The sequence below is a fragment of the Methanimicrococcus hacksteinii genome (assembly GCF_032714515.1).
GTDB lineage: Archaea > Halobacteriota > Methanosarcinia > Methanosarcinales > Methanosarcinaceae > Methanimicrococcus > Methanimicrococcus hacksteinii.
The window spans coordinates 1-115,343 of record NZ_JAWDKC010000017.1 but is presented as its reverse complement, the minus strand read 5'-3'; the positions used below and the strand labels follow the sequence as shown (position 1 = coordinate 115,343).

The 115,343-nt window shown below is 42.0% G+C and carries 85 protein-coding genes, 1 tRNA gene and 1 rRNA gene; 58 read left to right on the top strand and 29 right to left on the bottom strand.

Translation table 11 applies throughout. The features are described 5' to 3' along the window. Positions 1-82 precede the first annotated feature (82 nt). From MmiAt1_RS05480 to mfnA, 3 genes are all read right to left on the bottom strand, one after another. Positions 83-2,812 carry a heavy metal translocating P-type ATPase gene (locus MmiAt1_RS05480; protein ID WP_318785895.1) on the bottom strand — a complete coding sequence of 910 codons (2,730 nt, stop codon included), beginning with the start codon at positions 2,810-2,812 and terminating at the stop codon, positions 83-85. Positions 2,813-2,885: 73 nt separating this feature from the next. Then, positions 2,886-3,308 carry a hypothetical protein gene (locus MmiAt1_RS05475; protein WP_318785890.1) on the bottom strand — a complete coding sequence of 141 codons (423 nt, stop codon included), beginning with the start codon at positions 3,306-3,308 and terminating at the stop codon, positions 2,886-2,888. A 155-nt stretch (positions 3,309-3,463) separates the two neighbouring features. Then, a complete protein-coding gene (gene mfnA / locus MmiAt1_RS05470) occupies positions 3,464-4,816 on the bottom strand; it encodes a tyrosine decarboxylase MfnA (RefSeq protein WP_318785889.1) in 1,353 nt (450 codons plus the stop codon). Between the two features lie 1,126 nt (positions 4,817-5,942). Here mfnA and MmiAt1_RS05465 point away from each other — a divergent pair. Further along, entirely contained in the window at positions 5,943-7,139 is a 1,197-nt protein-coding gene (locus MmiAt1_RS05465) for a site-2 protease family protein (RefSeq protein WP_318785888.1), read from the top strand. Between the two features lie 298 nt (positions 7,140-7,437). On the opposite strand, the gene MmiAt1_RS05460 is transcribed toward MmiAt1_RS05465, so the two are convergent. Next, a complete protein-coding gene (locus MmiAt1_RS05460; RefSeq protein WP_318785887.1) occupies positions 7,438-8,178 on the bottom strand; it encodes an SDR family NAD(P)-dependent oxidoreductase in 741 nt (246 codons plus the stop codon). A gap of 496 nt (positions 8,179-8,674) precedes the next feature. On the opposite strand from MmiAt1_RS05460, the gene MmiAt1_RS05455 reads away from it, so the two are divergent. The 3 genes from MmiAt1_RS05455 (at position 8,675) to MmiAt1_RS05445 (ending at position 12,595) form a co-directional block, all read left to right on the top strand. After that, a complete protein-coding gene (locus tag MmiAt1_RS05455; protein WP_318785886.1) occupies positions 8,675-9,853 on the top strand; it encodes a coenzyme F420-0:L-glutamate ligase in 1,179 nt (392 codons plus the stop codon). A gap of 297 nt (positions 9,854-10,150) precedes the next feature. Further along, a complete protein-coding gene (locus MmiAt1_RS05450; RefSeq protein WP_318785885.1) occupies positions 10,151-10,789 on the top strand; it encodes a type 1 glutamine amidotransferase family protein in 639 nt (212 codons plus the stop codon). A gap of 282 nt (positions 10,790-11,071) precedes the next feature. Continuing rightward, positions 11,072-12,595, top strand: a complete 1,524-nt coding sequence (locus tag MmiAt1_RS05445) for a TraB/GumN family protein (protein ID WP_318785884.1) — start codon at positions 11,072-11,074, stop codon at positions 12,593-12,595. Between the two features lie 9 nt (positions 12,596-12,604). On the opposite strand, the gene MmiAt1_RS05440 is transcribed toward MmiAt1_RS05445, so the two are convergent. Next, a complete protein-coding gene (locus MmiAt1_RS05440; RefSeq protein WP_318785883.1) occupies positions 12,605-12,733 on the bottom strand; it encodes a hypothetical protein in 129 nt (42 codons plus the stop codon). A 100-nt stretch (positions 12,734-12,833) separates the two neighbouring features. On the opposite strand from MmiAt1_RS05440, the gene MmiAt1_RS05435 reads away from it, so the two are divergent. Together MmiAt1_RS05435 and MmiAt1_RS05430 are read left to right on the top strand one after the other, a co-directional pair. Beyond that, positions 12,834-13,295, top strand: coding sequence for a gamma carbonic anhydrase family protein (locus tag MmiAt1_RS05435; protein ID WP_318785882.1), 462 nt, complete (start codon positions 12,834-12,836; stop codon positions 13,293-13,295). Between the two features lie 235 nt (positions 13,296-13,530). Further along, entirely contained in the window at positions 13,531-15,216 is a 1,686-nt protein-coding gene (locus tag MmiAt1_RS05430) for a bactofilin family protein (protein WP_318785881.1), read from the top strand. A 361-nt stretch (positions 15,217-15,577) separates the two neighbouring features. Here the strand turns inward: MmiAt1_RS05430 and dnaG are convergent, their stop codons facing one another. The 3 genes from dnaG to MmiAt1_RS05415 all read right to left on the bottom strand — a co-directional run bounded on the left by dnaG (position 15,578) and on the right by MmiAt1_RS05415 (position 19,364). After that, positions 15,578-17,350, bottom strand: coding sequence for a DNA primase DnaG (gene dnaG, locus MmiAt1_RS05425; protein WP_318785880.1), 1,773 nt, complete (start codon positions 17,348-17,350; stop codon positions 15,578-15,580). Positions 17,351-18,344: 994 nt separating this feature from the next. Further along, a complete protein-coding gene (locus MmiAt1_RS05420; RefSeq protein ID WP_318785879.1) occupies positions 18,345-18,614 on the bottom strand; it encodes a hypothetical protein in 270 nt (89 codons plus the stop codon). A gap of 126 nt (positions 18,615-18,740) precedes the next feature. Further along, entirely contained in the window at positions 18,741-19,364 is a 624-nt protein-coding gene (locus MmiAt1_RS05415) for an RNA 2'-phosphotransferase (protein ID WP_318785878.1), read from the bottom strand. Positions 19,365-19,784: 420 nt separating this feature from the next. Between MmiAt1_RS05415 and MmiAt1_RS05410 the strand changes: the two genes are divergently transcribed. The 8 genes from MmiAt1_RS05410 to MmiAt1_RS05375 all read left to right on the top strand — a co-directional run bounded on the left by MmiAt1_RS05410 (position 19,785) and on the right by MmiAt1_RS05375 (position 27,413). After that, entirely contained in the window at positions 19,785-21,239 is a 1,455-nt protein-coding gene (locus MmiAt1_RS05410; RefSeq protein ID WP_318785877.1) for an OB-fold nucleic acid binding domain-containing protein, read from the top strand. Between the two features lie 524 nt (positions 21,240-21,763). Further along, positions 21,764-21,916 (top strand): hypothetical protein, encoded by a 153-nt coding sequence (locus MmiAt1_RS05405; protein ID WP_318785876.1) that lies wholly within the window; start codon positions 21,764-21,766, stop codon positions 21,914-21,916. 342 nt (positions 21,917-22,258) lie between these two features. Then, positions 22,259-23,098, top strand: a complete 840-nt coding sequence (locus MmiAt1_RS05400; RefSeq protein WP_318785875.1) for a CBS domain-containing protein — start codon at positions 22,259-22,261, stop codon at positions 23,096-23,098. Positions 23,099-23,554: 456 nt separating this feature from the next. Continuing rightward, on the top strand, positions 23,555-24,340 hold the full coding sequence (locus MmiAt1_RS05395; RefSeq protein ID WP_318785874.1) for a CBS domain-containing protein: 786 nt from the start codon (positions 23,555-23,557) through the stop codon (positions 24,338-24,340). Positions 24,341-24,617: 277 nt separating this feature from the next. Then, on the top strand, positions 24,618-24,959 hold the full coding sequence (locus tag MmiAt1_RS05390; RefSeq protein ID WP_318785873.1) for an STAS-like domain-containing protein: 342 nt from the start codon (positions 24,618-24,620) through the stop codon (positions 24,957-24,959). Between the two features lie 2 nt (positions 24,960-24,961). After that, positions 24,962-25,504 (top strand): type II toxin-antitoxin system VapC family toxin, encoded by a 543-nt coding sequence (locus MmiAt1_RS05385; protein ID WP_318785872.1) that lies wholly within the window; start codon positions 24,962-24,964, stop codon positions 25,502-25,504. 54 nt (positions 25,505-25,558) lie between these two features. Further along, complete coding sequence (locus tag MmiAt1_RS05380; RefSeq protein WP_318785871.1) at positions 25,559-26,140, top strand: GNAT family N-acetyltransferase; 582 nt, start codon at positions 25,559-25,561, stop codon at positions 26,138-26,140. A gap of 217 nt (positions 26,141-26,357) precedes the next feature. Further along, positions 26,358-27,413 carry an EF-Tu/IF-2/RF-3 family GTPase gene (locus tag MmiAt1_RS05375; RefSeq protein WP_318785870.1) on the top strand — a complete coding sequence of 352 codons (1,056 nt, stop codon included), beginning with the start codon at positions 26,358-26,360 and terminating at the stop codon, positions 27,411-27,413. A 117-nt stretch (positions 27,414-27,530) separates the two neighbouring features. Here MmiAt1_RS05375 and MmiAt1_RS05370 read toward each other — a convergent pair whose 3' ends face one another. Continuing rightward, positions 27,531-27,827, bottom strand: a complete 297-nt coding sequence (locus MmiAt1_RS05370) for a YgaP-like transmembrane domain (protein WP_318785869.1) — start codon at positions 27,825-27,827, stop codon at positions 27,531-27,533. 1,107 nt (positions 27,828-28,934) lie between these two features. Here MmiAt1_RS05370 and MmiAt1_RS05365 point away from each other — a divergent pair. The 5 genes from MmiAt1_RS05365 (at position 28,935) to pylD (ending at position 34,823) form a co-directional block, all read left to right on the top strand. Continuing rightward, positions 28,935-29,756, top strand: a complete 822-nt coding sequence (locus MmiAt1_RS05365) for a hypothetical protein (RefSeq protein ID WP_318785868.1) — start codon at positions 28,935-28,937, stop codon at positions 29,754-29,756. Between the two features lie 358 nt (positions 29,757-30,114). Then, entirely contained in the window at positions 30,115-31,491 is a 1,377-nt protein-coding gene (gene pylS / locus MmiAt1_RS05360) for a pyrrolysine--tRNA(Pyl) ligase (RefSeq protein ID WP_318785867.1), read from the top strand. Between the two features lie 59 nt (positions 31,492-31,550). Then, complete coding sequence (gene pylB / locus MmiAt1_RS05355) at positions 31,551-32,672, top strand: methylornithine synthase PylB (RefSeq protein WP_318785866.1); 1,122 nt, start codon at positions 31,551-31,553, stop codon at positions 32,670-32,672. A 142-nt stretch (positions 32,673-32,814) separates the two neighbouring features. After that, positions 32,815-33,999: a 3-methylornithine--L-lysine ligase PylC gene (pylC, locus tag MmiAt1_RS05350; RefSeq protein ID WP_318785865.1), complete on the top strand. Its 1,185-nt coding sequence runs from the start codon at positions 32,815-32,817 to the stop codon at positions 33,997-33,999. A 26-nt stretch (positions 34,000-34,025) separates the two neighbouring features. After that, a complete protein-coding gene (gene pylD, locus MmiAt1_RS05345) occupies positions 34,026-34,823 on the top strand; it encodes a 3-methylornithyl-N6-L-lysine dehydrogenase PylD (protein ID WP_318785864.1) in 798 nt (265 codons plus the stop codon). A 125-nt stretch (positions 34,824-34,948) separates the two neighbouring features. Here pylD and MmiAt1_RS05340 read toward each other — a convergent pair whose 3' ends face one another. The 3 genes from MmiAt1_RS05340 to mutS form a co-directional block, all read right to left on the bottom strand. Beyond that, positions 34,949-37,204: an InlB B-repeat-containing protein gene (locus MmiAt1_RS05340; RefSeq protein WP_318785863.1), complete on the bottom strand. Its 2,256-nt coding sequence runs from the start codon at positions 37,202-37,204 to the stop codon at positions 34,949-34,951. 347 nt (positions 37,205-37,551) lie between these two features. Further along, a complete protein-coding gene (locus MmiAt1_RS05335; RefSeq protein WP_318785862.1) occupies positions 37,552-38,322 on the bottom strand; it encodes a coenzyme F420-0:L-glutamate ligase in 771 nt (256 codons plus the stop codon). Between the two features lie 344 nt (positions 38,323-38,666). After that, positions 38,667-41,510: a DNA mismatch repair protein MutS gene (mutS, locus tag MmiAt1_RS05330; protein ID WP_318785861.1), complete on the bottom strand. Its 2,844-nt coding sequence runs from the start codon at positions 41,508-41,510 to the stop codon at positions 38,667-38,669. Between the two features lie 98 nt (positions 41,511-41,608). Here mutS and MmiAt1_RS05325 point away from each other — a divergent pair, with 98 nt between their 5' ends. After that, positions 41,609-41,788, top strand: a complete 180-nt coding sequence (locus tag MmiAt1_RS05325; protein ID WP_318785860.1) for a hypothetical protein — start codon at positions 41,609-41,611, stop codon at positions 41,786-41,788. A gap of 26 nt (positions 41,789-41,814) precedes the next feature. Here the strand turns inward: MmiAt1_RS05325 and MmiAt1_RS05320 are convergent, their stop codons facing one another. The 4 genes from MmiAt1_RS05320 to MmiAt1_RS05305 all read right to left on the bottom strand — a co-directional run bounded on the left by MmiAt1_RS05320 (position 41,815) and on the right by MmiAt1_RS05305 (position 45,067). Continuing rightward, positions 41,815-42,444 (bottom strand): Fic/DOC family protein, encoded by a 630-nt coding sequence (locus MmiAt1_RS05320; RefSeq protein WP_318785859.1) that lies wholly within the window; start codon positions 42,442-42,444, stop codon positions 41,815-41,817. A gap of 17 nt (positions 42,445-42,461) precedes the next feature. Further along, entirely contained in the window at positions 42,462-42,797 is a 336-nt protein-coding gene (locus tag MmiAt1_RS05315) for an antitoxin VbhA family protein (RefSeq protein ID WP_318785858.1), read from the bottom strand. Then, positions 42,794-44,287 carry a hypothetical protein gene (locus MmiAt1_RS05310; RefSeq protein ID WP_318785857.1) on the bottom strand — a complete coding sequence of 498 codons (1,494 nt, stop codon included), beginning with the start codon at positions 44,285-44,287 and terminating at the stop codon, positions 42,794-42,796. The genes MmiAt1_RS05315 and MmiAt1_RS05310 overlap by 4 nt, the downstream gene beginning before the upstream one ends. A gap of 282 nt (positions 44,288-44,569) precedes the next feature. Further along, positions 44,570-45,067, bottom strand: a complete 498-nt coding sequence (locus MmiAt1_RS05305) for a PUA domain-containing protein (protein ID WP_318785856.1) — start codon at positions 45,065-45,067, stop codon at positions 44,570-44,572. A gap of 105 nt (positions 45,068-45,172) precedes the next feature. Here MmiAt1_RS05305 and MmiAt1_RS05300 point away from each other — a divergent pair, with 105 nt between their 5' ends. The 11 genes from MmiAt1_RS05300 to MmiAt1_RS05250 all read left to right on the top strand — a co-directional run bounded on the left by MmiAt1_RS05300 (position 45,173) and on the right by MmiAt1_RS05250 (position 57,722). Then, positions 45,173-45,928, top strand: a complete 756-nt coding sequence (locus MmiAt1_RS05300) for a hypothetical protein (RefSeq protein WP_318785855.1) — start codon at positions 45,173-45,175, stop codon at positions 45,926-45,928. Positions 45,929-46,136: 208 nt separating this feature from the next. Then, entirely contained in the window at positions 46,137-46,721 is a 585-nt protein-coding gene (locus MmiAt1_RS05295) for a type 1 glutamine amidotransferase family protein (protein WP_318785854.1), read from the top strand. Between the two features lie 95 nt (positions 46,722-46,816). Then, on the top strand, positions 46,817-48,982 hold the full coding sequence (gene mutL, locus MmiAt1_RS05290) for a DNA mismatch repair endonuclease MutL (RefSeq protein WP_318785853.1): 2,166 nt from the start codon (positions 46,817-46,819) through the stop codon (positions 48,980-48,982). Between the two features lie 107 nt (positions 48,983-49,089). After that, the gene (locus MmiAt1_RS05285) at positions 49,090-49,608 is read left to right on the top strand and encodes a deoxyuridine 5'-triphosphate nucleotidohydrolase (protein WP_318785852.1); all 519 of its coding nucleotides are present in this window, start codon (positions 49,090-49,092) and stop codon (positions 49,606-49,608) included. Positions 49,609-49,766: 158 nt separating this feature from the next. Further along, positions 49,767-50,366: a hypothetical protein gene (locus MmiAt1_RS05280; RefSeq protein WP_318785851.1), complete on the top strand. Its 600-nt coding sequence runs from the start codon at positions 49,767-49,769 to the stop codon at positions 50,364-50,366. A gap of 101 nt (positions 50,367-50,467) precedes the next feature. Then, entirely contained in the window at positions 50,468-52,828 is a 2,361-nt protein-coding gene (locus tag MmiAt1_RS05275; RefSeq protein ID WP_318785850.1) for an ATP-dependent DNA helicase, read from the top strand. Between the two features lie 215 nt (positions 52,829-53,043). Next, positions 53,044-53,460 (top strand): GerW family sporulation protein, encoded by a 417-nt coding sequence (locus MmiAt1_RS05270; RefSeq protein ID WP_318785849.1) that lies wholly within the window; start codon positions 53,044-53,046, stop codon positions 53,458-53,460. A gap of 41 nt (positions 53,461-53,501) precedes the next feature. Next, positions 53,502-54,803 (top strand): DUF2953 domain-containing protein, encoded by a 1,302-nt coding sequence (locus MmiAt1_RS05265; RefSeq protein WP_318785848.1) that lies wholly within the window; start codon positions 53,502-53,504, stop codon positions 54,801-54,803. Between the two features lie 162 nt (positions 54,804-54,965). Beyond that, on the top strand, positions 54,966-55,946 hold the full coding sequence (locus MmiAt1_RS05260) for a beta-ribofuranosylaminobenzene 5'-phosphate synthase (protein ID WP_318785847.1): 981 nt from the start codon (positions 54,966-54,968) through the stop codon (positions 55,944-55,946). Further along, positions 55,939-57,018 (top strand): NOP5/NOP56 family protein, encoded by a 1,080-nt coding sequence (locus tag MmiAt1_RS05255; protein ID WP_318785846.1) that lies wholly within the window; start codon positions 55,939-55,941, stop codon positions 57,016-57,018. The genes MmiAt1_RS05260 and MmiAt1_RS05255 overlap by 8 nt, the downstream gene beginning before the upstream one ends. Continuing rightward, positions 57,018-57,722: a fibrillarin-like rRNA/tRNA 2'-O-methyltransferase gene (locus tag MmiAt1_RS05250; protein WP_318785845.1), complete on the top strand. Its 705-nt coding sequence runs from the start codon at positions 57,018-57,020 to the stop codon at positions 57,720-57,722. The genes MmiAt1_RS05255 and MmiAt1_RS05250 overlap by 1 nt, the downstream gene beginning before the upstream one ends. 49 nt (positions 57,723-57,771) lie before the next feature. On the opposite strand, the gene MmiAt1_RS05245 is transcribed toward MmiAt1_RS05250, so the two are convergent. Next, the gene (locus MmiAt1_RS05245; RefSeq protein ID WP_318785844.1) at positions 57,772-58,224 is read right to left on the bottom strand and encodes a Zn-ribbon domain-containing protein; all 453 of its coding nucleotides are present in this window, start codon (positions 58,222-58,224) and stop codon (positions 57,772-57,774) included. A gap of 367 nt (positions 58,225-58,591) precedes the next feature. On the opposite strand from MmiAt1_RS05245, the gene MmiAt1_RS05240 reads away from it, so the two are divergent. The 15 genes from MmiAt1_RS05240 (at position 58,592) to MmiAt1_RS05170 (ending at position 86,395) form a co-directional block, all read left to right on the top strand. Further along, complete coding sequence (locus MmiAt1_RS05240; protein WP_318785843.1) at positions 58,592-61,150, top strand: right-handed parallel beta-helix repeat-containing protein; 2,559 nt, start codon at positions 58,592-58,594, stop codon at positions 61,148-61,150. A gap of 273 nt (positions 61,151-61,423) precedes the next feature. After that, positions 61,424-64,573 (top strand): right-handed parallel beta-helix repeat-containing protein, encoded by a 3,150-nt coding sequence (locus tag MmiAt1_RS05235; protein WP_318785842.1) that lies wholly within the window; start codon positions 61,424-61,426, stop codon positions 64,571-64,573. 230 nt (positions 64,574-64,803) lie between these two features. After that, positions 64,804-64,878: transfer RNA gene (locus MmiAt1_RS05230), tRNA-Met, on the top strand. A gap of 464 nt (positions 64,879-65,342) precedes the next feature. After that, entirely contained in the window at positions 65,343-68,588 is a 3,246-nt protein-coding gene (locus MmiAt1_RS05225) for a hypothetical protein (RefSeq protein WP_318785841.1), read from the top strand. A gap of 412 nt (positions 68,589-69,000) precedes the next feature. Continuing rightward, positions 69,001-70,869 (top strand): tryptophan--tRNA ligase, encoded by a 1,869-nt coding sequence (locus MmiAt1_RS05220; protein ID WP_318785840.1) that lies wholly within the window; start codon positions 69,001-69,003, stop codon positions 70,867-70,869. 176 nt (positions 70,870-71,045) lie between these two features. Beyond that, positions 71,046-71,513 (top strand): rhodanese-like domain-containing protein, encoded by a 468-nt coding sequence (locus MmiAt1_RS05215; RefSeq protein WP_318785839.1) that lies wholly within the window; start codon positions 71,046-71,048, stop codon positions 71,511-71,513. Between the two features lie 310 nt (positions 71,514-71,823). Continuing rightward, the gene (pheS, locus tag MmiAt1_RS05210; RefSeq protein WP_318785838.1) at positions 71,824-73,329 is read left to right on the top strand and encodes a phenylalanine--tRNA ligase subunit alpha; all 1,506 of its coding nucleotides are present in this window, start codon (positions 71,824-71,826) and stop codon (positions 73,327-73,329) included. A 1,145-nt stretch (positions 73,330-74,474) separates the two neighbouring features. Further along, the gene (mtaC, locus tag MmiAt1_RS05205; RefSeq protein WP_318785837.1) at positions 74,475-75,251 is read left to right on the top strand and encodes a methanol--corrinoid protein MtaC; all 777 of its coding nucleotides are present in this window, start codon (positions 74,475-74,477) and stop codon (positions 75,249-75,251) included. Between the two features lie 13 nt (positions 75,252-75,264). After that, complete coding sequence (mtaB, locus tag MmiAt1_RS05200; protein ID WP_318785836.1) at positions 75,265-76,653, top strand: methanol--corrinoid protein co-methyltransferase MtaB; 1,389 nt, start codon at positions 75,265-75,267, stop codon at positions 76,651-76,653. Positions 76,654-77,568: 915 nt separating this feature from the next. Beyond that, entirely contained in the window at positions 77,569-78,132 is a 564-nt protein-coding gene (locus tag MmiAt1_RS05195) for an acetate uptake transporter (RefSeq protein WP_318785835.1), read from the top strand. 625 nt (positions 78,133-78,757) lie between these two features. Further along, positions 78,758-79,327, top strand: a complete 570-nt coding sequence (locus tag MmiAt1_RS05190) for an acetate uptake transporter (RefSeq protein WP_318785834.1) — start codon at positions 78,758-78,760, stop codon at positions 79,325-79,327. Positions 79,328-79,625: 298 nt separating this feature from the next. Further along, entirely contained in the window at positions 79,626-81,632 is a 2,007-nt protein-coding gene (locus tag MmiAt1_RS05185; protein ID WP_318785833.1) for a hydantoinase/oxoprolinase family protein, read from the top strand. A 754-nt stretch (positions 81,633-82,386) separates the two neighbouring features. Further along, positions 82,387-83,163 carry a methanol--corrinoid protein MtaC gene (gene mtaC, locus MmiAt1_RS05180; protein ID WP_318785832.1) on the top strand — a complete coding sequence of 259 codons (777 nt, stop codon included), beginning with the start codon at positions 82,387-82,389 and terminating at the stop codon, positions 83,161-83,163. A gap of 12 nt (positions 83,164-83,175) precedes the next feature. Further along, on the top strand, positions 83,176-84,561 hold the full coding sequence (gene mtaB, locus MmiAt1_RS05175; RefSeq protein ID WP_318785831.1) for a methanol--corrinoid protein co-methyltransferase MtaB: 1,386 nt from the start codon (positions 83,176-83,178) through the stop codon (positions 84,559-84,561). 415 nt (positions 84,562-84,976) lie between these two features. Further along, the gene (locus MmiAt1_RS05170; protein ID WP_318785830.1) at positions 84,977-86,395 is read left to right on the top strand and encodes an MATE family efflux transporter; all 1,419 of its coding nucleotides are present in this window, start codon (positions 84,977-84,979) and stop codon (positions 86,393-86,395) included. 53 nt (positions 86,396-86,448) lie between these two features. On the opposite strand, the gene MmiAt1_RS05165 is transcribed toward MmiAt1_RS05170, so the two are convergent. Further along, the gene (locus tag MmiAt1_RS05165; protein WP_318785829.1) at positions 86,449-87,330 is read right to left on the bottom strand and encodes an arsenic resistance protein; all 882 of its coding nucleotides are present in this window, start codon (positions 87,328-87,330) and stop codon (positions 86,449-86,451) included. A gap of 529 nt (positions 87,331-87,859) precedes the next feature. Here MmiAt1_RS05165 and mtaA point away from each other — a divergent pair. Beyond that, positions 87,860-88,873, top strand: coding sequence for a methylcobamide:CoM methyltransferase MtaA (mtaA, locus tag MmiAt1_RS05160; RefSeq protein WP_318785828.1), 1,014 nt, complete (start codon positions 87,860-87,862; stop codon positions 88,871-88,873). 101 nt (positions 88,874-88,974) lie between these two features. On the opposite strand, the gene MmiAt1_RS05155 is transcribed toward mtaA, so the two are convergent. The 6 genes from MmiAt1_RS05155 to tpiA all read right to left on the bottom strand — a co-directional run bounded on the left by MmiAt1_RS05155 (position 88,975) and on the right by tpiA (position 93,031). Then, positions 88,975-89,514: a PIN domain-containing protein gene (locus MmiAt1_RS05155; RefSeq protein WP_318785827.1), complete on the bottom strand. Its 540-nt coding sequence runs from the start codon at positions 89,512-89,514 to the stop codon at positions 88,975-88,977. After that, the gene (locus tag MmiAt1_RS05150; protein WP_318785826.1) at positions 89,507-90,214 is read right to left on the bottom strand and encodes an ImmA/IrrE family metallo-endopeptidase; all 708 of its coding nucleotides are present in this window, start codon (positions 90,212-90,214) and stop codon (positions 89,507-89,509) included. Before MmiAt1_RS05150 ends, MmiAt1_RS05155 begins: the two co-directional genes overlap by 8 nt. Beyond that, complete coding sequence (locus tag MmiAt1_RS05145) at positions 90,204-90,536, bottom strand: helix-turn-helix transcriptional regulator (RefSeq protein WP_338140872.1); 333 nt, start codon at positions 90,534-90,536, stop codon at positions 90,204-90,206. The genes MmiAt1_RS05150 and MmiAt1_RS05145 overlap by 11 nt, the downstream gene beginning before the upstream one ends. 129 nt (positions 90,537-90,665) lie before the next feature. Beyond that, positions 90,666-91,136, bottom strand: a complete 471-nt coding sequence (locus MmiAt1_RS05140; RefSeq protein WP_318785824.1) for a pyridoxamine 5'-phosphate oxidase family protein — start codon at positions 91,134-91,136, stop codon at positions 90,666-90,668. A 76-nt stretch (positions 91,137-91,212) separates the two neighbouring features. Further along, complete coding sequence (locus MmiAt1_RS05135) at positions 91,213-92,310, bottom strand: GTP-binding protein (protein WP_318785823.1); 1,098 nt, start codon at positions 92,308-92,310, stop codon at positions 91,213-91,215. A gap of 55 nt (positions 92,311-92,365) precedes the next feature. Then, positions 92,366-93,031 (bottom strand): triose-phosphate isomerase, encoded by a 666-nt coding sequence (tpiA, locus tag MmiAt1_RS05130; RefSeq protein WP_318785822.1) that lies wholly within the window; start codon positions 93,029-93,031, stop codon positions 92,366-92,368. Positions 93,032-93,322: 291 nt separating this feature from the next. On the opposite strand from tpiA, the gene MmiAt1_RS05125 reads away from it, so the two are divergent. From MmiAt1_RS05125 to MmiAt1_RS05115, 3 genes are all read left to right on the top strand, one after another. Further along, entirely contained in the window at positions 93,323-94,372 is a 1,050-nt protein-coding gene (locus MmiAt1_RS05125; RefSeq protein ID WP_318785821.1) for an NAD(P)-dependent alcohol dehydrogenase, read from the top strand. 631 nt (positions 94,373-95,003) lie between these two features. Continuing rightward, on the top strand, positions 95,004-98,330 hold the full coding sequence (locus MmiAt1_RS05120) for a GLUG motif-containing protein (protein ID WP_318785820.1): 3,327 nt from the start codon (positions 95,004-95,006) through the stop codon (positions 98,328-98,330). A 1,228-nt stretch (positions 98,331-99,558) separates the two neighbouring features. After that, the gene (locus MmiAt1_RS05115) at positions 99,559-99,780 is read left to right on the top strand and encodes a DUF2798 domain-containing protein (RefSeq protein WP_318785819.1); all 222 of its coding nucleotides are present in this window, start codon (positions 99,559-99,561) and stop codon (positions 99,778-99,780) included. Between the two features lie 351 nt (positions 99,781-100,131). On the opposite strand, the gene MmiAt1_RS05110 is transcribed toward MmiAt1_RS05115, so the two are convergent. The 3 genes from MmiAt1_RS05110 to MmiAt1_RS05100 form a co-directional block, all read right to left on the bottom strand. Continuing rightward, positions 100,132-101,343 (bottom strand): bifunctional 5,6,7,8-tetrahydromethanopterin hydro-lyase/3-hexulose-6-phosphate synthase, encoded by a 1,212-nt coding sequence (locus MmiAt1_RS05110; protein WP_318785818.1) that lies wholly within the window; start codon positions 101,341-101,343, stop codon positions 100,132-100,134. 394 nt (positions 101,344-101,737) lie between these two features. Next, positions 101,738-102,526, bottom strand: coding sequence for a helix-turn-helix transcriptional regulator (locus MmiAt1_RS05105; protein WP_318785817.1), 789 nt, complete (start codon positions 102,524-102,526; stop codon positions 101,738-101,740). Positions 102,527-102,539: 13 nt separating this feature from the next. Then, on the bottom strand, positions 102,540-103,325 hold the full coding sequence (locus tag MmiAt1_RS05100; protein WP_318785816.1) for a helix-turn-helix transcriptional regulator: 786 nt from the start codon (positions 103,323-103,325) through the stop codon (positions 102,540-102,542). 389 nt (positions 103,326-103,714) lie between these two features. On the opposite strand from MmiAt1_RS05100, the gene MmiAt1_RS05095 reads away from it, so the two are divergent. Both MmiAt1_RS05095 and MmiAt1_RS05090 read left to right on the top strand, forming a co-directional pair. Beyond that, positions 103,715-105,364, top strand: a complete 1,650-nt coding sequence (locus tag MmiAt1_RS05095; RefSeq protein ID WP_318785815.1) for a methylamine methyltransferase corrinoid protein reductive activase — start codon at positions 103,715-103,717, stop codon at positions 105,362-105,364. Positions 105,365-105,378: 14 nt separating this feature from the next. Next, positions 105,379-106,455: a GTP-binding protein gene (locus MmiAt1_RS05090; RefSeq protein ID WP_318785814.1), complete on the top strand. Its 1,077-nt coding sequence runs from the start codon at positions 105,379-105,381 to the stop codon at positions 106,453-106,455. 43 nt (positions 106,456-106,498) lie between these two features. Here MmiAt1_RS05090 and MmiAt1_RS05085 read toward each other — a convergent pair whose 3' ends face one another. After that, positions 106,499-106,636 (bottom strand): hypothetical protein, encoded by a 138-nt coding sequence (locus MmiAt1_RS05085; protein WP_318785813.1) that lies wholly within the window; start codon positions 106,634-106,636, stop codon positions 106,499-106,501. 245 nt (positions 106,637-106,881) lie between these two features. Here MmiAt1_RS05085 and MmiAt1_RS05080 point away from each other — a divergent pair, with 245 nt between their 5' ends. After that, complete coding sequence (locus tag MmiAt1_RS05080; protein WP_318785812.1) at positions 106,882-107,538, top strand: DUF3800 domain-containing protein; 657 nt, start codon at positions 106,882-106,884, stop codon at positions 107,536-107,538. A gap of 112 nt (positions 107,539-107,650) precedes the next feature. Here MmiAt1_RS05080 and MmiAt1_RS05075 read toward each other — a convergent pair whose 3' ends face one another. Then, entirely contained in the window at positions 107,651-109,186 is a 1,536-nt protein-coding gene (locus MmiAt1_RS05075; protein WP_318785811.1) for a 2-isopropylmalate synthase, read from the bottom strand. A gap of 383 nt (positions 109,187-109,569) precedes the next feature. Between MmiAt1_RS05075 and MmiAt1_RS05070 the strand changes: the two genes are divergently transcribed. From MmiAt1_RS05070 to MmiAt1_RS05050, 5 genes are all read left to right on the top strand, one after another. Continuing rightward, on the top strand, positions 109,570-110,697 hold the full coding sequence (locus tag MmiAt1_RS05070) for a hypothetical protein (protein WP_318785810.1): 1,128 nt from the start codon (positions 109,570-109,572) through the stop codon (positions 110,695-110,697). After that, on the top strand, positions 110,685-112,013 hold the full coding sequence (locus MmiAt1_RS05065) for a hypothetical protein (RefSeq protein WP_318785809.1): 1,329 nt from the start codon (positions 110,685-110,687) through the stop codon (positions 112,011-112,013). Before MmiAt1_RS05070 ends, MmiAt1_RS05065 begins: the two co-directional genes overlap by 13 nt. A gap of 839 nt (positions 112,014-112,852) precedes the next feature. Beyond that, positions 112,853-113,527: a DUF2927 domain-containing protein gene (locus tag MmiAt1_RS05060; protein ID WP_318785808.1), complete on the top strand. Its 675-nt coding sequence runs from the start codon at positions 112,853-112,855 to the stop codon at positions 113,525-113,527. Positions 113,528-113,838: 311 nt separating this feature from the next. Beyond that, positions 113,839-114,336, top strand: a complete 498-nt coding sequence (locus tag MmiAt1_RS05055; RefSeq protein ID WP_318785807.1) for a hypothetical protein — start codon at positions 113,839-113,841, stop codon at positions 114,334-114,336. Between the two features lie 637 nt (positions 114,337-114,973). Next, positions 114,974-115,343, top strand: a 16S ribosomal RNA gene (locus MmiAt1_RS05050); the annotation flags it as partial.

Genomic DNA, 115,343 nt, shown 5'->3' with positions numbered 1-115,343 from the left:
CCACCTCTGACTTTTCCTTTTTCTTTTCCTTTTTCTTTTTCTTTTCCTTTCCCGTTTCCGTTTTCGCTTCCGTTTTTAATTTTCATTCGCGCTGAATTGAGACAACTTCGTAGCCTTCTTTTTCAACAGCCTGTTTCAAAATTTCATCACTGACTTCTTTCGCTCCTGAAATTCGCGCTGTTCCTGCTTCCCAGTCAACTGCCGCCGAAACGCCGGGAATTGCATTCAATGCCTTTTCAACATGTTTTTGACAATTGATGCAAGTCATACCGTTGATTTTCATCAAAACGGTGCCTTCGTTTTTGTTTTCATCTTTATTTTCCGGGACTGTTTTTGCCGGCGCGCCGCTGCTGTCTGCTGCCGCACTGCCTGCTGCTGTGCCGACTGCTGCTGTACCGACTGCTGCTGCCACACTGCCTGCCGCCCCGTCAGCTGTCGCCGTGTCCGCTTCGGCCGGAAGCGGGCAGGCTTCCGGCGGCGCTGCTGTTGTGAATTTCGGTTTGAAAAATCTCAGTCTCAGCGCGTTTGTGACGACAAAGAGGGAGGACAAACTCATGGCGGCAGCCGCAAACATCGGATTGAGCTTCCATCCGAGAATCGGATAAAACATACCGGCAGCAAGCGGAATGCCTAAAATGTTGTAGAAGAACGCCCAAAACAAGTTTTCTTTGATGTTTCGAATCGTTGCTTTCGAGAGTTTAAAAGCCGTTACGGCATCCATCAAATCGCTTTTCATTAAGACGATGTCCGCGCTTTCAATCGCGATATCGGTGCCGGCGCCGATTGCCATGCCGACATCGGCGCGCGCGAGTGCGGGAGCGTCGTTGATGCCGTCGCCGATCATCGCGACTTTTTTGCCTGTTTCCTGCTGTTTGCGAACGATTTGTTCTTTGCCTTCGGGGAGAACGCCGGCAATCACATGATCAATTTCCAGCTGTTTGGCAATCGCGTTTGCCGTTTTTTCGTTGTCGCCGGTGAGCAAAATAACGTCAATACCCATGTTTTTGAACTCGGCAATCGCGCGTTTGCTGGTCGGTTTGATGATGTCGGCAATTGAAACGATGCCGAGCAATTGCTTATTTTTCGCGAAATAAAGCGGTGTCTGACCGTTTTCGGCGATTTCATCGGAAATTCCGGATAAATTTTGAATGTCAATACTGTCGGCAATCATCATTTTTGCGTTGCCGGCCAAAATTTCTTCATTTTGGTTTTGATTTTGGTTTTGAATCACAGCTTGAATTCCGTGGCCGGCGGTTTGTTTAAAGTCGGCGGCCGGCATTAAGTTCAGATTCATCGCCGCCGCTTTTTCAACAATTGCAACGGCCAGCGGATGTTCCGAAAATTTCTCAACGGAGGCGGCATAGGTCATCAATTCTTCTTTTGAAAACCCGGCCGCCGGATAAATGCCGGTGACAGACGGTTTTCCTTCCGTTACGGTTCCGGTTTTGTCCAGAATAACAACGTTGACCGTCTGCGCCGTTTCAATACTTTCGGCATTCCGGAACAGGATTCCGTTTTCAGCACCTTTGCCGGTTCCGACCATGATTGCCGTCGGCGTAGCCAGTCCGAGCGCGCACGGACAGCTGATGACCAAAACAGCGATGCCGATGGAAAGCGCGAATTCAAACGGATAGCCGAGCAACAGCCAAGCGATTGTTGCGATAATTGCAATGAGAATGACGGCCGGAACAAAAATTGCGCTGACACGGTCCGCCAATTTGGAAATCGGGGCTTTGCTCGCGCTTGCTTCTTCGACCAAACGGATAATTTGTGAAAGCGTTGTGTCCTCGCCGACGCGAACAGCCGTCATTTTGATGAACCCGGAACGATTGACGGTTGCGCCTGTCACGTTGTCGCCGATCGTTTTTTCAACGGGAATGCTTTCGCCGGTAATGGCGGACTCATCGATTGCCGCCGATCCTTCAATGATTCTGCCGTCAACGGGAATGCTGTTTCCGGTTTTAACGATCAGGACATCTCCGGGAGCGACGTCCGCGACGGGAATTTCAACCTCGGCGCCGTCTTTTTCAACAAGAGCGGTTTTCGGGGCCAAATCTAAAAGACGCGTAATCGCGTCGCTTGTTTTTCCTTTGGAACGGCTTTCCAGATATTTGCCGACCGTAATCAATGTCAAAATTGTACCGGCCGACTCAAAATACATGTCCATGTGATATTGCTCGACGAGCGCAAAATCTTGAATCGCAAGACCGTATCCCATTCGAACAATTGCATAAATGCCGTAAATAATCGCGGCCGACGAGCCGATTGCAATCAGCGCGTCCATTGTCGGGGCGCGCTTGATCAGGCTTTTGAATCCGTTAATGAAGTAATTGCGGTTGAGATAAGCAATTGCCAATGCCAAAAGAAGCTGAGCCATGCCGAAAGCGACGGCGTTTTCATGACCGCTCAAAAACGAAGGAAGCGGGAGCCCGATCATCGGCCCCATCGCGATATACATCAACGGGATCAAGAGGATAATTGACCAAATCAAACGAAATTTCATCTGCTCGGCTTCGGCCGCTGCCGGATTTTGTCCCGCGTTTTCGATTTGTCCGGTTTGTCCGATTTGCCCCGCCGGCGTTTTCCCGGATCTTGATTTTGAATCTGCCGGAAAGGCGCCGTAGCCGGCATCTGTCACCGCTTTGATAATGTCCGTTTCACTGACAGCCGTTTCGTCATATTCGACGACCATAAAATTCTGCAAGAGGTTGACCGTCACTTTTGAAACGCCGTTTAATTTGCTGACAGCTTTTTCAACATGACTGCTGCAGGATGCGCAGGTCATTCCCGTCACATCGAATTTTTGTTTGATTTTAAAGCCTCCGGGTTTTTTGATGTGGTTACTTCATTATTTTTTTATTTTCTTTTTTTATTTTTTAAAAATTTTATTTTGACCGTTTTGTTTTCATTTTCGTTCTTGTTTTTGTTTTTGTTTTCTCGTTTTGTTTTTCCGCTTTTGTTTTCTCGTTTTGTTTTCTTGCTTTTGTTTTCTTGCTTTTGTTTTCTTGCTTTTGTTTTCTTGCTTTTGTTTTCTTGCTTTTGTTTTCTTGCTTTTGTTTTTCCGCTTTTGTTTTTCCGCTTTTGTTTTTCCGCTTTTGTTTTCTCGTTTTGTTTTCTTGCTTTTGTTTTCTCGCTTTTGTTTTCTCGCTTTTGTTTTCTCGCTTTTGTTTTCTCGCTTTTGTTTTCTCGCTTTTGTTTTCTCGCTTTTGTTTTCTCGCTTTTGTTTTCTCGTTTTGTTTTCTCGCTTTTGTTTTCCCGTTTTTGTTTTTTATTTTTTCTTTGATACTATACCCCTGTGGGGTGTTCATATATGAATAATTTAAATGAATCTATTTAAAAGTTTCAATGGCAGAAAGAAAATGTAATCAAAGTATTTTGTAAATTTTCAAAAAATAACAATTAATTCATTAATTTGTTAATTCATTAATTTGTTAATTTATTAATTTTCGAATCTGTTAATTCGTTAATCTGTTTCCTGCAGCAATTTTCCCAAATCGAAAATCAAAGCGCTGATATCTTCTTTTGTGACATGGGGCATCAAAACAAAACGAAGCGCCGGAATTGTTTTGGTTGCCGAAACGTTCCAGCCGTATTTTTCCAACAGCTGCGCCCGAATTTTTTCTGTTTTTTCGTAATCGGCCGTTTCGTTGATTCCGCTGCCGATGCTGACGGCAACAATATTAATTCGAGGAAAAATACAGGGTTTTAAGCCGATTTTTTCCAGTTCTTTTTGGAAGTGATTAACCAAATCCATACAATAAGAAACATTTTTCCGGTAGCCTTCGGCGCCGAGATGTTTCATGACGGCATAAGCTGCGGCAACAGATGAGCCGGGACGTGTTCCCGTGAGTGTTGACTGATATTTGCTTGTCAAATACGGGGTTTTGACCTTGATTTTGTCCAAAGACGACCCGAGAACAGATTCGTCTCTGAAAATCAAAATACCTGCCGGAATAACAGACAGTCCCATTTTGTGGGGATCGACGGAAACAGATGTGACTCCGGGAAGATCAAAAGCAAATCGGACATTCGAACGATGATTTGAATGAGCATCACCGTGAATATTCGAATGAATATCAGAGTTTGAACAGGAATCTAAAAACGGATAAATAAAACCGCCGAAAGCCGCGTCTATGTGAAGCGGCAATTTATGTTTGACTGCAATTTCCGATAATTCTTCAATCGGATCGCATTCGCCGAATTCCGTGCTGCCGGCAATTCCGATTAAACCGATTGTATTTTCATTAATCAGTGATTCCATTGATTCGGGAATGACTCTGAAATTTGAATCAATTTCTGCCTTTTTCAGCTCGATTCCGAGCAAATTCGCAATTTTTTCAAAAGAAAAATGAGCGGTTTTCGGCAAAATCAGATTCAATCGCGATTGAAAAGAATTGGAATTAAAGTCGGAGTTAGAGTTAGAGTCAGAATTAAAGCCAGAGTTAGAGTCAGAATCAGAGTCGGAATTAAAGCCGGAATTAAAACCGGAGCTGAAAAAACGATTTTTCATGTGCAAAACGGCTTCAATGTTGGATTCTGTTCCGCCGGATGTCAAATGACCGAAAGCAGATTTCGGATCCGGATGATTCAGCATAGAAGCAGACATTCGGATGACTTCCGCTTCCATCTCACAAGTTCCGCGGAACAAGCCGGGATCGCCGATATTTGAAAGTGAAAATTGCTGCTGAGCTGCAACAGCAACAGGATGCGGAATCGTACACATCGAACTGAAAACCTTTTTAAAATTCGTGTCGGCATCTGAAAAAGAGCAAAGCTCTGCGAATAATTCTTCTTCAGAAATACCTTTTTCATCCATGACACAAAAACCAAAAATTAATATTTAATGATTTGCTTGAACAAATTCAAAGACATGAATTTTGTTCATTTTCCTGTTAATATGTTAATATCTTGTTAATAATTGGAATAAGAACTTAAATTTTTCATAATTGGTTTATTCACATTAATTATATTCAGATCATTTACTTGTTATTCGTTCCAAAGGAAATGAAAAATTGGTCTTTTTGACCAACCCCATGATTTCCAATGGAGAGTTTTAGAAAAATCGTGATTTAGCGAAGAGTCGGAGAATTATTTTTATTTTTTTGTTTTTATTTTTCGTTTTTTCATCAAACTTATATTCTTTTTTTGATCCGGTTTTATTTTTTTTATCAGTGTTTGACCTATTTTTTATTTCCTTTTCCTATTTTTTATTTCTTTTTCATTTCTTTATTGCAATTATATTTACTTTTTACAGTTTCCTGTTTTGGTTTTTATTTATGTTTTCATAATTTCATGTAATTCCATACAATTTAATTATATTTTATTCAACTTTTCATCAATTTTACTCAACTTTTCATCAATTTTATTAAAATTTAATAATATTAAAATAAAAATTAACATTTTTTGTTATTTTCAATAACTTTAAATAATAAAAATTTCTTAACACAACAACATTATTTTAACAACAAAAATAAAATGTAATTTTATTTTTCTTTTTTTCTTCGCAATTTTTCAAAAATATTTTTCATTGGAAATAATCGGGGGGTGGGCGTTTATATACTTTCCAGGCGAAACAAAGGGGTCATTTTCACTTTCCCAAAATAATAAAAATAAAATTAAAATAAAAACAAACATCGGAAGAATAAAAAATTTAAGTTTCAGATGAGATCCGACAGAATCTAAAAATAATAACTCGAAAATAAAATCTCAAATAAGATTTCAGATGAAATCCAAATAGAACCCAAATAGAACCCAAATAAAATCCTAAAATTCCCAAAAAGAGTTCCAAATAAAATCCTAAAATTTCTAAAGAAGAATTCCAAAATATAATTTCGAAAAATCTGAAAACAAATCCAAAATAAATGTTTAATGACGCTTCTCATCTTTCTGTTCTAAATTTTTACTCGGCAACTTTTATATTATTTAAAAATGCTTTATAAATTATGAGTTATAAAGTTGCAACCGTTAAGGGAATTCCGATTTATGTTCATATTACATTCTTGTTGGTCTTCCTGCTTTTTGCTTTTATTTTCGCAATTTCTGTCTGGCCGTACGGTTTCAGATATGTCGAGCCGCCGATTGCCAGATATATTCTGGCTTGTCTGACAGCGCTGTTGTTTTTCGTGACGCTTCTGATTCACGAATTGTCTCATTCGCTGCTGGCAAATTCTTACGGTCTTAAAATCCAAAATATCACGCTTTTCTTTTTCGGCGGCATTTCCGCAATTGAAAATCCCGAAAATGTCAGAAACATTGATCCTTCCAAAGAGCTGAACATTGCTTTGGCCGGCCCGCTTTCAAATATCATTATCGGTGCCGTTCTTTTGGCTTTCAATTATTTTGTTTACGGATCCGTTTTCGGTGTTCCGGATGTCACAAACTGGGTTACCGAAGGCCTTACGACATTCACAGCCAATATTCCGACAATGATTTTCCTTCTCGGAACTTTGAATCTGCTGCTCGGCTTTTTCAACATTCTTCCGATCTATCCGATGGACGGCGGCCGCGTTCTCAGAGCATGGCTCGCTAAAAGAAACACATACGAAGAAGCGACAAACACCGCCGTTTCAATCGGAAAAGGGTTTTCGGTTGTCCTGGCAGTCATCGGCATTTTCACAAACTGGTGGCTTGCGATTTTGGCGCTTTTCTTATACATTTCCGCTGCCGAAGAAGGCAAAATGTTTAAAGCAACAACAATTCTGGAAGACATTGTTGTCAAAGACATCATGACAACAGAAGTCCTGACGGTTGACGAATCCATGCCTCTCGTCGAATTCATCAATTTCGTTTTTCAGAAAAAACATCCCGGCTATCCGGTCATTAAAAACGGAAGAATTGTCGGCATGATTACGGTTGAAGACACCCGCCACATCAATGAAGCCGAACGCTATGCTTTCACTGTCAAAGACATCATGAAAGAAGTCGTTTCCGTTCACCCCGATGCAACCGCTCTGGACGCCTTCAATGAAATGGGAACGCACACTGTCGGCCGCCTTGTCGTTTTAGACAGCGAAAGAAATATGGTCGGCATCATTTCAAGAACAGACCTGATGACGGCAATCTATCTCAAAGACAATTTCAAAAATAAAACAAACGAATCCCAAAATGAACCTCAAAACGAACCCCAAAGTGAATCCTAAAGTAAATCCCAAAACGAGTCTCAAAATGAAGAAGTGGAAACAGAATCAATCGATAAATCAAATTCGTTTATTCAAATTGATTTATCCGACAATTCGCTTGAATTTGATTTATTCAGTGATTTATTCAAATTGATTTATCCGGCATTCGTTTGAATTTGATTTATTCAGTGATTTGTTCAAATTGATTTCCGGCGATTCATTCAAATTTGATTTTGCTGCCGGAAATCACAAATCAAATAAAAATAAAAAGAATGATCCTGTTCGGATCATTTCGATTTTCTTTTTTTAAATTCTAAAATTAAACATCAAAACCGCCGTCGACTCTGAGACTTTGGCCGGTCACGAATGACGACTCATCCGATGCCAGGAAAACTGCGACTGTTGCGATGTCAATCGGCTGACCGATTCTTTTAAGCGGCGCGCCTTCAATCATTCCCGTTAAGGCGTCCGGACCGCCGATGCTGTCTACCATTGCGGTGTGAATCGCGCCGGGCGCAATCGCGTTCACTCTGATTTCCGGGCCCAATTCTTTGGCCATCGATTTTGTCAATCCTTCGGCAGCGTGTTTTGTTGTCACATAAGCGGTAAACCCGTGATGTGCGGCATATCCGGCAACAGAAGTTGTGTTAATAATGATGCCTTTTCCTTTCTTTTTCATGATCGGGGCCACGAGCTGCGCCAGACAAAGCGGCGCCGTCACATTCACATTGAAAACATCATACCATTCTTCCGGTTTCAATTCCAAAATCGGTGTGACGGAAAGCATGCCCGCGTTGTTGAACAAAATGTCCACCGTTCCGTATGTTTCAACTGTTTTGTCAACGATTGTCTTTAAAGTGTCGGTTTTTGTCATATCGACCGTTACATATGCTGCTTCGCCGCCGTCTTTTTTAATTTCTTCAACCACTTCTTTGGCGCGGTCTTCATTTCTGCCGACGACAACAACTTTGGCGCCTTCTTTGGCAAACTGCTTTGCCGTTTCTCTGCCCATTCCCGATGTCGATCCCGTAACAATTGCAACTTTACCTTCAAGTTTCATTATTCATATCTCCTTACCTTTATATTTTCTATACCTTTCCTTTTAAACGGCTCAAACAGCGGCTGTTTCAACCGGTTTAAACCTGCGAATAACTGAATAATTGAATAATTAAAAAACCGATAAAGCCAATAAAAGCCGGCAAAAATCATTCAAAATGAATTTTAAAATCGTTATTCTGTAAATTATATCAATTATTCATGAAGGATGTTTTTTTAAACATTATTAAATCTTTCTTTTAAAATTTAAAAAAATTTAAAAAAATTTAAAAAAAATTAAAAAATTTAAAAAATAATATTTAAAACTTGATTTTGACGGCGGCCGATCTTTAAAGTTTTCATTTTTCAGTCTGTGTCATTTTTGTTCATTAAAATCAAATTTATATCATACCACTTTCTTTTTTTACTTGTTCATACAATATTCGATATTTATTTTCATTCAAATTATTACTCGAATACTTATACTTTAAATTTGTATTTTGAATGCACAGGTGATTATTTTGAAATTAACAGGAACACAATCCATCGGCATTAAAGCACCGATTGTCAAAGAAGGCGATGATTTGGCGTCAATCGTTACAAATTCCGTTCTTGAAGCCGCCGAATCTTCGGGTCTGGAAATTGAAAACGGTGACGTCATCGGCGTCACGGAAGCGGTTGTCGCCCGAACACAAGGAAATTACGCAACGGTCGAACAGCTGGCCAAAGATGTCAGAAGCAAATTCCCCGGCGGAGAGGCTGCCGTTTTGTTCCCGATTTTGAGCCGCAACAGATTCGCGATTATGCTCAAAGGCATCGCAATGGGACTCGACAAAGTTTATTTGATTCTCAGCTACCCGAGCGACGAAGTCGGCAACCAGATCATCACATGGGAACAAATTGATGAAGCCGGCGTCAATCCGTACAAAGACGTTCTGACCGAAGAAGAATTCAGAAAAGCTTTCGGCGAAAACACAAAACACCTTTGGACAGGCGTTGACTACATCGAATATTATAAAAGTCTCGGCGACAACATTGAAGTGATTTTTGCCAATCACTCCCGCGCCGCCCTCCAATTTACAAAACACGTTTTGACGGCGGACATTCACTCCCGTCACAGAACAAAAAAGACCCTTAAAGCCGCCGGCGCCGAAACAGTTTATGGCCTGGACGACCTTTTAAGCGCGCCGGTCGACGGCAGCGGCTTCAACCCCGACTTCGGCATTTTGGGCGCCAACAAAGCCACCGAAGACAGAATCAAGCTTTTCCCGAAAGACTGCGACATTTTTGTCAACGACGTTCAAAAACAAATGAAAGAAAGAACCGGAAAACAAGTGGAAGTTCTGGTTTACGGCGACGGCGCTTTCAAAGATCCGGTTGCCGGCATTTGGGAACTCGCCGACCCCGTTGTTTCTCCCGGATACACGAAAGGTTTGGAAGGGACGCCGAACGAGCTGAAACTCAAATATTTGGCCGACAACGAATTCAAAGACCTGGAAGGCGACGAACTTCAAGACGCGCTTCGCGAAAGCATCAAAAACAAAGAAGACGTGTCCGGCAAAATGGTATCCCAGGGAACAACGCCCCGCAGATATGTCGATTTAATCGGCAGCTTATGCGACCTGACAAGCGGTAGCGGCGACAAAGGAACGCCGATCATTTTGGTCAAAAATTATTTCGATAATTACGCGACAGAATAAAATCAAAAACAGGAGACAGGCAAATTGAAATTTGTCGGCGTTTTTTGCTGATTTATTTTCTTTTCGCCTTCTTTTTTGATTTTCCTTTATATTTTTCCTTTTTGCTTTTCCTTTTCCTTTTTTCGTTATAGATTGTTGCCATACTGTTATTAATAATTCAAAATATAATATATAATAAAATGATATAATAAAACGGTATACGACGATATAGTAAAACGGTATTATAAAACGGTATAATAAAACCAAATATAAAAAAACAAACCAATCTGCCTGTTACAATGAAAATGGAGAAAATTTATGTTTACAATCTATGTTTACGTCCTTGATACTTTAGCCGACTGGGAACCGGGGTATGTGATGGCGGAGCTGAATTCCGGCCGATTTTTCAAAAAAGACGCGCCGCGTGTATCGCTCAAAACTGTCAGTCATTCTAAAGAGCCGATCAAGACAATGGGCGGGATGACAGTAGTGCCCGATTGTTTAATTGAGGATATTGTTGTGAATGAAACAAGCGTGCTACTGTTGCCGGGCGCAGATACATGGAACGACCCAAAACACAAGGCTGTCATTGAAAAAGCAAGTGAACTTCTTTCTTTCGGCGCGACGGTGTGTGCAGTCTGCGGGGCTACTGCTGCGCTTGCCGACTTTGGAGTATTGGATAAGCGCCCGCATACCAGTAACGGGCCGGGATTTCTTGAAATGGTTTCCCCTTGTTATAAAGGACAAAATTATTATGTAGACAAGCCGTCTGTAGCGGATAACAATCTTATTACGGCAAGTTCCACCGGCGCTTTGTTGTGGGCGAAACAAATTATTGAACATTTAGGTGTTTTTCAATCAAACACATTGGAATCTTGGTATGAATATTTTAGTACCGGCAAGCCTGAACATTTCTTTGCCCTTATGCAAACTTTATCGTCCGATGATGAAAATTGATTACAGACGGCATAAAAAACGAACCTGTTAATGGCGGCAGGAACCTCTCTTATTGCGGCACAATTTTGAAAAAATCTTGAAATCAAGCTTTTTGGTTCTGAGATCTTATTTTCTTTTTCTTTTGGCCGATTTCGATTCTTCCATATTTTCCGTTTTTAGAGAATAATGTAATATTCGACAGCAAATAAAACAAATCGTCTTTAAATAGAATAAGAAATATTTTGAAAGATTAATTGAGATTAACTTAAAGTAAATTTAACAGGAAAATTCAGGTTTTACACTATGAAAAACGAAGACGAATATACAAACCCTTTTTCAGAACCGACCGATTCCGGCCAAACTTCTGATTTTTCAGGTTCATCTTCTGTTTCAGACGAAGCGCCGCCGACAGAAACATTGCCGGATGAAAATTCTTCTGACATTGAAATTTCGGACATTGTTCTTTCAAACACGCCCGATTCGCAAAAGGCAGACGGTTCAGTCGGTTCTGCCGACTCTGTCGATTCTGCCGGTTTAAACACCTGCGCCGATTTCAGCAATGTTGTTCCGGTTTCGGGAGAAGCCGGAGAAAACGGGGAATGTTTGAATCCGACGCAAATCATTATTATCGGGACGGCACACGTTTCTCCGAAAAGTGTTCGTGAAGTCCGCGAAACGATTGAAAGGGAAAAACCCGATATCGTCGCCGTCGAACTTGACGCGAACCGATACAAAGGAATGACAGATCCCGACGCGGGAGATTCTGAAATCTCTTTCAAAGACGTGTTAAAACCGGGACAAACTTTTTACTATCTTCTTTACGGATTTTTAGCTTACATGCAGAAAAAAATGGGCGAACAGCTCGGCGTTCCCCCCGGTTCTGAAATGATGGCCGCCGTCGAAGGCGCCCAAGAAGTGGGCGCCGGAATCGCGCTCATCGACCGCGATATTCAGACAACGTTTAAGCGTTTCCTGGCGAAATTAAGCTTCGGCGAAAAGCTGAGAATGGCTTACAATATTGTCAAAGGCATGTTTTTCGGCGACGAAAACGAGCAGGAATTTGACATCAACAACATGACCGACCAAGATGTCGTCACGGCGATGATTGAAGAATTCCGCCACTTGTCACCGACAGCCGCTTCCGTTCTCATTGACGAGCGCGATGCGTATTTAGCCGGAAACATTTTAAGAACCGTCAAAGCCGCAGGCCCGGGCAAAAAAATCGTTGTTGTCATCGGTGCCGGACACCGTCAAGGAATGACGAATTATTTGAACAATCCGTCCCAAATTCCGAATTTGGCGGAATTAGACGTAATCCCGAAAAAAAGGTTCAGTTTGGTGAAATTCATCAGCTACGGTATTGTCGCGCTGGTTTTGCTCGCCTTTGCCTACATCATTTATTCCGTCATCACCTATCCGGAAATGACGCCCGACATTTTAATTCTGGCATTCGGATGCTGGTTTTTAATCAACGGCGTTCTCAGCTCAATCGGCGTTTTGATTGCCGGCGGAAAACTCCGATCGGCAGCCGTTGCTTTCCTGCTGGCTTGGTTCACATCCATTAATCCGCTGCTTGCGGCCGGCTGGTTTGCAGGACTTGCCGAAGCCGGAAGCCGAAAGCCGACGTCGGCAGACATGAAAAACATGATGAATGCCGAAACTTTCAAAGAACTCAACAGCAATCCGTTCTTTAAAGTCATTTATGTCGCCGCCTTAGCCAATGTCGGCAGCATGATCGGAACTTTCATCGGCGCTTTCATCGTCCTGAAAATATCGGGTATTGATATTGTTGAACTGATTACAAATATCGTTACGGGATTATTTTAATCCCGCTCGTTATTTTTTTGATTTTTCTTTTTTTCGTTCTTGTTCTTCTGTTTTTGTTTTTCTGTTTTTGTTTTTCTGTTTTTGTTTTTCTGTTCTTGTTTTTCTATTCTTGGTGACATTTGATTCACGTTCTGTCATTTTTCATTCTTTTTTCCGAAAAAACAAAATAGGAAGTTCAAAATTTTAATCTTCAAAGGAAAAATAAAAAACAAATTCAATTTGAAATGAGGCTTAAATCATGTTAAGAAAAGCAAAAAACGCAACAATTGTCGGTGACACCGAGTTTGCCGAAAACACAAGCGTCTGGTACGGCGCTGTCATCCGTGCCGATGCGGGTCCGATTAAAATCGGTGAAAACAGCAACATTCAGGACAATTGTGTCCTTCACAGCAACATCAGCCAGCCGACCGTTATCGGCAAAAACGTGACAATCGGCCACAGCGCTGTCGTTCACGGTCCCGTCATCGAAGACAATGTCATGATCGGTATGAATTCCACCGTTTTGGACGGCGCCGTCATCGGCGAAGGAAGCATCATCGGCGCAAACGCGCTCGTTCCTGCCGGAAAAATCATTCCCCCGAGAAGCATGGTTCTCGGCGTTCCCGGAAAAATTGTCCGTGAAGTGACCGAAGAAGAAGTGCAGGCAACGATTAAAAATGCGCTTTGGTATGTTGAAATGTCCAAAGCTTTGGAAGAATAATTCTTAACTTTTTACTTTTTTTAATTTCTTTGTTTTTTTCAATTTTTTGATTCTTTTCAATTCTTTTTGATTTTTTACTTTTTTTGATTTTTTTCAATTTTTTGCTTTTTTAATCATTGTGCTTAATTTTCGGGAATTTTTGATTATTTCCGTTCTTTTTTTGTTTTATTTCCCGACGGTTGTTTAACGGCGGGTATTTAATATGGTTTAAATAATTGTAGGTGGTTTTAACCTTATGATTTCTTCCAAGAACATTCGTTTTCATGCGCCATCAAACACTTATATCATTCCAAAAAATTCCGTTATCGATGAAAATGTTGCCGTCAGCGGCAACTTGATTGCAGGTCCCGGAACGCACTTTTGGAAAAATATTAAAGTGGACGGCAACGTCCAGCTCGGCAAAGGATGCATCTTGGAAGGCGATTTAAAAGCCGGTCAGGTTATTGTCGGCTCGGGATCCCGCGTCAAAGGAAATATCAACGCCGAATCCGACGTTTCTCTTTTTCAAAACGCTGTCGTCCGTTCCCTTGAAAGCGGCGGCAACATCACGATTATGCCCGGCTGCGTCGTCGGTTACGCAAACGGCAGCACGCTTCAAGTGATCGGAAAAGCCGAAATCAAGAAAATCGGCGTCATCACAAAAGTGACCGTCAGAGCCAATACGGTCGCCGAGATGGAAGAAGAAAAAACGGAAGATGAAGAAGGAATTAAAGACGGAATCGAAGAAGAAATCAAAGAAGAAGCGGAAAAAGGAATCGAAGAAAATTCTGAATTATTCGAAATTTCTGAAATTTCCGAAAAATCATCGCTTGAAAAAACGTTTGAAAACAATTTAATTGATGAAATTGAAACAACATCGGAAGAACAAATACAAACCGAAAACAAAATCGGTTCGGACACAAATTCAGATTCATTATGCACCCCTGAGTTTCCTGTGGAAACTTCCGCCAAATCTGATTCGATTGATGCCGAAAAAATCGAAAATTTTTCCGAAGGATTTGACGCCGAAATTATTGACGAAACCGACGAATCTTCTCCCAAAACATTTAGTTTATCCGAATTTTCATCTCCCGTTGCCGACCGTCCGGTCAGCGTTCCGACAGATGAGTCTGCCGAAGTTGAAATTGTTGCCGAAGATGAATCCGGTTCAAATGATTCAAACGAATCAAATGGTGAATTTTTGCAGACCGTTGAAACACCGTTCGGAACGGTTGTCGTCGGCGAAAAATCATCAAGAAGCAAAACTCCCGCTTCTTCAGCTTTTTCAAATCATTCTTCTTCAAATCATTCCTCTCCGGAAAATTCGGATTTGAATCAATCCGATCAGTTCGCTTCCGTTACCGCGGTTTCAAAAGAAGAGCAGCAAGCGGATTTTGAAGCCGAAATGAAAACCAAATCCAAACCGAAATACAATTGGCCGGCATTTGAACCGAGAAAAATGCCGAAAACGGAACAAAAGGAATCGGCAAACCCGTCAAAAGCAGCGGCATGGCCGACAGACGCTTCCTTAAACCAAATGAAAGTTTCAGCCGTCGCGTTCCAATTTGAAGAAGTCAGAATTCAAAGCAGCTCGCAGAGCAGCCGCAAAAAAACCGATTTATCGGCGCCGGAAAAAACAAACAAAGACACGGATGTTTTCAGAAAAGCCAATCAGCAAATTGTTTTTGAAGAATATGGCCAAAACACATCCGTCAAACCGCAGATGCAGACAAACCCGGCCAAAACCGAAATCAAAGCCGAAAAGATTATTTTCAGTGTTTCCGCTTCCGAAAACAAATTTGAAAACAAACCGGATACAGTCGAATCCAAACCGGAAAAGAAATTCAGAAGCCAAGAAGAAATCGAAAAATCTAAAATTTGGTACGAAGAACGCCACCCGCAGACAAAATCACAGAAAAAAGAGTATCCGCCTTACGTTTAAATTTGTTTATTTTTTCATTTGGATCCGTTTTCAGACGGTTCCATTTTTATTTGATTTCGTTTTCAGATGGTTCCGTTTTCAGATGGTTCCATTTTTATTTGATTTCGTTTGCATTTGGTTCCGTTTGTCAGGCGGTTCCATTTTATTTGATTTTTTCATTTTTGTTTATGCAGCCGCTTGCTGTTTGCACGGCCGCCCGCGCGAACGGCACAGTTTTTCAAAATCGTTGAAAATACGACTCGCCATTTTTGAATGATATCCATTATTCATGATTCAGTTTGGCAAAAATCAGATGAAAATATAATTTCAAAAAAAGAATTATTGCTGCCCCGAAAACCGAAGCAGCGTTTTAAATTTCAATTTACTGAGCTGCAAAAACTTTCATCGACGCAGGCATTTTAACGACGTTTCCTGTTTTTAAACCAATCAGGTTTTCAATGCCCTGTTCGGCGGCAATGTCCACAATTCTTTGTGAAATCACGCCGTCAAAAACAACGGATTTTGCGCCGTCAATTCCGGTTTTTAAAGCGCCGGCCAGATCCCTGACAGGCATTTCGGAAATGATTGCATTGTTTTCATCCAAAACCTTAGATGAAAATGTTCCCGTCAAAGCTTCCATTTCTTTGTCAAACGGCGCGGGAATTGCAGGCTTCTTTTCCTTTTCAGGCTCTTCTTCTCTTCCGCCTCTTCTGAAGTCGTCACGGTCACGGCTGCTGCGGTCTCTGCCGCTGCGGTCCCGATTATTATAATCGCCGGTGCGTTCCCTTCCGGTGCTGCGCTCTCTGCTGCCGCGGTCCTGACTGTCGTCGCCTCTGCTGCTGTCGCGCTCTCTGCTGCTGTCACGCTCTCTGCTTCTTGAAACTCTCGGCGCTTCTTCGGTTTCGGCTGCTGCAGCCGGCCTTCTTTCGCGTCTCGGTCTTTCTTCTTCCAAAGAGTCTTCAGAGACAGATTCCTGATCCAAATCGACATACTTAACGGCAATCATGTCGTCAATTTCATCGGTTTTGGGTTTCACGGATCTGGCGCGCAGCTGTCTGACAGGACGCTCCTCTTCTTCCGGTTCGGCTTTTTCAGAGATTCTTCTGCGCTCAACTCTTTCCGGCTTGTCCGTCAGCCGTTCGGTGCGGCTTCTTCTGACAGGCGCGGCGGTTATTGCGGAAACTTCATCGTCGTCTTCAGCTCTGCCGGCGGGTTTTCGAACAGATGAAACTCTTTTCGGCACGTTTTCAATCGTTTTGACGGGTGCCTTGACGGTTCGGGCCGTCTTGACAGGCTCGACCGTTTTTCTGGATCTTTTTGCCGGCAGAACGATGCCGTACTTTTCAATATACTGGTCCTTCGTCATCTTGCGGCGAAGCGCCAAAACAATTTCTTTTTGAACCATATCTTCGACCGCTTTGCCGTCCGGCGGGCGGGCGATATAATCGACATTGGACACCTGCATTAATTCACGGATAATCAGTTCGCCGCCGCGGTCACCGTCGGTGAAAACCGTTACTTTTTTGCCTTTCAGCAAATCAATGACTTCCGGCGGAATATTTGTGCCGCCGACACTGATTGTGTTTTTAATGCCGTATTTCAAAAGCGTTAAAACATCGGCGCGGCCCTCGACAACAATAATGTCGTTGGAATTGTATTCCGGTCCGGCCGGCAGTTTGTTTTTGCCGTACGTCGTGATGCCTTCGACACGAACAGATTCGCGGATAACGTCGGTGATTTCCTGCGCTTCCAGCAAATCGTCTTCAAACATTGTTTTGTAAATGTCTTTGGCACGCTCGACAATGTTGACACGCTTGGATGCGCGCACGTCTTCGATTTTAATTACTTCGATTTTTGCGACGCACGGGCCGACACGGTCAATGGTTTCAAGAGAAGCCGCCAAAACAGATGTTTTGACTTTGTCCAAACTGGACGGAATGAAAATATTGCCGCGCGTTTTGCCGTTTTTTGTTGTCACCATAACTTCAATTCTGCCGATACGACCTGTTTTTTGAAGTTCGCGTAAATCTAAATCGGTTCCGAGAAGTCCTTCGGTTTGACCGAAAATGGCGCCGACAATATCCGGACGTTCAATAACGCCGTCGGCGGTGATTTTTGTTCTGATAATATATTTTGTTGTATCTTCATTTTGCATGATTTTGTCTCCTGTCGGATCCAAAAACTCAAAAAACGGTAAATAGAACAGCTGCTCAAGGAAGATTCAAAATCAAAAATATTCATTTCCAAGCATTTTGGCCGATACGGGAAAAACATCAGTTAAGCGGCAGCCGATAAAACAAAATTAAGATTCACAATTATTCTCAAAGCGGCGCATTTTAATTTGCGCCGGCGCATACTGCTGCTTAACTGTTGCCAAACTTGGATTATTAACGCTTTTAACACTTCAATTGAAGCTGAAAAGCGTTTTATTTAAGCTGCAAATCGTTTAGAAACGGCATTTACAGCGGAATAAGACTGATGAATTACTGCTCAATCATGAATTAACAGAGTTTGCAGATATTGAAATTATTCTTATAAGTTTGAAGTTTGGTTTTTTGGATGACGGAATAATATGAATTTTTCAAATTTTTGTTTTGCGTGTAAAATCAAATATTTTGATTGCAATTGTTTTGATTACAAATCATTCTGATTGCAAATCATTTTGAATGATTACACTTAATCGCATTTTGATTGCATTTCGACTGTATGTTTTTGCCGGCTTTGCCGTGCTTGCCATTTATTGAAATGAATATAATTGTGATGTTTCGGCGCTTCATTCGTCGTTTCGATTATTTTCAGCGCGGGTTGATTCAGGTTAAAGCGCGCACATCCTTACGGTGCGGTCACCTGTTACTTATATGATATGATTTTGAATCGATTTGATTGCAGAAACTGTTTCGTATCTGTCATTTTGAGTTCATCGATATTGATAATTTTTTAATTTTCCGGAAAATGCTTTTTGCATCCGGTTGAAATTGATTATGAAGGTGATTGCGGTTTCGTAAAAATCGAAAACCGGTTTTGATTATAATATTGCCGAATTCGGCGATAATGTTTGAAAAACAAACAAAAGAATAAACAATATTTTGATTTAATAAGGTTTGTGGTAATTTTGCCGAAAATGAACATTCAAAAAATAATATAATTTATCAGTCGTCCCGCGGGTCGCCGTCATAATAATCATGATATGTTCCCCGATATTTGCCGCATACGGTACAATAATACCTCGTAAAATCATTTGTCAGTTCAATATATCCGTCATAATTACAGACATGATCGGGAATATCCTGAGTACCGGAAGTTTCGGCTTCTTTATTTTTTTTGTTTTTTTGATACGGCTCTAAAATAAATTCGAAAAAAATAATTGCTGCAATAATAATGCCAAAAATTACCGCCAAAAAAATCGTCCACATTTCCATTCTTTTGCCCCGAATAAAAGAATGAAGTCTGTTTTATAAATAATTAACAGATAAATTAACAAATAATTCAGATAAATTAACAAAATAATTAACAGACAAAAAAAATCAGTGTAAATTGCTGAAAATTTATTCGTAAATTTCCAGAATATACTCCGCCGGAATTTCATCCGCCAGCAAAATATCTTCATTGGCCACCATGAGATTCAGACCATCGTCAATGACGGCTGCCGCGTCAATTTTGAAAATAGACGGGTTTTCCGAATGGATCATGGCAACTTCAATCGCTTTTTCAAGTGTTGTGCTCAAATGAACATATCTTTGTTTCACGGGCAGAATGCCTTCGTCCAAAATGATGTCGACTTCTTCGGGGCCGACGCCGAAATAAGCAAATTCGCCTTCATAAAGCGGGTAATCCAAGTTGACGTCAATGGAATGGCCGTAAACGGCGCGGATTTTGCCGCCGGAGATTTCGTATCTTCCTTTTTCATCTGATTCGACAAGCGCATAAATATGATATTTTTTGGGCCATTTGTATTTGCGGGCGGCAGCGGCAGTCAATGCGTTGATGCTGACCCAGCCGTCTTCATACATCGAAAGCCCGAGCTTGGCCGGAAAATGCCTTAAAGCGCCGGCGATAAAGCGTCCTAAACGGTCTTCACGCTCCTCGTCTAAAATGAACTGTCCTTCCTGGTCACATTCCGGACAAATTTCACCCCGGAAACATCCATGCTCTTCGCACCTTCGAATCATAATACACAATAAACAGCATTTTTAATATAAATAATTGCACACGCAGACACAAACAGACAATAACAAAATCAAACAGGCAATTTTTAAACAGACCATTTTTTAAACAGACATTTTTTAAACAGACATTTTTTAAACAGACTTTTTAAACAGACGGGAACAAACAGCAAGGTAAAAATAGGAGAGTGAAATATTCAGATATAACAATTTATTTCTCAAACCTCAGCAACTCATCACATCTCAATTGTTTTTTAAATCAATCCATTTGTCCGTGTACCCAAACTCAATCATTTTTCAGGACTTCGGTTTATCAGACTCGGTTTATCAGACTGTTGAATATGTCAAACGTTTTGCCGTCAGGTCAGAAATAGCAGTTACATCGTCAAATAAGTCGAAAATAACTAAAAGAGTCAGGTAAAAAGAATGGCAGAATTACAAGAAATCTACGAAAAAGTCCGAAATTTGATCAGCTACGATGATTTTATCGCAAAAGTCGAAGAAAGGAAAGAAGCTTTAGGCGGTCTTTGCGATGATGAAATGTGCGCCCGCCTTGTTTTAAGCGACCTCGGCGTTTCCGCAACGGAAAGAGAAGTCGTCACAATCGAATCCATCGATGAAAACAGCGGCAACATCACTTTTGTCGCCAAAGTTTTGACCATTTACGACCCGCGTGAATTCAACCGCGCGGACGGCACAGTCGGACGCGTCGCAACAGTCATTGCAGGCGACCCGACAGGCAAAGCCCGTATTTCTGTTTGGGATTCCAAAGTGGATGCCGTTGAAAACGGGGAAATTAAGCCCGGCTGCTGTGTGACCGTTTCAGGCTACACGAAAAAAGGATTGAACGGTCCCGAAGTTCACGTCGGCAACAACGGTGTTTTTGCCATTTCCGATCAGGAAGTCGAATACGAAATTCCGGTCCGCAAAATTGATGAAATCAAAGACGGCATGAATGACATCACCGTTCTCGGCAAAGTTTTGGATCTCGGTCAGGTGAAGACATTTACCCGCAAGGACGGCGGCGAAGGCCGTGTTTCCAACATGACGATCGGCGACTCCACCGGCACAATCCGTGTCAGCATGTGGGACGACAAAGCCGAACTCGTCAACGAATTGGAAATCAACGAATCCATCCGCATTCAAAATGCTTATTCCAAAGTCAACAATTTCAGCCAGAAAGTGGAAATTTCACTCGGCAATTCAAGCGTCGTCGACATTTTGGATGCTGAAGTCGAGTACGAACAGAAATTCTTAAAAGTTTCTGAAATCACAGACGGCATGAACGGCGTCAACTTATCAGGCGTTATTTTAGATATTTCCGACATCCGCACCTTTAACAGAAAAGACGGCAGCGAAGGAACAATCGGAACATTCACAATCGGTGACGACACCGGCAAAGTCCGTGTCAGCCTTTGGGATGACAAAACCGTCTATTTAGACGAATTTGATTTCGGCGAATCCGTTGACGTTCTCAACGCTTATTCCAGAATGAACGACTTCAGCCAGTCTGTTGAGCTCAACGTCGGCTCCCGCGGAAACGTCGTCGCTTCCGAAAAAGAAGTTCAGTACATGGAAAAATTCGACAGCATCAATGACATCCTTCCCGGCAAGTCTTATTCCGTGCAGGGACGCGTGATTGAAATCGGCGAGTTCCGCGAATTCGAAAGAGACGACGGCACACAAAGCACGGTTTCCAACATCGAATTGGAAGACGACACCGGCCACATCCGCGTCTCCCTCTGGGGCGAACACGCCGAACTTGTCAACAGCATCCAAATCGGTATGACACTCCGCATCAGCGATGCTTTTTCCAAATTCGGCATGAACGAGGATATTGAGCTGAGCGCCGGAAACAGAACAAGAGTTGCGGTTTTGTAAAACAAATCAAACCGCTCTTTTACTTTTTTATTTTTATTTTCATTATTCCATTTTTATTTTTGTTTCTTTTTTTGTTTTTCATTTTTGTTTTTTCACTTTTGCTTTTTGCTTTTTGCTTTTGCTTTTTACTTTTGTTTTTTTCATTTTTGCATTTCATTTTTTGTTTTTTTCATTTTTTGTTTTTACATTCTGTTTCTTTTCATTTTTTACAGCACAATTTCATTTCTCTATAATTTCCGTTTTTTATTTTCCTTTTCGAATTTCTTTGTTTTTTATTTTTATTTGCCGTTTTCTATATATTTTATATTTTTAAAAATATGATACAAGAGACACGTCCTCAATTTATTCTCCATCGGAAATCAAGGGGTTCATATACTCACATTATACTCAAATTATCGGATTCATTTTTTTGCTTCTGATTTGTTCGGTCCGGTTAAAATTTCGCCGGAATTATATCCGAAAAACTATTTAACCAAGTAAAGCCCTCTTTAACATATCCGGAAATTAAATCTTGGGGGAAACAAATGACACAAAAACCCAATACCAGAGCATTTTTGTTCGATGACATTTCTGATTCCAGCAAACCCGCGTTAAAACGCAAAGCAGTTCATGAGTTACGACTGCCTTTTGTTTTGAAACCTTTTGTTTTAAAACGGATTTGCGGAAGTGGTTATTGAAATGTCTGAGAAATCAGATCCGGAACAAATCATTTCTGTCGTATTCAAATAAGGCGAGCTTTCGCTCTCGTTTTTTGAATAAACCAATTGCGGCTTTAACTTTTGAAGTTCATGTGAAATATATAAAAATTCATTGATTGAAATTTACATTGATTGAAATTTACAATGACTAAAATTTGCATTGGTTAAAATTTTGCTGACTAAAACATTGATTAAAACTGCACATTTGACAGATGAACAGACAAACAAACAAAAACAAAAAAACAAACAAGAAAGATTTGAAAACTTGAAAATGTTTTTTTCCGGATGATTTAATGCCGAGTCGCATTAGGAGGAAAATCCATGAAAGTGAAGAATATCATGAGTTCGCCGGTTTATATTGTTGAGCCTGATGAAACAGTTGCGCATGCGCGAAATCTTATGATGAAACACAAAGTCGGTTCCATTTTAGTCGTAGACGACCCGATGATTTTGGGTATTTTTACGAAATCCGATTTGAATATGAAGCTTTTTGAAGAAGAAGCGGCTTGGAAACGAAGGCCGATTGATCAAATCCCGATAAAATCCGTCATGACCGCCGATGTCGTGACACTCTCGCCAAATGCTCCGACGGCGGAAGCCGCCAAGCTGATGGTCGAAAAAAACATTGATCACATTCCGATCTTTGAAAAGGAAGTTCTCGGAATCGTTTCAAAAACAGATTTAATCCGGTTTGCCGCCGAAAACGCAAATGAAGGACGCGTCGGCGACGCCATGACCGGAAAAGCAGTGGTTGTCAACACAAGCCACACACTCAATCATATTATTGATGAAATGGAGAAGAACGCCGTTCAAAAAGTCATTGTTATGGACAACAATGAAAAAGCGGTCGGAATTGTTTCCGTCAAAGATCTGTCCGCCAATGAACTGGTCGGATCAGACGGCAAAAGAAGTATTCGAAGTTCAAAGAAATCCTCTTCAAAAGCAATGAGATACGCACTGGACATTCCTTTCATTGCAGAAGACGTGATGACAACCATTGTTGCAGCCGATGCAAGTGAATCCATTGCAAGCGCCGCTAAAAAAATCATTGACAATAATGTGGTCTCTCTTCCGGTCACCAAGAACGGAAAAGTTTCCGGCATGATTTCGAAAGATGATATTTTGAGATGGCTTGCTGAGAACTATGAAACTCAAGAGTAAAGAAAAAGAAATATTCCGGATTTCAAAAAACAAGCTCAAATTTCAAAGAAACAATGATGTTTTAAGAAATGAATGCGGCCGGCAAAAACCCGAACAAAGGTTTGATGCCTGCCCGCAGCGGGCCGAAATTTAAAAATCCGACAGCGTTTACCGCACAGCGGAAAACAAAATCATAGAACACATTCACTCACATCACTGACTTAAACCGCTTAAGCCGGCAACTGAAATCAGCAACTGAAGTCAGCAACTGAAGTCAGCAACTGAAGTCAGCAACTGAAGTCAGCAACTGAAGTCAGCAACTTACGCTGAAGTCAGCCGCTTAAGCCATTCACATTTATGGGTTGGACGTCATCGGATTTTCAGCTTTGCTGCTTTCCGATTTCGCTCAATTCATATTCTTTAGAAAAACGTTATACATTAACCTAAAACCAATCAATCACAAAAGGTGAAAATATTATGCAGGTTAAAGATATCATGGTCGCTCCGCCGACAATTGATAAATCGGCAAAGATTTCAAATGCGCTCGGTATAATGGAAAAGAAAGATACCCGACGCCTTCTTGTCACACACAGCGGTGAGGTGACAGGTGTTTTGACAATGCGCAGTCTTGCCAAGGAGCTTGGAACGAAAAAAAGAACAAAGCCTGCTTCCTCTCTCCCCGTGGTCACGGCCGTTACGGAAAATTATACATTCGTTAAGCCGGCCACAAAATTCGACATCGCCGCAAAAATCTTGAAGGAAAAAGGCGGCGTGCTTTTGGTCTCGGAAGATGAAAAAGAAGTTCTCGGATGGATCACGCCGAACGAATTGATCGGCGCTTACGACTTCACCGGCCAGGCCAAAGATGTCATGTTCGACAGAACAATCATTACCATCAATTCCAGCGAACGGTTGGTTCACGCCCGTTACCTGATGCTTGAAAACAACATCGGAAGAATTCCGGTCATGGAAGACGGAAAGCTTGTCGGCATCATTTCCGAACGCGACGTCGCAAAAGCGCTTCAGGAATTTAAAGACAGTGTTCCCGACAACCACCAGGAGGCTCAGATTAAAAACTTGCTTGTCGCCGATGTGATGTCCAGAAACCCGATTACGGCAAAGCCGACAACACCGGCAGAGCAAATCGTCAGCTGCATCGTTCATAAAAACATCGGCATCGTTCCGATCATGGACGACAATGAAAAAATGGTCGGCATCATCACGCGCCGCAGTTTGCTTTTGGCGATTCCGACGTTGGAATAATTAATGTAAACGAATTAAATGAAATAAATACAAATGGACAGAAACGGATTTTTCCGTTTCGTCTTTATTATTTTTGTTTTGCTTTTGTTTTGCTTTTGTTTTTGCTTTTTTGTTTCTGTTTTAAGCGTTTTTCATTTCGGTTTATTTCGATTTATAAACTTAACGAAAATTAAAAAATGGAAACAAATTTATTCAAAACAGTTTTTTGAACTATTAGAATTTCATTCAAAAGATGAATTTTAATTAACTGTAAAAAGAGAAAAGGAGGGAAGTTGTGATGAATGTTCTTAATGTTCGCGAAATCATTGATACCGAATTTGCTGTTTCTTTTGAAGACGGGCAAAAAGTTTATTCTTTAATTAAAAATGAAATCAATCACAACGGAAAAGTGATTTTGTCATTTGAAGGTGTTTCTATTGTCATTCCGTTATTTTTAAATTCTGTTCTCCGTTCAATTCCGATTGATTTTGAGAATTCTCAAATTTCGGATTTAGTCATTTTTGAGGAAATGTCAGAAAATGATCGAAAAATTGCTGATATTGTTATTGGTGAAATTTATAAATATCATCGGAATCCTGAGGCTTACACCGCAGCTTATAAAGAAATGCTGGAGAGTTGATTTTGACAGTTTACAAGTTGGCAGACATTTCAAATATTGCATCTGAAAAAATATTCATTGATGCCAATATTTTGATTTCTTTAGATTCTCCCCATCCGTATTTTTCGGACAGTTTTCCGGCATGTCTGGCCGCTCGGAATATCTTTTTAGAAAATAAAACGAATTTGTTTGTTGACATTGTTGTTCTTTCGGAATTTTATAACAGATGTCTCAAGGCATCGTACAATTTTTACTGTTCGACAAACGGCTTAAACCCTAAAAAATTCACTTTTAAAAAATACAGAAAAACAGAAGACTATAAAATCAATTTAGAACAAACTTGTTCAAAAATTCAAAACATACTGCAATATGCAAATGCCATAAATCCGAACTATCCCGAATCCGTTTTTATTTCAAATATTATTCCGGCCAATTTTAAAAATCTTGATTTTAATGATTTGCATATTCTTTTCGTTTGTCTGCATAATAATTTTTGTTTATGGACAAACGACATCGATTTTAAAAATCAGCCGATTGACATTTTTACCGAAAACGTCAATTATTGATTTTATTTTCATTTTTTCCTTAAGATTTATCTAATTTCCACTCCTTTTTCTGCCATGGAAAATTTACCGCCCGCAGCGATTCGAAAAGCAAATACCAATGACATCGATGACATCATGAAAATCGAACACCTTTCTTTTCATCCCGAAGTCATCGAATCTAAAAAAGTATTTGAAGACAGGATTGCGGCGTTTTCCGACGGCTTTTTAATCGCCGAAGTTGAAAACGAAAACGGGAGCAAAGAAATTGCCGGATATATTTCTTCCGAGCTCTGGACTTATTCAAAAGAGATTCCGTATTCGAATTTCAGTCTCAATCATTCGGTTTACGAAACGCACAGCGACTCGGGCGAAGAACTTTATATTTCATCAATCGCGGTTAATCCGGCAGTTCGCGGCGGAAAAATCGGCAAGCGCCTTTTTACGGAACTTTTGAAAAGCGTTTCCGAAAAATACGCGCTGAAAAGCGCGATTTTGCTTGTGAACAGCGATTGGCAGAACGCTTACAAAATGTATCAGAAGGAAGGTTTTGTGACGGCCGGCAAAATTCCGGATTTCTTTCCGGTCTTGGAAAATTCTGACAGCGGCGAAGATTCGTCAGGCGTGGGAATCATTATGAGAAAAACACTGTCGGATTAAAAAACAAATTTTTAAAAAACCGCAGGTTCGTTTTCTTTATTTTTTAAATTTGTGCGGCTCGCGCGGGCGCAGGCGGCGGATGCTGCCGGCAGCGGCAAACATTAAACAAAACTCATATATTTGAAACAGGCTTTAAGAATCATATTTCAATTTTCAAATATTCAAAATTCAAATATTCAATTTTTAAAATTTTAAATTATTTTTCAGGATTGATTTTATGACAAATATCGCAATTATCGGGGACGAGCAGTCGGGAAGAACATCGCTCGGCTCCAAGCTCGGCAAAAAAGGAACGGACTCTGACATTACCTTATTCAATGACGACCGCCACGAACAAAAATACGTTTACATTGACGCAAAATCTTATCCGAAATCGATGAAATCGATTGTTGCGGCGCTGAATTTGTCCGACATGGCCATTCTTTGCGTGACGCCCAACGGTCTCACGCCGATTGTCGGCGAATGTGTGGTGGCGCTGGATTTGCTCGGGTTTAAGCGCGGGATTATCGCAATTACGAAGTCGGACACCAGCTACGCCATGGAAATTGATGCTTTCAAAGAAACGCTTAAAAAAGTCACGGCAGGGACGGTTCTTGAGAATTGGGAAGTTGTTTCGCTCAACACCAACAAAGACGCGCCGAACGCTTTTGAAGGCATCGACGAGCTGAAAGAACAAATTCACAAACTCGGCGCCGGCATTGAAGCCGAACAAAGAACGAAAGACAGCTTGCCGCCGCGCGTCGTTATCGACCACTTTTTCAATGTGACCGGAATCGGCATCGTCATTCTCGGCAAAGTTTTGCAGGGAACGATTCACACGCACGATAAAATCGGTTTGTACCCGGTTGACAAAAAAGTCGATATCCGCTCGATTCAAACGCATGACGTTGATGTCAAAGAAACAGGCACCGGGTCCCGCGTCGGCCTCGGCCTCAAAGGCCTTTTGGAACGCGAACTGGAGCGCGGATTTTTGCTTTCAAACAGCGAACTCATCGCGTCCGACTTTGAAATCGAATGCACGCTTTCAAAATTCGCGAAAGGCGGTGTCAAATTAGACGATGTTCTGCATTTGTTTGTCGGCCTCCAATCCGATCCCGTCCGCGTCAAGAAAATTACGGTCGGCGGCGCCGAAAAAGACAAACTGAACGCCGGCGAAACCGGTGTTTTGAAACTTGAAGGCGGCAAAAAAATCGCTTACAGCAAAGAAGATTTGTTCCTGTTTGCAAGTTTGGAAGATAATCAGAGATTTACGGCAACCGGCAAGGTTGTCTGATTTCGGATAATTCAAAAAAGTGCGACTCGTTCAAAAAATGCTGAAAAATATAGAAAACAATATTGGAAAGTTAAACCAAATAAAAAATAGTAAAAATAATTTCAGTTCAAACTGAAATTATTTTCTCTTTCCTTTCTTCTTTTTTCGTGTGTCTTCGCCGATTAAAGCGTAAACCGGTGAAAATTTCAGATAAGCGGTTGAAAGGCCGGCAAGTGCGGCCAAGCCGAGTAAATATCGGGCGATAAATCCTCTTTTAATGAAAATCAAACCGATGAGTGCGACAATGCCGACAACGAACCGGATCATTCTGTCCTGTTTGCCGATGTTGGGTTCGATTTCTAAAAAGCCTGTGTTTCCTGTCAAGTTTTTTAATCCGTGAATTCCGAGAGCGCGTTCAAGAATCATCCAAATCATTTTTTAACCTCGTTATTTAATAATTTATGAAAATTGATTAAAATAATAAGCATGATATTTTTATAAAAATAATATCTTTAAGATTGGCTTTTTAGTATAAATATACTTTCTTAAATGTTCTCTTGATTTATTTAATCTTTACAGGTAATAAAAATCTAAAAATATTTTTTATTTTATTCAATTTGCCTTCATTTTTTTTCATTTTTTTGTTTTTTTCATTTATTTTTCTAAAATTTAGACTTAAATTTAAGCAAATTTTAGCAAATTTGAATTAAATATGGATTAAATTTGAGTTAAATTTGGATTAAATTTGAATAAAAATCGGCAAATTTATTGTTGTACTATCCTGTTTAACACGAAAATTGTAATGATATTGTAATATTCTAACATCTCTGAAAATTGTTCACGGCACATCATTTCTTCAGACATTTGCCTCCGTTTCGATTCCGGTTTTGTTCTCAAAAAGAGTAACATTTTTATATATGCGCTTTCTTTGTAAAATTTGCTTTTGGATTTTTATTTTAAAGGCTATCAGTTTTTCAAGTAAAGTCTAAAACCACACATTCTATAACCACAAACCATATTAAAAACACACACACACACCGGGTTCCCTTCCAAAGGGAACTCACTTATTCTTATCTTTTCTTCATTCTTTTTTTAATGATTTTATTCATATTCTATTCTTTTCCACCTCTTCTGAATCTGTTTTTGATGCCGCAATTTTAATTGTCCATATGTCAATTTATTTTGTTTAAACGTCTTTTTTCAGAAAAATTTTAAATTTTTTCAAACTTTTTAATAATTTTTCAGGCTTTCATATTCATATTTTCAGACCTTCAAATTTTCAGACTTACATTTTTCAGGCTTACGTTTTTCAGACTTACGTTTTTCAAACTTACATATTTTCAAACCTTCGAATTTTCATACTTTCACTTCCAACTTCCGATTTTCATTTTCCGATTATTTTTAAATCTCTTTCATTTTCGTTTTGACTTTTTTCATTTCTGAACTTTCTTATACTATCAGTTACTATAATGACATCTCTGCAGCAAAGCCGGTTTCTATTGGCGCCGCCGCAGCAAAAACAGATTTCTATGGCTGATTCTTATGACATCCTGTAATATTGCGCACAACTTTCAAGCCGAGCCGCTGACGCTTTCGGCCGAAATTACGAGAGCAGCGGACGCAGGGTTTTCATGGATCGCCGATCATTTATCAAGTACGAACGGCAGTTTTTCAGACATTGCCGTCAAAGATCTGACAAATTTAATCCTGTCTCATCTTTATTGGAATTATCCGCAGATTTCATTTTTGTATCTTCAGACATTGCTTTTGAAGCAAGAAGAAAACGGCTCTTTCGGCGACCTTCGCGAAACCGCGCGCGCCGTTTCTTGTTTGTCGGCGGCTTATTCTTATCTGGAATCTCATTCAAACGGCATGGACAACAGCGATCTTTTCATCGCCCGCGGCAAAGCGGTCACATATCTTTTGGCATACCGCGAAAACTGGGGCGACAACCTTTATGACACTGTTTACATTCTGCCCGCCTTGGCCGATGCCGGCATTTTTGAAGAAGACCTCAGCTTAGCCCTTTGCGAAAACGACGATTCCGATCGGCAGCATCCCGGCACAACGGCATTGATTTTGACGGCGCTTCAGAAACAGAAAAATTTAGGCAAATTCAGCGAAGAAGCCGATTTCATGATTTTTGAATTCATTTCCGAAAAATTGAAATGGCTGACATCTGTCCGCGAAAACGGCTTTTGGAAATACACCGCCACGAGCAGCCTGGTCTTGCAGGCTTTCGTTCTCTGCAACCAAAAACACGTCGCAGCCGAATCTCTCCCGTGGCTTACGGCATCTCAAAAAGAGAACGGATCATGGGAAAACGATCTCAATACAACATCCCTTTCCCTTCTGACGCTTTAGCAGCTGACAGCATGAACTTATAATGCAAATGCCGAACGGCGTTATAAAAAGCGTATAAAATGACAACAGCGGCAGCATATATGCCGTCGTTTTCAAAGGCTCGGCGGGAAAGGTATTAATTAAAAAAGCCCGTAATTGCGGGAACACTTCAACTGCAGAATCAATCAAAACCAAAAACGGATTCAAAGAAGAAACAAAATAAATTTACAATAAAATCAATATTTATCGGCATTTCGGAAAGGAAATCTGGTCAGGTAGACCGAATGGACTCTAGATCCGTTTAGCCGGGTTAGATTCCCGGGATTTCCGCATTTTACTAATATCTAATATATACACGGAGAAAAAGGAGGAACAAAATATGGCGGACAGACCAATGCTTGAGCGGCTTGTCAAACTCAACGACGTTTGGCTTTCACGAAAAGACGTTTTGCACGGTGTCAAGTCATATGATGTATCCACCAAAAAAATCCGTATTCACACCGACTGCGGCGAAGTAATCACCGTCAACAATTCCAGACGCAGCGCATCTGCCCGCGCACTTCGCAACTCAAAATACAGAAAAGTCTGCAAACACTGCAAACTCTCCGGCGAACGCATCAACCGATTCGTTGCCAAAGATTTCTATGACCCCGGCGTCACATATGTCGAAGCCCCGGTCAAAAAATCCGCGCCGAAAAAAGTGATGAAGAAAGGAGCAGGACCGCAGCCGACAGCGGCGGCACAGACCGCCCCGGCAGAAACACAGCCGGCCGCAGCAGAGTCGGCAGTGCCGTCATCAGCAGCGCAGTCGACGGCAGCAGCACAGTCGACAGCAGCAGCGCAATCGACGACAGCAGCACAGTCGACAGCAGCAGCAACACAGCCGCTCGCCGCCGAACAGCAGCCGCCCGCACAAAAATCCGAGGAGCCCGTTACCGTGTCCGCAAAAGAAAAATTCTCACCGTCTCAAAGAAAAAGACTGGAAGCTTTGCTGATTTCCGATGAAATCGATTTGGATGACCCGAACCTTCCGCCGTATGAAGAGCTGGAAGCGGATTTGGTCGCCAAAAGAAAGGCGGAGCTCGCCGACATTTATGAAAACAGCCGCGAGCACATGCTGGCCGAACTTGAGCGTGACATTTCGGCATTTTTAATTTCCAAAGGATTTATTGAAATCAAGTCTTCCATTCTCATTCCCGAAGAGTATATTGTCAGAATGGGAATTGACAAAGATGTTGAACTTTCCAAACAGGTTTTCAGAACCGACGACGGCAAATGCCTGCGTCCGATGCTGGCGCCCGTTCTTTACAATTATCTGCGCCGTTTCGACAAAGTTTTGCCCGACCCGATTAAGATTTTTGAAATCGGTCCCTGCTACCGCAAAGAATCCGACGGCAGCAGCCATTTGGAAGAATTTACGATGGTGAATTTCTGCCAGATGGGCGACGGATCAACACGCGAAAACTTGGTTCAGCTTATTGACGAATTCTTAACGCATCTCGGCATCAGCTATGAAATCGAGGGTGATGAATGCATGGTTTACGGCGCGACCGTGGATGTCATGCACGGCGATTTGGAATTGTCGTCCGCCGTTGTCGGTCCGGTTCCGATGGACATGGACTGGGGCATTGACAAGCCGTGGATCGGCGCAGGATTCGGACTCGAACGCCTGCTCAAAGTCCGGCACAATTTCAAAAACATCAAGAGGGGAAGCCGTTCCGAATATTATTACAACGGCATTCATACGAATCTGTAATTCTTGCAAAATTATGAAAATTAAATAATCACAACAACAGCGGCAATGGGGAATTTAAAATGGGGGATTTTTTTTCGGAAATGAGCGATGCTGAATACAATCAATTCATAGACGACGTCATTTCTAAAAAACCGTTAACGGACGACGCGATTCGCGCAATGCTTTCCGTAACGGATAAAGACAGCCTGAAAAAAATGTATGAGGCCGCTGTCCGCGTCAAAGAACACTTTTTCGGAAACAGTGTCTATCTTTACAGTTTCGTTTATTTTTCCACTTACTGCAAAAATCAATGCACTTTTTGCTACTACAACGCCAAAAATAAAATCGACCGCTACAGAATTACGCCCGGAGAACTGCGCGAAATGTGCGGCGAACTCAAAGATTCCGGCGTTCACATGATTGATTTAACGATGGGCGAAGACCCTCATTTCCACAGCACGCCCGAAAATCTTTTGGAATTCGTCAAAATCACAAAAGAAGTGACGGGTTTGCCTGTCATGGTGTCTCCCGGCGTTGTCGACAACGATTTTGTCCGGGCGCTTCGAGAAGCGGGCGCCGACTTTTTTGCGCTTTATCAGGAAACTTATCAGAAAGAACTTTACGCCAAACTTCGCGTCGGCCAGTCGTTTGAAGAACGCGCAGCCGCCCGGAAGAACGCAAAAGCTGCCGGCATCTGCATTGAAGACGGCATCCTGACAGGCTTTTCCAAAATGAAACTCTCAAACGGCGAGACAATCAATCCGTCCGTTTCCGATGACATCGAATCGGCGATTGTTTCCGTTCGCGGTATGCAGGAGGCCGATCCCGATCAAGTGCGTGTCATGACATTTGAACCGCAGCCCGGAACACCGCTTGCGGGAACGACGCAGGCATCGGATTTGATGGAGCTCAAAGTCATTTCGATTCTCAGATTCGTCTTCCCGGACCGTTTTATTCCCGCATCGCTGGATGTTGCCGGCATTCCCGGAATGGTTGACCGCCTCAACGCAGGCGCAAATGTGGTCACATCCATCATTTCCGCCGATTCAAAACTCGAAGGCGTTGTTAATTTTGACCGCGACGTTTCGCTGAACGAAAGAAAAAGAGACGCGAAAAGTGTGATTGAAAAGCTTCATGAAATGGGGCTTGAGCGCGGCAGCCAGGAAAGTTTTGAGGCTTATTTGAATCGGAATAAATCATAATTTTCAAAATTAATTCAAAAATTAATTCAAAAATTCGGCAGAGTTTTTCTGCAAACTCATAAAATCGGAGCGGCTCGCGCCCGGCGGCAGACAGCAAAACTTCAAAAATTAAATTTACAAATCACAAATTCAAGGAATCAAAATGTCGGCTTCAGCTCAAAATAAATCTCCGATTGTCTCTGATTTTCCGGAATCAAAATACGCCGGAAAACGCATTTGCCTCATCGGCGGCAAACTTCAGGGCGTTGAAGCGGCCTATTTGGCAAAAAAAGCCGGTCTGATTGTCACTCTGATTGATAAAAATCCGAACGCGCTGGCGCAAAGCCTGGCGGATGTTTTTGATTGTTTTGACATTACAAAAGACAAATCCCGATTCATTTCAATTTCCGAAGAATCCGATTTCATGATTCCCGTCAATGAAAATGAAGAAACGATTCAATTTTTAAAATCCGCTGCCGATGAAATCAAATGCCCGCTTCTTTTCGATTTCGGCGCGTATGAAATCAGCAGCGACAAATCCGAATCCAAAGATTATTTCAAAAGCATCGGTGTTCCGACACCGGCAGATATTCCGGATGAGCCGCCTTATTTTGTCAAGCCGCCGTCGGAAAGCGGCAGCATCGGCGCCCGCATCATTCAGACGGATGACGAATTGAAATCGGTTCCCGAAAATTATCTGATTGAAGAATATTTGGAAGGCCCGGTCATATCGCTTGAAGTCATCGGAAACGGCAGCGATTACACGGTCGTCAAAGAAACGCACATTCATATCGATGACGTCTGGGACTGTTTTATGGTCACACCGCTTCCGAATGATGAAACGTATCGGAAAATCGCGTTTGATTTGGCAAAAGGACTCAATTTGAATGGCATCATGGATGTCGAAGCGATTTCAAGCCAAAAAGGATGGAAAGTGCTGGAAATTGACGCGCGTTTTCCGAGTCAGACGCCGATTTGTGTTTATTTTTCATGCGGCGTAAATCTGCTTCTTTTATTGATTGAAGCATTTTCCGTCATCGGTTCTGAATTCAAGGAAAAAGGTGTTTCAAATTCAACGAATCCGAAATATGAAAACGCTTACTGTATTTTCGAACATTTCCAAAAAGAGAACGGCAAACTCATTTCAGGCGGCGAACATTTGATTTCTGCCGGCAGCGATTTCCATTCATTTGAAGCAGATCCGGCAGAAGGCGGCATTGAAATTTTTGAATGCACGGGCGAAAACGGTTATTCGGCTTACACCGTCATCACTTATGCAAAAACGGAATCGGAAACAAAGAAAAAGAGAGAGAAAGCAATTTCTTTCATTCTTGAAAGTGAAAATTAATAACAAGAGACACGGCAGGAACGATTATGGCACTTTTAACACCCGAAGACTTGGCAAATATGACAAACGCGCTCGTTGAAAACGATCGTTTGATCACGGAATTGACGGATTACTCTTTAGACGGTCTTTGCCGCGAAATTTACGACACCGCGCCGCACAATGAAAAAATTGCAATTATTCCGATTACCGCCGGAAACGGAATCATCGGCAGTTTTTCAGAATCTTTGCTTTTCACCGTCAAACATTTCGGAATGGACGGCTTCATCACGGAAAACACGGACGTTGCCGGTTATTATGAAGCCGTTATGAAAGGTGCCGACATTATTTTAATGGCCGACGATCTCGCATACATCGCGCACAATCTGAAAAATGGTAAAATCGCTCACAACCAAATCTGCACCGGCCGCATTTACGCCGAAATTCTCTGTCACGCCAAAGATTACGCGGACGACAAAGACGTTCTCGTCATCGGTCTCGGGAAAGTCGGAACGCCCGCCGTTGAAACCTTTTTGAAAGAAAAACAGAATGTTTACGTTTTTGACGTCGATTCCAAGCGCGTTGACGAAGTTGTTTCAAATTATCCCGTTTTCAAATACGACCCGAATGATTCAAAAACGCCGAAATCATTTTTCAAAATCTTTGAAGCCACCCCGTGCGCCGATACGATTTGTGAAGACGTTTTAAAACAAAATTCGCTCGTTTCAACCCCCGGCATCCCGTGCGGCATTTCCGGTGAATTGATTGAAAAATACGGCATCCGCATTGTTTTAGAACCGCTCGGAATCGGAACGTTGAGTATGCTGTATGCTGTTTTTGATGAATGAAATCAATCAAATGCAAGTTTGAAACAAAAATAAAAACAAAAATCAGAAATAAACATCAGAAACAAAATATTTTACATTAAATGCATAAAAAATAAAAAACAAATGAAAAGAAACGGCTGAACCGTTTACTCTTCATTTTCTTCGTTTCTTGCGACAAAAACGAAACAGGCAATTGCGATTGCAAAGAACAAAACCACCGTGACAGGCGGCGCGACAGGGACTTCCGGAATCACTTCTTTTTCAAAACCTGATTCCGAATCCGGGTTTGTTGTTTCGGCAGTCGTGTTTTCTTTTTCAACGACTTTTGCATTTCCCGTGTTTCCGCCTCCGTTGCCGCCGGAATCGTTTTTCTTATATTCCGCGGTGATGATTAAATTTTCGAAAACACTTGAAAAGTCTTTGTCCCATCCGGTAAACGTATAACCGTTTCGTTTCGGATTTTCAGGCGCTTCTGCATTTTCGCCGGAGGCAACGGTTTCTGTTTTCAATTCCGTCCCGTCCCAATCTTGGAAGATTACTGTATATACAGTGCCGCTTGCAGACCATTCTGCTTTCAGAAACGAATCGCCTGAAACAACCGTGCCCGACGATTCTGAAGTTCCTTCAATAATCCATCTGACAAATTCAAAATCCTCTCTGGTCGGCTCTTTTAAAGTGATGTCAATTGACTCACCTTCAGAAAGAATTTGATAATAATACGGGCTGCCTTCCAAGTAGAATTCATTTTTATCGCTGACGATATTTCCGGTCAGAGCATCTTCCCAAGTTCCGCCGTTTGCGTCATAACGGATGAATTTCATTTCAACCGCTCCGGAATCCGGATTTTCATTTGTTCTCGGATTTCCGTTTTGATCCGTTGTTAAAGCGGCCGGATTTCCGTAAATTCCTTTCCCGTCGGCATCACCTTCGGGTTTGATTTGAATCGTTTTAATCGTTTGATAAGCATTCGATTTTGAATCGCCTGCCTTTTTGGTTCCGATTGCAATCAATTTCTGATTTTTTGTTCCGAAAACGTCGTCAACCGTTTTGTCAATAACATTGATTCTTTTGTCTTCTTCCGTTAATCCGCTGTCAACAAAAATATTTGAATACCCTTTTGATTCCGAATCCGTATCTTCATTTCCGCAGATGATATTGTTTATCAAATAAATTGTTGATACGCCTTTGTACTGGGAATTCACGTCATCAACAGAGATGGACGAGATTGCTCCGCCGTAGTTTTCTTTTCCGTCATCTTTTTTTCCGGCAACGTTTTTTGTAAAAGTATTGCCTTCGAAAGTCACATAAGTATCCATTACGGAAGCATACACCTCAACAGCTCCGCCTCCTCCGTCATTTTCTTCGCCGGGTTCTTTGCCTTCAGCTTTATTTCCGTAAAAAGTTGAGTTGATGACAGCGTTTTTTGTATTATTGCAGTTGATAAAAGAAACAGCTCCGCCTTCATCATATGCCGAATTCGAATCGAAAGTTGTTCCCGACACTGTTATTTCTCCTTGAGAGTGGAAAAAATATAATGCTCCGCCATCTGCAGTTTTTGAACTCGGATTATTAACAGAGTTCAAGATATTTCTTTCAAAAACGCAGTCTTCAATCTTTAACGACGAAACGGGCGTTCCGTAAACGTAAGCCAAAACACCGCCGCCGCCTTGAACGCTGCCACCGCCGAAGAAATAATTGTCCGAAAATACGCTGTTTTTGATTTCTGATTTTGAATCTCCTTTCAGGTAAATCAAACCGCCGGCATATCCGGAAGCTCCGTTTCCGTAATTATATTCAAATGTGCAGTTCTCGATAATTAACGGTTTTCCGGTTTCTATAATAATCCGGGCTCCGCCCGAATTTGATCTAAAAGTTGTTTCTTTCAGAATGATATTTGAAGACGCGGCAGAAGAAAACACCTCGCCTCGAATTTGTCTGAAAACGCAATTTTCAAAAGTCAGATTTCCTCCGACACTGCCGAAAATTCCCCCGCCGTTATTCAAATTATTATGATTCGTACCGTCAATGAATTTTCCGTTTGAATCCAAAACAGTATCCGGAATTCTTCCGGCAAATTCAATGTTTTTGAATGTCATGCTGCCGGTTCCGCTCAATTCAAAATGTTTGAAATTGCCGTTGACAGTCATTGTAAAAAGATCATCGGCAGAATTTCCTTGTATTGTTATGTTTATGTTGTTCTGATTTTTGAGCTGAATTTTTTGATCAATCGTTTTCAGCGAATCGCCGAGAATAATTGTTGTATCAACATCGGCATTGACGACAGTTGTTTGTAATTCTCCGATGTCATTTATTGTTACAGGATTGGCCGCTGCCGTTCCGCTGCATAAAAGAGCAACTCCTAAAAGAATTATTCCCCAAATAAAAAGACTGTTTTTCATCATTTTTATCCCTTGTTTTTAATACCTTCGTTTTTATTTTATTAGAATAAAATTCTAATTAGAAACCACTTCTAATATTTTCTTATATAAACTTTCAGATAAAAACAAAATTATATGATGAATCTATCATCTGAATATTTTTTAGACCTTCCGGAAAAAGGAGCATCAAAAGGTACGTTCTTATTTTTTTAAGCCGGATAATTCTTCATTTTTTTAAAAATCGGAATGTTTTCAGCGGGAAAAAAACGGGAAAAAACGGAAAAACGAAAAAACGGAAAAAATGGGAAAACAGGGGAAAATGGGAAAACGGAGAAATGAGAAAAACAGAAAATATATTTTGCAGGCTTTGATTATTTTTCTTTCAATTCCAAAAGCCCGCGAAGAATCAAATCTTTCTCTTTTTCCCGATACATTTCGGTAACGGAAACAGGTTCGTCGGTGTAAAGATTCAAACCGCTGACAATGACTGCCGGAACGCCGTCGCCGCCTTCGCCCATGATTAAATTTGCGGCGCCCGCAATTTCATCAACGACTGCTTCTTCGGAAATTTCCAAAACCTTGCCGTAAAGATCTTTTTCGCCGATCCATTGGCGGATGGGTTTGATATTGTAAAGGCCGACGGCAACGTTTGTCTGCCCTTCCTTAAAAGCGCGGCCGTTGGTATCGGTGATGATCACGCTGATTTTTTTGCCCGATTTTTCTTCAATCGCTTTGCCGATTGCGGCCGCATATCTGTCCGGTTTTTCCGGCAGTGTCAGGAGGAAGTCGCCGCCGACATTGGACGCGTCAATTCCCGCGTTGATGCAGACATGACCGTTCTTGTTTCGGACCAGCATGAACGGCGTTTCCGTAAACACTTCAATGCTTTCGTCCAAAATCGCCTGAACAAAGCGCGGGTCTTTGCCGTTCGCCGCCGCAATTCGCTCGGCTTCGGCGCCCGGAATAATATCGGATTCCAAAAAAGTCAGTCCGAGAGATTTAGAAACGATTGTCGATGCAATCACAATAATGTCTTTATCGGCAATATCCGGCGCGTTTTTAAAAATAATTTCCGCGATGTCATCTCCTTTTTCAATTAAAGGAATATTCTCAACCGCTTTTAAAATCAGGGACAAAATCATTCTCTCCGACATTTCTTAAAATTTGAAATAAAATAAAATAAAATTTTATAGAATTTTAAAGAACTTTACGAATTTTAAAGATTTTACGAATTTTAAAAAATTTAAGTAGAATTCTAAGAATTTAAATAAAATTTAAAGAACTCAAATGAATTTTAAACAGAATTTAAATAAGACGAATCCGTAAACAGTTTTGCGGTGCGTGATGAAAGTTACCCCATCTTGAGCAAAGAATGAAGAAAACTTATGAGCTGATGCCGCATTTTTCATTTTATTTTTTGTTTTATTGATCCATTTTGGATTTCATTGATTGCTTTTATTGTTTTTCATTTGTATTCATTTGACGATCATTCTTTTTCCAGCCGGCGCAGTTTTTCTTTGACTTCTTCCAATTTTAAAAGCGCCTGCATCGGCGTCATATGATTGACATCCAAATCTTTGAATTCGCTTTTCAGCTCTTCAATTTCGGGATGCTCGACGAATTTTTCAACAATACGCTCTTCTGCGCCTGCGTTTTCCGGGTCGAAAAGCAAAAGCTGCGTGTAACGCGCCGTTCTTTTTTTGCCGCGGCTTTCGTCTTCGGCCAAACTTTCGTTTTCGATTTCTTTTAAAATCTCGGCGGCGCGCTCGTTTACTTTTTCGGGAACGCCGGCAAGTCTTGCGACATGAATGCCGTAACTCTTATCGGTGGCGCCCGGGACGATTTTTCGAAGAAAAACCAAATCGTTTCCGGTTTCGCGAACCGCGATATGGAAGTTTTTCAGACGCTTCAGTTTGTTTTCAAGCGCCGTCAGCTGATGATAATGCGTTGCGAAAAGTGTTCGGACACCTTTTTTGTCTTTGTTGTGAATGTATTCGACAACCGCTTTTGCAATGCTGTATCCGTCATACGTGCTGGTGCCGCGGCCGATTTCGTCCAGCAGAATCAGATTGCGCTCGCCCGAGTTGTTCAAAATGTTGGCAAGCTCCACCATTTCCACCATGAACGTACTTTTGCCGCCGGCCAGGTCGTCATGCGCGCCGATTCTTGTAAAAATGCGGTCGACGACACCGATTTTAGCGTGCGATGCCGGCACGAAGCTTCCGGCCTGCGCCATCACAATAATCATTGCAATCTGGCGCATGTAAGTGGATTTGCCCGCCATGTTCGGGCCGGTAATGAGCAGGAACTGGTTTTCAACAGGATCCATTTCCGTGTCGTTCGGAACAAATGCTTCTTCCGTCGTTTTCTCAACAATCGGATGACGCCCGTCACGAATCAGAATGTCCAAACTGTCGTCCAATTGCGGGCAGACATAATTATTTTCAATGGCGGCTTCGGCGAAACTGCACAAAACATCGATTTTGCCGATCAAATGCGCCATGGCCTGAATTTCTTTCGCGTAAGAAGAAACGTGTTCTGTCACCTCTCTGAAAATTTCGTATTCCAGCGCGACAGATTTGTCGTCCGCCGTTAAAATCAGGCTTTCACGCTCTTTGAGTTCGGGCGTAAAATAGCGTTCCCCGTTTGCGACCGTTTGTTTCCTTATGTAATTTTCAGGGACAAGATGCTTGTTGGCGTTGGTCACTTCAATGAAATAGCCGAAAACTTTGTTGTATCCGACTTTCAGATTTTTAATGCCTGTTCGTTCCCGCTCCTGTGTTTGAAAGGCGGCAATCCATTCTTTGCTGTCGCCCGAGGCGTTTCGAAGTTCGTCCAGCTCGGCGCTGTATCCCGGCTGAATCATTCTTCCTTCGCGGACCGTAATCGGCGGTTCGTCAACAATTGTTTTGGAAATCAAATCCGAAAGCTCGGCCGTGAAATCAAATTGAGAAATTTCATCGCAGATTTCGGAAAGCAAAGCGGATTCCGTTCTTGAATTTGTTTTTGAGTCTGCTTTTTGGTTTGCTTTTGAATCTGTTTTTTGGTTTGCTTTTGAGTCTGCTTTTTGGTTTGTTTTTGGATTTGCTTTTGAACCGCACAGTTGGCTTAATTCGGCGCAGAGGCCGGGCAGTTCAAAGAGCGAATTGCGCATGGAAATGAGGTCGCGCGCATTGGAATTACCGTAAATCATCCGGCTGACAAGCCGTTCAATATCGGAAATGTTTGACAGATGCTGTCTTAAATCGTAACGGGAAAGACTGTTTTCTTTAAGCGCGGAAACCGCGTTTAAGCGTTCGGTAATTTCGGCCGGATCAACCAGCGGGCGAAGCAGCCAGTTCCGGAGCAGCCGGGATCCGGGCGGTGTTTTTGTTTTATCCAAAACACGAATCAAAGAATAATTTTCACCGTCGTCGCGCGTGTTTTTAATAATTTCCAAGTTTCGAAGCGTCATCGAATCTAAAATCAGATTCTTCGACATGGAATAAAACTGAACGGGCTGAATGTGGTCCAACTCTCTCATCTGCGTTTTAAGCGCGTAGTCCAGCGTTTTGCCGCAGGCGAGAACAGCATAATCGACGCCGGAAAAACCGAGTCCTTCCAAAGTTGAAATTTTAAACTGCTTTAAGAGATCCGATTCGCATTTTTCAACTTCGGCGGAAACGGATTTGGAACACGAAAAAGATTCGATTTTGACTTTATTTTCGGCCAGCCGTTTCATCAGCAGTTCGTTTTGCGCAAGCGTTTCCTGAATAATGCATTCGCTCGGCTTGTATCGGGCGACTTCGCTGATCACTTTTTCATAAGGCGCCGAATCTTCAAATTGCGTGCCGAAGAATTCGCCGGTGGAAATGTCCAAAAAAGAAATGCCGAAAACCTCGCCGTTGTCGTTCGCCTTTGATTTTTTCTTATCGCTGTCGGGATTAAAAGAGCCGGCGAGCGCCATTAAATAGTTGTTGGCGGCATCGGTAATAATCGAGGAATCAATCGCCGTTCCCGGCGTGACAACGCGGACGATGCCTCTTTTGACAATGCCCTTCGCTTTTTTCGGGTCTTCCAGCTGCTCGCAAATGGCGACCTTGTATCCTTTTTTAACCAAACGGGGCAGATAATTGTCAATCGCATGATAAGGAATTCCGGCAAGCGGCATTTGTTTGCCGTCTTCCGTTTTGCCGCGGTTGGTGAGCGTGATTTCAAGTTCCCTCGCGATTGTTTTTGCATCGTCGCCGAAAGATTCGTAAAAATCGCCCATGCGGAAAAAAACGAGCGCGTCGGGACATTCTTCCTTGGCGGCATAATACTGTTTCATCGCAGGGGTGGCTTGGCTCATTTTATCAACCGTTGTCTTTCATCATACTGATTTATATACAAACATTTTCATAATATATTCTGATAATTATTAAAAAGCAATACGGAGATGATTTACTTATGGTATTAATTTGTCCGCAATGCGGAAAAGCAGCTCTTTATCTTGAAACAGGCGGCGTCATGGGTGACATTTACCGCTGCAAAAACTGCACTTATATCGGTAATTTCGTCATTGAAAGCGATGATCCCGATCTTTCCAACGAACTTGAAGAAGGACGCCGGGCAGAACTCGGCAGATAATTTTTCCTTTTTCATTTATTTTTTAATTATTTCGTTCCTTTTTCTAACGCGTCTCTTACAATTTTTATTAAATATTCTAAATTTGATTTGTCGCCCAAATCTGAAAATACAGCAGTTGCAGCGACAAGAGCATTTCTAAAGTAAAGACTGTTATGTTCAAATATTGAACGGTCAAGAGGCATCTTAATATGGTCAGCGTATTGACAGCAAAAATGAACAACGGTTCGTGTGTTTCCTTCTCTGAAGCAATGAATTTTCCAAAGAGCAGCCAAATATTTTGAGAATTGTTTTGCTTTTTCATCAATATTTAAATTTTCCCATTCAACAGAAGTCATTTTTGTAATTGTAATTTCTGCCAATGATTGAATCTCTTTGACATCGGTATACTCAATGGATATTCCGCCTAATACGTCTTCGGGTTTTTCGATATTAACTGTTCGAGTTTCTCCGGCCCAGTCAAATATGTCTTGAAATATATATTGATGAATTTTGCAGAAATGTTCAAAATCATAATTTCCTTTAAGCGGGCGAACGGCAATTTCACGAAGTCGCATACCTGTATATTCGGCTTCCATTTCTTCAAATATTTTCAAATTTTTGATATTTTGTTTGTTTATCAAAACATCAGTCTCTCCATATGTATACGGGTCATGCATGTGTTTTATCACCCGTTTTACATTTTTGGAGATTTAGGCAGTGATTTTTTGGAAGAAACAGTTTTTTTCGAAGGAGGGATTGTGTTCACAGCTCCTTTTTTTTGAATCGGTCGTGATGTCTGTGAAACCGATGAATTTGCAGCCATTGACTTTTTGTTTGCGACCGAAGATGTTTTTATCGAACCAGATGATTTAACAACTTTATATTTTGAATCTAAAAGTTTTTTCATATCAGCAGTTGTGATTTCACCTTTTTTTTCTTTTTCAACAAGGTTTAAAAAATCTTTGGAAGGTTCAAGACCGTCAACTTGTATCAATCCGAGCGCATAATCCCAAGCCTGTTTCTTTTTCATTTTTCTTCTCCTCTTGGTCGGTCGTTTACATCTTCATTTTCAAAATTTATTTCTTCAATATTTTCACCCGTGAAAACATTGACTATCGGCATGTCATGCTGTTCGGATTTTCCTTTTTTTGCCCGTCTCTTTTGAGCCCTTTTTGACGTGCTGCCCTGCTTTTTGGTCTCGGCGGCGGCTTGCTTTTTCGAATCGGCGGGATTGTTTGCCTTTTCTTCTTCAGGCGCTTCAATTTTGTTTTCAATAATTTCAATCTCGGCAGAAACAATCTCAATTTCGGCAGTTTCAATTTCAGCATCAGCAATTTCGAATTCTTCCGCCGTCAGTTCTTCTTCCATTTCCGCTTCTCTGGCCTCTTCTTCGGCATCTCTTTCGGCGGAGTCGGCTTTCAGATATTCTTCCGTTTCTTCGTCAACAGCATTTATTTTTTCATCAGAATCTGCGACTTCTTCGGAAGCGGTTGTTTCTTCGGAAATTGTTTCTTCTTCAGCATTTTCCGCGTCGTCTTCGAGTTCTTCCGGCTCTTCTTCTTTCTTTTCCGTGATGTTGCTGCTGATTAAATCGAACGAATCCGCTTTTGAAAGAATTGCCGCTTTTTCGGCATTCTCCGGGTCTTTGATGTCAAACTCATCGCCGACGATAAACCGGATGTTTCCGGAAGAGACTTTTCCTTCGACAAAGGAGGTTTCGTGAATCCAAACAGCTTTTGCCGAAATTTTGCCGTCGATTTTGACATTTTTGTCAACGATGACTTTTCCGGAAGAGCTGATTTCGCCGGTGATGGTTGAGCCTTCGCCGATCAATGTTTCGCCTTTCGAGCGGATGAATCCGTTCATTGTCAGATTTTTGCCGCCCTCAAAACGCTTGCAGATGACGCGCGTATTCATTTCGCAGTCGTTTCCGACAATACAGTCTTCGGGGACGTTGATGCTTTCGGATGAAATTTTCGAACCGAGCGGAATGACAAAAAAGCCGCCGCGGTTGATGACTTCCGTCATCTTATCCTCATCCATATTTTCAAAATCGATTTCTTCATCGTCTTCAAACATTTCATTCAGCGCTTTATCGATTTCTTCACTCGTTTTGCCGAGGCCGATTAATGCGCGAATGTACAAAAAGATAAAAACCATGACTGGAAGCGGATTTCTGACCACGACCCATCCTTTGGACAAAAAACCGCCGTTGAGCTTGACCTCTTTTCCGATGTCCAGATCGCCTTCCACGATGATTTTGCCGTTAATTGTTGTAAACTCGCCGATGTAGGCATCGCCGCCGACGTTGACGTTTTTGTCAAATTTGCACCACACATCCGCGCGGATATCGTCATCCGTGCTGATTTCGCCGGCGATATGAACGCCTTCGCCGACCATTAAAAATCCGCTTTCCACATCCCGTTCGATGACCGCATGGTTGCCGATAATCATACTGGTTCGGGTGGCTATTTTTTGATCGTCAATGACAGCATTATCGGGAACAATGAATGTTGTCAAAAATTTTTCAGGCAGCGGCGTCAACTCCTTTGAAACGGTAAATCTAATGTGCGGATAATAAGATAAATGAAATAATGTGAAATGTGAATAACCGGCATAAGCGGTCAGTCTAAAAATTTGTGAAGTATAATACAATATAATGTGAAGTTAATATGAAGTATAATGTGATAATAAATACGATTAACTGATTTAAAATTATTGTCAGGCGCGCAGATGTCGGCGCTGTTCATCATTTCAAATCAGAATTCATTCCTTTTTATCATCGTTTTTCTTTTTAATTTTTTAATCTTCTTTGTCTTCCTTTTCGGCGCCGCCTCTGACCAAAACGGCCGCGCCCTGATTGCTGCGCATAATTTCCGCAGGCGCTAAAGCAAGCTGTCCCGTGGCAAGGAGCTTGTCTTCTTTGTCGGTCACAAGAATCTCTTCCATTGCCCGGACATTCGGGTCAACGGAAATAACGTGTTTGCAGAAGGCTGTTTTTCCTTTCGCAACAAAAGGCGCCGCGTCATCGACAACAGAAACGCGCATTGCCGGCGCTTCCAAATATCCGTGAAGGCGGCGTGCCCCTTCCATGCTGAGCGTGAAAAATCCGTCACGTGCGCGGACGGTTGCGATTCTCTCACCGTTTGAATGAACCTGGCGAATACGTTTGGTTTTGGAAAGCTGGAATACAGCGCCGTCGTCAAACAAAACAGCGCCCGCTCCTTTTCCGAATTGGTAGTCGGCCATCATTCGAACACGCGCCAAACGCGCTTCTTTCGTCATCGGTATGCTTGTCATAAATTCTCATTAAGTGTAAGTAATTGGATTTGAGAAGCGTTGATAATTTAAATAGTTGTTTGGAAAAATTGTTGGAAATATAAAATTTAAAAGTTTAACTGAAAAATGACATTCAATCGGATTTGTTGTTTTTTACAATTATATTTGCAAATTCTAAAATATTTGCAAATTCTAAATTTTTTAAAAAATATAATTAATGTTTTATTGTTTGAACCAAAATTACTTCTTGACGTTTTATCCGTCAATCTGCCCGGTGATTTAATGGTTCAAAAACTCGCTAAAATTTTCTCATTTTTCCTAATTTTTATTTTGTTAATATCTTTAACAGATGTCACTTTTGCAACGCCGATTCCATATACCGAAAACGAAAAATTGGAATTGTCCGACTTAATTGTCAAAGGCATTGTTGTCGGATACACTGATCCTAAATGGAATACAGAAGACGGAGAAACTCCACCGGATAATGAACTTCACGGGTTCGATGTTTTTTATGACGTTGTTGTTGAAGTAAAAGAAGTTTATAAAGGTGAATTACCTGACGATTCGAATAAAATTTATATTCGCCAAATTGTCATGACAATCGTCATAGACGGCACGGCAGAAGATTCTTTCCGTGCTGCTGAAGAGCCGCACCTCAAAGAAGGGGACAAATTCATATTTTGCTTGATGAAAAATGAAAATTCAACAACATCCGATTTTGGTCCGCAGAGTTATTGGGTCTTAAAACCGCTTGAAGAATGGCCGGAAGAAAAGGCAGAAGAAGAGACGAAAGAGCAAAACAAAGCAGGCGATGATGTAAAAGAAAAATCCGGAATTTTTCAATCTTTGTTTTCTTTCATTCGTTCTTTGATTCCGTTTTAATTTTTATTTTTTCATTATTAAAACGAAAATTCAATTTTTTTTAATTTTGTACAATTTTCATTTTAGAGTACTAATTAATTACAAAATTAATTGCAAATTGCTGATTTATCATATCTGTTGACATTTTTTACAAAATTTTGTGTTTCAAAGCAAACCGTTAAAAACACCAAAACCGATTATCTTTTACAAATTTTAAATTCAGATCAATATGCCTGATGTTATCATTCTCTGGGACGGTCCGCTTTTCTTTGAACGCATGTTCGAAGAATATGAAATCTCATCAACTGTCGCCGCCCCGGTTTCTTTAAATTCGCCGCATTTGCCGCCGGCAAAACTTCTGGTTGTTCCGACAGGCTTTACATATCCGGAACACGCCGCCGTCAGCAATGCGCTTTCAGATTCAAAAATCCAAAAGAAAATTTTTGATTTCGTTGAAAACGGCGGCGTTTTTTTGATGTTTTCGCCGCTCAAAGAAGTCAGCACATGCAGTGCCTGCAAAACGCTTGCCGTCACATCGCTTCTGCCGTTTGGAACCGATGCCGAATATGTGCAGGAAGATGTTCTGATTCAAAGGCAAAACGCGCTCACAGGAGATGCCGATTCTGTTTATTGTGACGGTTATTTCCAAAATTTCGGCGCCGATTTTTCCGTGATTGAAAAAGACGATGCCGGCCGCGCCGTTCATATTTCCAAAAGGCTTGGAAAAGGACAAATTATTTTATCTTCCGTTCACGAATTTTTATCAAAAACGTATTTTGAATCTCTGCTTTTTGGTCCGAGGGTGAAACTATAAAATAAAACAAAACCAAAATGATTCCAAAATCAAAAATTAAAATCTAAAAATTAAGGAATTAAAAAATTAAAGTTTCAAAAACACAGAGAGATAAAATGAGTCAAGATTCTTTTATTCACGTTCTGGATCAGGACACCATTAATAAAATTGCAGCCGGCGAGGTGGTTGAGCGCCCCGCATCTGTTGTCAAAGAGCTGGTTGACAACGCAATTGATGCCGGCGCCAAAAACATCCGCGTCGAACTTAAAGACAGCGGCAAAACTTTAATTTCCGTTCGCGACGACGGCAAAGGAATGTCCCGCGAAGATGTTTCGCTGTCACCGATTAAACACGCGACCAGTAAAATTACGGATATTTCAGATTTGGAAAGCATCTCAACAATGGGTTTTCGCGGCGAAGCGCTTGCAGCCATCAGCTCTGTTTCTAAATTTGAGATCATCACAAAAAGAAAAGAAGATGCGAGCGGAACACGGCTTTATTTGGAAGACGGCAAACAGGAAATTACCGATATCGGTACGCCCGACGGGACTGCGGTAAATGTCAACACTCTTTTTTACAACACGCCGGCGCGTTTGAAATACATGAAAACGGATGCAACGGAACTCTCTCACATTGCCGGCATGGTCAGCGATTTGATTTTGGCAAATCCTCACATTTCTTTTACACTTATCAACAACGGCAAAACAATTCTTTCCAGCGGGTCTTCCGATTTGTTTAATTCAATCGTGGACATTTTAGGGCACGATGCCGCCCGCGTTATGATGGAAATTCCGTCCGAAAATATGGAAAATGCGCTTGATGAAAGCAAAAAAGAGGCCGTCGATCAAATTAAATCATTGACGGAATACGCCGATATGGAAATCTCAGGATACATTTCAAAGCCGACGTTCAGCAAAACAACGGCGGACAATCTGTTTTTCATTATCAATAACCGCCCCGTCACTTCCAAAGAATTCGTTAAAGCGGTGCGTCTCGGCTATTACACCAAAATTCCGAAAGACAGATACCCGGCGGCTGTCATTCATTTGAAAGTCAATCCGACCGAAGTGGATGTCAACGTTCATCCGCGCAAAACGGAAGTCCGGTTTAAAGATGAAAATCGTTTGATTCGAATCGTTTCCGACGTGATTGAAACAACGCTTCGCCTCTATGAGCTGGCGCCGAAAGTGACGGCAAGCGAAGCAAAAAAAGTCGTTGAAAAATCCTTTTCGGATTTCGGGGCGTCTCAAAAATCCGAGTCAGGCAATAAATTTAAAGATAATTTTAAAGAAGATCTTAAAGACAATTCTAAAAATAATTCCAAAGACAATCCTAAAGACAATCTGAAATCTGATCCGGCCGCTTCGAAATTCCACGATTTGAATGTCAATGTTGTCAGGGAAACGCCCGCCGAATATTCGACAAAGCCGGCCGTATCTTCTGTCGAGAAGAAAACCGGAACGGAAAATGAAGGAAAATCCGATTCTGCTCAAGCGGCAGTTTTCGGTGATTCTCTTTCCGCTGTCCCCGAGAAATACGGGACCGGATATGTGGCGCCCGCCAAAGATACGGACAAACGGCTGAAAGCAACGGAAAGACTGCTTTCAAAAACTGCAAATTCAAATTCGAATGTAAATGCAAATTCGGATGCAAGTGCAAATGCAAATGAAACAAGCGGAAACAGTTCAAAAACGCCGTCGGAAATCAGTATTTTGGATAACATCCGCGTCGTCGGGCAAATTGCCAATCTTTACATTTTGGCGGAAAAAGACGGCGGCCTTCTTGTCATTGATCAGCATGCGGCGCACGAACGCATTTTTTATGATATTATCAAAAAGCAGGAAACGATTTCGGTTCAGGAATTGATCTCTCCTGCCGTTATTCATTTGACGCCGAAAGAAAAAGTGCTGATGGATGAATATATCCCGTATTTGGAAGAGGTCGGCTTCGGCATTTCCGAATTCGGCGATTGTTCCTACGCCGTCAGTTTTGTTCCGGTTGTTTTCGGCAGAATGGAAGATATCTCAACCGTTCATGATTTTATCTCCGATCTTCTTTCTTTCGGAAAAGTCAAAGACGAGACCGGCGCCCGGGATACGGTTGCCAAAAGAACCGCCTGCCGGGCGGCCATTAAAGCCGGCGCTTCATGCAGTCAGGCGCAGATGGAAGAGCTGATTCGACAGCTCAAGCTGACGGAAAATCCGTATTCCTGTCCGCACGGTCGTCCGACAATTTTAATTTTCTCGCAAAAAGAGCTTGAAAAATTGTTTGAAAGGTCGTAATTTAAGATCGGTTTATTGAAATTTGTTGAGTTTTATTGTTTTATTAAATTTTAAATTTTTTAAAATTTTAAATTTTATTGATTTATCAAGTCTTATTGAGGTTTACCATGTCGTTTTTATCAGATGCAGAAATTCGGGAATTCATTTCCCAAGAACCGCCGCTTGTCGAAAAGTATTTGGATTTGGACAAACAAGCGCAGCCGAATGGTTTTGAAATGACGGTCGCCGAAGTTTATGAATTAAACGGCGCCGGTGCCGTTGATTTTGACAACAGCGGCCGAAAAACACCCGAAAAAAAATTACTTTCTTTCGGCGAAGACGGCTGGCTCCACTTGAATCCCGGCGTTTATTCCATCGTTTTGAATGAAATCGTGAATATCCCGAAAAACATCGGCGCGGTTGCTTATCACAGATCCAGTTTAACACGCAGCGGCGTTGTTCTCGGAACGGCCGTTTGGGATGCCGGATACAGCGGACGCAGCGAATGTCTTGTCATCGTTCACAATCCGGCCGGTTTTGACATGAAAAAAAATGCGCGTGTGATGCAGCTTTTGTTTTTCAGATTGGGAACGGACGCGGCAAATTTGTATAACGGGGTTTATCAGAATGAAAATGTGAAGAAATGAATGTCTGAAAAATCGGCATTCGTTTTGATTTATCTTTTTAAATTTGTGCCGTTCGCGCGCGGCCGACCCGATCAGAAAAAATCGAATAAAAACTTTTGCATTTCAAAAAAATCGGCATCTTTAATTTGTTTTTCGTTTTTTTTGTTTTGTGATCTGCCATGAATATTTCTTCTTCACTTCTCATCTTAATCACGTTTTTGCTCGGCGGCGCTCTTTTTTTGAGCATGGGCGCCGTTCTCGGCAATATTTCTGATTTTTCTCCGACCTCGCCTGTTAAAATTGAAATCGTTGAGTTTTCCGGCGGCGACCGCTACAACGACTCAATGCGTTTTCAGGACAACAATCTCGTTTTGAAACATGCCGGCGGCAGTGCCGTTTCGGCGGATTCAATTTCCGTTCAAATTTCGGGAAAAGGAAACGCCTATTTGGGAATTCCGGGGTCGGGCGGGAAATTGGTTTACGGCGATATTTCCGTTTATTACGAACATATCAATATCGGGAAAAAGAATTCGGATTTTGAAAAAAACAATAAAGAAATGCTGCGCGACGGGGTTTGGTCTCCCGGCGAAATGCTGGTGCTGACCGGAAACGACAGCTTGAATTCATCCGTTTCAAGCGTTTTTGTCTCGGCTGACGGAGAGCCGGAAACGTCTAACAATTACAGTTTTTCGTCAAATCAGACGCTTGAAATTCGTGTTTATCAAAAAAACAAAGCCGGAAATTCTCAGCTTGTTTTCAAAAAAGAAACGGCCGTTTGAAAACAATCAAAAACAATCAAATAGAAATTTGATATACAAGAATGTGAATTGAATACTTTCACTCTTTTCACAATTTGTTTTTAAAGCAGGCCGAGAAAATAATGGACAACGAACCGACACAAGACTCGACACAAGATTCGATGCAAGATTCGACGCAAGACTCGACACGAGAACCGAAATTTACGACGGCGTACGATATGAAAACGGCACAGCAGAACGCGCCCGGTTTTATGAAATATTTCACCAAACCGAGCTGTTATCCCAATCAGGAAGATGCGATGAAACAAATAGCTGCGGCTCTTGAGAAGGGGGAAGTCGTTTTGTTTGAAGGCGCGTGCGGTACCGGAAAAACGCTCAGCGCACTTGCGCCGGCTTTGGATGTTGCCGAGAAGCAAAACAAAAAAGTCATTATTGTCACAAACGTGCATCAGCAGATGGTTCAGTTCATTCACGAAGCGCGCGATATCAAACGGAAAACCGATATCAAAGTCGCCGTCATGAAAGGCAAGCAGTCGGTCTGTCCCGATCATCTGGACTACGAAGAGTGCCGCGCCAAAACGGAAAACACATACGAGCTTTTGGAAAAAGAACGCATTTTTACAAAAGCGAAACGCGAGCTGTCCGAATCCAATGAGCGTTACAAAAAATCGGGCGACCCGCAGGAAAAAATACTTTCTTCCGAAATTGAAAACGATATGAAAAAAATGGAGCCCGAGCTTCAAAAAAAGCGGGAGCGGATTTGCCCGTACCTGTACGAAGTGCTTCAATCGGATGCGGCGCCGTTTAAAAAATGGCTTTTTGACGACGTCAGAAGTTCGGAAGACATCAACGAATACGCCGACGAAAAAGGAATGTGCGGCTACGAACTTCTCAAGCGCGAAATGAAGCACGCCGATTTGGTGATCTGCAATTATCATCACGTTCTCAGTCAGGAAATCTTCTTAACCCTTCTCGGATGGCTTGAAAAACTTCCCGAAGATGTTATTGTTATTTTTGACGAAGCGCATAATGTTGAAAATGCGGCGCGTTCTCACTCTTCCGCCACAATTTCAGAGCGCGTCATTGACCGGGCCGTCAATGAAATCGAAGAGCATGCAAATTATTTTTCCGATAAACTGAAAGAAGAGGCGCAAAGAGTTTTTCATTTGTTTTATCAGGCCGTCCGCGACTCTTACGACTCCGCGCTGGGCTTTGGCGAACGGAATAAAATCGGAACAAATTGGGTCGATATCCGAATCAGCGACCCGTATGAGCGATTTGATTATTTGAAAGAACGCTTCCTTCGAAAAATTGCCGATTACAATCAATCTAATCAATCCAATCCATCCGAAAGCAAAAACTTGACGATTCAGTCGATTCAAAATCTTCTGCTCAACGTTTCCGATATCGGTAATGAAATCGAAATGTCTTATCACGAAAGTTATAAATCGGGCACCGATTCCGTCCGCCGGAAATCCAATATTGTCCGCGCGGCGGATTTCATTTTTGCATATCTGCTCAACTCCGAAAATCCGAATTATTACCCGATTTTAAACATCCGCCGCGATGTTGAAACAAATGAAATTTACGGCCGCGTCGAGCTTTTTACGTGCATTCCGCGAAACGTCACGGCACCGCTTTTTGATTCGCTCGGCGGTCTGGTTTTGATGTCGGCCACCTTCCGCCCGTTTGATATGGCAAAAGAAACGCTCGGCATTGAACGGCCGACGCTTGAGATTGCTTATCCGATTACATTTCCGCCCGAAAACCGGCGCACTTACGCGGTTTCCGTGCCGCCGCTTTATCAAAGCAAAAGAAGTCATGTTTGGGTTCGGGAAACCGTTGAACAAACATTGGTTTCGGCAATCTGCGCGACCGCGGGAAATACGATTGTTTATTTCCAAAGTTTTGCCGAAGCGGAAAAATATTATTCGTTTTTATCGCAGGAATGGATGCTGGCCGAGTCGGGAATCAAAGTTCTCTTAGATCAGCCGGGCGTTTCGTCCAATGCCGTTCGTGAAGAGTTTTTCAATATCGGTGAGTCCGGCGAACGCAGCGTTTTAATCAGCTATATTTTCGGAACACTCAGTGAAGGCATTGATTTCCATGATGATCGGGCGCGTTCTGTCATCATTGTCGGGATCGGCTATCCTGCGCTCAACGACAAAACAAAAGCGGTTGAAGCGGCTTACGACACTGTTTTCGGCCAAGGCAAAGGCTGGAATTTTGTGATTTTAATTCCGACGATTCGTAGAATCCGGCAGGCGATGGGGCGTGTTGTCCGGTCGCCGACGGATTACGGCGTCCGCATTTTGCTGGACGCGCGTTTTCAGAAAAGTTCGGCGCCCAAACTCGGAAAATATTCGGTGAATCGTGTTTTTCCGCCGGAAGAAAGCGCGGAATTTATTGATCTGTCTCCGATGCAGCTGGCGGATGAATTGGAAAACTTTTTTGAAGATTTCAATTTTGAGAATTTTGATTGAAAATTCTTTAATTGTAAGATTTATTATGAAATTTATCATGAAATTTATTTATATTTATTATAAGATAACTTTATTATACAAACAAGTCAATAAAAATGACATCATTGCAATATTAAATAAAGTCAAATAGAATCAAATTAATTATTTTGTATTTATTTTACAATGAATTCTGTTCACGACACGAATTTGCTTTTAAAAACAAAAGGATGAGAATCATGACAATTCAGGATGTTATTTCAGAGGTCACAAACGAGCTTGAAAAAATCGTCAGCGCGCAAACCGTTATCGGTGATCCGATTTATGCGGGCGGCAAAACTTTAATTCCTGTCACAAAACTTTCCGTCGGCTTCGTCAGCGGCGGTTTTGAAGGCAGCGGCAAAAACGGAACCGACGTTTCCAAAACGCCTTACGGCGGCGGCGGCGGCGCGGGCGCTAAAGTCGAACCCGTTGCATTTATCGTCATCACCGGCGATAAAACCGAAATTTTAACTTTGAGCGAATCCAAGCTGGAAGACGAAATCGTCAAATTCCTCGGCATGGTTCCGTCCATTATTGACAAAGTGAAAGCCGCCAAAAAAGAAAGAGAGCCCAAAGCCAAAACCATAATCATTGAAGATGACTGCGGCTGCTGATTTTCAGCCGATTTTTTCCGTTTAAAACGGATTCGTTTGTCATGACGCTTCAAACAGCTTTGATTGCGGCCGGCCATTATCTGCTGATTGCGGCCGGTCTGATTCTTCTTCTCCTTGCAATTCTCTTAGCTGCCGCTTTCCTGCTGACATTTTTAATGCGTTTTTTTGCCGACATCTCTCTTAAAACCGTTAACGGTAAAATTCAATACCAAATTCTTCTTCGGCTTAAAATCTGGTTTTATGAAATCATTCTTTTGGATTCCGATGATTCTGATGAAGAATCTGCGCCGGAAGCGTGCGGTTCAGAGCCCGGCAGCAATGAAAAAAACACATATCATGTGACTTTCACGGATGAAAAAATCAGCGTCCAAACAACGGAAACCAAAAGACACGGCAGCGACTATGAAATCATTGTTCATACGGAAGAGACCGTATCCAAAGACATTCGAATTTCAGACGGCGGTGTTCAAACAGATATTGAAATGCCGGACATTGTAACGACAACGGATGACGTTCTCACGCTGACCGAGGACGAAGCAGAAAATCTTAAAATCGAAGACGGAACTGTTGAAAAAACAGAAACCGTCACAACGGAATATGAATTCGATAAGACATCCGATGCCGAATCCAAAAATAATTTCGATAATGAAGATGAATTTGAAAAAGAATCTGAGAACAAATTTTCAAACGAATCCGATGATGAGTCCGGTGATGAATTCGATGACGTATCAGGTGATGAATCAACCGGTCTTTCTGATTCTTTGGACGAAATCAAACGGTATGTCGACCTTTCCGATCCGGGACAATTTGTTTCCGATTCAATGACGGCCGCCGTTCAAATCTCAAAGGCGACCGCTCGCCTGATGAGTGATTTGCTGCTTCGGACAGACATTGACGAAATGTCGGCAGACATTGTTTTCGGACTTTCCGATCCGGCGGACACGGCGCTGGCATTCGGCGCGATTCATTCATTCAATGCGTCGCTTTATGCTTATTTGGCGGATGCGGAAGAGAATTCACGCTCTTCCAAGAAGCGCAAAAAGGCGGGCGAAATCTGTGCCGTTCTGCGCGATGATATTCGAATCGTTCCCGACCTGACAAACAAGAAATTCGAAACAGACGCAGAAATGTCTTTTTCATTTTGGATTCCGCGCCTTTACATTCCGGTGCTTCGTTTCCTTTTGAACAAAAATTCACGCCAAGTGATTCGCCGGTATCTTTATCCGTATTTTATCCGCCACTCCCTTCGGACATGGCGGACGGAACGCAAACAAAGAAAAGCGGAAAAGAAAAGGTCAAAAAAGAGTTCTTCTTCAAACGAAATCGGCGGCGCTCACATTTAATTCAAACATTGTTCAGTATTTTCATATTTCATGAAATTATCAATAAAAATGACATGAAAAATGAACATTCTTTTTTTTCTGCGCTGCAAACGAATAGCTTTATTAATTTGAGTTCGTTTTTTGGTTACATTTATAAATCAACGGACTGTATTGACGACTTCTATGTTTGAAATAAAAACGCCTTCCCGCATTCATATGGGTTTGATTGATATGAACGGGGATCTGGGCAGGCTGGACGGCAGCGTCGGCCTGGCACTTGCAGACGGCGGCATTTCGCTTCGCGCCAAGCGGGCGGACTCCGTCATTGTTACCGAACGGTTTGAAAACGGTGACATCTTGCCGTGCAGCCCGGATTTTTCGGCTCAGATTGCGGGTATTGCCGCAGCGCTTCTGCCCGAAAACGAAGGCGCCCAATTTGAATTTTTATCGCCCGTCCGCCAGCACATCGGACTCGGTTCGGGCACACAGATTGCGCTCTCAACGGCGATGGCTGTTAACGATCTTTACGGCCTCGGAAAAAGCGTCAGAGAACTTGCGCAAATCACGCGCCGCGGCGGGACGTCGGGAATCGGCGTTTTGGCGTTTGAACACGGCGGATTCATTGTTGATTCCGGTCACAAAACGGCTGACAAGAACGGCTTTTTGCCGTCTTCCAGAAGCACGGCGCCGCCGGCAAATATGCTGCTCCGCTTGGATTTTCCGGATTGGGACGTTGTTGTCGCCATTCCCCCGAAAGTCGGCATCAGCGGCGAAGAAGAAAAACACTTTTTCCAAAGCGTTTGCCCGGTTCCGATTGAAGAGGTTCGGGAAACGTCGCACATCATTTTAATGCAGATGCTTCCGTCCATTCTTGAACAAAACATCGAAGGGCTCGGCAATGCCGTCAACAGCCTGCAAAAACTCGGCTTCAAAAAGCACGAAGTCGCCGTTCAGCCGCAGGAAGTCAAAGATGTGATTGAGCTGATGCACAAAAACGGCGTTTACGGCGCCGGGATCAGTTCCTTCGGTCCGGCCGTCTACGGATTTTCGGATGACCGGAAACATTCGGAAGAGATTAAATCTCTCCTGCTTGAAAAAATGCCTGCGGGAAGCGAAGTTTTAATCACAAAAGCCAATAATGCGGGAGCGGAATATCATGTCTGATTCGGAAAGGAAATCCGAAAACAAACTCGAAAATAAATTCGAGAACAAACTCGAAAATAAATTCGAAAACAAATCCGAAAATAAACCCAAATCGTTTGAAACATGGTTCGGAACAGTTTCTTACAGCGGTGATTTTTCTTTATCCGAAAAACCGTTGATTTCGACTTCGTCGGAACTTTCCGACCGGTTAATTTCAATTCTTCCTTCTTCTCAAAATATTCGTTCGGTTTCTTCTCTCAAACCCGTTTTTAAAGAAGAGAAACCCGATTTCCGAAAAATGGCAAAGGACGCCGAATTGGCGGATTCCGATGCCGAATACATTTCAGCGCTTCGCGAAATTGCAATTCAGACCGCCCGCAAACAGCTTTCCGCTTCCATGACGGAAGATAAAAAAGTCATTCAGGCGGTGGAAGCTTTGGACGACTTGAATGAAACAATCAATCATTTAACGGAGCGGCTGGTCGATTGGTACAGCGCTTACTATCCGGAATTGAATTTGCCGGGGGAAGCGTACGTCCGCTTCGTTTCCGAAATTCCGGAATCGGCTTCGCAGTCTCAGATGGGGGCGCCTGCCGCGCACGAAGATCTGATTCTGATGCAGTCGTTTGCGGACGATATTCTTTCACTTTACGACCGAAAAGCCGCCGTCGAATCTTTTATTGAAATGAAAATGAAAGAGACGGCGCCGAATTTATCTCAGATTGCCGGCGTTGTTTTGGGCGCCCGCCTTCTCAGCATGGCCGGCGGCCTGAAGCATTTGGCGGCAATGCCGTCGGGCAGCATTCAGGTCATGGGCGCGGAAAAAGCAATGGTCAAGCATCTGCGTTCCAACGCTCCGTCGCCCAAACACGGTATTATTTTCAGCCATCCGGCTCTGAACACGGCGCCTTACCGCCTGCGCGGCAAAATCGCTCGCTCGTTTGCGGCAGCCGTGAGCCTTTCAGCCCGGACGGATTATTATTCCGGCAGCTTGAATCCGAAAATCGAATCTGATTTGAATGATAAAATCAGCCGGATTAAACAGACGGCTCAAAAGCAAAATGCTTCGGCCCAAAAGGAGGGGGACAACTGATGGCGGACTTTTTAAAACCTTACTCCGACGGCGTTTACGAAGGCCGTTCCCGCGGCAAGTTTCAGCTTTACACGAAAAACGCTGCTCCCGGAAATTCGGTTTACGGCGAAAAAATTATGGCCGACGATGACGGTACCGAATACCGTTCATGGGATCCGAAACGCAGCAAACTCGGCGCGCTTTATCAGAAAAAATTAAAGATTCCGATTCGTTCCGATTCCCGCGTTCTCTATCTCGGCGCCGCGTCGGGCACAACCGTCAGTCACGTTTCAGACATTCTCGCAGAAGGCGGCGGCGTTGTTTACGCGGTCGAATTTGCGGAGCGTCCCATGCGCGACTTGGTCATGCTCGCCGAAAAAAGAAGCAACATCATCCCGATTTTTTCCGACGCGTCAAGACCCGAACTTTACGTTCCGATGGCTGAGCCCGTCGACATTCTTTTCCAGGATGTCGCTCAGGCCAATCAGGCGGAAATTGCCTGCAAAAACGCCGCATATTTCCTCAAAGACGGCGGTCACTTGATTTTATCCTTAAAAGCCAGAAGTGTCGACGTTGCCAAAAATCCGAAAAAAGTTTTCACGGAAGAAATTAAAGTTCTTGAAAAGAATGCCGACGCCTCGTTTAAAATTTTGAAAACCGCAGATTTAACGCCTTTCCATGTCGATCATATGGGCGTGATTGCCGTTAAAAATTCAAAAGAATAATTTTGCCGTTTTTAAAAATTAATGTGAATTTGATAAATTTATCAAACCATTATTTCTTCTTGCTTTTTTTCGGTTTTCCCGACTGCTGAAGAATCATCGGCAAATCAATTGCGTATTGTCCTTCTTCTTTGATGCCGACAACGATTTCTTCGTTTTCCATGATGGAGCCTAAATTCAGCTCATATGAACCGGCATCCAAAATACGGATTGAATCGACACGGTCGGGATTGAGTTCTTTTTTATTGACATCGTCGGAATCCAAAGCGCGGTCAATGTCTTCGAGCATGCTGTCAATTGATTTTCCCTGTTCGTCGGCGATCCGCTCTTCAATGTTCCAGTCGGAAGCCGCCGGCGCAGGCTCGGGCATTTTTTCAGCGTTTCCTGTCACTTCTTCGGCTTTAACATAAAGGAATTTATTCCATTTGCATTCCGGACAGCCTGTCAGAATAACGGAGTCCCCGTCTTCAAAAACAGCACCGCATTTTGTACATCTGTGTGGCATTCGTTCACCCTGAAATTTAAAATAGTCGAATTGGTTAAAATGAAATTTTCGTGTATCCTAATACACTTCATTACAATATTTAAAGATTTATTCCGAGACAAACAGATAAAATGTTTTTCAAACTTCTGTTTGTTTCAATTCGATTAAACAGCTTCATTTATCTGAAATCTATATATTTTCATTATCAAATACGTTTTTATACTTCAATATCTATATTTATATGTAAGACAAAATTTACGCCTTCCATTAAAACGAATGAGGCGACATTATGCAAAACACGGTTATAAAAACGAGTATTGGAAACACGAATCTTGGAATAAAGAAAACAAATGCGAGAACAAATGCGAGAACAAATGCGAAAGCAAATGTGAAAGCAAATGTATTATTATTTATTTTTGCACTTGTCGTTTTTTTTATAGCGGCAGGACCGGCAGCTGCCGAAATAATCGAAGTTTCTGACGGTCAGGAATTCCGCGATGCGGTTAACACAACAAACAGCAATACGGACCCTGAAAATGAAATTATTCTTTTAAATGATATCAATCTGACAGATGATCTTTTCACAGAAGATGAATTTAAAGCGGCTGAAAATCCTTCAAGCGCTGCAAAAAATGCAGTCGGTCTCAATTATTCAAAATCCGGCACACTTGCCATTAAATCGGATTCATCAGCTGTCCGCAAAATTAATTCGTCGCTTACGGTTCCGGATTATTATTTGTATTTGAATATCAGCGGAAATGATATCTCACTGTCAAGCGAAAATGTTCTTTTCGATGGTGTCGGCATAAATATCGAAAAAATAGCGCAGGATCCTCAAATTAAAAATATTCAAATTAAAGATATTCAAATTGTCAACTGCAACCGTTCAGGTTTTTATGCTGACAGCTGCGATAATCTGTCACTTGAAAATGTTTCTGTTACAAACTGCAAAAGCGGAACCGGCGGCGGTCTTTTCATCTGGTACACCAACGTTACGATTCAAGACTGCAATATTTCAGATAACACCGCAACCGTAAGCGCCGGCGGCATACGCATGCTGGAATCAAATGTTAAAATTTGCGGCGACACAAACATATGCAATAATACAGTTTCGGGAATCGCTTCAATACCGAGAGGCGGGGGCATTTATGCTGAAAGAACCAATCTTAAAATTTACGGAAACACAAATCTTTCCGACAACACAGTTTCAGGCGATGAAAATGCCGTAAACGCACTTGGCGGCGGCATTTTCTTTGCGATGTATGTGCTCGAAGGCACCGTGCCTGATTTGGAAATCTATGAAAACACTTTGATTTCCAACAACACAGCCGTTCAGGGCGGCGGCATATTCCTGAATTATAACACATCCGACCCGTCTCACGTTTTCAATATTTCAGGCGATGCCGTTATTTTGAACAATTCTGCTGAAATAACGGTTCCAATGTATGATTCTGGAACGGGCGGATATGTGTCTGCGCGCGGCGGCGGCATTTATTCGCTGGCGCCCGTCAATATTTCCGGCAATGCTGTGATTCAGAACAATAAGGCAATTGACACATCTTCAAATCATATGAACACACTCGGCGGCGGTCTTTATACACAGGGCACAACGATTTTGTCAAACGAAGTTCAAGTCATTGACAACGAAGCAGACAGCGGCGGAGGTATTTGTTCGCTGTTGAAATCCTTGACTTTGAAAGATAAAGTTCTGATTTCCGGAAACAAAGCGCAAAAATCAGGCGGCGGCATCAATTTTCAAGGGGATGTTCTTGTTCTTCAAAACAATGCAACAGTCGCTCAGAACGAAGCAGGCGGTTCGGGCGGCGGCGTGTATTTGCTTTCTGATGCCGAAATCTCTGATTTTGTTGAAATCAGCGACAATATTGCGCACAGTACCGGCGGCGGCGGAGGGGGCATTTTTATGAGTGCTTCTCAGACGAACATTTCCGGAAATGTTTTAATCCGCGGCAACACAGCCCCGAACGGCGGCGGCATTTTTGCTCAAAACAAATCTGTTATTTCCTTTTCGAACAACACAACATTTGAAAAAAACAACGCAACCAATGAGAGCGGACTCGGCGGCGCACTTCTCATGATGGACGGCACAACGGCTGATGTTTCCGGGGCCGGCGGTCAGGCCGTTTCATTCAGCCAAAATACGGCAAGTGACAGCGGCGGTGCTGTTTACATTGATATCGATGCTCGGGACATAACGCCGGAAGAATTGGCGCATTACGGGGATTTCCAAAAAAAGACGGATGAATCCGATCTTGTCTTCAGGGAAAATTCCGCTTCGGCGGGATACCGCTGGGATTTGAGTGATTCCGATCCGTCAAATTTGTCGGATGCCATGAAATACATTCAAACGCTTCCCGCAATGGAAAACACAACATTTACGGAGCCGTTTACAAACGCTTACAATAATTTTGATATTTATTTCTCTGACGGCGAAAAAATTTTATCCGTCACCGTTCCGGTAAATTATTTCGCCGATTCTTTGGATTCGAGCGTGATAGAAACAGAAGATTTCAAATCTTACGAGGGCGCCGAAATAATCGAAGACGATATCATTTCACAGTTCGGCGATAAAGATTGGATCAATTGGTATCAGCCGTCGGGTTATAAGGCCGGCCAATTGAATGAAACTTTGCCGCTGACGGTCAAGACAGACACCGTTTTGAATGTTCTTTATGTCAAAGACAGCGGCGAAAACCCGGGAAACGGCAGTTCCGGCGGCGGTTCGGGCGGCGGCACAGGATCAGCAACAGTTGTAAATCCGGACGATTCCGGCATCGGGACTCCGCCTTCCAATCAAGTCCCTTCACAGAACACTAGTCCGGGCGAACCGAATGCTTCAAACAAGCCGATAATCATTGTTTTATTGTTTATGACAGCGATTGCCTGTTACGCTTATGTTGAAAAAGCCGAATCGGAAAAGGAAATGTGAAGAAAAAGGACAAAGGTGCGGCTGCAAAGAAAAAACAGGGACAACGAGCGACAGTAAAAATGATTGACAAATGAGTCACACATCATTAGAAATAATTCGTTAAATCGTTAAAACAATCACTAAAAATAATCATTAAAAACAATCATTAAAAACAAAATGCAAAAAACGAAAAACAATTCTAAACAGCTGTTGTGAATCAACAGCAATTAAAATTGACATCGATTGATTCTCTTGAATTAATCCCCGTAAAAATGTGATTTTGAAGGGATAAATATGTTCAATAAAACAAAAACAAAGACAATAAAAACAGAAACAAGAAAAACGGAAACCGAAACAAAAGTAAAAACAGCTCAGATCATTTCAATCTTATTCATTTCAATTCTTGCGATTTTTGCCGTTTTTTTTATAGCGGCAGGACCGGCAGCTGCTGAAACAATCCGTGTTTCGGACGGTCAGGAGCTTCGCGATGCAGTTAACACAACAAACATAAACGGTGATGCCGATAACGAAATTATTCTTTTAAACGATATCGATCTCACAGACGATCTTTTTACGGAAGATGAATTTAAAGCGGCTGTCAATCCTTCAAGCCTTGCAGGCACTGCGCTCGGTCTCAATTATTCAAAGCCGGGAACGCTTATTTTTAAATCAGATTCGTCGACTGTCCGTAAAATCAATTCGTCTCTTGCCGTTTCGGATTATTATCTGTTTTTGAATGTCAGCGGAAGCGATATCACACTGTCAAGCGAAAATGTTCTTTTTGACGGTGTCGGCATAAATTTGGAAAATATATCCCAAAATCCTCAAATGAAAAATCTCCAAGTCAAAGACATTCAAATTACCAACTGCAACAATTCAGGTTTTTACATTGATCATTGTACGAATCTGACACTTGAAAACGTTTCAATTACAGACTGCAGAGACGGTGTCGGCGGCGGTCTTAACATCTGGTACAGCAATTTAACCATTCGGGACTGCAATATTTCAAACAACTCGGCAATCGGAGTCGGCAGCAGCGATCCGCGTCCCGGTCCGACAGCGGGTGAACCTTCCGGCGGCGGAATACATCTTCTGGAATCCGTTGTCGATATCTGCGGCGATACGATTATTTCCGGCAACACAATTGACGGGTATGACGGAAATCCGTCAGGTGCCGGCATTGACTCGCATCGTTCATATCTGAAAATTTATGAAAATACAAAAATTACAAACAACACAATTACTTACGGCGGCAAAGCTCAAGGATCCGCCGGCGGCGGCATTTTTTCAGACTTTTTCCAATCAGAAGGAACGATTCCCGGTTTGGAAATTTTTGATTCCGTTGAAATTTCCGGCAACAATGCCGTTATGGGCGGCGGTATTTTTGTAAATCATAATATAACTGAACCGATTTATGTTTTTGATATTTTCGGCGACGTCAACATTTCAAACAATACGGCTGAAATCGTCACTCCGATTTACATTTCGGAAACTACTAAAAAATCTGCCGGCGGCGGCGGCATTTTTACTTTCGCGCCTGTGAACATTTCCAATGATGTTCTGATTCAAAATAACAAAGCCGTTGATTCGTCTTCGTCACCGATAGGAACAGCCGGCGGGGGCATTTACTCTCAAGGCAGCGCCGTCTTGTCAGATGATGTTCAAATTCTTGAAAATCAAGCTTCAAACGGTGCCGGAATTGCCTTTTTCGGCTCTTTTCTCTTGAAAGATAATGTTTTGGTTGCCGGAAATACGGCAAAAAGCAGCGGCGCAGGTATTTATTCGGGCGGAAAGCTGACGCTTCAAAACAACACGACCATTGCTCAGAACAGCGCGGTAAATTCCGGCGGCGGATTGTATTTAACAAATTCAAATACAAAAATTTCCGATGATGTTCTCATCAGTGAAAACACGGCCGCAAATGAGAATATCGGCGGCGGCGGCATTTATGCAAGAAACTCAACTCTTGACATTTCGGGAGATGTTTTAATTCTCAATAATGTTGCCGCGAACGGCGGCGGCATTTTTTCGCAAAACTCTTCTGTTTTACTGTCGGAAAACACATCATTTATCGGAAATATCGCAAATGAGAGCAGCGGCTTTGGCGGCGGTATTTTCATGATGGCAGGATCAACGGTTGATGTTTCGGGAAACAGCGGCCAGACAGTGACGTTTGAGAGAAACATGGCTAATGCAGGCGGCGGCGCTGTTTACATTAACGTCAATTTTTTGGACTTAACGCCGGAAGAATTGGCACAGTATGCGGATTTCCAAAAGAAGACGGATGAATCTAATCTGATATTCACCGGAAACTTTGCGCCGGCAGGCTATTTGTGGGATTTAAACGACCCCGATCCGTCGAATTTGTCGGATGCGATGAAATATGTCCAAACGCTTCCCGTGATGGAAAACACAACATTTACGGAACCGTTTACAAACGCTTACAATAATTTTGATATTTTCTTCCTCGACGGTGACGAAATTCTCTCCGCCGTTGTTCCGGTGAATTATTTCGCCGACTCTTTGGAGTCAAGTGTTTTAGCGACGGAATATGTCTTTTCTTACGAAGGTGCTGAAATCACGGAATCCGATCTCATTTCAGAACTCGGCGCTGATTGGCTGAATTGGTATCAGCCTCCGGATTACGAGGCCGGACAGCTTCAAGAGCCGCTTCCCATAACCGTCGATGCCGATACCGTTTTGAATGTTCTTTATCTTAAAGGCAGTACGCCTGCAACAGTGACGGTGAATTATTTCGCCGATTCTTTGACTTCAAGTCCGATCGGAACGAAATCTTTTGATTCTGTTGTCGGCACGGAAATTACGGAAGATGATTTCATTTCCGAAATCGGTGTCGGTTGGTTGGATTTCTATATTCCCGACGGTTACAAACCGGGCGAATTGCAGGAACCTTTGCCGTGGGTTATGGATACGGATGCGGTTTTCAATGTTCTCTACATAAAAGAAGACACATCCGTCACCGTGACAATCAATTATTTCGCCGACTCTTTAACTTCAAATTTGATCGGCACCAACTCTTTCATCACATTGGAAGGCACGAAGCTGACGCAATCCGAGATCATTTCGGAATTCGGAGACGATTGGATAAATGAATATCAGCCCGCCGATTACAAGGCCGGTCAACTTCAGGAATCTTTGCCGTTGACTCTTGATGCCGACACCGTTTTGAATGTTCTTTATCTCAAAGATAACGGCGGCGGCGGCGGAGGCGGCGGCACAGGTACGGCAACGGTTACAGATCCCGATGATTCGGGTTCCGTTCCCCCCACGGGACCGGGACAGGAAGCCGGACCGGAAGACGGCGGCGGATCCGAAAAACCGCCGACTGAACCCGGACGTTCCCCGATTGTGATTTTGTTGTTTATGATTGCAATTGCCTGCTACGCTTATGTTGAAAAGGAGGACGGCGAGAACGATATTTAACTTGTATGAATCGGGTTTTCAAACGAATTTGACTTGAATGACTCGGCTTTCAAATGAATTTGACTTGAATGACTCGGCTTTCAAATGAATTTGATTTGAATGAATTTCGCACATTCATTCAATTTTTTTCATTTCTCATACAAAGCTATAAATAAAAGAAATCGTTTTTTAACCTGCTTTCTTATTACTGTTTCAATTATCGAAACAGTCAAAAATCATTTGTTTTATGAAGCGAGGTGGGGTAGCCAGGAGATCCCGACGGGCTCATAACCCGTAGACCGATGGTTCGAATCCATCCCTCGCTATTTTCATTCTTTTTTTGTTTTTTTTTCTTTTGTTTTCTTGTTTTCTTCTGTTAGCTTCCTGCTTATTGTTATTTTTGTTTTAATTTTAAATTTGTTTTAGTATCTGCAATCAACATTTCATCGGCAGCATTTTCTCCTTTCGATTTTTCCATTTCTTCTCTTTAATTCTCCTTTTCACTTTCTGCTCTTCATTTCTTCTTTTCATTTTTCTATTCTGTTTTGACATTTTCTTTTTTTCCGTATCTTCTTTTTAAAACAGAACTCTGTCGACGTCATTTTTTCAAATAGCTGATGTATATATTTTCAAATATTCGAGCATGATTATTATATTTGCAATATATTTTTTAATAACGTTTATATTCAATTAAAATTCATTTCTATTTAAACAAAATTTACAGAAGGAATTAAAAATGGAAAATAAACGGTTACATTTTTTATCTTTTGCTTTTTTCCTGATTTTGTCTTTGTTTCTGCTGCCGGCTGCTGCGGGAACGGATGGCATTGAATTGGATATTGCAGAAGGAAATATTACAGTCATTATTACGGAAAATAACGAAATATCTATCGCAGGCAAACCCGGAATTTATCCTGCCGGCACATCGGTTGCACTTTCTCAAACGTCGGGCGGTGAACTGAACGACCGAATCATTTTTGTTAAAACTGAAAGCGGAAAGAAAAATAAACAGGCGGTTGATATCACAATAAACGGTGTTTGTTTGAACCGGTCAGGCGTTTATTCAAATGCAGGCGTTTTTGTGCTGGAAAACGCAAATGTGAGACTGACGCTGAAAGGCGATAACGTTTTAAAAAGCGGAACAGAACCTGCGGCAAACGGAAGAGCCGGGCTGGAAGTTCCGGACGGCAGCGAAATTCTGATCCGATCAGAAGACGGCGGAAAACTGATTGTTTACGGCGGCAACGGAACAAACGACGGCAGCGCGGGCGCCGGAATCGGCAGTGCCGGTGCTGTTTCAGAAGTCAAAGGGGAAGACAGCGGCCTTATTACGATTGAAAGCGGGACCGTTGAAACATATGGCGGTTCCGTTAATGTGAATGGCGGCAGTTCTTCTTCTGTTTATAACAGCGGTGCGGCAGGTGCCGGCATTGGCGGCGGTGCCGGCGGCAATTCCTGCAAGGGCGGCAATGCAACTGTTCTGATTAAAGGCGGCAATGTTAAAGCGACCGGCGGTGATGTAATTGACAACAGTGCTGCTTCAAGTACATATTTCGAATGCGGTGCCGGCGCAGGTATCGGCGGCGGTGCCGGCGGAAACGGATATTCCCAAAAAAGTGAAATTGCAGGCGGTGCCGGCGGCGATGCTTCTGTGACAATTGAAAACGGAATCGTTGAAGCATACGGCGGCAGTTTGACAAAAGGAAATGAAAAAGATCCTGAGGCGTACACAGCTTTTGATTCCGGTGCCGGTGCCGGTATCGGCGGCGGTGCCGGCGGTTCTTGCAGCCAAGGCGGTAATGCTGTCATTTTAATTCGGAACGGAACGATTTTTGCAAAAGCCGGAGCGATTCCAAGTCAATCTTTCGGCGGCAGCGGCACAGGAATCGGCGGAGGAGCAGGTGCCGGCAGCGGAGACGGCCGTCACAAAAATTACGGCGGCCGTGCGGTTGTTGCCATTTACGGCGGAACAATTACGGCAATCGGCGGCGATGCTGATTCTTATTTCAGCGGTACCGGAAACGGAATCGGCGGCGGTGCAGCCGGAAACGGCGCCAATAATGACGGCGGTGATGCTGAAATCACGATTTATGATTGCGAAAAAATTACGGCAATCGGCGGCTCCGGCAAAAACGGCGGTTCCGGCAGCGGTATTGGCGGAGGCTCCGGCAGCCGAAACGGCGGCGGCGGAAAGGGAGTTATCAAAATTTACGGCGGAAATATTGAAGCCGTCGGCGGCAGCACAAATCTGAGATCCAGCGGCGGTGCCGGCAGCGGCATCGGCGGCGGCTCAGGCGGTGATTCCGGCGGGCATTTTAAGAACGGCGGCGATGCTGATATCGAAATATTTTCCGGAAAAATTAAAGCAATCGGCGGCAGTACCGGTGACGCAAGCGCAGGCGGGTCGGGCGCCGGAATCGGCAGCGGTTCCGGAGGCAGCAGCGGGGACAGCGGCATTTGCTGTTTAATCATCCATGACGGCGAAATAACAGCAGTCGGCGGCAATACCGGAGAATGGGCTGAAGACGAGTATTATGGTTATACCTATCCCCTCGGAAGCAGAGGCGGTGCGGGAGCAGCTGTCGGAAGTGCCGGCGGCGGCGGCGGCTTTAGTTATCCAGGAGGTTATTCCGGATCCAGTGACATTGTCATTGAAAACGGAACAATTAAAGCCGTCGGCGGCAATACCGGCGAGCGCAGTCAAGGCGGTGCCGGCGCCGCGGTCGGAGGCGGCGGCGGCGGTGGTGCATGGTACGGTGATGCCGGCGGTGACAGCATGATTTTGATTCAAAACGGAACCATTAAAGCATTTGGCGGCAGCATCGGGAAAAACGGTTTCGGCGGCGCGGGCGCAGCGATCGGAAGCGGCGGCGGCGGTGACAGCACATACACGCACACGGATGTCGGCAATTCTTCGGATACTCGGGAAGGTTTCCCCGGCGGTAATGCCGAGGTTTGGATTTATGACGGCCAAATTACGGCAGTCGGCGGAACAGCCGGAGAATTGTCATACGGCGGTGCCGGCACCGGTATCGGCGGCGGCTCGGGAAGCCATGTCGGAAACGGCGGAAACGGGTCGGTTTTGATTTATTCCGGAAAAATTGTTGCGGCCGGCGGCAAATCCGAAAACGGAGGTTTGAGCGGCATCGGCACGGCAATCGGCGGCGGGTCCGGTGGTTTTGGTGTCGAAAGAGACAAATATTATGATTGGGACGGCAGCCGCATCTATAACGGAACGGGCGGAAATGCCGTCATTGAAATTCTGAACGACGATGTTGATATTATTGCCTTCGGCGGTATCGGCGGCGGTTATCGCTCTGAAAAGTATATGGATATTCCTTCCGATTATTCTCCGGATCCCGGCGACATTCAAGAAACTCCGGATTTTGAAGCGGACGGAAAAGTCATCATTCAAGGCGGAATCGTTTCCGTTTTCAGTGATCATAAAGGTCATGCCGATTTCTTGAATTCGGGCGGCAGCAATGCCGAAAATGTTGAACCCGTCACTTTGTTTGTAACGGATTCTAAAACAGCGGCCTCAGGCATCTCCGGCGCTTTGATTCAATCCGGCGGATTTAAAACCGAAACGCGGGAAAACGCTTTGGACAGGCTGACCGAATTGGAAGAATTCGGATGGACAGGCAGCGAGATTCAAAAATATGAAACGTATGTCGCTGACGGAACGGCAACCGTTTGGCTGCCGGTTCAGCCCGATAATAAAAATGTTCAAATCACAAAAACCGGCTATTTGAATTTTGATGACTGGGTAATCATTGAAGAAAACGCTTTTGACGGCACGGGCGATTTCATTCGCGTTTCACCGCTGACAAATGAAGAAACCGGCGGCAGCACCTCTTCAAATACAAACAAAGCACACAAAACAACAACAGCAGGTTCCGAAATCAAAACACCGGGCGAATCTTCAAAAGAGCCGGAATCTGAAAAAGAACCGCCGGCAAACTCTTCGGTAATTTTACTTTTTGCACTTGCCGTTGCAGCTTTTTGTTTCAGAAGAGTACAGGAAAAAGATGAATGAGTTTAAGTTCTAACGGATTTCATTTTTTTTTTTTTTTTTTTTTTTTTTTTCCCAATCCTGCTCAAATCCGATTTTAGCAGTTTTTGAATATCCCCTTATCATTTTTCAAACAAGTGATAACATCCAAAACGAAATCATTGAAAATGAAATCATTCGAAAATGGAATCATTCGAAAACTGAATCATTCAAAAGCGGAATCATTCAAAAACCGAATCATTCAAAAACTGAATCATTCAAAAATAGAATCATTAAAAATGAAACAAATGAAAATAGACAACAAAAGCTTAATTTAATGAATGACTTTTATTTCAAATTCTCAACTCTATATCATATACATTACAGACATTTTGAAATACTCTGTTAATGTTCAATGACACTCTATATTATTACATTATAATTCACGTGATTCTTTATGGCGCAAAAATTGGACCCGTGGAAGTCGTCTGAAATCAGCGACTATTCTAAACTGTTTGACGAATTCGGTATTCAGCCGTTTGCGGAGGTCTTGGATGACATTCCCGACCCGCACAAATACATGAGAAGAGGCATTATTTTCGGCCACCGCGGTTACGATATGATTGCGGATGCCATCCGGAACAAAAAACCGTTTGTCGTTTTGGACGGTTTCATGCCGACGGGAAAAGCGCATTTCGGTCACAAAATGGTGATGGACCAAATTGTTTGGTATCAAAAGCAGGGCGGAATCGCCGTCATCGGAATGGCCGACCGCGAGGCGCATGCCGTCCGGGATTTGTCCTGGGACGAATGCAAAAAAATCGGCGTTGAAGAATACATTACAAGTCTGATTGCGCTCGGCCTTCAGCCGGAAAACACGCGCATTTATTTCCAGTCCGAGTCCCCGCTTGTTAAGGATTTGGCGTTTGAGCTCGGAACAAAAGTCAATTTTTCGGAAATGGCTGCCATTTACGGATTTTCAGGTGAGACACATTTGGCGCACATGATTGCCGTACTCACGCAGGGCGCTGATATTTTGCATTCTCAACTGCCAACTTATGGCGGGCCGATTCCGGTTGTCGTTCCGGTCGGTGCCGACCAAGACCCGCACATACGTTTGACGCGCGACATTGCTACAAAAATGGACATGTTTACCATAGACCAACGCATTGATCAAAAAACAAATAAACCCTATTGGAGTGTTCGAGGAAAAAATGCCCCTGAAAAAGCATTAAGAGAAATTAATGCAGCAATTTATGAAAAATTTGCGGTACAACTTCCCCCAAATAATTCTAATAAACTTGCTAGCAATAATAATAGCAATGTTCTTGGAAATACACTTACGGGGGCGGCATTAGGTGGCGTTGCAGGAGCAATTTTTGGTGGTCTTTTTAGTGATTCGGTAGATACTGAACTTTTTGATCGTTCTCTCAATATTCGTGGCAAAATTCCGGAAAATGATCTCTTTGGAATTATTAACCACATAGAGTCTGTTTATAGAGATAAAATCCAACCTGTTAATGACCAAGAATTGGGATGTCAAGATGGTGAAATGAGTCTGTTTTTCATCAATCGTCCTGTAGGTCCGAATGGTAAACAATATTGGTGTATTACTATAAGGGAAGATGTGCCCCAAGAAGCTCTTGTCGCTATTGAAAATGAAATTAAAAGTAGATTCCGTAGTTTAGCTGATAATATTTTACTTGGGGCAGCAGCAGGCGGTCTTGTGGGAGGTGCAGGCGGGGCTCTTTTAGGTTTGGCAACGCCTTCGACAACATCCACAAAACCTTCAGCTATTTCAGCACCTTCTCTTACAAAGCTTTCAAAAGAACATATTGATATTTTTGTTGATATTAATAGAATTGAATTAGAAACAATTGTCAGACGGGTTGAATATAACAATGGCGGCTACGCTTTCATCCTTCCCGCTTCCACGTATCACAGATTCATGAGCGGTCTGACCGGCGGCAAAATGTCGAGCAGCATTCCCGACAGCAACATCGCGCTTTCGGAAGAGCCGAAATCGGCGGCCAAAAAAATTATGAAAGCAAAAACCGGCGGACGCGAATCGGCGGACGAGCAGCGTGAACTCGGCGGCGAGTTTGACAAATGTTCGGTTTACGAGCTTTATCTTTTCCATTTGGTTGATGACGACGCCGAATTGATTCAGATTCAAAATGAATGCAAAGGCGGCAAGATTTTGTGCGGCGAATGCAAGAAAAAAGCGGCCGGCAAAATGGAATCTTTTTTGACGGACCTTCAGCAGAAAAGAGAAGAAGCATTTGAAAAATTACCGCTGTACGGTATTGATTACAAACGCGGGTAAACAGTTGTTTTGTTTTTAATTATTGAAAAATTGAGAATTTCATTTTTATTTCCATTTTTATTTTTATTCAAAGGGTTTATTTGAAAAATCAAAGAGATTCTTGTCCAAAAATCATTTTTTTAAAAATTAAAAAAATTAAAAAGTTCAGGGTATATATTGATAAAGAGATGATGAAAATGAAGAAATTGTTGTTTTGTGCGTTTTTGCTTATATGCTGCGCCGGATTATTCGCGGGGTGCCTTGATTCCGACAGCGGTAATGCTTCTTTCGTTCCGGGAATCCCGGAGGACCAAGGGGAGCAGCGCGATTGGGGCGGGTTGTCTCCCGAATTTTCGCTGGTTTACATGAAAGGGACGGAAGATTTGGTCATTGTCGACCTCAGGGCGACGGAATTTTACAACGAAGTTCATTTTGAAGGGGCCGTTCACATTCCGATTGAAGAGCTCACCAGAGACGAAATTGACGCGCTTTACATGGCGCTTCCCGAAGGCAGGCCCGTCATTTCACACTGCAGGCGCGGCGTCAGTGTGATTCCGGAACACGACATCATGAAAGAACTGCGTCCGGACATCTGGGAAATTTCCTATATCGCAGGCGTCCCGCTGTTTGACGAATACAATGAATGGTACGCTGAAAACAATTGAAACATAAATCATCATGATTTTATTCATGATCCTCATCTTAATCGAATGATTCAATCATTTTTAGCATATTCAGCCATTTTCAACAATTTTTAATAATTTTCAATAATTTTCAGTTATTCATAATTTTCAACAATTTTCAACAATTTTCAACAATTTTCAGCCTTCAATAATTTCAGCAATTTTTAATAATTTTCAGCAATTTTTCAATAAACTCTTTTTCAATTTCAGCAATGAAATGGCAGAGAATATAAAAGATGAGTTTCATTTAGGGAATAAATTAATACATGTCTTAATCTTTCGGTGTTTTGAAATGACGGATTACGATTTAACGAATAATGAGAAAAAGGTCCTGCTGGCTTTGAATGAGCTCGAGACGGCGGAATTAAAGGATATTGTCGAGATTTCGAGTTTGAACGGTGACGCTTCGATGCAGGCGGCTTTTTTGTTGGAAGAAAAAGGGCTGGCCAAAGTCGATGAAGAAACGACCGAACTTTACGGTTTATCCGGCGAAGGTAAGGAATACGCCGAAGCCGGGCTTCCGGAAAGGCAAATTATTGACAGTCTTGAAGGGGAAACGCCGCTTGAAGATCTCAGGAATTCATTTTCGCCGCAGCTTGTCGGCATTGCAACAGGCTGGCTTCTGAAAAAGAAATGGGCGAAAATCGAAGACGGCGTTTTGGTGCCGGCGGACAGCGCGCCCAAAGGACAGGACGAAGAAGTTCTCAGCGACCTGTATGAAAATTCCTTGGAAAACAATACGTTTGATCCGGTTTTTGAATTGCCGGCCGAATTGGCTTCCGAAAAAGTCATTTCCGATCTTTTAAAACGCAAACTTTTGGACAAAGAAGAATATACGACGCGCCGCATCTTGATTACGGCCGCCGGCAAATCTTACGCTTCCAAAGGCATTGAAATTACTGAAGAAATCGCGCAGATCACGCCCGAACTTTTGAAAAGCGGCGATTGGGAAAACAAATATTACCGCCCGTATAAAGTTCAAAAACCCGTGAAGCCGATTTACGGCGCCAAAGCGCACCCGTATCAGCGCCTCATTGACCAGATGCGCCAGATTTTCCTGGAAATGGGTTTTACGGAAATTAAAGGCGACATCATTCAATCTTCCTTTTGGAATTTCGACGCACTTTTCCAGCCGCAGGATCACCCGGCCCGAGAAATGCAGGACACGTTCCACTTGGATTCCCGCTCTGAGACGCCTGAGAAGTATGTCGACAAGATTCGTGCCGTTCATGAAAACGGCGGCGAAACCGGATCCTGCGGCTGGGGCGGACGCTGGAGCTCGGAAATTGCCGAAAAAGATGTGCTTCGAACGCACACCACATCCGTGACGGTCAAATATTTGGCGGACAATCCGGTCGGCCCCGTCAAAGCCTTCTGCATTGACCGCGCTTACCGCCGCGAAACCATTGATCCGACACATACGCCCGAATTCGAACAACTGGAAGGCGTCGTCATGGACAAAGACATGAGCTTTGCCGATCTCCTCGGCTGCTTAAAAGAATTCTACAACAGAATGGGCTTTGAAGAAGTCCGTTTCCGTCCGGGTTATTTCCCGTACACCGAACCGAGCGTTGAGCCTGAAGTTTGGATTGACGGCCTCGGCTGGGTTGAACTCGGCGGCGCCGGCGTTTTCAGAAAAGAAGTCACAACGCCGCTCGGCATTACGGAGCCCGTTTTGGCCTGGGGTCTCGGTGTCAGCCGCGTTGCCATGCTGAAGCTCGGCCTGAAAGACTTGCGCGAACTTTATCAGTCCGATATCGACTGGCTCAGAAAAAGTGAAATCGGGAAAGGTATCTGAGCGATACATTTTCCCTTTATTTTATTCGCTGTTTATTTATAGTTTGCCCGTTATTTTATTATTACTTATTCGCCGCGTCATTTATTCAATTGATTGTTCGACGTCATTTATTCATTGATTGTTTGTCGTCATTTATTCATTGATTGTTCGACGTCATTATTCATTGATTGTTTGTCGTCATTTATTCATTGATTGTTTGTCGTCATTTATTCATTGATTGTTTGTCGTCATTTATTCATTGATTGTTTGTCGTCATTTATTCATTGATTGTTTGTCGTCATTTATTCATTGATTGTTTGCCGTCATTATTCATTGATCGTTCGATTCTTCGGATTATTCTGCGGATGATTTTCAATTTTCGCTTTGTTTTTTAATACTGTCCTTTTTTTATCGCGTCTGCCGGAAAATTACAAGCGTTTTGTTATTTTTGAGTTATTTGGTTATTTTATGACTGCTTTTTAAAATCGTAAGCGGGTTTAATTCGGTATATATATCTAACCCTCCGGTTGCTTTTTTCTGATTTCATTTTTATGAAATTTATTCGATTTTTCGGATTATTTCCGAATAATTAGTAGTTTTTTAAAAAATTATATTCGTTCAAACTATCAAAAATTTTGACGTTATTTTTATGTGTTTTTTCCGAACTCAACTTTTTTAACCCATTTGTCGTTTTTTTAAACGGCAACGGTCGAATTATCGTAAAATTAAATTGTTTTCAGATTTTTTTTCGTCCCCGAACTTCAAAGCACCGCTTCGAAAAAAAAAGGGGCGGTTAATGTATATACTTCAATCAGCCAATTAGAATATTGTAGAAGCATAATTTATTGCTTTTACGTGTATGGTTCGTGACTGGAGAATACGGTAAAAATACAGCCAAATAAACTCTTTGAGATCAGCCGGGTGTTCCGCCTGAAAGAAAAGAACTATTTTGGTCCTCAATTATGCAGTGTGTGTGAAATGTACATTATAATGTGTGTGTATGTGCATGGAACAATTTGAACGTGCGGTTTAACAAGGGAATTTCGTGTGTGTGTGTTTGAAATCCTTTTTAAAACGTTTGTGAAACCCGAGGACCGTTTATTATAGAATGTGTGGTTGTTCTCCCCCGCTCTCCCGTAAATACAGATCGAAACGGAGAATCTAATATGTTAGACTTTAAAAAAGAAGATATTGCAACAATTCTTGTCAGATATAACGTGGCCATGGAGAAGTCCATGACCCCCGACGAAGCAGCAGAGCAGCTTTATCCGAAGGACGCACTGTTAAAAGCAGTGGCAGTCGCTATCTATGAAGGCGAAGAAGACGATGTCATTGACGCACTCGATGCACTTTTGGACGCAGGCAAAGACCCGCTCAAACTCATTGACGAAGCACTTCTCCCCGGTATGGCCGTCGTTTCTTCCTTATACGACCAGGGTATCATTTTCCTTCCCAACGTTATGATGTCCGCCGATGCCATGCTTGAAGGCATAGACTACTGTAAATCTAAGACCAAAGAAATTCCCGAAGCCAAAGGAACCGTTCTCTGCCACGTTGCAGAAGGCGACGTCCACGACATCGGCAAGAATATCGTCGCAGCGCTCCTCAGAGCAGACGGCTTTGAAGTCATTGACCTTGGCCGTGATGTGCCTGTTGATGAAGTTGTCGCAAAGGCAGCAGAAGCCAAGCCGCTCATGATCACAGGAACAGCTTTGATGACAACAACCATGTATGCCTTCAAAGAAGTTAACGACAAACTTGTTGAGAAAGGCTTAAAGATTCCGTTCGCCTGCGGCGGCGGTGCTGTTAACCAAGAATTCGTTGAAAGCTACAGCCTTGGTGTGTACGGTGAAGAAGCAGCAGAAGCTGCAAAATTCGGAAACTTCATTCTGAAGAACGGCCCGGACATTGCAAAGATGAGAAACGAATTCCACACCCACTAAGGAGGCACCAAAAATGGCAGTTAACAGATACACAAAGATGGCATACGCAAATGCAGACGAAATGACCTTCGGCAGAGCAAAGTTCCCGGTTAAAGGCGGTTTAGGCCTTGAAATCGGTGCAGGATACACAATCCCTGAATTAAACTACGCTCCCAGACCCCAGGCCGGTGTTTCCAAAGAAGCACTCGTTAAAGAATATGAGAGAATCACAAAAGACGCAATGGCAAGAATTGTCCAGATCGGTGCTCCTGCCGTCGTCTTAGAAACAGAACACGTCCAGCAGATGTCCAACAACCCGAGCTGGGGTGCTGAAGTCGCTCATGTTCAGAAAACAATTCTCGAAGAATACCATGAAGAATACGGTGTAAAGTGCGGTCTCAGACACACAATCGGTGACATTCGCGAAGACAGAGACTATCTCGCTCTCCGCGGCCCGAAGAATGATGTCATGCTCGAAGCATTCGAACAGTGTGCAAAGCAAGGCGCTGACTTCCTGTCCATCGAATCCATGGGCGGAAAAGAAGTTTTCGACTACGCAATCGTTCGTGACGACATTGCCGGTGTTTTGTTCGGTATCGGTGTCCTCGGTACAAGCGACATGGAATTCGTGTGGCAGAACATCGCAGACATCGCCAAGAAGACAGGCAGAATCGCAGCCGGTGACACAGACTGTGCACAGGCAAACACTGCAATGTTCATTGCAGGCGGTCTCCTCGACAAGAACTTAGCACACACCACGGCCATTGTTGCCCGCTGTATTTCAGCCGCAAGAACTCTTGCAGCATACGAATCCGGCGCAACCGGTCCGGGTAAAGACTGCGGTTATGAAAACACCATCGTTAAATCCATTGCCGGTGTCCCGATCACACAAGAAGGTAAATCTTCCACCTGTGCTCACTCCGATGTTATGGGTAACTTAACCATGCAGTGCTGTGACATGTGGTCCAACGAATCCGTTGAATACCACGGTGAATTCGGCGGTACAACCGTTCAGGTTTGGGTCGAAACACTTGCATACGACTGTTCCTTGATGAACACTGCTTTGAAGACAGGCAACGAGAAGCTCCTCCGTGACCTCTTCGCACTCTCCGACAAATACAGAGACCCCCAGGGCTATGTGCTTGCATACGAGAACGCATACCGTGTCGGTGAAGCAATCGCAAAGAACGGCAATGACACCTACCTCCGTGCAAAAGCAGCAGCAGAAGAATGCTGCAAGATTTTGGACGAGGGTGTTAAAGGCGGCAAGCTGTCCTTGACCAAATTCGAACTTAACGCACTCGATGCCGTTAAGAAAGACTTGGCAGCACTCCCGACAGAAAAAGCAAAATTCGTCGACGAATGCATGGCCAAATACAAGGCAGAAGTTCCGGTTTTCAAGACAGAGAACTACGTCCTTTAAATTTCCTGATCAAAAATGGTTCGGCAGACTTTATGTCTGCCGTTTCTTTTTATTTTCAGGAACACTCCTGCTTTAATTAATTAATCTGATTAATTAAACGAATTAATATAATACAGAATCAACAAACACGAAAAACTCACTTAACCTCTCAACCTTTCAAATATCACCAAGCCAAATTGCAATCTTTAAACCTCTTAGAAATATCTCAAATTTTTAAAAAACATTCATCCTCGTTTTTTCTTTTTTCCCCCATTTCTTTTTTTTCTTTTCTTTCATCGGTTTTTGCGGTTTAGCGGCTGCGTTTTGTGTTTGCATCAGAATTTATGTTTGTGTTTTACCTTTTGGGTTTATGTTTTGTGTTTTACGTTTTGTGTTTTACATTTTGTGTTTTACACTTTGGGCTTTGTTTTATTTTCTTGTGTGCCGGCCGCGCGCGAACCGCTCCATTTTCAAAAACAATCAAAAATCCGAAGGCTGATTTGATGGATTTCAATTGGATTTTGCTGCAATTTTTTGATTTTTTAATTTATTTTGATTTTTTAATTTATTTTGACTTTTTAACTTTTTCAGTTTTGATTTTTTGGCTTTCGTTTTTTGACTTTGATTTTTTTCTGTTTTTGATTCTTTTTGAATGTTTGAAATCGTCGTAAATTTGATTTGTCTCTTGTTGTCTTTTTACGTCAATAATCGACTTCGAATACGTCAGTCTCACGCTGTCGGTTATTTTTCTTTTAACGGATCCAGATTCTGTTTTTTCAGACATTTTTTGACTGAAAGACTTTTAAATCCCAATTTTCTTTTCGGGATAAATTTGCCGGCTTGGTGAATTTTTCTGTCGTATTTGTTTTAAAACGGTAATTGATCATTTTGAAAAAAAGTGAACGTGAATTTTTCATCGTTCATGGAGGAAAAATTATGAGTGAACAGGTTATTAAAATCGCCGACACAACCGGCAATCCGGGTGCGCTCGGCTTAACAGGTTTTTCATTGGCAACACTGACGCTGAGTTTTCACAATATGGGCATTGTTCCCGAAAATTTGACCGTGATTGCAATGGCCATTTTTGTCGGCGGATTGGCTCAGCTGCTTGCAGGCATGATGGCCTGGAAAAAAGGAAACACATTTGAAACCGTGGCTTTTACCGGATTCGGTGTCTTTTGGCTCAGTTTTGCATACATTTTAATCACGCCGTTCGGCGCCGCCGGTGCCGGCGATCTTGCGCTCGGCCTTTATTTGACGCTTTGGGGCGTTTTCGGTCTCGGTTTGTTCTTCGGAACATTGAAAATGGGCGTTAAAGCTTTGATCGTTGTCTTTGCTTTGCTCGTTTTGACATTCTTCGTCACCGCTGCTTCCCATTTCGTTGCAATTTCCGCTCTCGGTTTTGCCGCCGGATTCTGCGCTTTTCTTTTAGGCGCGGCCGCATTCTACACGGCAATGGCGATCGTTTTAAACGAAGTCGGCTACAAGCTGCCGATGTAAGTTTTGCATTTCAAATCACAGAAAATCGGCATTAATGCCGGTTTTATTTTCTTTTATATTTTTGATTTCAGATTTTTGATTTCACGTTTTTGATTTCACATTTTTGTTTGTAATTGCCGGTTTTGTGTTTTTCTTTTGTTTTTGTTCGTTTCATTTATTTTTTGTTTCGGTTCGTTGTTTTTCTTTTATTTCATTTTTATTTCATTTTCATTTGTGTTATTTTTTAATTGTTATTTTCATGTCATCCTATTTTTTTAAAACCGCTTTGTTTTTTTCATATCGCAATTGTCGAAAAAAGAAGCATTTTTGGGAAATCTGTTTCGTCATTTGTCTTAATTGTTATCGGCACTACTCGCCATTGATTTTTATAAAAATCGAGCGTTATTGAATCAGTTTTTTAAATCCGCTTTGGGTGAAAGGTTTATAATAGCTGATTCTCTTTTTTGAATTTACCGAAGAAGGACAGTTTATTTGAAATTAAATTGTGTGTTTTAATTTCATTCTCTGTATACTGATTTTTCGGTGTGTGTGTCAGAGTATAGTCCAATGTGTGTAGTCTATACTTTCTAAAATTGGTTAAAAAATATGGTTAAATTGTTTAGAAATATTTGGAGGATTTTTACAAATGTCTGAATCTGAACAAGTGGTTAGAATATGTGATTCATGGGCAACGCCGGGCGCGCTCGGATTGACAGGTTTCAGTATGACAACCATCATGCTGGCATTTTTTGATCTTGGATTTTTTGCAGATGCACTTGCATTAATTTCCATGTCAATTTTCGTCGGCGGTATCGCTCAATTCTGCGCGGGCTTAATGGCCTTTAAGAAAGGAAACACTTTTGAAACGGTTGCATTCTGTGCATTCGGTATGTTTTGGATCAGTTTCGCCTACATTTTGATCGCACCGTTCGGCTCTGATCCGGCAAGTGCAACAAGCATCGGCATCTACTTGCTGATCTGGGCTCTTCTGGCCGGCACAATGCTTTTCGGTGTCATTAAATTGAAAGCCAAATTCCTGATTGCCGTTTTTGCGCTTCTTGCGCTTGTCTTTATCGTCACCGCAATTTTCTACTTTACGGGAATTGCATTTGTTGCGACAGTTGCAGGTGTTTTGGCTCTGATTTTGGGACTTGTTGCGTTCTACACAGCGATGTCTATCGTTTTGAATGAAACCGGCTACAAACTCCCGTGCTGATTAAGCACCGTTTTTTAAATTGAGGGATTTTTATCCCTCTTTTTATTTGTTTTATTTTGTTTCATTGTTTAATTTTATTTTCAATTACAGTTGTTTATTATTTGCGTTTGTTCACGCATTCATTTGCATTTGCCGCAATTTGTAATTTGTTTCAATTTGCATTTCCATAATTTGTAAAAAATTGATATACTATTGAGACCCATTTAGATTATTAAAAATCATTCTTATTACGTTGGTATTTTTCGGATATTTCCGATTCAGAATTTCTTGATAAATAAAAACAATAACGGTGAAAAATATGGTTTACAGTTTAGGAATTGACGCGGGCGGAACGTATACGGATGCCGTTTTAATTCGCGACGAGGACGGCGCGGTGATTGAAGCGGGCAAAGCGCTGACAACTTATCCCGATCCGATCGGGGGCATCAAACAATCCATCCGTTTGCTGGATCCGGATAAATTAAAAGAAGTCGACATCGTTTCCCTTTCAACGACGCTTTCGACAAACACAATCCTGGAAAACAAAGGTTTTCCCGTCGGCTTGATTATGGTGGGCGACTACAATATTCCGGAAGTTTTGCCGGCGCAGATGTATTGCATTGTCAGCGGCGGCCACGACAGCAACGGCGAAGAATTAAAACCGCTGGACATTGAAAAAGTTCGGGAGTTTGCGCTTTCCGTCAAAGACCGTGTTTCGGCGTTTGCGGTTTCTTCGCTTTTCAGCATTCGAAATGCGGATCACGAGCTTCGCGTCAAAGAAGAAATTTTGAGACTGACCGGTCATCCCGTTGTCTGCGGTCACGAATTATCGCAGGATCTCGGCGCTTATGAGCGCGCGGTGACAGCTTTTTTAAATGCTCAGTTGATTCCGATCACTTACAATTTTACAAAATCAATTGTTTTGGAAATGGAAAATATCGGTATGAACGCAACACTTCTCATGCTCAAATGCGACGGGTCGGCCGTCAGCATCGAAGAAGCGCTTGAAAAACCGATTGAAACCATTTTCTCGGGACCCGCGGCAAGTTTGATGGGCGCTGCTTATCTTTCGGGCTTAAAAACGTGTGCGATGATTGACATCGGCGGCACAAGCACGGACGTCGCGCTCGTCCGGGACGGCCTGCCTGAAATGAATGAGTCCGGCGCCGTTGTCGGCGGCTGGTCGACGCGCGTGAAAGCCATCCGGATGGAAACGGTTGCCACCGGCGGCGACAGTCATGTTTATGCAACCGACGATCCGAACCGGAAAATCTATCTCGGTCCGCTTCGCGTTATGCCGCTTTGCCGGGCGGCGGTTTTGTATCCCGGCTTCTTGGAAAAACTCAAAGAAACCAAACTTCCGCCGCGGAAAAATATCTCTCAGTTCATTCTGCCTTCCGTTTTTTATGTCAAAACGGCGTTTCCGCCGATTGAAATGACAACGCTCGAAGAGCTGGTTTACGGCATTATCGATTCCGATTTCCCGGTTTCCTGGTGGGATATGTTTGAGCGGCTGGATAAAAAAATGCCGATGGCATCGGTTTTAGATGCGCTTGTCAAGAAGCGCCTGATTCAGCCGATCGGTTTTACGCCGACGGACGCGCTTCATATTCTCGGCGACTACAATGAATGGAATACGGAAGCAGCTTTTTTGGGCGCTCAGAAGCTTGAACGCCTGAGTTATAAAAGCGCGGAAGAATTGGCCGTTTTTACAAAAAAACAAGTCGCTTTAAACATGGCTTCCAGTTTGATTGAATACCTTGTTCCCGGCATTTCAAAGAAAGATGTTGAAAAAGTGCTTTCCGGCAGCTATGATACCAAATTTGCCGTTTCCATTCCGATTGTCCTAATCGGCGGGCCGTCGGCCGCGTACGCCTGTGAAATCGGCAATCTGATTCAGGCCGAAATCCTGACGCCCGAATTCTCTGATGTCGGAAACGCTGTCGGAGCGCTTGTCGGAAACGGTATTTATCGAACAGACGTTTTGATCAAAAAGAATGTTTATGAAAAAGACGATGTGCCGATAACAGAATTCCTTTTGTTCCACAGCGGCCGCAGCGAATCTTTTGCTTCTTATTCCGAAGCGCATGAAAAAGCAATTCGGCTCGGAAATGATTATGTTCTTTCTAAAATGCTTAAAACAGGCCTGCAGGAAAATCAGATCAGCGTGTCTTATACCGAAAAAGCTCTTCAGACCGGCGCAGACATCCCGTATGAAACCAAAATTTCTTTCGTCGGCGTCGGAACATCCAGGTTTGATGTTCAGGCGGATAAAATTCCGGATTTCGTGAAATTTATCAATCCGGAAAAAAGCAAAAGATGTTGAAGAACCTGATGCTGAAGAATTTGATGTTGAAGAATTTGATGCTGAAAAAAATATGAAAAATGCTGAAAGTATGAAGAAAATTGTAAAAAATGAAGAAAATTAGGGGAAAAATCCGAATTGAAAAAAATCGGAGAAAATTGAAAATTTTGAATCATTTTTTTGCGGAAATCCGACAAATTTTGTTCGGATTTTTTGTGTTTTTCTTTTATTGATGCGTTTTAAATTTAATTTTGTTGATATTGAAAATTGAATTCAGACGGTCTAAATTTTTGCTTCTTTTGTTCGGCCGTTTTTTTCTTAATTTTGAGCTGCGGCATTTTTTCCCGTAGGGCAAAAAACGGAATTTTTGAATTTCTCCGGATTTTCTATCTCTTGTTATTGTTTTTATAAATAAATCAAGTTAATTTGTGAATATTCAATGAATCAAAAATTTTGATGACATTTAATGATTTGTCATGACAAATGTTTTGCAATTTTTTTCCGAAATCAAGCGAGTTTTAATTTTTTTTTTAATATTTGGAAAAAATATATAATTTCTTCAGTTATTTGTTTCAGTTTCCCCATAACAATTTAATTTTTCAAAACTCTTGAAAAATTCTAATCGCGCTGATTATTACAACGCCGTTGTACTTTTTGCATAAACCTTAATAACTATATCGCAAATCTACATCTGCTTAGCAGCGCAAAATTCACTTTAGTTGTATTGAGTTACAACATGGTTGTGTGTAATTTTGTCTGAAGCAGGATGAATAAAATGTTAGACTTTAATAAAGAAGATATTTCAGACGTCCTTGTCAGATACAATGTGGCTATGGAAAAAACCATGACACCTGATGAGGCAGCAGAACAGCTTTATCCGCAAGACCCGCTTCTCAAAGCAGTGGCCGTCGCAATTTATGAAGGCGAAGAAGATGATGTTATCGAAGCATTGGACTCCCTTTTGGATGCCGGCAAAGCTCCGCTCAAACTCATCGACGAAGCACTTCTTCCGGGTATGGCATTGGTTTCAGAACTTTACGATCAAGGTATCATTTTCCTCCCCAATGTTATGATGTCCGCTGACGCTATGCTTGAAGGTATCGAATATTGTAAATCAAAGACCGAAGAAGTCCCCGAAGCAAAAGGCGTTGTCGTCTGCCATGCTGCAGAAGGTGACGTTCACGACATCGGTAAAAACATCGTCGCCGCTCTTCTCAGAGCAGACGGATTTGATGTCGTCGACCTTGGCCGTGATGTTCCGACCGATGAAGTCGTTACAGCCGCCGTCGAACACAAACCTGTTATGATTACAGGAACAGCTTTGATGACAACCACCATGTACGCTTTCAAAGAAGTCAATGACAAGCTCATTGAAAAAGGTTTTAACATCCCGTTCGCATGCGGCGGCGGTGCTGTTAACCAGGAATTCGTCGAAAGCTACAGCCTCGGCGTTTACGGTGAAGAAGCAGCACAGGCTCCCAAGTTTGCCAACTACATTTTGAAGAACGGTGCAGACATCGGTAAATTAAGAGAAGAATTCCACCACCACTAAGGAGGCAAACAAATGGCAATTAACAGATACACAAAAATGGCGTACGCCAATGCAGACGAAATGATCTTCGGTAAATGTAAGTTCCCGGTCAAAGCGGGCCTCGGTCTTGAAATCGGCGCAGGTTACACAATTCCGGAATTGAACTACGCTCCGAGACCCCAATCCAGTGTCTCCACAGAAGCACTCGTTAAAGAATACGAGAGAATCACAAAAGACGCAATGGCCAGACTTGTTCAGATCGGTGCACCCACAGTTGTTCTCGAAACAGAACACGTTCAGCAGCTCACAGTCAATCCGGCTGTCGGCGCAGAAGTCGCACACGTCCAGAAGTCCATCATGGAAGAATACCATGAAGAATACGGCATCAAATGCGCGCTCAGACACACCATTGCTGACTTAAGAGAAGACCGCGAATACTTGGCTCTCCGCGCAAAAGCACCCGAGATCTTGGAATCCTTCGATCAGTGTGCCGCACAGGGCGCTGACCTTCTGTCCATCGAATCTATGGGCGGCAAAGAAGTTTTCGACTATGCAATCGTTCGTGACGACACAGCCGGTATGCTTTTCTCCATCGGCGTCCTCGGTACAAACGACATGGACTTCCTCTGGCAGCAGATCACAGACATCGCAAAGAAGAACAATGTTGTTTCCGCCGGCGACACAGACTGTTCCCAGGCAAACACGGCTATGTTCATCGCAGGCGGTCTCCTTGACAAAAACCTCGCGCACACCACAGCCATCGTTGCCCGCTGTATTTCCGCCGCAAGATCCCTTGCAGCATATGAAGCAGGCGCAACCGGCCCCGGTAAAGACTGCGGTTACGAAAACATCATCATCAAGGCCATCTCCGGTGTTCCGATCACTCAGGAAGGCAAATCCTCCACCTGTGCGCACTCTGACGTTATGGGCAACCTTGCCATGCAGTGCTGTGACATGTGGTCCAACGAATCCGTTGAATACCACGGCGAATTCGGCGGCACAACCGTTCAGGTTTGGGTCGAAACCCTCGCCTACGACTGTGCTCTCATGAACACGGCTCTTAAGACCGGCAACGAAAAAGTCCTCAGAGATTTGCTCATGCTTTCCGACAAATACAGAGACCCGCAGCCCTATGTCCTTGCTTACGACAACGCATACCGTGTCGGTGAAGCAATCGCTGCAAACGGGAACGACACATACCTCCGCTCCAAAGCAGCCGCAGAAATCTGCTGCGACATTGTCCAGGAAGGTATCGACAGCGGCAAGTTAATCCTTACAAAATTCGAAACCAACGCTTTGAACAAAATCAAAGCCGACCTTGCAGCACTCCCTGCCGAGAGCGCAGCGTTCATCGAAAACTGTATGGCAAAATACACCGCAGAAGTCCCTGTCTTCAAACCGGAAAACTACAGCTTGTAAATTTAAAACAAGACCTTGTTTCTTGTTGCTGAAATTGCGGACAGGATTTCTGTCCGCGTTTCATTTTGTTTTTTTGATTTTGCTCATTTTGTTTTTTTGATTTTGCTCATTTTGTTTTTTTGATTTTGCTCATTTTGTTTTTTTGATTTTGCTCATTTCTGTTTTTTTGTTTCGCTTTTACTCATTCGTTTTTTTGTTTTGCTGTTCACTTTTTTGTTTCTTGTCTGCCCTTCGCCGCGCGCGAACGGTACATTTTTTCAAAAACACGAGTCAAAAACAACTTCCGTTTTCGTATTTGATTATCAGTCGGTTATATATACGACTTTGAGTTTGTTTGTTTTTAGTTTATTTTGTTTTTCTTTTTGACCTTTCGGTTTTTCTTTTAAAAACAATCAAATTGATTCAGGCGGCAATTATGAGTGAGATGAAATCAAATACGGGCGGAAACATTCTCGGAACACAAGATGTTCGGAAATTGCTGTTCAAATTTGCGGTTCCCAGCGTTATCGCGATGCTCGTCGGCGCTCTCTATAATATTGTCGATCAGATTTTCATCGGCCAAAGTGTCGGCATGCTCGGAAACGCGGCGACAAATGTGGCTTTTCCGCTCGTGACGATTGCAACGGCGCTCGGTCTTTTGTTTGGTGTCGGCGGCGCTTCGAATTTTAATCTTTATCTCGGCGCAGGGAATCGGGAGCGTGCGAAAAAGGTTGTCGGGAACGCGCTGTTTCTGCTGACCGCATCGGGTTTGATTATGCTTGTCGTCATTCACATGTTTTTGGATGAGCTTGTCACTTTGTTCGGCGCGACCGAGTTGGTTTTTCCGCTGGCGCTTGAATACATTTCCATTACCTCTTACGGCATTCTGTTTTTGATTTTCTCAACCGGCGCGAGCAACATGATCCGTGCCGACGGCAGTCCGAAATATTCAATGTATTGTTTATTGGCCGGCGCCGTTTTGAATATCATTTTGGACGCCGTCTTCATTTTCGGGCTTAACATGGGCATTGCCGGCGCTGCCTGGGCAACTGTTATCAGTCAAGTTGTTTCGTTCCTGATGGCGGCCGTTTATTTCCGGAAAATGAAATCCGTTTCGATCGGAAAGAATGATTTTCTTTTGAAATGGGGCATTGTCAAGCCGATTCTTTATCTCGGCGCTTCCAGCTTTTTGAACCAAATCGCAATGATGGCCGTCCAAATTATCCTCAACAACACGGCGACCTATTACGGCGGTCTGTCCGTTTACGGCAGTGAAATTCCGCTGGCCGTTGCGGGCGTCATTTCCAAAGTCAGCATGATTTTCATTTCAATCATCATCGGCATCGCTCAAGGCGGTCAGCCGATTGCCGGATACAATTACGGCGCGAAAAATTACGGCCGCGTCAAAGAGGTTTTCAAACTGGTCATCGGCATTTCTTTGCTGATTTCGTTTGTTTCATTCCTGTGCTTCCAGCTTTTCCCGCTTCAAATCATTAAAATATTCGGCGACGGCAGCGACCTTTATTTCGAATTTGCCGTCCGTTTCTGCCGGATTTTCCTCATGATGATGATTGTCGTCGGCATTCAGCCGGCTTCGTCCATTCTCTTTACCGCAATCGGTAAGTCTCATAAAGGCATTTTCCTTGCGATGATCCGTCAGGTTATTCTGCTGATTCCGCTGCTTTTGATTCTTCCGATTTATTTCGGCATTGACGGCATTTTGTATGCCGGGCCGATTTCAGACGGCATCGCGGCAATTATTGCTTTTGTTTTCGTTTACCGTGAAATGAAAGAATTGACGCGGCTTGAAAATGAAGAGAATTTGAAAAGAGAAAAATCGGCGGAAGCAGTCTGATTTCTGCTTTTAAGGTTTCATATTTATTTTCGCATTTTATTTTCATATCATTCTCACATTTTACTTTCGCATTTCATTTTCTCTTTTTTCCCGAACGTTTTGTATTTCGGCCGGATCCAAAGCAAAACGCGCGCGATGATTGTCAGAATCGGCAGTTCAATCAGCGGTCCGATGACTAAAACCAATGCAATCATCGGATGACCGGGAAACGCGGAGACGGCAATTGCAAGTGAAAGCGGCGAATTTCTGGCAAGCGTTGTCAGATTCAGGGCGGTTGTGTCTTCGTAAGACATTCCGAGCGTTCTTCCGACCAGCTGAACGCCGATGAAATTGACGGCGAAAAACAAAACGACCGGAATCAGCATAATCAGAAGAAGTTCGGGGTTTTGAAGCAGAAGACGGCCTTGGGAAGCAAACATCGCAATGATTGCCAAATTCAAAAAAACAAACTGCATGTTGTCGTTGTGAATCAGAATTTTATCTTCCAGGCCTTTTTCGCCGTATTTTTTGACATAGAAATATCTGAAAATGTTTGCCAGAGCGAACGGAATCAGGAGAACGATTAAAATGCTTTTGAGAAGCGTTATTGCTTCGATGTCGACAACGCTTCCGGCAAAGATGAGAAGGTAGACGGGAAGCAGAATAATCTGTAAGATCAGATTGAGCGGGAGCTGAGCGGCGCCGAGGCTGACGTTTCCTTTGGCCATGTCGGTGAAAAGAAGATACCAATCGGTGCACGGGGTGACCATCAGCATTAAAAATCCGATTTGAAGATCGGGTTCGCCGCGCAGAAAAACGGAAGCTAAAAACCAAGCGAAAAGCGGCGTCCATATGAAATTGATTAAAACGGTCAGCGAGGCGAATCGCGTATTTTTAAAAGAATTTTTAAGTCCCGTTAAATCAACTTGAAGAAAAACGCCGAAAAGCATAATCATCAGAAACGGTTCGATCAGGTAAGCCGAATAAGCGCTGATAAAATCAATTTGGCCGATTATAATTCCGACGGCAACGGAAATTAAAATGATAACGGAACGAAGATTATTGTTGATTCTTTCACATCCTTAATGTGCCTGTCCGTTTTGATTTTTTTTTTGATTCTTTAAATATGGTTTTATTCTATATTCTTTTTTCTTTTTCTTTTCTCTTCCCGATTTTTCACCTCTTATTTCTCTTCTTTCACCTTACCTCATTTCTTTCATTTTCATTTTCGTTTATTCTTCTTTTACTGTCAATTCTTCCGACAATCATTTTGTCAATTATAATGTTTTATTACGGCAAAATTTTGTTCGAACCGTTTGCTTTTCCCATATTTTCGGTATCGGGCGATTCGGATTTAAAAATCAAAATCTTTATAATCACGTTGTTATTTTCTATATGTATTATTAATTTGCAATTACCGTCCGTAACAGTTAATAATCTAAATGTTATAGGGTATTTGACAATTTTTTGAAGGATTGAAAAGTCATGACACTTAAAGAAAACTTACTCAAAGCCTTAAATGGCGAAGCTGTTGAAAAGACGCCCTGTGTTTCCGTAACACAGACCGGTACTGTTGAATTAATGGACGCAGTCAATGCACCGTGGCCGGAATCTCAATCGGATGCCAAAATGATGGCAGACCTTGCGATTGCAGCACACGAAATTGCAGGCCTCGAAGCCGTTCGTGTTCCGTACTGTTTAACTGTTCTTGCCGAAGCAATGGGCTGTGAAGTCAACATGGGTACAAAGAACAGACAACCCTCTGTTATTGCGCACCCCTACGAAAAACCCGACATGCTTGACGCGGCCGCAAAGCCGGACTTAAAAGCAACCGGCAGAATCCCCGCTGTTATTGAAGCCATCAAAATGGTCCGCGAGAGAGTCGGCCCCGACGTCCCGATTATCGGCGGCATGGAAGGTCCGATCACACTTGCATCTGACCTTGTCAGCGTTAAATCTTATATGAAATGGTCCATCAAGAACCCCGAAGCACTCGCTAAAGCAAACGCTTTTGCCAACGAAGCTGCTATCGAATACGCAAATCTGATGGTCGAAGCCGGCGCAGATGTCATCTGTATTGCCGACCCCGTTTCTTCTCCGGACTTAATGAGCCCGCAGGACTTCCATGACAAACTCATGGGTACCATCACCGACTTCGCCGACAAAGTCAACGCACCCGTCGTTCTCCACGTCTGCGGCAATGTGACTGCAATCCTCAACGACATGGCCGACTGCCACTGCAAAGGTCTCAGCGTCGAAGAAAAAGTCGAAGACATCAAAGGCGCCGTCGAAGCAACAAAAGGACGCGCCGTTATGGTCGGCAACGTTTCAAGCCCCTTCGTTCTCTTAAGCGGCGATGAAGCAAAAGTCACCGAAGCTGTCAACAATGCACTTGATGCAGGTGTTGCAATTCTCGCACCCGGCTGCGGTATCGCGCCGATGACACCCACGGCAAACATCAAAGCCATGGTTACAGCCAGAGACAAATACTTCCAGTAATTTGTTTCAACTTTTTTATTTTTTTAAATTTGTTTTTTAAAATGAGAGAAAAGGCGATTTGTCTTTTCTTAATTCTTATTTTTTAATATAAAATTATTATCTTAAGAGGATGGCGTTTGTCGCAATTTAAGGTAATCCGAAAACGTTTGTATTCCTTTCGGCATTGATTTTTTTCGTTTTTTCATCAAATCTTTCCAAATGACACTTCCTTTTGCTTCTGTTATAACTCCTTTTGCAAACATGTCATATAAAATGTCAGCAGTCGTTTTATTGATTAAACTGAATTTTTTAATGTAAAAACAAACATCTTTTAAATTGTTACTTGCAACGGTTCCGTTTAAACACTTTGCCAAAGCGATTGTTGCCGCTTCGCCACGACCAATTTTCAATCCTTCTCCTCTTGTCATCTCTAAATATAAATTCCATTCCGGAGTACCGTAATTTATTGTTTCAATGGTTAATGCATTCAATTGTAATAATTTGTCTGTTCTTGTTTTTAAATGAGAAACGCTCGGATGGGATAATTCGGAATATACTTCCTCAGCAATAGATATACTTCCAAAGTGTGAAATTAAAAGATTTTGTTCTCTTACCCATAAGAAGGAGGAGAGACAGTCTGTATCAAAATAAATGTCAGTCATTAATAAATGCCTCTCTCTGCAATTCTTCATATTTTCCCTGTGAAATTATATTCTTACTTCTGATTTCTTCTAATTTTTTAATATAATTCCCGGTTGTCTTATATTGTTTCATTTTCGAGTTTGACTGATATAATTTTTTATTATATCCCTGTTTTTTTGCAAGATCTATGGCTTTTAAATCCCACAGTTCTTTGTCGTAAGAATATTTATCGATCTTCAGTCGATAAAGTGTCGCCTTATGACTTATTTGAAAATATTGCTGAATCTCAATAACATCCTCTGCTGTTAAATGTTTATTATCTCTGTTTAGATTCTTTTCAATAAATTGTTTTAGTGCTTCATCAGGTATCAAAAAATAAGATGCAAAAATGTCTGCTTCTTTTTCAGAATCGGGTTTTTGTTCCCATTCCACGTTTTCGCAGATAACCATATTTTCTTCTTCAATAAATAAATGGTACAATTCATGGGCTGCAGTAAAACGTTGTCTTCCATATGATTGAGTTGAATTAATTGCAATAATCCTTTCGGATTCAATTTTGATGGATATCCCACTAATATTATTTGAAAAAGGGTAAAGAATTGTTGTCATTGAATCTAAATTTCCTATTAATGAAAAAATATCTACGGGGGACGTGAAATCAATTCCGAATTCTTTTCTCAAATATAATGCTTCTTCATTCAAGTCAGTATTATTCTTCATTTTCTTTCAACCATTGATTCATCTGATTTAGATTCAAAGCGATTTTGTTAATTTTTGAAATCGCAATTAAATCCCCCGTTTCAAAATTTGAAGATCTGAATGAAATTTTCAGAGGATCTGAATGATTACCGTTAATAACATCCATAATGTCGCAACCCAAAAGGCTGCAAATATTTTCCAATTGCATTGCACTGAATGGTTCTTTTCCGGTTTCTTTTTGATAAATGTATTTTACTTCTATATTTAGGAAATTTGCAATATCCTCTTCTTTAAATCCCCGTTCTTCACGGCGTTTTTTAATTTCATTTCCTAAATCAATCATATCCAATACAATCCCCCCTTAAATTCCATTCACCAGTAAAATAAAATTAATTTATACTTTCCTTAAATAGATTTTTATATTTTTCCTTATAAAATTGTTCGGAATTAAATATTTATGCAATTTTTAAATTTAACTGTAATATTTCCCCGTACATTCCTTCACAGTAATTTCAATAACCGTCGTCGCTTTAATTCCGCTCCCGAACGGCGCCCCCGCCAAAGTCGGCGTATATTTTTCAACGATTTTGTTCAAAGCATCCTCTTTGATTGTTTCATCTTCAACAACTTTTGCCGTTCCTGTAATAATCACGCTTTTGTATTTCGTGTTGACGTCGCAGGGTGATTTTTCGTCGGGCATAATGAATCCTTCAAAAAGGTCGATTTCAAAACAAACATTCGGATTCGCTGCGATGTTATCCAATTTTTGACCGCGGACCAAGCCGTGAATATAGATTTTCTGATTGTGATGCACGTAATGAACGGGGATGACGTACGGAAATCCGCCGGCGCCGATTGTTGCCAATCTGCCGACGCTTTCCTCGTCTAAAAGCAAATTGATTTCGTCATTGGTCAATTGATGTGTTTTCATTCTGTTCTGCATATTTTCCCTCTCCTGTTTCTAATTTTAGATACAAAATACAAAGATATGAAAGAATTATGTGAAAATAAATGTGAATTTAAAGAACAATCGGCTTTTTCGATTCGCTTTTGATAGCTTGCTTTTCAAAAGGCAGCTTTTTCGCCGTCAAAAAAACGCTGACGGATTGGTCGATAATTTCTTCCAGTTTTTCTTTTTTGACATTTGTGACCGCCGCCAAGAAGCGCAGTTCATAATTGCCGCCGGTTTCATTCGATTCCGAATCTTTTTCCTGCTGAATGTATTCCGCTTCGATTTTTCTGTCATCGGCGCCGGCGGTTTGGCTGACTTTCACAAGGGTGCCGTCGACTTTGACTGCCATCTTAATGTGGCCGACAAAAGATCGGTTGACGTTTGAAATTTCAGCCCCGACTGCACTGATTATATTTTCAAGTAAAGCGCCGGCGCTTTTTGCCGTCAGTTCTCCTTTGATTTTGTATAATCCCGAAAAGGTGCTGACATTTGAAATTTCAATCGAATTCAAATTCTCCGTCACCCTCGGCTTTGATTCTTTTTCGGCATCGATTAAACTGACGGTTTCTTCGCTTTCGCGCATCATCAATTCGTAAAGCTTATCGACGGCTTCATCATTTGCCGCCGACATCCGAAGCGTGTAAGCATCGGGATTCATTTCTTTCAAAAAAGCTTCAATGCCTTTGATTTTTTCCTCATCAGCCAAATCAATTTTATTGATGCCGATGATTTCGGCTTCCTTTAATTGCTGTTCCACAAATTTCGGAATCTGATTCATTTCCGCCGTAAATCGGGATACATCAACGAGCGTGACAACGGGCGCAAACGACATCATGACATTCATGTTCAAAAGCTCGTCCCGAATCTGGCTCGGAAAAGAAAGGCCTGTCGGCTCCATGATTAAAATGTCGGGATTGTAAATATCCGCGATTTCGGAGACTGTAATTCTGAGATTGATAACAAGCGAGCAGCAGATGCAGCCGTTTGTCAGCTCTTTTGACGGAATGCCCGCCGTCTCAAGCGTTTTTCCGTCAATGCCGATTTCACCGACCTCGTTGACGATGAGCGCCGCTTTTTTGCCGTCGGCCGCCAGCCTGTCAATGAGTTTTAAAACGGTTGTCGTCTTTCCACTGCCCAAAAAACCGCCGATGAGAAAAATCCTCATGAAATCCCCTCTTGAAAAATAATTATTTGAATGAAAAACGGTGGTTCAATGATTTTTAAATCAATGAAACCAAATCGTAAAGCGCCTCTTTGGGATCTTTGGCTTTCACAATTCCCGAAGCCAGCAAAACGCCTTCCGCCCCGAGGTCAAGCGCCGCTTTCAAATCTTCGCCTTTTGAAATGCCGGCGCCGCAAAGCACTTTGACATTCGGATTAATTTTTTTTACCGCGTCAACCGATCCTGTCACAATGCCCGGGTCTGCTTTTGATACAGGAATGCCCGATCCGATGAGTTCCGGCGGCTCGATTGCAACAAAGTCCGGGGCGAGTGCCGCCGCTGCGGCTGTTGCTGCAATATTGTTGGTGCAGATCACGCTTGTCATGCCGTTTGCTTTGAGTGCCGCTGCCGCCGCTTCAATGTCGGCAAGCGTCATTCTGCGTTCGGAGTGATTGATCAAACTGCCGGCAGCACCGGCTTGTGCGACGGATCTGACATACACTTTTCCGGTATGACTTCCGGGCCCCGCGCCGTCAATGTGCTGCGAATAGACGGGAATGTCAACAGCGGATGCGACGCGGAAAATATCCGGAATCTGCGGCGCGATTGCAATATTTGTCCCCGAGTTCTCGGCGACATCGCGGCAGGCTTGGGCCAATTTCACGGCGTTTGCACCGGTTCCTTCGTCATAAGTTTTGCAGTTGAGGAGAATAAAAACAGACATCGTTTCACCAATTTATAGTTTGTATTGATGAAGGATATGGGACTGACAGATTAATAAATTTGCTGCAAAGGCGCAATTCGAGTCATGCATAATCCATGCATAAGCCACGAATAAGCCACGAATAAGCCATGTGTAAGCCATACATAAATCATGTATGACAGAACAAATTTGTTTTTCCATTGTTTTGAATTCGTCTTGTATTCGTCATTATTTTTCGTTAATGTTAACCAACAGATTTATAACGTCCTGTGATTTGGGTATACATTGGTGATATAAATGAAAGGATATGGTATGTTATCCGTAAACAATGTCGGATGGATGGAAAAAGAAAAGCCGGTTGCAGGTCCTTTGGATGCAATTCTTCGCCCGGTGGCAGTTGCGCCGTGTTCGTCGGACACGCACACAAGCCACGGCGGTTCGGGGGATCAGCACAATTTGATTCTCGGCCACGAAGCAATCGGTGAAGTTGTCGAAGTCGGCGAACTTGTGACACGTTTCAAACCCGGAGACATTGTTGTTGTTCCGTGCTGTACGCCGGATTGGCTGTCAACAGATCTTCAGAGCAACAAATACAACGCGCACGACCACGGTTTAATGGCAAGTTTCAAATTTTTGCTTTCCAAAGACGGTGTTTTCGCGGAATATTTCCACGTCAACCAGGCGGACGCGAACTTGGTCAAACTTCCCGAAGGCATGGACATGGCGGCCGCTTTAATGACCGTTGACATGATGTCCACCGGATTTTTCGGCGTCGAGCAGGCGGAAGTTGAGTACGGCGACACGGTTGTTGTCATCGGCATCGGTCCGGTCGGTCTGATGGCCGTTGCAGGCGCGCACCTCAAAGGCGCAGGCCGCCTCATCGCAGTCGGAACACGCCCCAACAGCGTGGCCGTTGCCAAAGAGTACGGCGCAACCGACATCATCAGCTACAAAGACGGCGACATTGTCGAACAAATCATGAAGCTGACAGGCGGCAAAGGCGTTGACCGCGTGATTATCGCAGGCGGCAAAGCTGACACAATCAACCAGGCGCTTAAAATGCTCCGGCCCGGCGGCATTGCTTCAAACATGAACTATTTCGACGCGTCCGAAACCTTTGAAATTCCCGCCTGGGAATGGGGACTCGGCATGTCCAACAAAGACATCCGCGGCGGTTTCTGCCCCGGCGGCGCCCGTCGTATCGAAAAAATGCTTGAAATGATTCAATACAGCCGCTTTGACCCGGCCAAATTAATTACCCACAGATTTGACGGATTCGACAAGATCGAAGACGCTTTCAAAATGATGGACGAAAAACCGTCGGATATGATTAAGCCGGCCGTTTTCATCAAATGGGACTAAATTAATATATTTCTGAACGGTGTTTTCCACCGTTCTTTTTTTCTATTTTATTCTGTTTTTACAGGCGAAGCCATTAAAATCGCGCAGCGATTTTCTGTAAACACCTGATTCATGTGCTTTTTGAAAAATTGCGAGTGAAACGAGCAATTTTTTTTGACAAGATTGAAGACGCTTTCAAAATGATGGACGAAAAGCCGTCGGATATGATTAAGCCGGCTGTTTTCATCAAATGGGATTAATTTCGATTCAATTACATTTCAAAAATAAATTCAAAAGTTTCAAACGGATGTTTTTTCATCCGTTTTCTGCTTCTTTTTCACTTTTTTGTTTTTATTTTTCCTTTGTTTTTCGTTTTTGTTTTTTTCATTTTCATTTTCATTTTCATTTTTGTTTTTATTTTTATTTTTCTTATCCAAAAAAATAAAATTAGTGTTCAAATCTTTTTTAGCTTTTAAACAAATTGATATTTCAATTCGCTTGCTGCTTTTTCACAAAAGTATTTATTTCTAACAATTGTTATTTTTTCATTATCTTTTTCAAATTGTTAAAGAAACTCTGCCGCGTTATTCAATCATTCAAATTGATTGCTGCCGTCTTGAGTTTCTGACCAAGGGTAAAGGAGCAAGGGTTTATGGCAAAAATCAAACGGATTCTTTTAACGGCAGTTCTCTTAACTGCGCTGGTATTGGTGAGCGGAACGGCAGCAGCTGTTTCTGATATTGAAATAGATCAGGATTATATCGATGATTATATTGAAAACGGAACAACCGAAGGCGTTTTTTCAGATTTATCCCGCAATTATGTTTTAATTGAAGATATTGAAATCAAAAACGAGACTTGGAATTCTATCGGCAATGAAAGTAAACCGTTCACCGGAACTTTTGACGGTCAGGGACATTCAATTATTTTTACTGGTTCAGAAGGGACAACGACTTTTAAGAATTTTGACGGCAAAAATGATGAAATCGGTTACGGTTTTTTCGGAATTGTTGGAAAAAAATCCGGCACGGATGAAATTGAAATTAAAAATGTGAATGTTGTTCTCAATTCGAATTTGACAAATTTTGACGGCTCAAAGTTTTATGATATATTTGGTTCTTTGGTCGGTTATGTGAACGTAAGTTCTTCTGATTATTTTTCAATGGAAAACTGTTCTTTGTCTTCTAATGATGAGTTTGAAATAAAAGGGTCGAGTTACGTCGGCGGCCTTGCCGGTTATATTGAAAATGGTGAATTTACGAGTTGTTCTGTTTCCGGTGATGATATTTCGGTGACTGCAATAAGTTGGAATGCAGGCGGCCTTATCGGCGAGATTATTAATGGTGAATTTAATAGTTGTTTTGTTTCCGGCAATGGCGTTTCTGTGACTGCAAAGGATTATGCCGGTGGCCTTGCCGGTCGTATTGAAAATGGTGAATTTAATAGTTGTTTTGTTTCCAGTGATGATATTTCGGTGACTTCCGGAAATGGTCGCGCAGGCGGTCTTGTTGGTTTGATTGCGCTTGATGGTAAAATTGAAAATTGTTATTCAACAGCAGATGTTAAAGGTCATCATGATGTCGGCGGTCTTGTCGGCTCTTCTTGGAATTCGGGGGCTGAAATTTTGTCAAGTTATTTCGCGGGAACTGTTTCGCTTAGTGATGATGGTGCCAATGAAAAAATCGGCGGAATTGTCGGCTCATATAATACAGGCGAGCCCATTGTCACAGATTGTGTTTATTTGGATACAGCCGGCGGAGAGCTTGATTTAAATGAATTTGGAACAGCCGTTTCTGATGAATACATGAAAAAAATTGCAACTTACAAAGTCGGCGGCAGTGTAATAAATGATTGGGATATTTCAGACAAGCCCGATCCTGATGCTGTTTGGTTTATTTATGAAGATGAAACTTATCCTCAACTTTCTTCTTCCGTTATTTTTATTTCCAACCTCGAAGAGCTTAAAAAAGTCGGTACAAATGAATTTGATTCTGAAAAAGGATACTGGTACACGTTGGATGCAAATTATGTTTTAATTAATGATATTGAAATCGACTGCGGCACTTGGGAGCCTATCGGCGGTTTATTTGATCCGTTCACCGGCACTTTTGACGGGTCAACTTATGATATTGAATTTACTTCCGAAACGACTTTTTCTTCTTCGACAGAAAGTCATCTCGGTTTGTTCGGATCTGCCGGCGGTGACATCACGAATGTCAGTCTTATTGTTTCCAAAGATTTGACATTTGACGGTGATGTTTTCGGTGTTTTGGCAGGTTTTGTTTACGGAAATGTTTCAGATTGTTCGGTTTCGGGTGATGCAAAAATTTCCGGCGGTTTAGCAGGCGGCGGTTTAATTGGTTCTCTCGGCGGTTCCGTTTCAAATTGTTCCGCTTCGGGAAGCATTTCTGTTATTTCTGATGAAGAAATTGCCGGCGGTTTAATCGGTGAAATCGGCAGAATTGATGAACGTAAAGGCACCGTTACGAGTTCACATGTCAGCGGCGGCACAATTTCTGTCTCTGCTCCCCAAAAATCGGGCGGTTTTGTCGGTTCTCTTCATAATGGAACAATTGAAAATTGTTCTGTTTCCGGCGATATAAGCATTAAAGCTTCCGGTAATAATTCGGGTGGCTTTGCAGGGTATGCAAGACTCGGAAAAATTGCAAACAGTTCCGTTATTGGTGACACTCTTATTGTTGATGCCAATTGGTTTTCAGGCGGGTTTATCGGATATGCTTATCCGGACGATGCGGCAACAGAAGAATCGGAAGAAAATCTTGAAATTGTTGATTGTTACAGTTCCGGAAAACTTTCTGTAATTGCGAATACAAATTATGCCGGCGGTTTTATCGGCGGTTTTACGAATTTTATTTACAATGAGTTTTCTGCATTCGTTAACATTTCCAATTGCTCGGTAAAAGATGTTGAATCTATAGACATCACTGCAGAAAATACAGGTGCAGGCGGTTTTTCCGGACTTATCGGTAACAATGGCGGTACGCTTGAAAATTGTTCTGTTTTGTCGGACGGTTTATTCACTGTTACCTCTAAAGCGAGCTCTGGCGGCCTTGTCGGACATATTAATCCTACCACGTATGACAGTGCTATTCTCAACGGTTCGGTTTCGGGTCGCACCAATTCTATTTTCATCTCTTCTCAACACTATTCAGGAGGATTGGTTGGATATTTTGATGAAGGGGAAATCAAAAACAGTTTTGTTGACGGTACAATTTATGTGGAAGCTGAAGGCGCAAACGGACGTGCCGGCGGTCTTGTCGGCGCTTTCGACGGTTTAATCAAAGATTGTTACTCAACAGCTCAAGTTGAAGCACAAAATCACTCTGGCGGCCTTGTCGGACGTTCTGCATATGACACAACTGAAATTAAATCGAGTTATTTCGCCGGAACTGTTTCTCTTATAGAAAGTGAAGTAGATAATCCAAATATCGGAGGAATTCTTGGTTCGTATTACACTGAACCAATCGTTTCAGATTGTGTTTATTTGGATACAGTCGGTGAAGGTTTTACTAATGAAAATGGAACAGCGGTTTCTTCTGAAGATATGAAAAAACTTGCAACCTACAAAGCAAAAACAGGCGTTGTCGAAAATGATTGGGACATTTCCGATCAGATTGATGATGATACTGTTTGGTTCATTGTTGAAAATCAAATTTATCCGATATTTTCAAAAGATTATATTCCTCCTGTTTCCGATAAATCAAGCAGCGGTTCCGGAACCGGCCAAGCAATCGTTGTGAATTCAACAGCCGAAATTCCGAATTTGACAGATGATACGATTCGCAATCCCTCTGAAATTCCGGATGTTCAGAGTCCGAATGCAAATTCCGATTCGGGAGATGCCGGCGGTTACGGTAATGAAGAAAGCGGAACCGATTGGACTTTGTATATCATCATCGGCGTCGGTTTGATTGTTGTCATCGGTGGCGTTGCTTATTTCTTGAATAAAAGAAAATGAAACGGTTTTGCAGTGAAAAGACGAATGATGAATTTCGTCTTTTCTTTTTTTTTGTTAAAATGAAACATCGTTTTTCTTTAATTTTCAAAAAATTGAACTCCGTTTTTTGCTTGAGCTGCTTTTTGGGCATTGTTTTTTTCGGTTTTATCGGGAGTTCGGGTTTGCCGAAAATTAAAAAAAGTGATGTTTGGGTTTGAACCGAATACAGCAAACCCCGCTCCAAATGACGAATTTTGGACGGCGCAAAGCGACGGACAAAATCGGAATTTGGAGAGGTTTTTCAAAAAAAAGAAAATTTAAACGAAAGACTCAAATCTGTTTTTAAAATCTAAGTTTACCAATCTCGTTTTGTATTTTCGTTGAATTTTTGGGGCGAATCTCCAACTCCTCCTAACACTTGCTAACGCTCACAAAACTCGCCGTTGGAGGTGGTTGTTTCGTCTTTTCGGTTATTTCTTAAGAAATGAAACATCGTTTTTATTCAATTTTCAAAAAAATGAACTCCGTTTTTTGCTTGAGCTGCTTTTTGGGCATCGTTTTTTTCGGTTTTATCGGGAGTTCGGGTTTGCCGAAAATTAAAAAAATTGATGTTTGGGTTTGAACCGAATATAGCAAACCCCACTCCAAATGACGAATTTTGGGCGGCGCGCAGCGACGAACAAAATCGGAATTTGGAGAGGTTTTTAAAAAAATGAAAATTTTTTAAAAAAATCACTCCGTTTTTTTCAGTTTATTCCAACCGTTTTGCATTTTTCGTTGAAGTCATGGGACGAATCTCCAACTCCTCCTAACGCTTGCTACGCTCACGAAACTCGTCGTTGGAGGTGGTTGTTTCGGGTTCTCAATTCATTTCAAAACAAAATAAACATCGTTTTTCTTCAATTTTCAAAAACCCGAACTCCGTTTTTTGCTTGAGCTATTCTTAGAATGTTTTTTGTTTTTCAGGGTTTATCGGGAGTTCGGGTTTGCCGGAAATTTGAAAAATCGATGTTTGGGTTTGAAATGAATACAGCAAACCCCACTCCAAATGACGAATTTCGGGCGGCGCGAAGGGGCGGACAAAATAGTCATTTGGAGAGGTTTTTTAAAAAAGAAAATTTAAACGAAAAAAATAATTCCGTTTTGAAATTCAAGTTCATTAATCTTGTTTTGTGTTTCGTTTTTTATTTTTTGTTTCCGGCGCAGTTTTATCTATAACTTCTTCCCTTTACAGTTTCAGGGAATATCTATGGATTCTAAAAGATTGCTTTCAGGATTTTTAATGGCAATTGCCATGTCTTTTTGTATGTCGCTGGTGATGACTTTGGTAAACGTCGGGCTGACATCTTCTTTTCCGCTTCTTTGGATGAGAGGATGGTTCATCGGCTTTTGCGTTGCGTTTCCGCTCTCCATGTTCCTGCCGAAATACATTCAAAAAATTTCCGGAAAACTTTTGAAAAATAAAAATTAATCCGGCTTTTATTTTTTTTGCGCTGCCGCCGACACGCGCAAACACCACCATTTTTCAAAAATCAAAGAAAAACAAAACATTCGTTTTGAATGAGAATAAGCTGAATTGAGAATTCACGAAAAAAAGAAAGAGAAATCGGATTTAACATCCGATTTAATTTTTAATTTGTAATTTTAATTTTTATTTGTAATTTTACTCGGCGCAGCGAAGCTGCATAAAAATCGCAAAGCGATTTTTCAGCAGACACCTGATGAAATCGGCGGCGAAGCCGTCAAAAATTGCGAAGCAATTTTTCTGCAAACGCCTGACTCCAACTGCCCTGAAAAATCGTGAGCGAAGCGAGCGATTTTTTCAAAAGTCAGTCATAATTCTGAACTGATCAATTTCAGGGTTGCCGATTCTTGCAATAAACTGCTCGGCGGTTCCGCGGATGTCTTTGGAACCTGTGATTGCGCGGCCGACGACTAAAATGTCAGCTTTGGCTTTGAGCGCCAGCGGAATTGTGTCAAGCTTGACACCGCCCGCAACGGCGATAAAGGTTTTCGGGCTGATCTTTTTGATGTCGTCAATGCTGCCCCAGGCGTATTCGTTGTTTTCAACGTCAATGCCGCGGTGAAGCTCGACAATGTCGGGGATCGCGCCTTTTTCAACCAATTCTTTAATCAGCGGAACAGGGTTTTCCAAGTTGAGCGTGTCAACGATTGCGTAAATGCCCGTCTTGTGCGCTTCTTCAATCGCTTTGACAATTGTCGGAACAGGCGCAAGCGCGGAGACGACAACAGCGTCGCCGGCAGCGTCGGCCACCATTCTTGCTTCCAAGTTGCCTGTGTCAAGCGTCTTGAGGTCGGCCACAATGAATGCATCCGGTCTTGCTTCGCGGATCTTGGAAATCACATCCGTTCCGAAGCGCTTGATGAGCGGCGTTCCGGCTTCAATAAGCAAGTGGTCGTTCTGCGGGAGTTCTTTGACAGCTTTTAAGACAAAATCAAGGCTTGTCGTGTCAAAAGCAACCTGCAGGTACGGCGGGTTGAAAAGTCTGGACACTTTGAATCCCATAATGGCGTGTGTGGACTTGTTGGATTCTTCCAGAACCTTGTCCATGCTCGGGAATCCTTCCAATGCTCTTTTAATCGCCAATTTCGTGGCTCCGTAATTGAATCTGTAAATTTTGCTGAAATCTTCCGCGTCAGGCGCAATAAAAACGCTGGCAACAATCACAATGTCGTCAGCAATTTCCTTGGGAATAATGCCTTCCTCAACAGCATCCGCGACAGCTTTGGCAACAGCGGACTGGGCCGGGCCGAAAATCTTTGTGGTGTCGACACCCTTTTTCAGCGTCACTTTCGGAACAATTAAAGTCGACGGCTTGGTCGGCAAGTTCGGGCGGATAACGGATAAAAGCGGCGTGTGACCGGCAGACAGCTGCGTCATGCCTGTTGCAAAAGCCTGTCCGACAGGACCGTTCTTAGAACCAATCATTAAATCAACGTGCGCAAGTTCCGGACCCGTGCCGATCAGCGCCTCTCCGATTTCAAAATAAGGTAATTTCATATCTTTTGACATTGTCTGTTTCTCCGAAAATTCAACTTTCAGAATAAAAAAATCAAATTAAAAAATCTGATAATGATTCACATGAATTCATTGGATTATAATTAGATTTTGATTAAGAATTCAAACGTAATTTAAACTTTCCATTCCCGTTTTAATGTTCACGTATAATCATGATTCAGAGCCGTTTTGAAACGAAGCCGTTTCCTGCTTTTTATATGTCGATTCATTTCCGGAAATTCATTCATCTCAAAATTCATTTCTTTCAAGAAAATTTACTCATTTCTAAAAATCTCAAATCATTTCAGAAATTTCAAATCATTTCAGAAATTTCAAATCATTTCTAAAAATTTCAAATCATTTCAGAAATTCCAAAAGAATCTCAAATTTATTGTTCAGAAATCCGAATTCATTCCGAAAGATTATGAATCATTGAAAGCGAACGGAAATGGTGGAACAAATCCGTTCCCCACAAGATTGCGCTTTCGTCATAGCTGATTAAATCATGATTAAAGAAATTGCCTCTCTTCGTAAACAGCGACAATGAAATAATTTTATTTGTCACCGTGCAGGAAGCCAATTTAATTTCCGGGCAAACGAAAACCCGGACATTTTCCTGATTCATATATTTATGATAACTTTCCGGGAATTCCTTTTCCATGCGCGTGATAACGCCCTGCGTCAAAATGAACGAAATGCCGACTCCGCTTTCCGCGATTTCAATGTATCTCGTTACATATTCCTGCCGGAAAATGGAAGAAATCTCAATCAGAGACTCGACAAATCCCAAACTCTTTTCAACCGGCCGCGTGCGCTCAAAAATGTGCGCTTTGTCCGGATAACACAATTCAACATTGCCGAGATCCCCGATGCGGTTGAGAAGGTATGCCGGAAACGCCGTCAATTCCGCTTCACCCCAATATTCCGGATTTTTGTCAAAAACGCTGAACATATCCAAAATATCTTTCATTTCTTTGACCGTGTATTCCCCGAGCGGCGTCAGCGAAAAAACACCGTTTTTCTCCTGAATCAAAAAATTGCGCGTTAAAATCCGGATCTGAACCATAATCGGGCTCGACTTGGAATTCAAATACGTTTTAATATCGTCAATCGTTTTCGGCCCTTCCAGCAAATAGAGGAGAATCTGTCTTCTCTTTTCAGAGAAAAAAAGAACGTCGGAAATGGATTCGTCTTTCATTTTTCATTCCTCCTCAGATTTCCTTTCTGTTAACGGATCGGCTTCTCAAATAATCGTAAAGCTCATTGCCCCATTGAACCGCGCTCGGCGACTCGGCCGCCAAAAAGTCGTAGTCCAAATTTCCGGCAGTCGAATACAAAACCATCAGAAAAATCTTGTCCGTCACCGTTACTTCGGCAATCTTCACATCGGCCGAACACACATTCAATTCGGTGCGGTCCAGCTGAAGCAAATTATTGATTTCCGTTTTGTAATCCTTCGCCATGTTGACGATATAATCGCTCGTTGTGATTGACACGGGCGCGCCCGCAATCAGACGTTCGTAATAAACCGGAACGTATTCCGGCGCGTAATAAGTAATAAAAGTCTTGATCGAATCCGCTTTTTTGATATGTTCGTAAACAATCGAATTCGGTTCATAATAAATCGTTCGAAGATCAATATCAATGATTTCGAAATTGCCGATTTCCTGAATACGCTCAAAAAGATTTTGAGGAATTTCGCTGGTGTCGTGCTCGCTCCAGAATTTCGGATTCACACCGAGCACCTGCAGATTCTTAACAAAAGGAGTCACTTTTTCGGCAATCGTTTCGCCGAGGTGCGTCAGCTGATAAATGCCGTCGTTTTGAATAATCAAATTATTATCGATTAAAACTTTGATTTGGGGCAGAATCGAAACAGAAGTTTCATCTAATTCTGATTTTATCGTTTCAATCGGCAACGGCCCTTTTTCAAAGAGCAGGATTAATACCGCTTTTCGCTTTTCTGAAAAAAATACAGTTTCAATTAATGAATTCACTGACGACGACTCCCTCTTTCGGATTCGGTTCGTTTTTGTTCGTTATTCCCCATTTTATATTCTGAAATTAATGGTTTAATTGATTATTAAATAATCGGTCTTAAACAATCGGTCACTCCAAATCAAGTGAAACTTTTTACTTTTTCATCTTTTAAAAATTTGAGGGATTGTCATTTTACATCCCGGTGATTAATTTCATGCCGTTCCCATTTTTTACAACCCGATTGAAAAGCATTAATATGTAAAAAGGGCTTATTATATTCTGTATTATTTTCGGGATAACCGTTCCTGAAATTCATTTACTTCCGGCGAACCGTTTTCCCTAAAAACATTTTTTTGCGGCATGATCCGCACATAAAAACTCAATTCAAGTTTAAGGTGTGTACGAAATGAAAACAGGCGTTGCAATTGATTTGGGAACCAGCGGTTTCCGATCGCAGAAAGTGGATTTAGAAACCGGTGACATTAAAAGGACTGTGGTGACCATGCGCAATCCGCTCCCGGGTGCGAACGTGATGGACCACATGGATTTTGCCATCAGCTACGGTTTGGAAAACGCGCACAAGCTGGTCATTAATGCGATTCTCGTTCTGATTGACAGGCTGGGCGTCGCGCCCGAAGACCTTCACAGGCTTTCTGTTTGCGGCAATCCGATTCAGCTCTCTCTTTTCCAAGGCATTACCATTGAAGATTTGGCTTACGCCGGCGAACGGAAACGCGAAAAGTTGAACATTCAGGAACAGAACCGTTCTTCCAAATGTCTGAAAAGCGAAGAAATTTCCGGTCTTGAAAAATTCTCGAACTGCACGGTCGTCATTCCGCCGGCCATCCGCCACGAAATCGGCGCCGACGCATTGGCTCTGATTGTGAATTCCGGCATGCTCAACAGTGACGAAATTGCGATTGCAACGGACTTCGGCACCAACGCTGAAATGGCTTTGAAAGCCGGCGGCGTGATTTACACGGGATCTGCCGCGGCCGGCCCCGCATTGGAAGGCCAGGAAATCAAAGACGGTGTTCTGGCATCTCCGCGCGCCATCAGTGATGTCGAATTCGAAGGCGACAACCTCCGCTGTTACGTTTTGGACAAAGAAATGTCACGAACAAAAGGCGACTTGGTTGATCCGAAAACAGGCGCCGTTATCGAAGAAGGCCCGATCCGCGCCAAAGGCATTACCGGAACAGGCGTCATCGCGCTTATGGAAGAAGGCATGAGAAACGGCATCATCAAGCTTCCGAAAATTCAAACGCCCGACGGCATTATTCACCTTCAGGACGGCGTCGAATTCACGGAAAACGACATCAAAGAAGCCGGAAATGCAATCGGTGCGCTCCGTGCCGGACACATCACACTCTGCAATGCTGCCGGCATTCAAATGGCGGACATTAAGATTTCTCACATGTCGGGCGCTGCCGGCACTTACATGGACGCTAAAAAAGCGCAGCAAATCGGCATGAATCCATACAACGCGTCGACGATTACGCAGATCGGCAACACGTCTTTGAAGACGGCGCGCGAAATTCTGCTTTCGGACGAGCGTTTGCAAGAGCTTCAGGACATCGCTTCCCAAATCGTCGGAACGCACGTGATGTTCGCAACGGACGAGGCTTTCAAAGAAGCTTACATTCTCGAGCTGGCCTATTGGGGCGAAGGCATGGACTTTAAAATGCTGAAAAAGTTCCTGAAAAAGAAGGAGCTGCCGCAATTGGACGACCCGATTGACAACCCGACCATCGAAAGACTTGTCGAGCGCGACATTCCGGTTTACGGTGACGAAGGCTACGAAATGATTAAGCAGACCGGCACCTTCCTCTCCGTCGCCATGCCCGGCTGCGCCGAGTGCGCCGAAAAAATCCGCGAATGCCCGACGCATGCGATGAGCTACAAAGACGACGCCGTTAAAATCCGGTCCGACTTGTGCGACGGCTCCAACTGTAAGAAATGTCTGCGCTTCATGCCGCAGCCGTACAGCTGGGATGATTTGGTTGTCGAAGAGCCGGTCTCGGGCAGCACGGTCGAAGCGGAAACGGATGACTGAGTGAGGCTGTCATTTTGAAAATAATTGTTGTCGGCGGATTTTTAGGCAGCGGCAAAACGACTGCTCTTGTCCGCCTCGGCACTTATTATTCGTCAATCGGCAAATCTGTGGGCATTATCGTTAACGAAGTCGGTGAAATCGGCATTGACGGCGATATTATTTCTCAGTACGGCCTGGAAACGAAGGAGATTACGTCCGGCTGCATTTGCTGCAGCCTGAAAACGTCTCTTCGGGCAACGCTTCTTTTGATGATTGAAAATTACAATCCGGATGTCATCATTATCGAGTCGACCGGTGTTGCTTATCCCGGCGCGATTCGTGACGAAGTGATGCTGATGAACCTGCCGATGGATTACGATATGGCACCGCTTCTGACGCTTTTTGACGGCAGCCGTTTTAAGCAGATTTTAAAGGAAATCAAAAATTTCGCCGCGCAGCAGCTGGCGCAGGCGGAAGTGATTGCCGTGAGCAAAACGGATTTGGTTGAAGCATCAATGCTTCCGATTATCGAAACAGCGGTTTCGCAAATTAATCCGAAAGCGGAAATCATCACGCTGTCTTCCAAAAATCCCGAAAGTTTGGCGCAGCTAATCAATATTTTAGAACGCAGCAGCGATACCGAAGCCCGTTTGGCCGAATTAAAAAAAGTCGTGGCAAACGACGGCAGTCTTCTGATGGCCGGCGGCAAAAAAGACAATTCAATCGAAGCTTCGGGCGTCGGTTCGTTTTCAGCGGAATATGTTTTGGATGACACCCGTTTGAAATCTCTCAACGAGTCCGATTTTGAAAAGATTGTCAAAGAGATTATGTCTCAAATTCGGGAAAGTGTGCTCCAAAAAAGTCCCGACTTTTTGGGCCACATTAAGTTGTTTTTGGAATCCGGCTCGGCGCTTTATAAAATCAGTTTAACGACGGCCGAGGAAGATCCGATTTATGATTTCATTCCGCCGGCGGATGAAAACGCCGCAGCGGCTCCGAATCTGAAAATTTTGTCGGCGGTGACGGGAATTTCATCCGGCGATATTAAAGAGATTGTTCAAAATTCGGTTGAAAATGTTTTGAATGAAAACAAAATCATTTTCAGCGCTTAATTTTTTATTTTTTTTTTGAAAAACCGGGGTCAATTTTTGCTGATTATTTGAAAATTTGTGCGGCTCGCGCGTGCGGCGGTGCTGCTGCCGGCACCGGCGGCAAACGGCAAAACGGAAACCTGAAGGCGGCAACGCCCACGCTCGCGAAGCGAGCGGGTGTGATAAAAAAGAGCAGATGCATATGGAAATGCAAATTGTTGATGCAGTCCGTAAACAGGAACTGTCCGGCAATGGATGATTATTAAATCAGAAATAACGTGTCGCTATGTAGGCAGCATAGAATACGAACGGATTTGCCGTTATGTTCCAAATCGTTTTTTCATTATTCACATTTTTCTTTTTAAAGGCTTATTTCAACTTTTCGGTTTTTTATTTTTCAAAGAACTTTAATCTCATTGTTTTTTTGTATGTGTTATGCCGATATATGTGTACATTGATGAAAGCGGAGATTTAGGGTTTAATCTCAACAAAAGTTCTGCATATTTTATTGTTACGGCTCTGTTTGTTTCTGACTTTTCAAAACTTGACAAAATCATTAAAAAATTAAAAAAAAGTTCTTTTCAAAAAGAATTTATTCGCCATGGGGAACTCAAAGGATATAAATCAAGTACGAAATTGAAAATAACGGCTCTTAAGAAATTAAACGAAATTGAAAATCTGAAAATCCTTCATATTATTCTCTATAAAGAGGATTTGTTTTCGGTTTGTTTGCGTTATAATTCGATTCAATTGTATAATTTGATTGCAACTATTGTTGCTGAATATATTCCGTTCGAAAATGAATCGTTGGAAGTCCAAATAGATAAAACGAAAGCAAAACAGTCTTTACGGGATGAATTCGATCAGTTGTTTTCTGAAAAGTTATTTCTATTCAGTTCTTGCCGTCTTCAAAACGATGTCATTTCTCATAGCGATTCTAAACATTGGTCTGGTCTTCAATTTGCAGATTTGTTAGCCTGGTCCAAATATCAGGAAATCTATCATAAAAATTCAATTTTCATTAATTGTATTGATGATTCTAAGCAAGAAGAGTATCATGTAACCGAAAAATCATTTAAAAGAAAAAATAAAATGGAACCGTAAAGGATATCTTGTACGTCCACCATTGGGCAGGCTGACCTTTACGGATTTACCCGTTCAAAAATAAAACAGATGAACAGGTATTTATAACTTTTTTTATTTTCGTAAAACCAATTTAATCCATTCCGGAAAGCGCATTCATCGCGTTGATCAAAGCTTCAACAGATGCCATGACAATATCAGCATTGGCTGATTTTGCCGTCACGCTTTTGCCGCGTTCGTTCGCCAATACAATTGTGACGCGCGCAAGCGAATCCGAACCGCCCGAAATGGCTTCAATGGAAAATTCTTCGATTTTGTATTTCGTGTCACCGACGATTTCTTCGGCTGCACGAAGCGCTGCGTCTACCGGTCCGACTCCTGTTTGCGCCGCAATGATTTCTTTGCCGTTGGCTTCGGCGCGGATGACGGCGGTCGGCGTGACGATGTTTCCGGTCATGACAGAGACTTCTTTGAGTTTGATGGCTTCGTCAATTCCTTTTTTACCGAGAACGACTGAAGCAACAACAAAAAGGTCGGCGTCGGTAACGGTTTTTCCGCGGTCGCCGATTTCTTTGATTTTTGTCAAAATTTCATTCAATTGATCTTCGGTCGGGCGAATGCCGACAGCTTCCAAATTCTGCAAAACAGCGTGTCTTCCGGCATGTTTTCCGAGAACGATACGGCGTTTTTGGCCGACCATTTCGGGCGTCATGACGCCGGGCTCAAACGTATCGGATTTTGCCAAAACGCCTTGGGAATGAATCCCGGATTCATGTGAAAATGCATTGTCGCCGCAAACCGGCATCATCGGCGGCATTTTTATGCCTGAATATTTCTCGACCATTTTAGAAGTTTCCGTCAAATATTCTGTATTGATGTTGGTTTTAAAGCCGTAAATGGATGTCAGCGCCATCACAACTTCGGCAAGAGATGCATTTCCGGCGCGTTCTCCGATGCCGTTGACAGTGACTTGCACTTGATCGGCGCCGGCCTCAACGGCGGTAATGCTGTTTGCGTTGGCCAATCCGAAATCGTTGTGACAGTGAATATCGTATTTTATGTCAGCATTTTTTTTCAGATTGCAGATCAATTCGTACGTGGATGACGGTACCATCACGCCGACTGTATCGGGAACATTAACAATATCGCAGCCGGCAGCTTTGACGGCTTTGATAATTTCGACCAAATAGTCAAAATCCGTTCGGGTGGCATCCATCGGTGAAAACATGCATTTAAAGCCGTGGCTTTTGATGTATTCCACCATTTCAACCGCCGTATTGAGTGCTTCTTCACGCGTTTTCTTTATCGTGTATTCTCTCTGGACATCCGACGTCGGAATAAAAACGTGCACCATATCGACATCACAGTCAATACAGGCATCAATGTCTTTAATGACGGACCGCGCCAAACCGCAGACATCGGCATGAAGCCCAAGCTCTGCAATTCTTTTAACGGATTCTTTGTCTCCTGGAGACGAAATCGGAAAACCGGCTTCGATGGCATCGACACCGAGTTTGTCCAATTGAGACGCAATCTCAATTTTCTTATCAAACGGAATTGTCACTCCGGGGGTTTGTTCACCGTCCCGAAGGGTCGTGTCAAAAATAGTTATTGTTCTGTTCGAATTCTGTTTTTCCTGTTCAGGGTCGTAAAAAACGACTCCCCGCATTTATCTTTTCAAACATAGTAATCAAAACATTTACATTTGTTCTTTTATTTATATGTTTGTTAATAATATTTATAAAAAATTTTTGATTAATTGTTTCATAATGGTTATAATTTTTATAATTTTTAATATCTTTGGCTATTTTTGTATTACTTTTTATACAAATTTTCAATTTTCACTCGCCATCTATATATACAATCATTTTTATATTTATGTTTCCTGTTTGGTATATTCAGTCAAATGGGATGAAAACGGCAATTTATATGGTATATTTCTGTTTTATGATAACTTTTAAAACGTGATAAACAGGAATATTAGCTTTAATTAAATCAGGTCTGATTGAATTGAGTTTTAATTTAATCCGACCTAATTTTAGGTGGATTATTATGATCAAAATAAAAGCTTTGATAAATTTTCTTGTTTTAAGTATGGTTATTGTTGCCAGTTTATCTGTCTGTATCGGCGATAATTCAGCTTCTTCTGAATCTGCACCCGAAGTTTCGATATATAATTCTACTTCCGCTGATTCAATGTATGATTCAACTTTTGTCGACTCAACATCCGATTCGGGTTCTGATGTTTCTATATACAATTCAACAAATATCTTAATAGATGATTCAATCATTGACGAAAATATCAATGATGATAAAGGCGAATTTTTAGAATTAGTCGAATATAAAAAAGTTCCGATAGATGATGATTATTCAAAAAATAAACTGCAAAAAATTAATGTGTCTGATGATACACTTGAAGCCTTTTCAAGATTCGGGTTGTGGCTTGATGATCAAAAAATAGATGCCAAAGCCGAAGATATAAATGTTATGTATATTGATGATGATTTAAGGGTCATTGAAAATTACTGGATTTTTGCAACTCGGCCTGAATCAAAAGAAAGAAATATTGAAATTATACAAAATTCACAAAGTAAAGATCCTTCTCCGGATGAAATGATTACATTTTTGAAAAAATTCGATGAAAAATATCCGATAAAATATGTGCGTACAGGACTTGCTTTATTTGTTACAGTTGAAAATAAAGACGTCTTACTTTCTGAACTTTCGAAAGAAGATATTCAAATGTTTGAAGCCATAAAAAATGCACTTCTTGAAGGAAAATCAATGGATCTCAAATGGGGCTCTTCCAATCCAAATATTCATGCTGATATGTCTGGGTGGGCTGCTCAAGAGGCGGGGTTTGATTCTTATTATACAGGTATTATTTCGAGGAACGCTTCAGAACCGGACAATGTTAGTTTTGTAGAGATTCTTCGTGGTCATACTTTATTGTTGCTAGCTGGGGGGGTCTATACACTTGACGGTTTGGTTATATCTGCTGCAGAATATATTCGTTTGAAGAATTATAACCATTATTATGATCCCAAAGCCGACTCTGGTGCCGGATTTGGTGGTGCTCCTCTATGTATTGAAGATGAGTTAAACCTTATATACACAGCTGGAACAATGGAAGAAAAAGCTAAACATTTATCTTTTGCATCTCACTTATGGCTGATTTAAGTATGCCACTGCACACGAAACATGCTGACAGGCAAGCAGTATATTCTGCACCAGGGGTTATCTTTGAACAACCTCATTTTGCTTATGAGAATCAATATGTTGGAGCAAATTGGACAACCGGACACAATTTCAGCCGTTTTGCAAAAAATGTCCATAGTGGATATTTAATCCAAAACCCGAGTGCACAAAGCAAAACTTTAGCAAATTATTCTAATTTTTATGGTGATGATGCATGGGATTGTGGACATAATCTCTCTAAACCTTTTAATGGAAATTATACTCCACCTTCCTCATTAGTTTCTGCAACCGCATTCAGCTTAGATGAAGGTCAAAGGTATTTAATCGGTTTAATGAGTTATGGATATCAACAGATGAACAGTGTTACAAATTCGCAAGGCTTTACAAACCAACAGGACATCACACTCCAGCTTGAACAAAGCGGATCTCGTGTCCAAAAAGTGGATTTAAAAAATTTAAGAGTTTCAATGGGTGCAGGAGATATTGCTTATCTCAATCTCAATGGCCGCCAAATTTTAAAATTTGTTGATTCATCTGCAGGTGGGAATCTTTATATTTATAATGAAAATGGAAATCAATTGGGTGTTATATCTAAAATAAACGGTAAACCTTCATATGAAAATATGACTTTTGATATTTCTTTTAGTCATGATGGTTCAAATATGGATATAATCGTCCAAAAATATTACAGAGGTGTTCTTAACAGTACTAATAGCTATTCTTATTCGACAAACAATGATATGTCGACATTGAGGGCATATATGACTGGCTATCAATCGAATGTGGATTATATCAGCAGCCAATATACAATTTACTATGGACCTTTATCGGGAACGAATACAAACGGATTTTTTGAAAACCAACAGGACATTACTCTTCCGGTTGCAATGTCTGGCTACCACGTCCAAGAGTTGGATTTAAACAATTTGAGAGTTTCGATGGGTGCAGGAGATATTGCATATATCAATATTAATGGCCGCCAAATCTTAAAATTTGTTGATTCATCAGCAGGGGGAAATCTTTACATTTATAACGAAAATGGAAATCAACTGGGTGTTATATCCAAAGTAAATGGCAAACCTTCATTTGAAAATATGACTTTTGATGTTTCTTTTAGTCAAAATGGCTCGAACATGGATGTCGCCGTTAAAAAATATTACAGAGGTGTTCTAAACAGTACTTCCAATTATTCTTACGCGACGAACAATGATATTTCAACAATGAGGGCATATATGACCGGCTATCAATCCAATGTAGATTACATCAGCAGTCAATATGTCGTTTTTTATGCACCTTAAATGGTGCATAAATGATATTTGTATGTTGTTTATTTGATTGACCCAATTAAAATATCGTTGGCGGTGTTATAATTCATATATCAAACAAAAAGAATATAAACCTGTTAATAGAATGTGTTGTTTTATCTTCTGCATTGCTATTTCTGTTATTTTCATTTATTCTCGTTTATATACTGGAATTTATAACAACGATAAATCAAGGTTTAGTCTCTCAAGTATCAATAGGACTTGCAATACCGATAATTGCGTGTATTGCGGGTCCAATTTTTAATTTTATTTTATATTCCGTCTTGAAGAGAAAATATAATTTTGAAACGGATGTTCTTTTTTACGGTATCGGATTTACATCCTGTTGTTTCATATTTGTCATTTCAATTCTCAGGATTTATGGTCCGGTTACGGATGATATTGAAGCAATTATACGTTTTCTTTATGTAATTCCATTTACTTTATTCTATTATTCATATGCAACTTTGATTAAAAATAATAAAAATAGTATTAGTAATGACACTTTATTTTTAATAATTTCCACTGTTACCCTTTTTATGTTTTTTGCTCTTTTTGAAATATCCAACTCTCAAATTCCAATTTCAGGCAGTCTCTTGTTGCTTTTTGGTATGTATTTTGTTTGTTGTTTCGTTAATAAAAAAATTCGAATCAGTCTTCAATTGCTCGCATGGGGTGCATTTTTCCCCTCCTCTCTCGTATTTTTGTATTTTTTAATAACAAATCCAATTATATGAAAATTTTTGATGAAGGTGTGTCATATAATTCAAAAAAATTTGTTTATCCATAAGATTCTTCCTCTTTTGGGGATTTTCGTTGTTGCTATCATATTTATGGTCGTTATTTGTTTGCAAACAAGCATTGTATTTTCTCCTTCAACCGATGATAGCTTCTGTTTTTTAAATGAAAGTGATAATTCAATCAGTTTTGTAGAATGTCTTAATTTTATTTATGAGGTGCAATTATCTAAAGTTCCGACTGTTGAAAAATGGGCCACTCCGATTAAGATAAGATACGAAGGTAATCCAACAAAAAAAGATGTTGATATCTTGAATCAAATTGTAAGGGATTTCAATAAAATTAACGGTTTTCCCGGAATGAGAATTGTCGATAAAGATGAAAATGTCCTTTTAATTTATGCACCGGGGGAAATTCTGCCTGAAATTCAGAACAAATATGATATGGATAAAATTGATAAAGGTATTTGCCGACGTTTTTCAGATCAAGGGGAAATAAAACAAGCAATCATTGTTATTGAGTCTGATATTGACCAAGATTATAAAAACAGTGTCGTTTTACATGAAATTTTCCATATGGTTGGGTTTTATGGTCATTCTTACGACAATACAAGCATAATTAATCGAATCGAGGAGCCTGTTTCAAAATTATCTGTTTTAGATACTTTATCTTTCAGAATGTTGTATAATCCAGAAATTCTAATCGGAATGGAATATCACGAAATAGATGCATATTATCGGGATAGGGAGCTGGATGAGTTTTTGAAATGATTAATTTTCCACTCGTGAAAAATCTTTTTACAAAAATCAAATTAAATTTCGCAATTTTTTGAAAAGAATGTCTCTTTTGTTATTCATTCTTAAAAAAATACAAAATCTGTTTATATATTGTCTTCATTAAAATGATAGTAGTGGTATAATATGGTTCAAATAATAACTAAAAAGAATACAGGTCCGTTAATAGAATGTATTATTTTATCTTTCGCATTTCTATCAATTTTGCTTCATTTATTCTTACTTATATTATAATAAAACACATTATAAGCTTTCAAGAATCAATCGGATTCATAATGCTGATAATTTTGTGTATGCTGGGTCCGGTTTTCAATTTTATCTTTTATTCCGTTTTGAAGAAAAAATATAATTTTGAAATAAATGTATTACTTTATGGCATCGGGTTTACATCATGTTGTTTTGTATTTATCTATTCTGTTATGGGGCTTTATGGCCCGATTACGGGCAATATTGAATTGGTTATGCGTTTTCTTTATGTGATTCCGTTTATCTTCCTTTATTATTCATATGCAACCTTGCTTAAAAATAATGAAAAAAGTATTAGCAGGGGCACTTTATTTTTAATAATTGCTACTACTGCTCTTTTTGTACTTTTTGCTCTTTTTGAAATAATTACATATCGGATTCCTTATGTCAGCATTTCCTCGATACCTTTTGGATTGTATTTTGTTTATTGTTTAATTTCCGGAAAATATGTGCTCAGCCTTCGGGGATTTGCATGGGTTCCTTTTTTACCTGCATATGCGGTGCTTTTTTACACTTTTATGAAAATACCATTTATGTGAAAATCTTGCTGAAGAATCGTTATTCGAAATTCAGATTGTCGAAGAGTGAGTTAACCGCTTTCGATAAAATATTCGATTTCGTTAAAAACAAAATAAAATGTAAAATGTTCTTACATTTTTCATACTTTCATTTTTTTCTCTTCTATGTTTTAAAAACTCTGAAATGAGCAAAATCCTTATATATCCCCTGTGATGTAGTAGGAACTCCTCTCATTCTGATGTTAAATTCAGAATGTAAGAGCTTGAATGAATGCGTTTTTAACGCGATTCAATTTTACATTCATCTAATAATGAAGTCGGGAGCTTTTTCCCGTACTGATATGTGACCTGATGTTTCGGTAAACTTCGGCGGTGATTTTCAAAATTTCAATTTGCTCAACAAATTGAACAAAATTTGTAAATCGTCGTTACGAGATTTACAGGAATATCAAACTGTGTATTGTAAGGAAGCAACTCTAAAATCTAAGAACTAAGTGTGAATAGCGCTTTATTCGTGGTTGAGAAGTTTTTTCCGACAATTCTGTTTAAGCAGTGTTTATGCAGTATTTCCAAAACCAGCTATTAAAAGCAACATCTAAGTGTGTACAGGATTACATTTGAATCGCTCACAGCGTTTTCGATGTTCAAATCTATTATAATTCCGGTTGATCCTGCCGGAGGTTACTGCTATCGGTGTTTGACTAAGCCATGCGAGTCAAATGTTCTTCGTGAACATGGCGTAATGCTCAGTAACACGTGGATAACCTGCCCTCAGGTCCGGCATAACCTCGGGAAACTGAGGATAATTCCGGATATCTCTTCTCTGCTGGAATTGCTTGAAGAGACAAAGAATTTCGCCTGAGGATGGGTCTGCGGCCTATCAGGTTGTAGGGGGTGTAAGGTACCCTCTAGCCGACAACGGGTACGGGTTGTGAGAGCAAGAGCCCGGAGATGGATTCTGAGACATGAATCCAGGCCCTACGGGGCGCAGCAGGCGCGAAAACTTTACAATGCAGGAAACTGTGATA

What these genes read in the sequence shown, in the direction of transcription:
- MmiAt1_RS05475 (WP_318785890.1), bottom strand. Translation starts at nt 3,308, where the DNA reads ATGAACACCCCACAGGGGTATAGTATCAAAGAAAAAATAAAAAACAAA.
- mfnA (WP_318785889.1), bottom strand. Translation starts at nt 4,816, where the DNA reads ATGGATGAAAAAGGTATTTCTGAAGAAGAATTATTCGCAGAGCTTTGC.
- MmiAt1_RS05465 (WP_318785888.1), top strand. Translation starts at nt 5,943, where the DNA reads ATGAGTTATAAAGTTGCAACCGTTAAGGGAATTCCGATTTATGTTCAT.
- MmiAt1_RS05460 (WP_318785887.1), bottom strand. Translation starts at nt 8,178, where the DNA reads ATGAAACTTGAAGGTAAAGTTGCAATTGTTACGGGATCGACATCGGGA.
- MmiAt1_RS05450 (WP_318785885.1), top strand. Translation starts at nt 10,151, where the DNA reads ATGTTTACAATCTATGTTTACGTCCTTGATACTTTAGCCGACTGGGAA.
- MmiAt1_RS05445 (WP_318785884.1), top strand. Translation starts at nt 11,072, where the DNA reads ATGAAAAACGAAGACGAATATACAAACCCTTTTTCAGAACCGACCGAT.
- MmiAt1_RS05440 (WP_318785883.1), bottom strand. Translation starts at nt 12,733, where the DNA reads ATGACAGAACGTGAATCAAATGTCACCAAGAATAGAAAAACAAGAACA.
- MmiAt1_RS05435 (WP_318785882.1), top strand. Translation starts at nt 12,834, where the DNA reads ATGTTAAGAAAAGCAAAAAACGCAACAATTGTCGGTGACACCGAGTTT.
- MmiAt1_RS05430 (WP_318785881.1), top strand. Translation starts at nt 13,531, where the DNA reads ATGATTTCTTCCAAGAACATTCGTTTTCATGCGCCATCAAACACTTAT.
- dnaG (WP_318785880.1), bottom strand. Translation starts at nt 17,350, where the DNA reads ATGCAAAATGAAGATACAACAAAATATATTATCAGAACAAAAATCACC.
- MmiAt1_RS05420 (WP_318785879.1), bottom strand. Translation starts at nt 18,614, where the DNA reads ATGGAAATGTGGACGATTTTTTTGGCGGTAATTTTTGGCATTATTATT.
- MmiAt1_RS05415 (WP_318785878.1), bottom strand. Translation starts at nt 19,364, where the DNA reads ATGATTCGAAGGTGCGAAGAGCATGGATGTTTCCGGGGTGAAATTTGT.
- MmiAt1_RS05410 (WP_318785877.1), top strand. Translation starts at nt 19,785, where the DNA reads ATGGCAGAATTACAAGAAATCTACGAAAAAGTCCGAAATTTGATCAGC.
- MmiAt1_RS05405 (WP_318785876.1), top strand. Translation starts at nt 21,764, where the DNA reads ATGACACAAAAACCCAATACCAGAGCATTTTTGTTCGATGACATTTCT.
- MmiAt1_RS05400 (WP_318785875.1), top strand. Translation starts at nt 22,259, where the DNA reads ATGAAAGTGAAGAATATCATGAGTTCGCCGGTTTATATTGTTGAGCCT.
- MmiAt1_RS05395 (WP_318785874.1), top strand. Translation starts at nt 23,555, where the DNA reads ATGCAGGTTAAAGATATCATGGTCGCTCCGCCGACAATTGATAAATCG.
- MmiAt1_RS05390 (WP_318785873.1), top strand. Translation starts at nt 24,618, where the DNA reads ATGAATGTTCTTAATGTTCGCGAAATCATTGATACCGAATTTGCTGTT.
- MmiAt1_RS05380 (WP_318785871.1), top strand. Translation starts at nt 25,559, where the DNA reads ATGGAAAATTTACCGCCCGCAGCGATTCGAAAAGCAAATACCAATGAC.
- MmiAt1_RS05375 (WP_318785870.1), top strand. Translation starts at nt 26,358, where the DNA reads ATGACAAATATCGCAATTATCGGGGACGAGCAGTCGGGAAGAACATCG.
- MmiAt1_RS05370 (WP_318785869.1), bottom strand. Translation starts at nt 27,827, where the DNA reads ATGATTTGGATGATTCTTGAACGCGCTCTCGGAATTCACGGATTAAAA.
- MmiAt1_RS05365 (WP_318785868.1), top strand. Translation starts at nt 28,935, where the DNA reads ATGACATCCTGTAATATTGCGCACAACTTTCAAGCCGAGCCGCTGACG.
- pylS (WP_318785867.1), top strand. Translation starts at nt 30,115, where the DNA reads ATGGCGGACAGACCAATGCTTGAGCGGCTTGTCAAACTCAACGACGTT.
- pylB (WP_318785866.1), top strand. Translation starts at nt 31,551, where the DNA reads ATGGGGGATTTTTTTTCGGAAATGAGCGATGCTGAATACAATCAATTC.
- pylC (WP_318785865.1), top strand. Translation starts at nt 32,815, where the DNA reads ATGTCGGCTTCAGCTCAAAATAAATCTCCGATTGTCTCTGATTTTCCG.
- pylD (WP_318785864.1), top strand. Translation starts at nt 34,026, where the DNA reads ATGGCACTTTTAACACCCGAAGACTTGGCAAATATGACAAACGCGCTC.
- MmiAt1_RS05340 (WP_318785863.1), bottom strand. Translation starts at nt 37,204, where the DNA reads ATGATGAAAAACAGTCTTTTTATTTGGGGAATAATTCTTTTAGGAGTT.
- MmiAt1_RS05335 (WP_318785862.1), bottom strand. Translation starts at nt 38,322, where the DNA reads ATGATTTTGTCCCTGATTTTAAAAGCGGTTGAGAATATTCCTTTAATT.
- mutS (WP_318785861.1), bottom strand. Translation starts at nt 41,510, where the DNA reads ATGAGCCAAGCCACCCCTGCGATGAAACAGTATTATGCCGCCAAGGAA.
- MmiAt1_RS05325 (WP_318785860.1), top strand. Translation starts at nt 41,609, where the DNA reads ATGGTATTAATTTGTCCGCAATGCGGAAAAGCAGCTCTTTATCTTGAA.
- MmiAt1_RS05320 (WP_318785859.1), bottom strand. Translation starts at nt 42,444, where the DNA reads ATGCATGACCCGTATACATATGGAGAGACTGATGTTTTGATAAACAAA.
- MmiAt1_RS05315 (WP_318785858.1), bottom strand. Translation starts at nt 42,797, where the DNA reads ATGAAAAAGAAACAGGCTTGGGATTATGCGCTCGGATTGATACAAGTT.
- MmiAt1_RS05305 (WP_318785856.1), bottom strand. Translation starts at nt 45,067, where the DNA reads ATGACAAGCATACCGATGACGAAAGAAGCGCGTTTGGCGCGTGTTCGA.
- MmiAt1_RS05300 (WP_318785855.1), top strand. Translation starts at nt 45,173, where the DNA reads ATGACATTCAATCGGATTTGTTGTTTTTTACAATTATATTTGCAAATT.
- MmiAt1_RS05295 (WP_318785854.1), top strand. Translation starts at nt 46,137, where the DNA reads ATGCCTGATGTTATCATTCTCTGGGACGGTCCGCTTTTCTTTGAACGC.
- mutL (WP_318785853.1), top strand. Translation starts at nt 46,817, where the DNA reads ATGAGTCAAGATTCTTTTATTCACGTTCTGGATCAGGACACCATTAAT.
- MmiAt1_RS05285 (WP_318785852.1), top strand. Translation starts at nt 49,090, where the DNA reads ATGTCGTTTTTATCAGATGCAGAAATTCGGGAATTCATTTCCCAAGAA.
- MmiAt1_RS05280 (WP_318785851.1), top strand. Translation starts at nt 49,767, where the DNA reads ATGAATATTTCTTCTTCACTTCTCATCTTAATCACGTTTTTGCTCGGC.
- MmiAt1_RS05275 (WP_318785850.1), top strand. Translation starts at nt 50,468, where the DNA reads ATGGACAACGAACCGACACAAGACTCGACACAAGATTCGATGCAAGAT.
- MmiAt1_RS05270 (WP_318785849.1), top strand. Translation starts at nt 53,044, where the DNA reads ATGACAATTCAGGATGTTATTTCAGAGGTCACAAACGAGCTTGAAAAA.
- MmiAt1_RS05265 (WP_318785848.1), top strand. Translation starts at nt 53,502, where the DNA reads ATGACGCTTCAAACAGCTTTGATTGCGGCCGGCCATTATCTGCTGATT.
- MmiAt1_RS05260 (WP_318785847.1), top strand. Translation starts at nt 54,966, where the DNA reads ATGTTTGAAATAAAAACGCCTTCCCGCATTCATATGGGTTTGATTGAT.
- MmiAt1_RS05255 (WP_318785846.1), top strand. Translation starts at nt 55,939, where the DNA reads ATGTCTGATTCGGAAAGGAAATCCGAAAACAAACTCGAAAATAAATTC.
- MmiAt1_RS05250 (WP_318785845.1), top strand. Translation starts at nt 57,018, where the DNA reads ATGGCGGACTTTTTAAAACCTTACTCCGACGGCGTTTACGAAGGCCGT.
- MmiAt1_RS05245 (WP_318785844.1), bottom strand. Translation starts at nt 58,224, where the DNA reads ATGCCACACAGATGTACAAAATGCGGTGCTGTTTTTGAAGACGGGGAC.
- MmiAt1_RS05235 (WP_318785842.1), top strand. Translation starts at nt 61,424, where the DNA reads ATGTTCAATAAAACAAAAACAAAGACAATAAAAACAGAAACAAGAAAA.
- MmiAt1_RS05220 (WP_318785840.1), top strand. Translation starts at nt 69,001, where the DNA reads ATGGCGCAAAAATTGGACCCGTGGAAGTCGTCTGAAATCAGCGACTAT.
- MmiAt1_RS05215 (WP_318785839.1), top strand. Translation starts at nt 71,046, where the DNA reads ATGAAGAAATTGTTGTTTTGTGCGTTTTTGCTTATATGCTGCGCCGGA.
- pheS (WP_318785838.1), top strand. Translation starts at nt 71,824, where the DNA reads ATGACGGATTACGATTTAACGAATAATGAGAAAAAGGTCCTGCTGGCT.
- mtaC (WP_318785837.1), top strand. Translation starts at nt 74,475, where the DNA reads ATGTTAGACTTTAAAAAAGAAGATATTGCAACAATTCTTGTCAGATAT.
- mtaB (WP_318785836.1), top strand. Translation starts at nt 75,265, where the DNA reads ATGGCAGTTAACAGATACACAAAGATGGCATACGCAAATGCAGACGAA.
- MmiAt1_RS05195 (WP_318785835.1), top strand. Translation starts at nt 77,569, where the DNA reads ATGAGTGAACAGGTTATTAAAATCGCCGACACAACCGGCAATCCGGGT.
- MmiAt1_RS05190 (WP_318785834.1), top strand. Translation starts at nt 78,758, where the DNA reads ATGTCTGAATCTGAACAAGTGGTTAGAATATGTGATTCATGGGCAACG.
- MmiAt1_RS05185 (WP_318785833.1), top strand. Translation starts at nt 79,626, where the DNA reads ATGGTTTACAGTTTAGGAATTGACGCGGGCGGAACGTATACGGATGCC.
- mtaC (WP_318785832.1), top strand. Translation starts at nt 82,387, where the DNA reads ATGTTAGACTTTAATAAAGAAGATATTTCAGACGTCCTTGTCAGATAC.
- mtaB (WP_318785831.1), top strand. Translation starts at nt 83,176, where the DNA reads ATGGCAATTAACAGATACACAAAAATGGCGTACGCCAATGCAGACGAA.
- MmiAt1_RS05170 (WP_318785830.1), top strand. Translation starts at nt 84,977, where the DNA reads ATGAGTGAGATGAAATCAAATACGGGCGGAAACATTCTCGGAACACAA.
- MmiAt1_RS05165 (WP_318785829.1), bottom strand. Translation starts at nt 87,330, where the DNA reads ATGATTATGCTTTTCGGCGTTTTTCTTCAAGTTGATTTAACGGGACTT.
- mtaA (WP_318785828.1), top strand. Translation starts at nt 87,860, where the DNA reads ATGACACTTAAAGAAAACTTACTCAAAGCCTTAAATGGCGAAGCTGTT.
- MmiAt1_RS05155 (WP_318785827.1), bottom strand. Translation starts at nt 89,514, where the DNA reads ATGACTGACATTTATTTTGATACAGACTGTCTCTCCTCCTTCTTATGG.
- MmiAt1_RS05150 (WP_318785826.1), bottom strand. Translation starts at nt 90,214, where the DNA reads ATGAAGAATAATACTGACTTGAATGAAGAAGCATTATATTTGAGAAAA.
- MmiAt1_RS05145 (WP_338140872.1), bottom strand. Translation starts at nt 90,536, where the DNA reads ATGATTGATTTAGGAAATGAAATTAAAAAACGCCGTGAAGAACGGGGA.
- MmiAt1_RS05140 (WP_318785824.1), bottom strand. Translation starts at nt 91,136, where the DNA reads ATGCAGAACAGAATGAAAACACATCAATTGACCAATGACGAAATCAAT.
- MmiAt1_RS05135 (WP_318785823.1), bottom strand. Translation starts at nt 92,310, where the DNA reads ATGAGGATTTTTCTCATCGGCGGTTTTTTGGGCAGTGGAAAGACGACA.
- tpiA (WP_318785822.1), bottom strand. Translation starts at nt 93,031, where the DNA reads ATGTCTGTTTTTATTCTCCTCAACTGCAAAACTTATGACGAAGGAACC.
- MmiAt1_RS05125 (WP_318785821.1), top strand. Translation starts at nt 93,323, where the DNA reads ATGTTATCCGTAAACAATGTCGGATGGATGGAAAAAGAAAAGCCGGTT.
- MmiAt1_RS05120 (WP_318785820.1), top strand. Translation starts at nt 95,004, where the DNA reads ATGGCAAAAATCAAACGGATTCTTTTAACGGCAGTTCTCTTAACTGCG.
- MmiAt1_RS05115 (WP_318785819.1), top strand. Translation starts at nt 99,559, where the DNA reads ATGGATTCTAAAAGATTGCTTTCAGGATTTTTAATGGCAATTGCCATG.
- MmiAt1_RS05110 (WP_318785818.1), bottom strand. Translation starts at nt 101,343, where the DNA reads ATGTCAAAAGATATGAAATTACCTTATTTTGAAATCGGAGAGGCGCTG.
- MmiAt1_RS05105 (WP_318785817.1), bottom strand. Translation starts at nt 102,526, where the DNA reads ATGAAAGACGAATCCATTTCCGACGTTCTTTTTTTCTCTGAAAAGAGA.
- MmiAt1_RS05095 (WP_318785815.1), top strand. Translation starts at nt 103,715, where the DNA reads ATGAAAACAGGCGTTGCAATTGATTTGGGAACCAGCGGTTTCCGATCG.
- MmiAt1_RS05085 (WP_318785813.1), bottom strand. Translation starts at nt 106,636, where the DNA reads ATGCATCTGCTCTTTTTTATCACACCCGCTCGCTTCGCGAGCGTGGGC.
- MmiAt1_RS05075 (WP_318785811.1), bottom strand. Translation starts at nt 109,186, where the DNA reads ATGCGGGGAGTCGTTTTTTACGACCCTGAACAGGAAAAACAGAATTCG.
- MmiAt1_RS05070 (WP_318785810.1), top strand. Translation starts at nt 109,570, where the DNA reads ATGATCAAAATAAAAGCTTTGATAAATTTTCTTGTTTTAAGTATGGTT.
- MmiAt1_RS05065 (WP_318785809.1), top strand. Translation starts at nt 110,685, where the DNA reads ATGGCTGATTTAAGTATGCCACTGCACACGAAACATGCTGACAGGCAA.
- MmiAt1_RS05060 (WP_318785808.1), top strand. Translation starts at nt 112,853, where the DNA reads ATGGTCGTTATTTGTTTGCAAACAAGCATTGTATTTTCTCCTTCAACC.